Here is a 115343-nt window from a genome sequence, read left to right as displayed (position 1 = left end):
TAAGATCATCAAATTTAGATTGATAACTTATTTTTTTATCATATAGTGATAATACTGCACTGTTGTTTATTGCTTCTTTTATTGCATCATTTAATGTAAAAACTCCGTTTTCTGCACTATTTGATTTAGCATCTATAACTGTCTGTATACTTACCTTAGTGCTAGTAGATTGTCCATTTTCATCTGCAAATACTGGCATAATGCTTCCACTCATAACACTTACTCCAATTGCAAAAGCAACTAACTTATTTATGTTCTTCCTCATATATATTCACCTCTTCACCAAATTTTATCTTAATCATATTATATAAAGTAACACTCCAGGCATATTACATATATTTTGTTTCCGACAGGGAAGTAAGATTAATCTCATTGCATGTTGTTATTTAATCTTACTGATAAAGTGTGACACGAAATAGGTTAACATATTCATTTGTTATTTTTTAACATGTCTTCTTATTACTTAAATGGACTATTTTAAATTTAATTAATGGTAAAAATTTTACTTTTAATTATCTTGGTTTAACAATAAATTAAATTGCCTTAATCCATAGATGATTTTCTCTACTTCTGCTGGATCCATGTTTTTTATATTATTAGATATTAATCCAGAAACAAAAGTCTTCTTCATATTACATATATCATTGTTTTTTTTAAATTCTTCGGAAATTGATAACTTTACAATCCTACGGTTATCTTTAGGTATTTCTCTAATTACAACACCTTGATTAGTCAAACGATCTACTATACCAGAAACTGTACTTTTTGTTAACTGCATATAATCACTTAACTCATTAAGCGTTATTGATGGTCTTTCGTACAAATGAAATATGACTACAAGTTGAGGCGTCGTAAACCCATATCGTTTTGCAATTTCTACAAATCTACTATTAAGAGTCTTTTTAATATTTTTAAATATGTCAATTATCTCATCTGCTTGTTTTAGAGCTAATTCATTATTCAAATCTGGTAAATTATCCTTAAGATTCATTTTCTTCACCTTCCTAATTTAATTTTGGGAATTATTTTCTAGATCTCATAAATAAAGTTAAAATTATAGCTACAAGTACTGCAATAACAGTCATCATGACAGCATATGCCATAGCATCTATAGTTGCTTGACCTTGCACCATTTTCATTAATTGAGAAATAGCTGAAGCTTTAGCAACACTTTGTGATTGGCCTGAATGAATATATACTTTTGTTAATGTACTTATTGTATCAGTAGCTGTCTTATTATAAACATTTATTTGTTCTGATAGTTTCGAATAGTTATAGTTAGTTCTTCCTTGCATTATTGTAGACATTATAGTTACGGCAAGTGCACCTGATATTTGCCTAATGGTATTATTAAGTGCTGAAGCTCTTCCAACTAATTCTGTTTTTACTGCATTCATTCCTGCTGTACTAATTGGCATCATAGCAAGCCCTAACCCTATTGACCTCATGCAAGTAATAACTATTATATATTCTTTACTTGAATTCATATTTATACCATTTGCAAGTGCATAAGAGCTTATAGCTAATATTATAAGTCCAGGTATTACAAGTGGTTTTGCTCCCACTTTATCAAAAGCACTACCACTTATTGGCATCATAACCCCTACTACCAGTGCAGAGGGAAGCATAATAATTCCTGTTTGCATAGCTGTATATCCTCTTATGCTTTGCAAAAATAATGGTAATATATAGGCACCTCCCATAAGTGCCAAAGTTAAAACACTGGTTATTATTAAACTTATACTAAAGTCAAATAATTTAAGAACTCGTAAATCTAGTAAAGGATCTGGATGGGTAAGCTCATTTACTATAAATAGCACAAGACTTAAACAACCAAAAGTCATTAGTATTGGATTTTTTATATCACTCCAATCAACTGAAGAACCTTCACCAAGAACATATAATATACTTACTATAGCAATTGTAGAAGATAAAAAACCTATTATATCAAAAGATTTAAATGGTTTTCTTTGAACACCTTTTAATAAAAATCCAGCCATTACTACACCTAGTATACCTATAGGAACATTGACTGTAAAAATAAGTCTCCAGTCCATCTTTTCAATAATATATCCACCTAAAGTTGGTCCTATAGCAGGTGCTGCCATAGCTGCTATTCCCCAAAACCCAAGAGCTAGTCCTATCTTTTCTCTAGGAAATACTTGGTATATTATTGACATTCCTACTGGCATTATCATACCACCACCAAGAGCTTGAATTACACGAAATGTTATCATAGTTGCACCACTCCATGAAAATCCACATAGTAATGAACCTATTGTAAACATTGCTAATGCAAACATATATATTCTCTTAGCACCAAAAACATCTTGAAGATATCCTGTTAATGGTATAATAGCTCCAAGTGTTAATGTATAGCATGTTAATATCCACTTTGCATCATCTAACGGCATACCAAAAACAGCCATCATCTTAGGAAGAGCAATGTTAACTATACTACTATCCAGTATAGACATAAAGGTGCCTATTACTACTACAAATAATGCTAACCAACTGGCTAGTAATCCATTTTTATTCTCTTCCATCATACCACCTCATTACTTAACATGAATCTTAATAACAGCATTGGTTCCTGGAAGCATCTTATTGTCAAAATGATCAAGTTCAATTTTTATAGGTATTCTTTGAACTACTTTTGTAAATGTACCACTAGTTGATGGTAACAATGATAAAGCAGAATTGGTTACTTCTCCTATTGATTTAATTTTTCCAGTAAACTTTTGTGAATCATATTGATCTATAGTGATATCAACTGTTTCATTAGCTCTTATCTTTCCAAGTTTTGTTTCTTCTATATTAGCGGTTATGTAAAGTTTATTAGGATCTATTAAAGTCACTAAAGTTTGACCTGTTGACCAAAGTTCCCCTATTGTTCCTTGTTTCTTGACAACTATACCATTAATAGGTGCCCTTACTAAGGATTGATCTATACTTGAATCAGGAAGATTATTCATTTCTTGACGAGCTAATATTTGATTTTTTGTAACTACATCGCCGTCCTCTACATTGAGCTCTAATAATTTTCCTGAAATTTGTGGAGTTACATTAACTAAATCTGCACTAACCCTTGCATCATCAGTTGAAACATAATAAGTATTCTCATACCAATAATAAAATACTATTCCCCCTAATGCTACTGCAATTGTAATTAAAATTCCAATAATTAATATTTTACGTTTTCCATTCATATTAAAGTCACCTCTTTCCTTATTTTTTATTCCTTTAGTCCAACTTCTGCAAACATACCAGGTTTCAATTGGGCATTGGGATCTGATAAAGTTACCTTAACTAAAATATTTCTACTTTGAGAATTTAATTTTGAATTTATAACAGCTATTTTTCCTTCAAATACTGTATCTGGTACTTCAGATACTTTAACAGCTACGTCTTGTCCTTCTTTTAGCTCACTTATAATATCTGATGGTGCATAAGCATTTACAAATAAAGTGCTAGAATTAGAGATTGAAACAAGAGTTGCACTTGGTGATGCCATTTCGCCTATATTAATATTTTTAGCATTTACTACACCTGAAATTGGTGCTGTAATAGTTCCATTACTTAAAGCTGTTTGTGCAGTCTTTAAAGCTGCTTCAGCTTGTTCTACCTGAGCTTTGTAAACATCTATACTAGTTTCTGTTGCACCATTTTTCAACATATTTAACTGTTCTTGCGCTGATTTCTGTTGTGCCTCTGTAGCAACAAGTTGTTGCTCTGCAGACTCAAGTTGCTGTTGCGTATTTGCTTCGGCTTCAACTAGAGTTTTTGTACGTTCATAATTCTTTTTAGTAACTTCATAACTTTCAGTTGCATTATCTAGAGCTGCTTGTGCTTGTGCTATCTGTTCAGGACGCGTACCATTAGTAGCATTAACTAAGCTTGCTTTAGCAGTATTTACTGCTGCTTGTGCTTGGTTCACCTGTGCCTGTAAATCCTGTGTATCTAATTTAATAATAGTATCTCCCTTATTTACATTTGAGCCAATATTAACTGATACTTCAGAAACTCTTGCTGAAATCTTTGAAGCTATATTTGCCTCATCATTTGCTGCAATTTTTCCAGCCATTATGTATTGATTTTTAGTGTTTTGCTGAGTATTTTCAGTAGTCTGTAAATTACTATCTACACTTGTGCTGTTTGTAACGCTACAACCACTTAAAATCATTGCTGCAATTAAACAAACTAAAGTAATTTTTTTCATATTATTCCTCCTTATGTTAATTGTTTTTATACGTATTGTTCGTGTACTAACATTGCGTATTATACAATAATTTATAAATATATTCAAGAATATTAGTCCATTTATTCATATAAAACTTTTATATGGAAAATACTTTCTATAATACTGGTATACTTTTACTGTTTGAAATATCATAAGATTTTTGTGCCATATCTAAACTTTGTTTAGCTTTATATAATCTATTCAACGCAAAAACAAGTATTTGCTATTATTCCCAAAGAATATGCCAATACTTGTTTTGGTATCTCTTATTTATATAATTAATAATTTTCGCTATGTTTTAGAAAAGTGTTGATATTGTTATATAAGAGCGAACTGGCATTAAAATTTGCTTTTTAGAACTCTTAAGTGAGAGTCCAAATTTTATATTTGGTTCCTCGAACTTACTCAGCGAACGAATGTGAGTCGAGTTTCATTGAATATTAGTCCTATTAATTGCTTGTCACAATCTGTGATTGGGAGCATGCATTAATAGGACTAATATTCATTTTAGAGTTCTTAAAGTAAATTTCACCGTCCATGAACTTTATATAACAATATCAACACGCTTTTAAAGCAAAACCATAATTTTAAGTATAAAAAATAGACTACCGTTTATATTGATAGTCTATTAATACTTATTAATTCTTCCTATTCATATCTCAAAGCTTCAATTGGGTCAAGACTTGCTGCTTTTTTAGCTGGATAATATCCAAAGAACACACCAATCGCCATTGAGAATGTGAAACTTATTAAAATTGTACTTATTGATATTGCTATTGGTGCCTTTAATAGGATACAGGCAATTACACCAAATCCTATTCCTAATGTTATCCCTATAATTCCACCAATTGCACATATTATAATTGATTCTGTTATAAACTGCATTTTTATATAACTGCTTTTAGCTCCAAGAGCTTTTCTTGTTCCTATTTCTCTTGTTCTTTCTGTAACAGATACAAGCATTATATTCATTACTCCAATTCCTCCTACAAGTAATGATATAGCTGCAATTACAGATATAGCTAAAGATATCATTTGGAGTGCTGATGTAAAAGACTCAACTTCACTTTTAGCACTATAAACATATGTTGTCCAATTTTTATTATTTTTATATAATTTTTCTAGATATTTTTCCATATCTTTTACAAGTTTCTCTGAATCAACATTATTATTTGGTTTCACTGTTAAATATGAATAGTTCTTATTTTTTTGTGATGCTTTAGCTGTAGTTACAGGAATATACAGATTGGTTTGTCTATCTTTTTCTGATGATGTCATTCCACCATCACCTCCAAATGGAGAAGCTTCATATTTGTATATACCTACAATAACATATGTTTCAACAGTATCTTGAGCATAGAATTTAATTTCTTTACCTAATGGGTCACCCACGCCCTTAAACATATTGGCAACAAGCTTATCTGAAACGACAGCACTTTTTCTACTTCCTTTAAGATCTTTATCTGAAATGAATCTTCCATTAATCATCTTAACATTCCTGACATCTTTATATCCATCATTTACGCCTGTAATACTTACATTAGCATATAAATATCCATCCTTTATTTTACCTTGTTCTTTCCTCTCTGTTAAAGCTATATTACTAACTCTATCACTAAATGTTTCCTTAAGTGAATTTATTTGTTCAGTCGAAATAAGGTCATTATCTTCTGGTTTTTTAGTTGATCGACTATACATATTTCCTTGTCCATCTTCTGTTTTTTCCGTTATTCCTATTTCAATATTACTAGCACCCATTTCACCCATGGTTTTTGTTACTGAAGAGGTTATTGCACTTCCAATAGAAACAATTGCTATAACAGATGAAATACCTATTATAATTCCAAGCATAGTTAATAAAGAACGCATTTTATTTGACTTTATACCTGCTATTGCAAGCAATATATTTTCTTTTATAAACATACTTTTTCACCATCTGGAAATCTTCTAATGTATTTGTCATTACACTCTTCTGATACTATTCTTCCATCCTTTAATGTTATAATTCTTTCTGTTTCTTCTGCAAGTTCATGATTATGAGTTATAAAGACTATGGTTTTACCTTCTAATTCATGTACCTTATGAAATAAATCCATAACTAATCTTCCCGTTTCTGAATCAAGTGCTCCTGTTGGTTCATCTGCAAGTATTATGCTTGGTTCATTTGCAAGTGCGCGAGCAATTGCAACTCTTTGTTTTTGTCCTCCTGACAATTCATTTGGACGATGAGTCATTCTATCCTCCATTCCAACAAGTTTTAAAAGTTTTTCTGCACGTTCTATTCTTTTCTTTCTATTAAGTCCTGCATAAAGCATTGGTAATTCTACATTTTTTAATGCTGTGCTTCTAGGTATTAAATTAAAAGTTTGAAATACAAATCCTATTTTTTTATTACGTATATCCGATAAATCATTATCGGATACTTCATTAACATCAGTGTTATCTAAAATATACTTTCCTGAAGTTGGTCTATCAAGAGCTCCTATAATATTCATTAGAGTACTTTTACCAGAACCAGATGCTCCAACAATTGATAAAAATTCTCCCTTTTTTATATTTATATCAATACTTTTTAAAATATTTAGTTGATTAGGTGTTCCTATATAAAAGCTTTTTATAATATCACTCATTTCTATTATATTATCACTCAATAGGCTCACCTCCGCTTATTTCAACAATACTTCCAACTGGATAATTTGAAGGATCATTAATTACAAATATACCATCTGAAATTCCTTCTCCTGAAATTTCAACATTAAAATCAGACTCCATTCCTATAGTTACTGGAACTTGTTTAATAATATATTTATCTCCCTGTTTTTCTGCGACAAATATGCTCTTGTTATCTCCATCTTGTACTATACTTTCATGTGGTACTGTATATATATCAGATTTCTCATTTAAAATAATATTTACTCTTGCATTCATTCCAACCTTAATTTTATCATTTAAATCTTTCATCTTAATTTTAGCCTGAAAATTAACATTATTGCTTGTTGATTGAGATTCCCCCTGACCTTGTATTTGAGGCACATTATCTTTCTTAGCTATTGATTCAACACTTAAAACCTCTCCGTCTATAGATGTATCCTCTGTTGCATCTGTTTTTATTTCTGCTTTTTGCCCAACTTTAATATTTGAAATATCGATTTCCTTAATATCTACAGTTACAGTTACATCCTCTAAATCTTCTATTTGAAACAAAGATCCCGTACTTGGATTTCCTACAACTGCATTTACAGAAGTAACTATACCATTAACGGGTGCCTTAATTTGACAATCTTCTAACTGCTTTTTCTTACTTTCAAGGGCAATACGTTGACTTTTATTATCATAATTTATCTTTGCTGTTTCATAATTATTTTTTGCAGTGCTTAAATCTGAAGATATTTTGACTTTTGCATTTTCTAATGAAATCACTGCCTTATCATAATCTGATTGTGCATTTTCAAAATCTATTTTAGTTTTATTTAAATCTTGTTGTGAAATTTCTCCATATTGAAGTAATACTTTATTATATTCATAAACTTTTTCTTTATCATCAAGATTAAGTTTTGCTCCCTTTGCAGTAGCATTTGTGTCTGATATTTCTTTATTTAAATCATTATTATCTAAATACAATGCATCTTCATATGCTTTTTTTCTGCTATCAAGTTCTACTTTTGCATTAGCTTCAGTTGCATCAGTAGTTGCAGTTGCTTGTTCAATTTCATTTTTTAAATTTGTTGTATCTAATACTGCTAAAACATCTCCCGCCTTTACAGCATCTCCAACTTTTACATTAACTTCTTTAACCTGGTTATTTAATGTTGTGTATACATTAGTAGACTTTTCACTTTTTACTTGTCCTAAAACATTAATGTTGTTTACAATATTTCCTTTTGAAAGAGCTGTATATTTAATATCCGGCTTTGCTTTAGGCATCATTATCCTACTTATTATGAAAAATAAAACTACAACAGTCACTATACTTAATATAATTGTTGGTTTTTTCTTCAACTTCCACTTAATCCTAAATCGTTTAGTTGACAATCCTTTAGGCGATAATCCTTTATCTTCTAACTTTTCAGTATTCAATTTTTTAGTAAAGAGTTTTTTCATTTTAAAATCCCCCCAATCTTAATAACCACTTTTCATTTGTATATAACGTAAATAGTTAACATAAAGATTATTTTTTATAGAAGCAAAGTCTTTTATTTGCTTATCTAATTCAAGATTTAAATCTTCTGTTTGCTTTTTAGATACAAATCCATAATTATATTTAGTTTGCATTACTCCAAAATCATATTGCTTTTGATTTAACTTTTCATTACTACTTTTTATTAAATTATATGAAACCATCAAATTATTATATTGTTTTTGAAAATCTAACTTTACCTTTTCTTTTTCTTGTTTTAAAGAAATTTCAGCATTATCAACATCATAATCACTATCTGATATATCTTCTGCTTCATCAAGTTCAATATCTTTTATCTGAACTGATACATTATCTTCAAGCATTTTATCCAAATCATTTTGAAAGTTAATCTTTGAAATCTTATCAAGATCAGCATTAATATCATTAATAAATATAATTGTTGTTTTAAGTGGTACCCCAAGTGTTAAGTGTAAATTTTTAAGTTCTGTTTCTTCTTTATTAGTTAATTCTTTTGAATCATTATCTAAATCTGTATTATCTCTTGCATGAGTATCATATTCTTTCTTTGATATGAAACCCATTTCATATTTAGTCTTATAAACTTCATTTTGATTGTTTTGAGATTTAATATCAGCTTGCTTTGTCTCTTTTTTTGATAAAGTATCTAAATAATCTATATATTGTTTTTGTGCACTAAATACTGATTGCTTTACCTTTTGATCATACTCAACTCTAGCCTTTTTTAAATCATACCTAGCTTTATCTTTCTCCTCCTTAGCTGTACTTATTTTTTTCTTAATTCCTTCTAAACTATCATTATCTGTATCCTTATGTTCTTTTGAATCAGTTGGACTTGATGTTGGGCCTACTGTTGTAGTTCCTGTCCCAGGATTTATTCCTGCATCAGATGTACTTGCTTTGTTATTTGACTCAGTGATTTTATCTTCAAGCTTGTCCCTATCATCTTCTAGATCTTTTATTCTATCAACAAGATCATCATAATCCTCTTCTGCCTTGTTAAGATTATTATCTAAGATTTCTAAATCAGGACTATACTTAAGCATAATTTCTTCTATATTTTCAAGTGATACTTTAATAGTGTTATTAGTTGCAGCTTCCGCCCCTGATATATTCAGTAAAATCAAAAGCATGCTTAAAATACATATCATTATTTTCTTCAACATTAATTTCCCCCTTTTTTACCTTATAATTTATTTAAATCCATTTTTTAGTATATCATTTTATGTATAAGTAAATCTAAAGTAAATCTAAAATAAATCTTAATAAAACATTAATTTTTTTATATTAATTATTCACTATGTTTTAACAGAGTGTTAATATTTTTATATAACAATATCAACACGGCTTTAAAACAAATCCTAATTATTAAAAAAGGGGCTGTCTCATAATACAAATCATTTAATGATATGATGTATATTCAAAAAAAGAAATAGAAATAACATTTGTGGAAGAAGCATTGAAAAATAAGCTTAGAGTTTCTTCATTTGAAGTTGTTCCATAAATGATTGTACTAATGCATATTAGGATCAATCTTTTATGGGTACAACTTTAAATGTTAGAAAATTTCAGGCATATTCAATAAAATAACAAGTCAGTATGTTAGTCTATTTTGAGTGATACTGCGTCAGTAATATTAGCTAATAGTCTACTATTAGCTAATATTACTTCCTTGTCTGACTCAAAATATACATCACATCTTTGACTTGTTATTTTGTTTCATATGCCTTAGCGAAATTTTTCTAGTCTTCTTTAATAAATGTTATTTCTATTTCTTTGTTATTACTTCACTTGGTAATTTTGAGACAATCCCTTATTTTTTTACAACATTCTTACATTATGAATTAATAATGCTCTGTTTTAATATAGTGTTGATATTGTTACATATTGTGAAGCGTGCTAAAGAATTAGCTCAGTCATTCATAAATTTATGATGAGCTAAATAAACTAGTAATATAGTTATTTCTTTATTGGAGGTTATAAATGAGCTACTATATTAAAGTAGAACCTAATGTGAAAATTTATGTAGAGGATCTTAACCCTGACGGCAATAAGACAATCTTGTTTTTACATGGTTGGCCTGGAAGCCATAAGCTGTTTGAATATCAATTTGACCAGCTTTCGAAGAAAGGATACAGGTGTATTGGAATAGATACAAGAGGATTCGGTGATTCAGATAAGCCTTATAATGGCTACGATTATAATACGTTGTCAGACGATGTTAGATATGTAATTGATGCACTAAATTTATATGATATTACACTTGCAGGACATTCAACTGGAGGAGCAATAGCCATTAGATACATGGCCCGCCATAAAGGCTATGGGGTATCAAAGCTCGCTCTTTTTGCTGCAGCAGCACCAAGTCTTATTAAGCGTCCTAAATTCCCTTATGGTTTAGAAAAAGAAACTGTTCTACAAATTATTCAAGGAACATATACTGATCGTCCTAAAATGCTTCAAGGTTTCGGCGATATATTTTTCTATCAACATATAACTGAAGCCTTCTCAGATTGGTTCTTCCAATTAGGTTTACAGGCAGCAGGGTGGGCAACTGCAGCCATTGCAAATACTTGGATAAATGAAGTACTGTTTTCTGATCTAGAAGCAATAAATGTTCCAACTTTAATTATCCATGGCGTTCATGATAAAGTTGTACCTTTTGAGCTAGGACAAATACAAGAACAAAATATTAAAAATTCAAAACTTATACCATTTAAATGCAGTGGTCATGGATCTTTCTATGATCAGCGTGAGAAATTCAACGAAGAATTGATGAAATTTATTGAAGAATAAAGTTTTTGAAATATAGAGAGTCTTAATAAAAATCTTAAAAATAAATAATTAATTTAAATTCCGTATTATTTCAGAAAAAGATTAGCAGTAGATTTAAAATAAAAAATCCTGATTTAGAAATTATTAATATAGATTAGAATTAATACAAATTCCAATTTGTCATATTGAAATTAAAACTTTTAAATAAAAAAAATTATATAGGTTTATTTTTTATAAAAACTTGATATAATATAAATAAGAAAAGCTTAGTGCTGGTAACACTAAGCAATCCTTAGAACATTTATTTTGTTTTAGGGCTATTGGATGAAATTAATAACGTTAATTAAGAAAAGGTGCTAATCTTCGTTGGATGGAGCACTTTTTTCTTTGCTTTTAACTTCTATGTCAAGACCAAGAAACTTAATCTTAATTTTTAAGTTATGTATAAAAAGATTATGCTTTAAAACTAATTTTATTACATAAACAATAGCTACACATTTTATAAAAGTATCAAACATATCCAATACCACCCCCTAGCTATAGTGAAATAATTCACCAATAGTCCAGGAGGATAAAACGTTCAAAACCTCCGCAGCCATCCTACTACGGCATTTCTATATTCTAACTTGGATATTATACCATAATTATGTAGAATGAATATAGGGGTATTAATTGGAAAAACCTTACTTGGAGTAGTTACGGAGAAGCATATCATAAGTAAAGGATAATAAGTGAAATAGAGGATATAGTCATGTGGTTTATAAATTTAAATAAAAACAATTGTTTATTTTTTGTTAAAAATTGATATAATATAATTAAATAGTAGCAAAATAAAAATAGGGAAAAACATACTGGAATATGTTTTAAGCCCTATAGTATATAATTCTAGTTGCTTAAGCAACTGGTATCACTATAATTTTTGTAAATTTAAAAAATTAGTAGCTTCCAAATTGCGTGAGGGGCTACTATTTTTTTGAGATTTTTTCTATAAGAATCACTTTCAGATTTAAGAAAAGCATTGGAGGGAAAATAATGACTTGCGATGAAGTTGTTTCAGAATTGAAATCATTAAGTTCAGAGAAATATAAAGCAAATGTTATCAAAATGGGGATACCAGAATCTAGTAGTATAGGTGTTTCTACTGGAGATATTCGCAAACTGGCTAAGGGTATTGAAAAATCAAATGAATTTGCATATGAGTTATGGAGGACAGGCTATCATGAAGCAAAACTATTAGCAGTTCTTGTTTTTGATAAGAAGCATATTTCATTACATAGTGTTGAACAATTGATGAATGATGTTTGTTCGTGGGATTTGTGTGACCATCTATGTAAAAATCTTATTATAAAATTAAAAGGTTATAAAGAACTTGTAGAAAGCTGGTGTAATTCTAAAGAAACATATACCAAAAGAGCAGCGTTTACTCTAATGGCTTCTGCTGTTATACATGAAAAATCAATATCAGAAGATATTATTGACAACTACCTAAAGCTTATATCTGAATATTCCAATGATGAGCGTGAACATGTTAAAAAAGCAGTTTCATGGGCATTAAGAGAAATAGGAAAAAGAGATTATAAATATCAAGAAAAAGCAATACTATTAGCTTATGAACTAAAAGAAAATGGAAATAAGTCGCAAGTATGGATTGCAAAAGATGCATTAAAGGAACTTGAAAAATTAGTAAGAGTTGAAGGGAGAGGGCGTTTAATATCTTCGGATTCAAAAATGGGAAAAGAGTGCTAAATTTTAAGTTGCAGAGCAGATTATAAATGGTATTATCACGTCTAAAAATTTAATGTACTAGAAAGAGTTATCACTTGCTACTGATACGGTGAACCATATCATAAGTAAATGCGAACTTTACTAAAATTGCAAGAAGATCTTGCTCATTTTTAAGCACTATAACTCTTGGACAAATGTCCTTGAAAACATTTACTATATATTTGATAATGAACATGTAATATAAATAAATGTTGAGGAGAATTTGTATGAATTTATCAAAAGAAATAAAGGAAGCATATGAATACATAAAATCTAAGAGTAAATACAATCCTAAAATAGGCATAGTTTTAGGAAGTGGTTTAGGTGATTTAGCAAACGAAATAGAGGATGCTGAATATTATAAATATAAAGATATACCTAATTTCACAGTACCTACAATTGATGGTCATGAAGGAACTTTAATTATTGGTAAGCTACATGGTAAAGAAGTTGTAGCTATGAAGGGAAGATGCCACTACTATGAAGGGCATTCAATGCAAAGGATAACATTACCTATTAGAGTTATGAAACTTTTAGGAGTGGAAGTGCTTATTGTAACTAATTGCTCTGGACAAGCTAAGGAATCAATTGAAGCAGGGGATTTAGTTGTAATTAAAAACCATTTGAATTTTACAGGACATAATCCATTAATAGGGGAGAACCTAGAAGAGTTCGGAGACAGATTTCCAGACCTTGCATATCCTTATGATAATGAATTGAGAGAGAAAGCTAAAAACATTGCTAAAAAGTTAGATATAGATCTTAAAGAAGGAGTATATGCAATGTTTCCAGGACCAAGCTATGAAACAGCTTCTGAAACTTTAATGGCATCAGCGTTAGGTGCTGATGTTGTTGGAATGTCAACTGTTCCAGAAGTAATAGTAGCTAATCATTGCGGTATTAAGGTTTTAGGATTTTCAGGGGTACCGTGTTTAGCAGCTGCATATTCAGATGCAGAGATAAGTCATGAGGAAGTCTTAAAAAACTTTAAAGGTATTGCTGAAAAATGTACAGCCATAGTAAATGAATTTTTAAAAGAATTTTAAATTAAGAGAGATGCTTTAAGTAATTGTTTTTACGTTTAGTTAAAAAGTTAAATAATGAACTAGAGAGGGATTTAAATTATGAATTTTATGAAAAAATGTGCTAATTATACTTGTAGTTCCATATTTGTAATAGCATCATGTGCGATTTGTTTAATTGTTGGATATATAATAGGTTCAAGTCCTATAGAAATTTTTGCATCAGTAATGGGAATAATCAACGTATGGTTATTATCAAAAGAAAAAGTATCAAACTTTATTTTTGGAATTATTACCGTGCTAGCATATTTATACATATACTATAAGACTGGACTTTATGCATTAGCTATTTTGGCATGCTGCCAAGTTGGATTTAATATGTATGGTTGGTATTACTGGGTTAAGAACTCAGACAAAGAAGCTAATGTTGTAACATCAGGTTTAACTAAAAAAGGACAAATAATATGGAGTGCAGTTATCTTAATAGCATGGGCTGTTTGGGGATATGTAGAAATTAATATACTTCATGCTCAAAACGCTATTTTAGATAGTTTGACAGCTGTATTGGGATTAGTAGCTCAATATTGGTTAAGTAAAAAGTTATATGAAAACTGGATTTTGTGGATATTAAGCAACTTATTGTTTATAATTATATATATATTAAACGGATATTATGTAATGTTGATTCTAGTGGTAATACAATTAATATTATCAATTGCAGGATTATTAGAATGGCATTCAAGTTATAAAGAACAAGGTGAAAATAAGTTAACACTATAGAAGAATAAAATTATTTTTATGGGTGATGTATTATATGAAAAGTTTCGAATTAATAAATTTTATAAATAACTGTCCAAGTGAAATAAAAAAAGAACTAAAAAATAAAGAAGTTAATTTTGGAGAAAAATTATTAATTCAAAATGAAGAGTGTAAATATGTTTATATATTATTAGATGGAAAAATTAAAACATATCATACTGATTTTACAGGAACTATATATGTAGAGGACATTGATGCTGAACCTACTATTTTTGGTGAATTAGAGGCATTAATTGATAGAGAAGTAGTTACAACAGTAGAGACAATATCATATTGTAAAATTTTAGAGATTAGCAAAGAAGGTTTTATTAAATGGATGGAATTAGATAATAAGTTTTCATTATTTATTAGTAAGTTAATTGCAGAAAGAAACTATGACTGTTGTAAAAGAGAAAGAATAAATGCTTTTTACCCTCTAAAATATAGAGTTATGTACACAATATTAAACACAATTTATAAAAATAATTTAGGAATTACTAAAGATTTATTAGTTGAAGGTGTAGGATCTAATATTAGAAGTATAAATAGAATAATAAATCAATTAGTTCAAGAAGAAATTTTAGAGTATAAATCAGGAATAATAACAGTAAAATCAATAGAGAAGCTAGAGAATGAAGTAGATTATTATAAACCTTAAATAATTTACAGAAAATAAATGTATTAATAAAAAATAATTGTTTATTTTTTATTAAAAGTTGATATAATATAAGTAAATAGAAGCAAAATAAAAATATGGCATAAAGCATATTGTAGTATACTTTATACCATACAATATATAATTCTAGTTGCTTAGGCAACTGGTATCACTAAAATTTTTATTTAGTAAAAATGGTAGCCATCCAATTGCGAGTAGGGGCTACTATTTTTTTGAGATTTTTTCTATAAGTAACACTATAAATGTTAACAGTGCTATTAAGAATATACCTGCTGTAAATAGTAACATTAAATTATTATCGTTACTCATATGTATCACCTCCCTTCTAAAAAAGAGGTAAGTGATACCAGTAGCCCACAAAGAACTTATTGAATTATACACAGAAATTATAACATAAATATCCAATAGTTACCATAGAAGATAAAGGCAAGAACTGTTCCAACAAGAAGGAATTTTAGATAGGGTCATCTATTTACTATGTTTATTATTTGCAAACAAAAAGTGAGCATTTTCGATAATAGCCTAAAGCATGATATAAGTTGCTTTAGGCTATTATCTATTATAATTTATTTCTTGATTTTTTACTTTTGAAGAGAGTCTGGATAGACATACAGCTATCACTTTATATTGTTAACATCCTTTAAAATTTTCTCGAGCTTTTCTATAGATACAATTCGCTCATTACATTTCTTGCTATCTAAACATATATGGAATCCTGTTGACTTATAGGCATATTCCCCAGTATTAGGTGTTTTACAGATAGCTGAAACAAAGGCTACTTCATTTTCTAAACTTATATGATTGCAAAGAGCACACATATGAGTGTTATTGGAACTATAATTTTCGAGTTTACATGTCATACCTATAAATTTACCATTCATATTGTAAGCTACAAATAATTTTCCAGTGGATTCATTAATCCAACCTAAATAGACATTATTTGAATCCTGTGCATCTGGGCTTGGCAATTTTAGCTTCTTTTCCTTTTTAAACAATTTACTAATTTGTGCATTTGTAATGTTTGGCATTCCATATACATATTGATTCAACTCCGCTAAATATGTATCAATGTGTAAGGGATCAGTTATTTTACTAATATCAAGCAGCTCTTTTTCTTCTTCAGATAAATTTGTAAAGTTATCAAATATTTTCTTACATATATATGCTTTATTAGCTTCAATAATATTAATATCTATACAACCTTTGAAAGCATTATTTAGATCATTTAAACACCTTCTTATATAATTATATTCATGTTTTTTTATGAAAGCTTTCATAAAATCTAGCACCTCTTTTCTAATATGTGTTATTTTCATTATTCATAGAAGTAAATATGACATTGTTTCCAGTTTCATTTTGCAATTAGTCAACTAACAAAAAGATGATTATTATTACTCCAACTGAAAGTAATAATAATCATCCTAATTTTAAAAATAATATATATTCACAATCATTTTCTTTTGAACATTGCCTTAAATTAGAAATGATAACTTTCATTGTATTGCAACAATGAAATCATAACATAGTTTAAAATAAGTATTCAATCTAATAAATAATTCTGTAATGATTATGAGCATATAAGTTTCTCTTTACCTATTATTCTTCTTATACTCTTTTCTGAAAGGTAATATTCTTGAGTTAGTTCATTAATAGTAGCCCCATCAATGTACTTTTTATAAATCTCATTATTTCTTACCTTAAGACTCTTTTTTATACCACTCTTTTCTCCCCAGGACTTATGATTTTCATTTTTTCTGGGTACATAAAGATATTTTCCGTCTACATATTCTTGTATTATTTTAACAATTTCCTCTGGCAACACATCTTGTGCTTTTGCATATTTCATTTCCTTACTCCTCCTCATTTATCATAGGATTAAAGCAAAGAATACAAAAAAAGCTATGTGTTACAGAGCCTAAAACATGTACGCATTTCAGCTAATTTGATAGCTTAGGCTCCAAACAAAGCATAGCTGAGTTTGTTGTAGTCCTTGCAAGGAGCAAGCTAATTTAAAGCTGAATGTATCACAGACCTTCATATAAAACACCTCCAATACGTTTCACCTATCATATCACAATTAATGGGATTGGTGAAATGGTTAAGGGCAACTAAGACAATATAATATGGAAAAATAAAATGAAAAGGATGTGAAAAAATGGAAAAGATAGTATATATTTAAAAAGCTTTAAGATTACATTTATATATTAAGTTTTAAAATCAAAAATACAAACATATTATAAATTAACTATTATGTTTGTATTTTGATGAAGGGTGTAAATCGATATGAAGAATATTAATATGAAAAAGCTTTTTAAAAGTGAATCTATAGGAAGGAGTATTATTTTTATAGCTTCAATTGTACTAATATATTTGCTTATTTCATTATACTTTGTTAATCATTATTTTTTTAATACAGTAATAAATGGAGTAAACGTATCATTAAAAGCACATGATGACGTAAATCATATGATTAGAAGTTATATTAAAGACTATGAGTTACAGTTGATTGAAAGAAACGAAGAAACAGAAGAAATAATAGGACAAGATATAAGAATGCAATACAACGAAAAAAATGATATTGCTAAAGTTAGTAAAATACAAAATTCATATAAATGGATAAGTTCATTATTAAAGGAACAAGATTATTATGTAGATGACTTATTTCTTTATAATAAAGATAATTTAGCAAATAAAATAAATAAATTAAATTGCTTAAATAAAGATATTATAGAACCCCAAAATGTAAGTTTTAAATATTCAAATGGTTTATATGAAGTAGTTGAAGAAGTGTATGGGAATAAGATACATAAGGATGAATTAAATGAAGATATAAAAATGAGTATATTACAAGGAAAAACAAAATTAGATTTAGATAAAACTTCTTGTTATGAAAACCCCAAGTACACTTTAAGTTCTGATAAAACTGTTCAAACTAAGAATTTATTAAATAAGTATGCAGCAGTAAAAATAAATTATATATTTGGAAATCAAAATGAAATATTAGATGAAAACATAATAAATCAATGGCTTAGTGTTGATGATAAATTAGAAGTAGTAATAAATGAAAAGGCAGTTAATGAATACGTAAAAGAATTGAGTAAAAAATATGACACAGTTGGTATAGCAAGAAAAATTAATACATCTACAAATAAAATAGTAGAAGTTAAAGGCGGATTTTATGGATGGAGAATTAATTGTGCCGCAGAAACAAAAGCATTATTAGAAAACATAAAACTTGGTGAATTACTTCAAAAAGAACCTATATATACTCAAAAGGCTTTATTTAGAGAGGAAGATGATATAGGTAATACTTATGTAGAAATTAATATAACAAGGCAACACTTATGGTTTTATAAAGCTGGAAAGCTTATTACTCAAGGTGATGTAGTAACAGGCGACCCTAATAAAGGAAATTCTACTTATCTTGGAGTCTATATGCTTAATTACAAAGAAAAAGGCTCAACTTTAAATGGAGCAAATTACGAATCTAAAGTAGATTATTGGATGCCATTTAACGGAAATATAGGAATACATGATGCAAGTTGGAGAGATTCCTTTGGTGGCGAGATATATAAGAGAAATGGAACTCATGGATGCATAAATGCCCCATTATATTTAGCTAAAACAATTTTTGATAATATAGAAGATGGGACCCCTATTATTTGTTATGAAGAATAGAAATATAGTAAACCGTACCACGTATTTCTGGTACGGTTTTAAAATTAATAGTTGGATGAAATGTAATAGTACTATTTTTATATGGAATAAAAACATCTTTTTGGTGATATTATTTTTGGAAAATACATTTCTTAGGACAAGCAAGTTCAGGAATTAGTATTTTGAAAATAAAAGACTGTAAAACTTTAAATATGTTGCCAGCTTTATTTGTGCCTATCATATTTTTTGTCGCAAAGGGAGTTATAGGATTTTAAAATAGAGGTATATTAAGTGAGAAAGAAAAAAAGTGTTATCACTTGCTATGCATAAGGTGAATCGTACCATAAGTAAGTGCGAACTTTACTAAAATTGGATAGAGAGTCATTAAAACTAACCAACCATATAAAAACAAATATAGCTGGTTTTATTTTATTTATATATAATATGGATAAGTTGCTGAGTAGTAAATAAATATTAATCAGCTTAAAATAGCTACTTAATTTATTGAGGATTTCTCAAAGAGGTTTAATTTAAGTAAAATATGTTTTTTAATATTTTACAGAACACATATTTTAATATAATATGTGAAATCAATTGATATATTCATCATATATTAATAGCAGTAGATGGATTTATTGTAAATCAAAATATTCTACTACAAAGGATGAGAATGATGAGATTAACTAAGGATTTATGCTTTAATGGTGAAATTGTAACGCCTAATAACATTGAGTATGAAGAAGATAGACAAGTATGGAATAGATCAATACAAAAATATCCAATAGCCATATTATATTGTACTAGCAGAGAAGATGTTGTAAGTGCGTTAAGATTTTGCATTATAAAAAATATTAATTTTAGAATAAGATCTGGTGGACACAATTATGAAGGTTATTCAATTGGAGATAATGTTATAGTAATTGATGTAAGTAGGATGAAGAAAATAATTATAAATGAATTAAACAATACAGTAAGAATAGAATCAGGGGTACAAAATAATGAGCTTTATGAATATGTAGGCACAAGAGGGTATCCTTTTCCAGGAGGAACTTGTCCAACTGTTGGGGTGGCAGGATATACTTTAGGTGGAGGATGGGGTCTATCTTGTAGATTATTTGGTTTAGGTTTAGATAATGTAGTAGAATTTGAGCTTGTAGATTATAGAGGCAAAATAATTATTGCAAATAGAGATTGTAATAGTGATTTATTTTGGGCATTAAGGGGAGCTGGTGGAGGAAATTTTGGAATAGTTACTTCATTAACATTTAGATTACCACCTAAATTAAATAAGGTAACCTTATTTACAATATATTATCCAAACACTACCGCTTTAGAACAAGCAAATATTATGAATGTATTTCAAGATTTATATCAAACACTAGATAGAAGAGTAAATATGAGAACTAGTTTTTATAATTCTGAAGATGAAGGTGTTGCAGCATTTATTATAGGCTTATTTTATGGAGATATAAAAGAGCTTACGAAAATATTAAAACCACTACTAGTATTACCAAAGGCTAAGTCTAATTTTGAATATACAACTTTTATAAATGCTATAAAAAAGGTTGAAGCGATATATCCAGATAGTGAAAAGTTTAAATCTACAGGTAGATTTGAAAATAGAATATATTCAAAGGGTGAGTTATTAAAATTAGCATCATCTATTCAACACAAACCTATAGGTTCAGTTTATGCTGCCATCACCTTTTACGGATTAGGTGGAGCAGTGAAGGATAAGGGAAAACATGAAACAGCTTTTTATTATAGAGATTCTAATTATATTATAGGTATACAATCAGTATGGGAGAACTCAATTTTTGCTGAAGAAAATAAAGAATGGGTAGCTAGCAGATTAAATTATATAAAAATGATAACGGACGGTTCATTTGTTAATTTTCCATACAGTCCATTAAGAAATTATGAAAAAGAGTATTATGGTGGAAATGTATGTAGATTAAAAGAGGTAAATGAAAAATATGATCCATTTAATATATTTAATTATCTGCAATCAATATAACTTGTTTTATGGATATTTAAATTGATTCATGTTAGATGTTTATAAAAATTTTTAGAATATGAGCTCAAGGAAAACAACAGCTTGAGCTCATTTTTTAAATAATATTATCGGTTGGACATATCTGAACAAGCGTAAACTTTATTAGGGTCTGAACCCACTCTTATACCTTTATCTAATTGTTGAATTTTAATTATATCTTCTTTGCTTATTTCAAAATCAAATATTGATGCATTTTCTTTTATTCTTGATGGGGTAGTTGATTTAGGAATAGTCACAACTCCCATTTGTAAATCCCATCTAAGCACAATTTGAGATATTGTTTTTTTATATTTTCTTGCAAGCTCTTCTAAAAGAGGGATTTCAAATATCTTACCTCTCATTAACGGAGACCATGCTTCTAAATGTGAAATTGACTTCTAAGATGGTTGATTATAATCCTACGTAGGTTTTGCTATAATTTCAACCTTGTTAGTGAACGTAGCTAAATATTTAACAAAAGAAGAAGTGAAACTTTTATTAGAATCTACTACTTATTTAAAACATAAAGTAATATTATTAACTATATATTCTGCCAGATAGATTTATAAAGATAAAAGTGACTATGTTATCCCTGAAAATGAATTTTCAATAAATAGCAGATGGAATATCGCATTATTCAAGAGATTGATTTGCGATTTTTTTGTTGCTCAATATTTTTAAGATCTAAAGGATAGCAAACAGTAGATAAAGTTAAAAAAGAGCATTGGGAATATAAAGAATTGTAATGATTTTAAATTGTTACCTAATATCTAGATTTGACGTAGTAAATATAAAAATGTTCTTTAAAAATTGAATAATGTTATATTTACAAAATATGTTATAATTGATTCATAATGGTAAATTATGACGTATTAATGGAGGGATGGGATTGAATGTTATAAATATTTTATTAAATATTATTTTGGTTTGCATATTTGGTCAGCTTGCTACAATATCACATGAGTTTGGTCATGCTATACCGGCGTTAGTATTTACAAAAGATACGGTTAAAATAACATTGGGAGATAATACTACAAAAACAAAAGAGATTAATTTTAGTAAATTATGTATTCAGATAGGAAGATTTCAACCATTTTTGGGTTTTGTAGATTCGAATAGAAGTAAACTAACAAAATGGCAGAGGATATTTACTTCTGCTGGTGGACCAATTATTTCTTTAGTTATAGGAGTAAGTCTAATATTTATTAGTGGAATTATAAATTATAATTTACTTAAAAAATTAATCTCTTTTTCAGCATATTATCATATATTGCAATTTATATGTACAGCACTTCCAATAATTTATCCAAAGTGGTGGCTTGGATACGGAGGTTATCCTAGTGATGGATACAATATAATGAGTAATATAAAGGGTATATAACTTGGAAATCTTACTAAATCATTTAAAGCATAATATTATTATTATATAACGAGGTAAGATTGTTTATTGACTACGAAATAAATCTTATATAAAGGAATGATAAAATGAAGGAATTAAAGAAGCCACATAAGCTACAAATTGGAGATAAGGTTGCAGTTGTAAGCATGTCGAGTGGTATGCTTGGTGAAGATTTTGCAAAACATGAATTAGATTTGGGACTAAAGAGAATAAAAGAGTTTGGATTAATACCCGTTGTAATGCCAAACGCATTAAAAGGAATATAGTATTTGAAAAATCATCCAGAAGCCAGAGCACAGGATTTAAAAGATGCTTTTTATGATACATCCATAAAAGGGATTATTTGTGCAATTGGAGGAGATGATACATATAGAACATTACCATATTTATTAGATGATAAAGATTTTATTAATGCTGTTCAAAATAATCCTAAATTATTTACGGGTTTTTCAGATACTACAATTAACCACTTGATGTTCTATAAATTAGGAATAGGAACTTTTTATGGTCCTAATTTTGTTTGTGATTTAGCTGAATTGGATAAACAAATGTTGCCATATACAAAAAGAGCATTTTTGAAGTATTTTGAATATCATAATGAGGACTGTATAGAATCAAGTAATATATGGTATGAGGAACGTACAGATTTTTCTATAGATGCAGTAGGAACAAGTAGAGTAGAACACTTAGAGGAAAAAGGATATGAAGTTCTACAAGGAAAAGAAAAATTTAGTGGAAGACTTTTGGGTGGTTGCCTTGAAAGTTTCTATGATATATTAACCAATACACGATATGACAATGAAAAAGCTATATGTGAGAAGTATGGAATATTTCCAACATTAAATGAATGGAAAAATAAAATATTGTTTCTTGAAACTTGTGAAGAAAAACCAAAACCTGAAAAATTTGAAAAAGAATTACTTACTTTAAAAAACGCAGGCATATTTGATGTCATTAGCGGAATTATAGTTGGAAAGCCCCAAGACGAGCAATATTACGAGCAATATAAAGAAATTTACTGTAAGACTATCGAAAATAAAGATTTACCAATTATATATAATGTGAATTTTGGACATGCACAACCAAAATGTATTATTCCATATGGAATTGAGACAGAGGTTGATTTAGATAAAAAGGTAATTACGTTAAAGGAATCTATATTTGCGTGATTTCGTTATATGAGGATAATTTAAAGTTGAGTTAAGTCATCATCTTCGTCTTATACAACAGTAAATTATGACGAATTAATTGTTGTATAAGACGAAGATTATGGATATTAGATATATGTGGAGGTGAATTTATGAGTAGTGTTATATATAGAAAATTATCAGTAGAAGAGTGTCAGTGTATAAATGAAATGAATCCATCTCAATATGTAGGAAAAGCCTGGAGAGAAGTAGATGGAAAACACCAGTTAGTAGAAATAAATTACCAAGATTACGATTGGCCGAATGGTTATGAATATCACATCAGCCATTTTAAAAAAACTATTTTAAATGGGGGAAGTGCAATTGGTGCTTTTGATAGCAATAATAAGTTATTAGGATTTGCAACAATTAATCGCCAGTTCTTTGGAGAAAGGCATAATTATGTTTTATTAGAGCAATTGTTTATAACATTAGAATGTAGAAATAAAGGAATAGGTAAAAAATTATTTATGCTTTCTGCAAATATAGCAAAAGAATGGAATGCAGACAAAATTTATATTTGTGCTGGTTCGGCTGAGGAAACAATTGCATTTTATTTTGCAATAGGATGTAAAGAGGCGGAAGAAATAAACAAAGAACTATACGAAAGTGACACAAGAGATTTTCAATTGGAGTTCTCCTTATAAACATAATCTATATTTAAGTATAGTTCACAACATTTTAAAATTGAGTTTATAATGACTTTAGCATCACCTGTACTTGGAAATGCATGTATTAAAATAGAAATTCCAATCCAACCAAGAAAAATATTAATAAGACTTGTAGAATGTTTAAATTGAAATAATTTAATTGATACTGCTAATTAAATTCTATTACTATTCTAGGAGCCATATAACTTCAAGGTGAGGTTGATATTGATACATTATTTGTAATAAAATAAGTAACTAAAATAGTTACAAATTAAGTAACAAATAATGTAACACTAACAAAAAAAGAGATTCAAAAGCATCTCCTCAATACATAAATTATCCATTATAATTAAGTTGCAACAATAAAAAGTAGATGTGTTATAATTACAGTAAATTCATTTAATGTATAAATTTATTTTGTTGTAATGGAGGAAAAGTTTTGAGAAATTTAAAACTTACAAATATAGGAATTGCCTAGTTTATTCTTATGTTAATATTAATAACTTATATAATTATTACAGCTATATTAGCTATTGTTTTTGTTGATCCTGTTACAATGACTTCAAGCATTCCAAATGTATCACCTTCAATAGCAGCATTAATCGTAGTTGGAATTTCGCTTATAAGTTTTATATTAGGGATAATTGCAAGATTTCAAAAAGAATCGAAAAAAGTATTGCCAACTATCGCTATTGTTATAAGTGGGTTGTTTTTGATTCCAGCCATAATGGGATTAATTGAATCTACATTTCACGCTTAATTATATAACCCATCACATAAAAAATGTAAAACAAATGCTAATGAACAATTCAAATAGCTTTTTTCTTATGCATGTGAATGCTTTGAAAAAATACTTTCAGCTGTTTTAAATAAGGCACATAAAAATAAATAACAAATCCAAAGTTGCAATTTAGTGATGAGATACAGATACCATTATTACGCCAGTAACTAAACACGTAACTAAAAAGGTCACATAGATTGTAACATAAAGTGTTACAATCTATGTGACCTTTTATAACGTTATAGGCTGAATAATTATCGTCTCTATATTCTTTTTGTCAAAACTAGTATTATATCTATTTTTAAAAGCTGTACTATTTCTTATGATATTTTCTTTATCATATACAAAGAAAAATATATTAGTATATTTATAATGAAATATATCTCCTTGTCTGACGCAAAATATACATTGCATCTTTGACTTGTTATTTTATTTCCTATGCCTTAAGTAAAATAGAAATAATGGGATCTAGTATATATAACATACCTATTACCATGTAGATCCATGGATAACTTCTGTAGGACAAACATCCTTACAAACAATAATGAATAACTATTACTTAAGTTTTTTGTGCAACCTATTTACATATAATTGGACATATAATACAATTTATGTAAAGACTATGTTTTACAATATCAACATTCACTTAAAACATAGCCTATACAAAAGAATGGACATATTGTATTTATATCCTTTTATAAAAAAAGTAACAGGAGTTGGTTTTATGAAAAGTTTTATAAATGGGAATAAGGTGGTTTATTACTTAAGTTAAATTTACAAGTATTAATCCACCTTTATTTCTATAGACTATTTTTTTATATTGAAAGGTGGAAAATAAGATGAATTTAAAAAATATATGTACAAATAAGTTAATATTAATACCTATAACATTGGAAATAACTAAATCTTTAATAAATGGAAGTAGTAAAGAAATTGAGAAACTTGGAATTAAATGTGATAAAAAATGGCCTACAGAAGATACAATGGATATTTTGCCAATTATAAATAATTCCTTAGAAAAAAATAAGATACCAACTGGATTTGAAACTTGGATGATAGTAGACAAAAATAATAAGAGAATAATTGGAGATATAGGTTTTCATGGAAGCCCTAATGAAAAAGGCGAAGTTGAAGTTGGATTTGGATTAGTAGAACATGAAAGAGGAAAAGGTTTCGGCTTTGAATCTTTAAATGCTATTATGGATTGGTTAAACTTTCAAGAAAGTGTTAAAGTTATTAAGGCTGAGTGTTTGATTAGCAACAAACCTTCTGCTCGAATATTAGAAAAGGCTGGATTGAAAGAAATTAATAGAGACAATGAATTAATTTACTGGGAATTTATTAAATCAGCATACTAATACCCTGATATAGTAAAGTTTTTGAGTATATAAACAAATAGGTAATCCATTTTCGGATTACCTATTTTTAATGCTCTGTTTTAATATAGTGTTGATATTGTTACATTTTTGTTTAATTCTTTAGCCCACTTAACAATATGTAACAATATCAACACGGTTTTAAAACAGAGCCATTTTTAAATAATTTAGTCTAACAAAGCCTAATAATTCTATTTTCTGTTTAAAGCATATTTACCACTATTGTTGAAAACAGCGTTGCAATAGCAACAGCATAAACTAAATCAAGCCATACTACTGATCCCCAAGAACCAATATAAATAATTCCAATAACAGGTAATATTAGTATTTTCACTATAACAGACACTTCATCATTTTTTAAAATTGAGTTTATCATTACTTTAGCATCACCTGTACTTGGAAATGCATGCATTAAAATAGAAATTCCAATCCAACCAAGAAATATATTAATAAGACTTGTAGAATTTCTAAATTGAAAAAATTCAATTGTTGCTGGTAAAGTAAATATCGCACCTAAAATAGTATTTACTAAAAAAGGTCCTATTGAAATTAAAAATACTTTTAAAGGTTTATCACTAGGTTCATGTGAAACATAACCACATGGATTTGTTAATTGAAAATATTTGACCTCGTAAACAGGGACTCTCATTAATCTACAAAATATTTGATGTGCAATTTCATGTACAATTACCCCTGGAAAAGTTAAAATCGAAATTAAAAAGCTAGGTATTATAATCATATGTATTTCCCCCTATTGTTTGACATAATAATTTATCAAGGCTTTATCTTAGTCTAGTACATTTAATAAAAATTTTAATTGTTCTTAACATACTCTGTTACTTCATAACTATTTTCATTTTCATTTAAATTATTAATAGAAATTATTAATAATTAATATAATCGACCTTACAACTAGTACTAAAAGTAATATTCCGATTCCTATAAGGATTTTTGGAATTGGATATTGGATCTGTTGTTCTCTACATTCACTACATAAAATAGAATACTTACCTTCAGACGTATCTATATATGCTTGTTTACATTTTTTACATATACCATTTTCATAATACTCATTTGTCTCTTTGTTTTCTTGCATTGAAATTCCCCCATATATAAGTTTATTTTACATTTAACAATTATAATCGATATTTTTTTGCTTTATATGCATTATTTGCCACTAGACACATTGTTATATTTTATACTAAGTTTAATTAAATTGTCAATTTAATTAAAAAAGTGAATTTTTTACTAAACCAACAATAAGAAATAATAGAGGCTGTCTCAGAATTATCAAGTGAAGTAATAAAAAAGAAATAGAAATAACATTTATTAAAGAAGACTAGAAAAATTTCGCTAATAGTTTCTAACATTTAAAGTTGTACCCATAAAAGATTGTTCCTAATGTGCATTAGGACAATCATTTATGGAACAACTTCAAATGAAGAAACTCTAAGCTTATTTTTCAATGCTTCTTCCACAAATGTTATTCCTATTTCTTTTTTTGAATATACATCATATCATTAAATGATTTGTATTATGAGACAGGCCCTTTATTTTAAAACCGTGTTGATATTATTATATCAATCTCATGGACAGTGAAATTTACTTTTAGAACTCTAAAATTAATTAGTTTTATTATGTGCTTTTCCTATATTAGCCATAGCAACAGTTACTGATATTGTTCCAATAATACTTAAAATACATAATATTACTTCGATCATAGTATTACCTCCTTAAAGAAATAAATTATCATTTAAAATTTTCTTAAATTAATTATAACACAGTCAATTAATTTCTATGAAAATAATTCTAATAATAATATCAACATTTATATGTTTTTCCTGTAACTATTCTAGGGAGCATATAACTTCAATGGGAGCTTTATATTGATACATTTTTTGTCACAAAACATGTAACTAAAATAGTAACAAATTAAGTAACAAGCAATGTAAGGCACATTCAAAAAATAACAAGTCCATATGCTAGCCTATTTTCCATCATAGGAAGCTCGACTCGCATACGCTCACTGAGTAAGCGATTCACACCAAATCATAGATTTGGGTTCACTGCTCACGTCGGCAGATTGTCCTAATAGGCCCGCTATGAGACCAATCTATCTCCCTTATCTGATGAAAAATATGCATAGCATTTTGGACTTGTTATTTTATTTCATGTGCCTAACACTAACAAAAGTATTGAATATTTTTGAAAATTAAAGTTAATATTTATGTTACATAAATATTAACAAAGTACGTACAAAAAAAATTACATATAGTGTTACAAAATACGTAATACTATATGTAACTTTTTTTGTAACCATTATATAAGATTAATAAGAATTAAATCATTAAATATAACTTATAAGTTGTCATTCATATTTTAAATATCTATATTGCAAAATACAAATTTTATCAAAAGTTTATAATTTACATTGAATATCATTAGTTAAAACATATATAATAAATTACAAACATAAGAGTAGGTGTATATATGAGTGAATTATTTAAAGATAAGATTATTAAAAAGTTTAAAATAAAATATGAAAAGTTAGTTAAGAAAAATTTTGAAGATTTTTTTAAAGGTCTATCTTCTGATTTAGAGGATATTCAGGATCTAGAAAAAAGAGAATTACTAATGAAAAATATAAATTCAAATGTTAAAAGAACTAAGACAAGATGGGTAAATAAGGTACTTGCAACCAAAAACAATAAATATGCAAAAGACATTGAGTTTGCTGAAATTCAATATAGAAAAGTTTTAGCTAAACAAATTTCAGTTAAAAAGTTTAAAAGCTATTTTGATTCTAAAAATTTAGATGAATATAAAGAAAAGTGTTTAGCTCCATTAAATGAATGGAAGACAAATATAGATTCATTGCTTAGTGATTTTTTGTATATAGATAGTCTTAGTAAAGCATCAATTGCGACAGCTTTTAAGAATGATATTTTTGTGCAGTTTTCTAAGCTTTGCCATGAGGAAGAAATTAACGCAAATAACACTACTAAAATTCCTAGTATTCTCTCGCAAATACCCGTGGATACTACTTCACGAACATATTTTTTGACAGAAGAACAAAAGAAAGACTTAGATACATGTACAGATATTAGTCATCCTTCAACAATTGATAGATATATAATGATTGGAGAAGATGAACAAAATGAATTATTACTGCAACTAGAGCAAAGAACATACCTTCAAATTAAGAACGGTGGAAATTCAGAAAAGGTATTGGATTTGTTAACTCAAATTGCCCTAGTTAAGTCTGTAAAATATCTAAATAGGTTAGATGTTAAGATAATTAGCTATTATTATACTCATTTTCATAAAATTGTCCTTGGAGATCCAATTATAAAAAGTATTTATCAAATTACTTTAGATTTAGGCCTTGCAAATACAATTAAAAATTATGATGCAATTGAGAGCTCTATTGCAAAACTTGGTAGTATGACTTTGTCTTATAACATAGAAGGAAACTCAATTAACGGTATCTTTTTAGAAAGTTCTATATATGAAAGTAATGGTATTCGTATGGCTAAAGTTTATCTTGGAAGCATTTTAAAGGAACTTATTTTAAAGAAAAGTACATTAGAATATGATGGAGATATATTTAATTCTTTAGGTGCAGATGCACAGCAATTAGCTATTTGGCTTCAAAAGAGAAGATATAAGTGTGCTATAACAAATACTCCTTATAATGAAACTATAAGCCTTTCTAAGATATCTACAGCAATCTATTGGAATACTAAAAGGATAGATAGAAAAAGAGATAGACTTATTGTTGCACTTAATGAATTAGAAAATAGTCATATTGTAGTATCTACTGCTCTGTATGATAAAAAAAGTGTTTCTTTTGAAATAAACTATATTCCTTTATCTTCTAATGAACTATTAAAACTTCAGATTAGTCCAAGTAATTCTAAAGTAATTGAATGTCCAGATCAATTACTTTAGACATCTAAAAGAAAATAACAAGTCAAAGATGCGATGTATATTTTGTGTCAGACAAGGAGATGAAATCATCTCATAGTAGGCCTATGGGATGATTTTATCAACACAGTATGACGCAAAATAGACTAGCATACTGATTTGTTATTTATTTTAATGTGCCTAATGTGGAATTAATAAGAGCAACTAACCTTTTTGTGAGTTAATAATGTTTTTACTATTACTTTAATTTTATACTTAAGTATTGCTGTTTCTTTTTCAAAAAAATATTAAAACATTAGCAGATTTTTTAGAATATTTATTCCTAATTAAAGATAAAGAACTTGAAAAGAAATTTGAAGAATATAAAATAAAAAAGTAACACAGATAATGAGAAAAAGGTGATATCTGTGTTACTTTTTTTATCCATTATGTTGAAGTATATATTTTATTTGGTGAATATATACTATTATTTAGACAATATGTATATATTAAGGAACTAAACGGAATATTTTAGGGTTAAACGGAATTAATTGTATAAATAAGGTAAAAAAATCAAACATTTGCGTTTAGTTCCTGATTTTGTACGTTTAGAGGAATATATATTTACATATATTTAATATTATGTAAATATATATTTGTAGTTAACTACAATGTAAATAAATAGCTATAGCTGAATAGTTACTATAAAATTATTAATTTAAACGAGGGAGGTTTTAAAATGAAAAAGAGCTTACTAAATAAATTATGTGCTGTTAGCATATTAGCATGCACACTATTAACTGCTAGTCCAGTTGCTGCTAACACATATTTTCAAAAAGAGCTTACAACACCTAGTCAAACAGATGAATTAGTATTAGGAAATGGTACTCGATATTTTTATGGTGAAGCTAGTTATAAGAAAGGTAAAGCAAAAGCCTATAAGGTAGTAGCATGGGCACCAGATCCACAAGTTGGTTCAACGTTATCTCTTGTGTTTGATAATGGTCAAGAGACAACAAATTTTACTGCAAAAAAAACTGATTCTGATGGTGAGTATCAAAAGTATTATGGAAAATGGATACCCTCTAGCAAGAACGCGTCAGCTTATTTATCATTTAGTGACTAATTTTTACTAGTTAGAAATTATATACAAAATATTTAAGTAAAGATTATAATGAATAAGTTTCATAATTATAAATAATTAGTCTTATAATACTAAGGTTCTATTTTTAAAGTTTCACGTTAGTTAGTAATTGTGAAAATATTATTAAGTACCTATATAAGACAGGCCTTTGTGATTATGAAATTTACTCAATAAAATAATCTTTACTTAATTAAAGAAAGGACTTAAATAATGTTAAAATTAGCAAACTTTTATATTAAAGTACTAATTAAAACACCTCTTTTTTTCATTTCATTACTTTTTAGTATTTTTATATTTATTATTCAATTAAGCGCATTAAAACATTCATCTATATTGCAATATACTAATGTAACTTGTTTTGCAATGATTTCTTTGAATCTATATTTTTTAATATCTACTTCATCAGTCTTAGCTAAAAAATATGAACTTATGGATTTTTTAGAATTAGATATTTTTAAAAAGTATTTGACTATTGTATTATCAGGATTAATTATTTCTATAGTCGTCTCATTAATACCTATAACATTAATATTAGTTTTTAAAAATGCTAATATTAACTCTTTTTTTGTGCTTAAAGGGATACTTAATTTGTTTATAATACTAAATTTATCAAATCTGATTTCTATTTCAATAGGTGCATCTGTTGGAACTCTATTTAAAAAGTGGGTTTCTATTGTTATTTCAGTAATAGTTTATGCTTTTTTTCCATTTTATTTATTTAATCCATTAACTGAATCTAATGTAATTAATAAATTTTTAAACATCTATGGTGATAGTACTGTTATACCAACAAATATTTTATGTGATGAAATATTTAATATATCATACTTTTGTGATAAATTATTAATACTATTTATTACAATATTACTAATTCTATCAATTAAAATAATAATAAATAAAAAGAAAAGAATATTATCTGTAGTTAGTTCTTTTTTAATTATTATATGTATGATAATTACCATCTCAGTAGGATTAAATAGTGTTTTGTATATTCATAAATATGATTTTTCTAAGGCTGACAATTTAAAGTATCATATTAGTTCTTATAAAATGGATATAAATATTGATAATAATTTTAAAAACAATGTTTCATTTCAGTTAGATATTAATAATCCTAATGACTCTATAATATTAGAATTAGATGATTTATTTAAAATAGACGAAATTAAAATAGATAATAACCCAGTACAATTTACTCATGAAAAGGATAAAATCACATTGGATTATAAATCTAATCAAAAAGAAAATGTTAATATTTCTATTTCATATAAAGGTTATATACATATTGAAGACTCCTTAGGGGTAGATACTTTTTACTGCAATAATCATGCTATAAATCTTACAGATTCTTTTTCTTGGTATCCATATGTAAATAATGATAATCTTCCTATAAATTATAGTATGAAAATTAATAGTTCATCTAATATATACTCGAATTTAGATACACAAATTAAATATAATCAATATTTATTAGAAGGAACAACGCAAAAAGTGAATTTATTTTCAGGGCAGTATAAAGATTTTCTTAATGATGGAATTGAATATGTAATTCCAAGCGCAAATGATTTAGATAATTTTAAAATGTCCTTAGATGATTATATCTTAGATTATTTAAATGATCCTCACAATAAATTATCACAAAATGAAATTAATGAATTAAAATATAAAAAATATAAAAAAGTTATTGTAGGAGTACATGTAAGTAATTATAGTAGTATAAAATTATCTGATGATGTCTTATTATTAGAATTATAATTAGGAGGGGTTACTATATGAATAATAAATTAATAGTAGATAATATTAATTTCTCATATTTTAAAAAAAATATATTAAAAGATATATCTTTTACTTGTGAAAATGGAATAACATCGTTATTAGGACATAATGGTGCAGGTAAAACAACATTAATGAAAATACTTATTGGATCCAATAAACCATCTACGGGAAAAGTTCTTTTAAATGATACAAATTTATTAGGCTATTCCAATAAAAAGGACATAATTGGATATTTACCACAGAAATTTGACATATATAATAATATAACAGGATATGATTTTTTATCATATGTATGTGATATTAAAAACATGGATACTAATGAAAAAAAGAAACAAATTGAAAAAGCTGTAGAACAGTTCAAACTAGATAATGTTATATATAAAAATATAGGAAAGTATTCAGGTGGATATAAAAGAAGACTTGGTATTGCACAATCAATAATTGGAAACCCTAATTTAGTTATAATAGATGAACCTACTGTTGGTCTTGATCCGGAACAAAGACTAGAGTTTAGACATTATCTTTCTGAAATTGGAAAGGACAGAATAGTATTGATTTCAACTCATATTTTAGAGGATGTTGAACTATATACAAATAAAATCTTAATTATAAGTAATAGCTCTATCTTATTTAACGGAACAACAAGTGAAGCTATAAATACAGCAAAGAATAAAATATATACGGCTAATATTAATGTTGATGAATTAGAACTTATTACAAAAAAAGTTAAAATAATTGAAGAAAAAAGATTGGATAACAACAAAATAAAAATTAAGTTTCTATTATGTGATGATAATGCTATTAATAATAGTCAGCTTGAAAAGGAGGTTTCATTAGAAAATGCCTTCGTATTTTTCCAAAACCTTAAAAATTCTTTATAATAATTATTTTAAAATTTATGATGTTAATGGAAAATTAATCAAAATTTCTTTTATTACATTATTTTTATTATTATTAATATCAATATTCAATCCTGCACCTGTTGAATATCTATCTATGATATCAAACCGTATGGTTCCTTCAAGTGTAGATATGATGTATGACTACACTATTCCTATAATTTGTTGTTCTATTGTAGTATATGCATTTTATGATGATTATAAAGATAATACTCATGAATTAATAACTTTTTTAAATTATAATAAATTCAATTATATAGTATTTATTAGATGGCTTATCTACGTTAGTATCTTTATAGTTGGTTCATTTATAACAGCTTTAATATATTATAGAGCGATATCTTTTTTAGATTTAAAAAATGTTGTATTATCATTACGATTTATTCCTAATTTAATATTTTTAACTTCATTAATATTATTAATAACAACAAGTACAAAAAACATATATGCAGCAATGTTTTTAACTCTATCATATATTATGTGTGATTATTTATCTTCAAGTCACTTATTTAAAATATTTTCTCTTGGTGCAAATACAAATAATTTTTATTATAAAATATCACCTATATACTATATGGTGAATAGAATATTACTTCTAATAATTGGAGTTTTAAATGTATATATTTCTGGTAAAATTGCAAGTAAGTAACCACCTATTCATGGGTGGTTACTTACTTGCAATAGCACTTTTTTAAAAAGAATGGTACGTACTATTTAGTATAAATGGATTTACAGATAAAATGCAGGAAATAGCAAAAAGTAGAGATGATATCTTGCTTTGTAGATAAGAGCTTCCTATATCTTGTAGCAGGATTTATATTACTATTAACTTTAATAATATGAATTATTTTAGAAGAGCGTTGATGTTGTTAAATCCAATTCTTTAGCACGCTGAATAATATCGACACGGTTTTAAATATAGCATTTTTAATAAACTGTATTCCATATGATTTAAAGGCTAAGTACTAATTTTTTGGTACTTAGCCTTTACTAATTTCCAATTTTATTATGATTTTAAGCTGTTTTTTGTATTTTTGTGCTCAGAATCTACGTATCTGAGTGGAAGATTGCACGGAATCTACGTATCTGAGTGGAATTTTTCCTTACTTAACTGGAAATTGTGGTTTTTTTTAAAAAATCTACGTATTTTAGTAGAAAATTAAATTTATTTTTGCAATTTTTAAGTTTTCCTCATGCATTTTTCTTGTATTTTTTTGTTCTTTTGCATAGAATCTACGTATCTAAGTGGAATTCCTCCTTTGTTTCTGCAATTTCTCTTGCGTTTGCACAGAGTTTACGTATCTGAGTGGAAAAAATTCATGAATTTTGTAAAAATGAAAAAACTTAAAATTATGACAACTCTGTAAACCAAGTCTATCACTAGCCTTCAAGCTTCTGTCCTAGAATTTACGTATCTGAGTGGAAAAGTGCCCTTAGACCGCATTCCTTCGTCAGACCGTGTAAAGAATCTACGTATCTGAGTGGAAAAATCGCGATTTTGCTTTATTTTGCGTTATAAAATACAATGAACTATATAATCTATAGGCAAAGGGAGGTGAAGAAGAAATGGCTACTAAACTATATAATTCTCATTTATCTAAAATCATATTTGAATGCAATGAATATTATATTCTTGATACATATATATCATTAGTTGATATGGCGAGTGAAGTTAATTCAAAATATCTTATACAAACATTTAGTGATTCTAAAGCTGATCTTATAGCTCTTGTTAGAAGAAATTTAAATATTGCTTACAAAACAGTGTTTAATTGCATAGATAAATTAATAGAAAAATCTATTTTAGAATATGATAGTGTATTACATAGTTGGATTCTAGTTGATATGGAGAATATGACAAAGTCTAAGTATGATTCTAATAATGAATCATCATATGCTTCAACTGGTTATACCCATATAAGAAAATTCTTCTTTACACCCGAGTTTATAAAAATGAAAGCTAGAGAAAAAAGACTCATGATATATATGTCAGAGCTATCAGATTCTAAAGCTTCAAAGTTCCATGATGGTTTTTCTATGAACTTACTAAAGCCAAGTAGTGGCTGGATGAAAGTTTTAAAAACTAAATCTAAGTATTATGCAAAATACACTATAAATAAGATGCTTAATAAATATTCAGAAATATTTAAAGACAATAGTGAAGCTGCGCGTTTAAAAGATTTATCACCTAAAAGAAATACAAATTTTAAATTTTACTTTGAATGTGAAAGCATTAATAGAAAGGTATTAGAAGATGATTGTATTGAATTAGTTAAGCTTAATAATCTAAAAGAACACAATCTTGTTATGGAAAAAGTTAAATTTGCTGGGATAACCTTAACTAAAAAATTAGTAATGCATCTTGTACGTGCAATTTCAAATCTTAAGGAATGGTTTTTAAAAGAAAGAGTTGCTCAGCTTATAATAAATAAATATATAGCTATTCAAATTCATAAAAGCAGAGAAAATATAAAGTCATTGCCTGCATATGCTGCTGCTGTAGTTAAAAGTGTTGTAAATGAATATAAAGAGTTTAAAAAGCTTCGTGACTTAAATAATATGAGAAGCTATGAGTATGGCGAGTATTTTATAGAATATACTAATAATCAAGTTGATTATGATCTTAAAGATGAGATTAAACAAGCATTATCCTTATTATAGACTTGCCTTAGACATATTAAAATAAATAACAAGTAAGTCAGCTAATATATTTGACTTGTTATTTTCTTTAATATGCCTCAACTAAAAAAAGTGCCATTTTGTGTTAGCTTAATCCCTAAGGCTTTCTATCAAAGAGGGGAATAAGCATTATGTATGCGCCTTTATAAGTGATTCTTAATTACAATATAATATGATAATTTGATTAAACTTAGTATTTTTTTAAGATCATTAAGTTTAGGCACATCCTTAGTCTGCTATTTTTTTGAATGTGCCTTATTTCTTGTTATCTAAAGTTCTTTAATATGCCTTAATCTTTTTGATAAGTGGTTTATCCAAAACTAATAATTAACAATTGAACACTTATAAGGGGTTGTCTCAGAATTACCAAGTGAAGTAATAACAAAGAAATAGAAATAACATTTATTAAAGAAGACTAGAAAAATTTCGCTAAGAGTTTCTAATATTTAAAGTTGTACCCATAAAAGATTGCTCCTAATATGCATTAGGACAATCATTTATGGAACAACTTCAAATAAAGAAACTCTAAGCTTATTTTTCAATGCTTCTTCCACAAATGTTATTTCTATTTCTTTTTTTGAATATACATCATATCATTAAATGATTTGGATTATGAGACAGCCTCCTAATTTCTACATGAAATTTACCACTGCTACACCTAAAATCATATAGATTTCTAAAAAATAGGACTAATATTACTGGTATGCAGCAATATTAGTCCTATTTGTGGTTTTTCTTTTGACTCTGTTTTTAAATAGTGTTGATCTTGTTACATTTTTGTGAAGCGTGCATTAGAATTTGACTTTTAGAACTCTTAATGAGTATTGTCACATTAATTGCTTGTCCAAAACTTGTTTTGGAACAAGCTGGAATGGGACTATACTCATTTAGATGTTCTTAAGTCAAATTCTTTAGCACACTTCACAATATGTAACAAGATCAACACGTTTTTAAACCACAGCCTTCTTTTAAAATGTAAAGTTGTAAAATTTAATATTAAAGTTATTAAAATCAAAGTACTAGCTATTAAATTAGTGGATAAGACTATAAAATTTCATGTTATTTTCTTTAAAATAAAAATATAGCTTAATCCTTTATGTATCAAAGGATTAAGCCATATTTTTATTTACGATAAATTGTAAGTAAAGTATATTAACTGTATGTATATTAAATTAATTGTAAGAGATAAATATAAACTGTTAGATATGAAATTAACTAGATAAAATCTTTAAGGCATGAGGATTTATTATTTGAAAAAATAGGCTTTATAGTACATGAGTTAAAACAACTTAACTAAAAATTAAACACTTTAGATTCAATAAATTTAAACATCAAAGAGATAAAAAATAAAATTAATTAAATATTAGGTTTACAAAATGATTTTAAATATCCTTTTAGTAAGTGTAAAGCAAATGAGTTAGCTAACAAAATTTTACTTTTAATTAATTTTAGGGAGATGATAATATGTCAAATACTATAACTAAATATACTTTTGTTACAAAACAAGACATAATTAATCAATTAGGTGAAGCTGAGGATTTTGGAAATTTAAATTATACTGGGATTGATACAATATTAGGTGTTATTGCTAATGCTTGTGTTAAAGTTACTAAAAGATTACCACTTGTAAATTTTATTACATTAACTTATGATACTGCAAAGGTAATGGCTGAGGCAGAAAGTGCATCTTTAAGAAATTTGCTAAATAATACATCATATATGAAATATTGGAAAATAAATATTGAGCTTGTATATAGAAATAATGGATATACTAATCAATATTCTAATGGATATGAGACATATCAATTAGATTCAATGAATCTTACTCTTGAAGATATGAGTTATTATGCAGGCTAAATAATATGAAAAAAGAGTTGTATTTGCAACTCTTTTTTTATTAAATTTACTCTTTTAAATGTAAATATTTTTTTTCTTTGCTATCTAGAAAAAAATTAGCTAGAGTAAATATTAAAATTATTAATAATGAATGGTTATCTTTAGAGTAAAATGTTATAACTATAGACATTAACAAACCCAGAAATTTAAGTCTACTATTTTTTTGAATTAATAGTAAATATTTTTCTTCATCATTTATTATATATTCTCTTTTTGTTTTAGTTATTTGAATTTGTAAAATTTTGTTAATTAATTTAGTTTTACCGAAAAATCCTTTCGCTAGAAGCAAAAAAAGCACTGCTATTATAACTAGTATGCCTATTAATCGTATATAAATCAATGTATTAATAAATACCTCCTACACATCATTTAAGTATAATTATAACATTAATGTATTAAATTAACTAAAAATAGTTTAGTAGTAACTGCTCTTGATGTAATAAATGAATTAGTGAAACATAAATTTAGATTACTTAAAGACCAATTTAGAATACTTTCTTATATATAAACCCCTATACTAATAATTGCAATCAATATACTTATAAATCCTATAAAATTACAGTTATAAACTAAATCTTTATCTAATCTTGTACTTAAAACTCTAGTATATAATATTATTATATTTGCTCTTGTAGACTTTTGTTTAAAAAATACATTTATTTTTAGACTCTGTTTTAAAATAGTGTTGATATTGTTACGTTTTTAAACCACAACCTTCTTTTAAAATGTAAAGTTGTAAAATTTAATATTAAAATTATTAAAATCAAAGTATTAGCTATTAAGTTAGTGAATAAGACTATAAAATTTCATGTTATTTTCTTTAAAATATAAATCAAGCTTAATTCTTTATGTATCAAAGGATTAAGCTTGATTTTTACTTATGATAAATTGTAAGTAAAGTATATTAACTGTATGTATATTAAATTAATTGTAAGAGATAAATATAAACTGTTAGATATGAAATTAACTAGATAAAATCTTTAAGGCCTGAGGAATTATTATTATGAAGTTATTTTTTCCATATATTCACGATCAAAACTGTTATCAAGTACTTTATATCTTTTCAAAAACTTCTCGCTATCAGAAATTATTAAATATTCTTTACCAAGTGTATAAATAAATAAAGTATATTTATGATTTTCATAAATAACTATTTCGTAAGCACCTTTAGTTCTATTTTTTGATGTATCTCCATTATATTCAACAAGTTTTACATTAGAAAGATTAGATAAAATTTCATTAATTTTATTTTTATCTTTAATGTTTTTTATATTTCCAGAATTAACACCTCTAATGTGGATTTTATCAACATTTTCTTTATTTATTGTCATAGAAAGAATGTTATCAAGAGTTACATTTTTAGAATGGAAATAATATCCTAAACAAACTGTTAAAATAATTATTGATAAAAATATAATATAGTTTTTATAAAGTTAGTTTAGTAGCTATATAAAGGTCTTCTGATTTATTTACACAATTTAATTGATAATTTAAATGCCTACGAATTTACTTTTAAAAATTATAATATTCTATTCGTACTTCATACGTTCCCTCTGATTCCTTATAGACTCTTTTTATATTAAGAGCTTTGCATACCTTATTTCACATTCTTTTAGTGAATATGTGTATAGCTTTTTAATATATAGTATTCGAAACAAAAAATATAATAGTCATAAATAAATTAACCATTTATAGCACTCCTATTGTGCTCTGTAAAAGCGATTCACGCTAAATCTTTGTTTGGGTTCTCTCCTTAACTTCTATTTTAATATATCCCTTATAACTCTAATTACTTTCTTTTTTTGTATGAGTGAGTTCTTTTATAAAATCACCTCTATATAATTCATAATCATGCAGTTTTAAAATACTATAGTTTCTTGCTATTAGGCACATTCAAAAAAATAATAGACCATTATGCCTGTATATTTTGCGTCATAAGGAAGCTCGACTCGTATACACTACGCATCTTTGGCCTATTATTTTCTTTTATGTGCCTTATTTTCCTATAGTGTGTTTGTTTTTTTAAGAATATCTATCGAATATAATAATATTATATTTATTATTGTAGAATCTTGTTTGAATAAAAATACATTTATTCAAAAATAAGGTTTACAAATTTTATATATTTTTACTTTTAGTAGGTATACAAAGCTCTTCTGATTGGTTTACAGCAATTGATTTATAGCAACTTAAGGAGTGATTAAATGCCTACAGATTTATTTCAAAAAATCAAAATATTCCAATATAAATTAAGATGTTTTATGGATATACTTTCTTATTTTAATTCAAAAATCAATTATTTAAGTTATATGCTGAAATATCCAGAAGCTTCTACTGATCTTATTATATATTTATATGAACTTGTTTTAAAATTAGATTTGAAAAAATTTAATAGTGATGAAGAAATATTAAAGTATATTAAAAAATGTCTTAAGAATAAATCAACAAATTTATATTATAAAATAAATTCTTATAGAAATCTTATTACTTATAACTCTGATGAAGAACTTTTAAATATACTAAATGAAAATAATTCAAATAATGATTATTCAGATATTATTTTCATTGACTTAATTTCATCATTAAGTTTTAGACAAAAAGAAATTATTTTTTATAAATTTTATATTCAACTATCTGATATCGAAATTGCGACAAGACTTAAAATATCAAGACAAGCTGTAAATAAATCAATAAGAATTGCCTTAAAAAATCTAAAAAATAAATTAATCAAGGAGGTAGACTATGTTTGATGAATTAATAAAAACAGCTACAACCCAAGGAATTTGGGCAATATTAAGCTGTGTGCTTATAGTATACATACTAAAAGCACAGGAAAGTAGAGATTTGAAGCAAGAAGAAAGAGAAAAAAACTATCAAGAAATAATAAAGCAACTTAGTGAAAAATTAAATACTTTAGATTCAATAAATTCAAACATCCAAGAGATAAAAAGTAAAATTAATTAAATATTAGGTTTACAAAATGATTTAAAATATCCTTTTAGTAAGTGTAAAGCAAATGAGTTAGCTAACCTCAAACAGCTTAATAAAATTTAATTTTAAAGGAGATAATATTATGGGTTTAATAACAGATGATCAATTAGTTTTTAAGAGTTTTTCTATTGCAGACTTAGATGAAATGATAGCAGAAAATCATCACAATGAAAGTATTGCATCCGGTGATATTAGTAGTTCAATGGCTTTTAATTGTTTCTGTGGTGGTATTGCAAGTGCACTTGTGGATGCAGCGACAACTGTACTTGCTGGTGCAACTGCAGGTACAGTTTCTGGAATAATTACTATTCCAGCTATGTTAGCACTGTTAGAGGCTGAAAGGGCTAACATACAAAACCTAGTAGGTAGATTAGAAAATGGAGGTCATCATGGAATAAGTACTACAACTTATTTAAGATTTGATGGTTGGGGAACTGGTGGTCCTTCATCAGGATATCCAACATATAAGGCATATAAGGTTAGATGTTCTATATATTAAAATCTAAAAAGAGAAAAAACTAGTTTACTAGTTTTTTCTCTTTTCGAATTTCATATGCAAAATAGAAAAAATAATAATAAAAGACCATGATAAAAATGCGAAAAAAATAATTATATAATTATTACCAAAATAATTATTAAAAATAATATTATATATAACATATATTAACGCTAAAATATAAAATGAATAATTTATTATATAAAATTTTGATAATACTTTTATGTTACTAAATCTTTTAATGGTGGCTCTATTAAAAGATTTAGTAAACTTATTTTCTTTTTCAATAAATAAGTTTACTGATGCTAGTAGAAGATATATAAAAATAATTAAAGCTATTATTAAAAAAAATAAGTATGTTTTCATAGTCATCTCCTTAAAAAGATTAAACTTGTCTTAATACTTCCATTATATGTATAATTATAATATGAATGTATTAATTAATCAAAAATACATTATATTATATTTATATGTAATTAAAATTAGGAGGCTCTATTTAATGAGAATATTAACTTATATCATATTAATGCTTTCAATCTTTCTTATATTTTCAGGAGCAAGTTTAGTTCTAAATTTCTCCCCCCAATTTAATTCCTTTATATTAAAAATAGGTGGATTTGAATCATTAAATTTATCGAAATCAATAAAAATCATTGCAATAGATAGATTTGTATTAGGCATATTTGGTATTATATTTGCTAGTATAATGTTAATTTTCAATAATAATCTTTCAACTAATTTTCAGTTTATGTTAGTATTTGTTTATGTCCTTGTAATAATAATAGATAAAATTTTACTATCAAGATTAAAATAAATATTATTACAACATGGTTTATCCTATAATAAGGTTAAAAACCCTTTACTTTATAAAAGAGGAGCTGCTATCAAACTAATTTTTTAAGTTAGTTTGATAGCAGCTCCTTTTGTATTAAATTAACTTTAAGTGCAATTTCACAATCTTAAAGCAAGTATATTTTTTAATAAAAAGAAAACAATATAATATAAGTGAGGTGTACGCAATGAAAATTCTAAAAAGATTTATAGTTTTTTCAATAGCTTTTTTAATGCTTATATCTGTTTTTCCAAGTGTAACAAAGGCATCAGTATCAAATGTTTATAAGCAAGGTGTTTATAATATTTCTGAATTTGAAGAATCTGTTGCTACTGCTAAACTTGTAACACAAAATACCCGTGTAAGTTTAATGATACTTGACAATGAGGGTGATATAAAATTTTTTAAAGAATTTGATACTGTAGGTGAAGTTATAAACTTAGGCACTATTAAAAAAGGACACACTTTAGCGATTGTTGGTAATGGAGATGTAGCTATTATTACTACTTCAAAATAGCTACTTTTAAGTCTAGTACGCCTATATACTTTAATCCCTCCAACATATAGCCTAGATTCAGTAGACTATATGTTGAAGGGATTAAATTAGTTTGAATATGCTTTATATATTACAAATATAGTAGTTTTATAATATATTTATAGTTTGTAGATTTTAGGGATATTGCTCATTTTGTACAATAAATCTCAATTGCCTTTGCAATAAACTCAGCAGTGCCCTCGCCATTTTGGTTTATATTTTCTTTAAATCTTTCATCGCCAATATACATCAAGCCAAGACACTTCAAAATTTCTTTTGTGCAATTATAAAATCTTGCAGTGATGAAATCTTGCCACTGCTTTACTAGTGCTTGAACTTCTGAACTGCAGGGTGCTTTGTCAATATTTGAAGCAAAGGCTTTTAAAATATTGCTACTCTCATCATTGATTTCCTGCCACTGCTCTTTATTGTAGCTTTTTGTTTTTTTCTCGCTTTCAGCATAGGCATTTGTTTTTCCCCAACGTTCCTTAACTTCGGCGGAATATTTTTTCTTTGTATTTTCAATTTCTGTCATATCAAATTCTTTAAAGCTCATAGTAACTTCTCCTTTTATTGTGTTATTTACAAGGTCAATTAATTTGTCCAGTCGTTCACGCTTTTTGACAAGCAATTCTTTGTGTTTTTTTAATGCAGTTACTTTATCAAATTTAGGATCTGTCATAATTTCTTTAATTTCATTAAGTGGAAAATCCAGCTCTCTGAAAAATAATATCTGTTGCATGGTGGTAAGAGAATCTTCATTATATAAGCGATAACCAGTTTTTGTAATCTTACTTGGCTTAAGCAAGCCGATTTCATCGTAGTAATGGAGTGTCCTAACAGTTACTCCCGTTAGCTTTGCAACTTCGTTAATCTTCAATTCCAAAAATCCTCCGTTTCCTTTAAAATATCAGCAGTTGGTGTAATAGTTGCTTCGTAAATGCTTTTTCCTTTCTTTTCAAGGTAGTGCTTAACAAGTTGATAACCACACGCATAACCTGCACAATAAGGCATTCCTACAGACTTGACACCACGCATTGCCATAATCTCGTCACCATAAAGATAAGCAGATAGCTTATTAAAATCATTTTCGTAAAGATTTTCTTTAATTACAGGTTTAATGACTGTGTTAAGTGTTTCTTCACTTGTGTTTTTTACCCACATACCAATCTTGTCCTCACCGAACATAAATGCTGCAAAGTTTTCAGCTAATCCTTCACTGATAATCATATCAGCAAGTGTTACATTGGGATTCCATTGCATAAACTGCCACCTTACATTGTGGTTGGTTTCATGGGCAAGTGCCACAGGTAGCATTTTAAGTGACTCTTGATTTGGGATAATGGTTCCTATGATATATCCAGGAATACCTCCATCGCCGCAATAGTCACCTGTCATTTTCGACATTGGATTATGCAAATCATTCAACATAACAGTGAAAATATATTCCTGTGTAGGCAGTGATATGCCGTTATCTTCAAATCCATGTAATGTTTTTGCAATACTGTTTTCGCAAGCCTGCCAAAAATCATCGCTACTTATTTTTTCAATATCGGAAGTACGTTCACTATTAATTTGACTTGGTGCAAAGCCTCCACCTATAGTGCTTGCCATTACCACATCATAACCGCCCTCTTGCTCTGATTTCAGTGGCATACCAATACATGACCACTTGAACTCAAATGGTTTCATAAGCTCATAACGGTAAATATTATCACGTTCTTCTACTTTTGCAGAAATCATTTTTTTATAAATCTTATCAGATCTAATAGCTGTAATCTTCATTTTGTTTTACCTCATTTCGTCATAGTATAATCATACAATACACTATGACGTAACGTAATGGTCAATAGTTTTTTCAAAACATAATCTTTTTATTTCTACGCTATGTTTTAAAATCGTGTTGATATTGTTATATAAAGCTCATGGACGGTGAAAGTTCTTGGAATAGAATTTAATAGAAAATAGAAAAAGCACTCCATCTCATAATGAAGTGCATCCTGTTAGTAGACATAGTCTTTTATTATAATCTTTTTTCATTATTTAGTATAAGATTTTTTTTAATTGAGTATATAGTAGTTATACCTATAATTGCTAGCATTAATACCAATATAATACTAATTACATCTGGCTTTACTTTATGTACCTTATTTAATTTGATACCACATTCATAGGCACTTCCAAGTCTTTTAATCTCTTTGTTTATTGCTTCATTTTCTTTTTATCCGTTTCTTCTTGATTGACATATGGATTTACATAATCTGGGCACAGATGAGCTTCACTCCAGTCCATCATAGCATTCAAAATGGGAATAAAACTTTCCCCAAGTTCACTTAAAGTATACTCAACCTTTGGTGGAATTTCTTTGTAAATTTCTCGATGTAAAAAACCATCTTTCTCCAACTCACGGAGCTGTTTGGTAAGTGTAGACTGTGTTATACCATCCAGACGACGTATCAGCTCGCCGAAACGTTGAACTTTATAAAAAGCTATATACCATAAAATTAATATTTTCCATTTACCGTTCAATACAGACTGTAGCGTACTCATTGGCACACAGCGGGCCATCATATTCTTGTCGCGAAATTTGTTATCTGCCATAGTTTATCCCTCCATTTCACGAACAGTATACCTCACGCTTAAAAAAGAAGCAATGTACTACTTTTTCTTGTACCTAGTATTAAAAATAATACTACCACCATAAAAAGACCGTACTTGAACCAAAAAAACCCTTGTTGTAACATGTAAATAAGAAACGGGAGGCCACCATCTTAAGACTCGTTTCATCGAGAAAAACTATCATGAAGGAGCGATATATATGCATTACACTGGAACTATTTGGAGACCTCCATATGAGGCATCTTCTTTACTAATTGAAGTCACCGCTGGTTGCACTCATCACAAGTGCAAATTTTGTACTCTTTATGATGATCTTCCTTTCAAATTTAGAATGTCATCTCTGGAAGATATCGAAGCGGATCTGGCAGAAGTACAGGCTGGACTTCACTCCCCGCATAGCCAGAAAGTCAACCGCGTTTACTTAACCGGAGCCAATCCTTTCGTTTTGAAATTCGAACGGCTAAAAGAAATTGCAGATCTGATTCATAAATATCTACCAAATTGCCAGACAATAGGCTGTTTCGCTCGTGTTACTGATATTACCCTTAAGACAGACGATGAATTAAAGGCTTTACATGAGCTTGGTTATGATAGCTTTACCATTGGCGTGGAAACTGGTGATGGAGAAATTCTTGAATTCATGAATAAGGGCTATCAGCCAGAGGAAATTATAACCCAAAGTCACCGTCTGGATGATGCTAGCATCAAGTATAATTATTTTTATCTTACTGGTATCTCTGGTGCTGGACGAGGAAAAATCGGTGCATTAGAAACTGCCAAAGTATTTAATCAGACTCATCCACAGATTATCGGTTCATCCATGATTACTATCTATCCGGAATCTGAACTGTTTTCTGAGATTCAGGCTGGTAATTGGTCCGAAGAAACAGAATTGGAAAAACTGGAGGAATTGAAGACACTCATTGAAAACTTGGATATTCCAGTATTCTTCTCCACTCTAGGTGCGTCAAACGCCCTTTTTGTTCAAGGCCAGCTTCCAAAGGATAAAGCTACGATGGTTACCTATCTTGAGAAGATGTGCAAAACTCAAAACGAATCGGAATTGCGGCATTATCGCACACAGCTAAAACACCTTTAATTTTATACAACATTTCCTCCGACCTGCGGGACGGAGGGAATATTATTAAGGAAGATTCAATATCACGTGTTAGGTGTTGCACACTCTGTTGCATTTCCTGTTAATATATCAATACCATGGGGAATAGCACTTAGAATGACTTCTAAATTTTCAGAAGCAGCTTTAGGACTACCAGGTAAATTTATAATTAGAGTTTCTTTTCTTATACAAGAAATACCTCTTGATAGCATAGCTTTTGGTGTTATTTTTAAAGAAGCAGCTCTCATTGCTTCACCAAATCCAGGAACTAATTTTTCAGCTACTTCTAAAGTAGCTTCAGGGGTTACATCTCTTTTTGAAAATCCAGTACCACCATTTGTAAGAATTAAATTAACTTTCAAATCATCACAAAGATAAATCAATTCTTTAGTTATTGTATCAATTTCATCTGGTAGTACTTTATAATAAATTAAAGAATACCTATCCTCTGGAAGCATATCTTTAATAGTTGAACCTGTAATGTCTTTACGTTGTCCATTATATCCTTTATCACTCATTGTGATTATAGCTGTTTTTATCATAATTTATCTCCTTATATAATAAATTTTGCATCGTTAGTTTCTGGTATCTAAACTAGTTACAAATTTAATAAAAATATTATCATTACATATATATGTTTAATAGGAAGTCTCCAATCAAGTAGTTGTTTAAAGTTTGATTGCACATTTAAATTTGCAACATATATATTACCAGTCTTCTATAATATATTATATATTTTTAAATTAGGCTATGTTTTAGCAGAGTGTTGATATAGTTATATTTTTTTGAATGTGCCTTATAAAATATTATCTAATTTGAAATACTATTATACAAGGCAGAATTAATTTGTTAATTTTTTTTAATGCCTTAAATAGTCATGACAAGGGCTTTTAGTACCTTGTACACTAGATATAAAGAGGAGAAATTTAATTATGACAGAAAAAAATGATGCACAGAAGTTTGAGAATATGTCTAGAGTAGGTAATTTTACTAAGAATGCAATAGAAAATTTCGAAGAAAACATAGTTGATCAAAAAGATTATTTAGAAAAGGTTAAGAATAATGAAGAAGCTCAAATGAATAATAAGTTACATTAAGAGCTGTAAGGTTAAGTTAGGCACATGTGAAAGAAAATAATAGATCAAAGGCGTAGTATATTTTGTGTCAGGCAAGGAAGTGAGTTTGAGTTATAGCGGGCTATTAGCGAAACTTACTGATACAGTATGATGCAAAATATACAAGCATACTGGTCTGCTATTTTTTTGAATGTGCCTTATGTGATGAATTCACAGAAATAGAGGTAAATTGTTTGTTTCGGTTGCTGAGGAATTGGATATGAGTTTCTAATGCTAAAGTCTCATTCCTATTTGTTCCAAAGACAAGCTTGTGACAAGTGATAAATGAAACAACTTCCAGTAATAAGCCAGTACTTTGTGTTAATAAACGCTTTGTACTGGTTTATTTTATTTTGAAGCTCTGTTTTAATTCTTTAGCCCACTGAACAATATGTAACAATATCAACACGGTTTTAAAACAAAGCTTATTTTGAAAATAAAGTTAAAAAAATAAATAACTTCAAATAAAGGATAATTTTGAATAAGGTAGAATTTTAAATTATATAGGGAAAATTGTTAACTTATTGATTTATATACTGTATGAAAGGAATTTTAATATGATTAATATAGATAATGCGTTAAATATGATTTATAAAGAAACAAAAAAGCTTGGAATAGAAAATAAAGACTTATTGTGTAGCATTAATAGAGTTTTAGCGGAAGATATATATTCTAAAGATAATTTACCACCATTTGATAAATCATCTAAGGATGGATACGCTATAAAAAGCAATGATACATATAGCTGTAGCAAGGAAAACATCTGTGAACTTAAGATAAAAGGTGTTATAAAAGCAGGAGATTTTATTAAAGATACTTTAAAAAATGGAGAAGCTTATAAAATAATGACTGGAGCACCAATACCTAAAGGTGCAGATGCAGTTATAAAAATCGAGGATGTTCAAATTAAAGAGGATAAGCTTTTAGTTTTTGAACAGATAGATGAAAATAACAACATAATTAAATTTGGAGAAGAAATTAAAATAGGGGATTTAGCAATTAAAAAAGATAGTGTTATAAGACCAGTAGAAATAGGTGCATTAGCATCACTTGGATATAGCAATGTTGGCGTTTACAAGGCACCGACTGTAGCATTAATTATTACTGGAGATGAACTTGTAGATATAACTTCCACTATTGAAATGGGACAAATAAGGAATAGTAATGAGTATTCCCTAAAAGCATTAGTAAAAAGTTTAAATGCAGAAGTTTTATCTTTAGGAATTGTTTCTGATGATAAAGAAACTTTAAAAGAAAAAATTAAGTATGGTTTAGAAAAAGCAGATATTGTTATTAGTTCAGGGGGAGCATCTGTTGGAGATTATGATTTTGTTAAAGATATTTTAAAAGAAATAGGAGCTGATATTAAGTTTTCATCGGTAGCAATTAAGCCAGGAAAGCCAGTAACTTTTGCTACATTTAAAGAAAAGTTATTTTTTGCACTTCCAGGAAATCCATCATCATTAATAACTACTTTTGAAAAACTTGTAAAACCAACTATTGAAAAAATCATGGGAAAAGAAATTTCTAATTCAGAAGAATTTCCTGTTGTATTAAAGGATGATTTTCAAGAAGAAGTAGGTAGAGAAAAATATGTGTATGTTGAAATAAAAAAGACAAATGGGATTTATTATGCATATAAGGTGGGTTCACAATGTTCTAATCATCTAATGACCATGAGTAGGGCTAATGGAATAATAATTATACCTAAAGAATTTGGAAATGTAAAAGCAGGAGAAGTTTTTAATGGAAAATTTATATTTAGAAAATAATAATGTAGAGTCATTTAAAAATATGATAAAGATCTAAACATGTTTATTAATTTCCCTCTGTTTTAATAGAGTGTTGATATTGTTACATATTGTTCAGCGTGCTATAGAATTCGACTTAAGAACATCTAAATGAGTATAGTCCCATTCCAGCTTGTTCCAAAACAAGTTTTGGACAAGCAACTAATGTGACAATACTCATTAAGAGTTCTAAAAGTCCAATTCTAATGCACACTTCACAAAAATGTAACAATATAAACACTATTCTAAAACAAAGCCATTAATTTAAACAACTGTGATGATTTTAACTGCAAAGGGGTAATGCTAAATGATAGATTCATATGGGCGAAAGATAAATTATTTAAGAATATCTGTCACTGAACTTTGTAATTTGAGATGTAAATATTGTATGCCAGAAAAAGGAATAGATAAGTGCAGTCATAATGATATTTTAAGGATAGAAGAGTTTTTAAAAATAGCTAAATCTTTTGTAAGTATGGGAATAGATAAGATACGTATAACTGGTGGAGAACCTTTGGTTAGAAAAGGGGTATTAACTTTAATAAAAGGAATATCACAAATTGAAGGTGTAAATGATTTAGCAATGACAACTAATGGCATATTTTTGAAGGAATATGCCAAAGATTTAAAAGAAGTTGGTCTTAATAGAGTTAATGTAAGTTTAGATACACTAAATGCAAGCAAATATAAACACATAACAAATGGTGGAAATATTAGTAAAGTTTTAGAAGGAATAGAAGAAGCTAAGAAGGTAGGGCTTACTCCTATAAAGTTAAATGTGGTTTTAATTAAGGATTTTAATGAAGATGAGATTGAAGATTTTATTAATTTAACTAAGGATTATGAAATAGATGTTAGATTTATAGAATTAATGCCTATAGGAGCGCTTAAATATTGGGCTTTAAATAGATATTTATCAAGTGATGTTGTATTAGAAAAGAATAAAGAATTGATAAAAATAGAAAATGCAGATAAGTCATCACCAGCGAAATATTATAAGTTACCTAATGGAAAAGGAAGGGTTGGAATTATAAATCCTATCTCTTGTAAATTTTGTGATAACTGTAATAGGCTTAGATTAACGGCAGATGGAAAAATTAAAACTTGTCTTCACTCAGATGATGAAACAGATATAGGAAAAGTTTTAAGAAGTGGTGAGAATATAGATAATACAATTGTTGAAATAGTAAATAGTAAACCTAAAGAACATAATCTAGAACAAGGTGATTATATAAATAGAACAATGACAACTATAGGAGGATAATTATGGAATTTACACATTTTAATGAAGATGGACGAGCTCATATGGTAAATGTTGATGAAAAGAATGAGACAAAGAGAGTTGCAATAGCAATAGGTAGCATAAAAATGAAAAAAGAAACTGTAGATTTAATAAAGGATGGAAAAATAAAAAAAGGCGATGTGTTATCAGTTGCTCAAGTAGCAGGAATTATGGGGGTTAAAAGAACATCAGACTTAATACCTATGTGTCATAATATTTTTATATCTGGAGCGGATATTAAATTTGAGGTTAAGGAAGATGAAATTAAAATACAAGCAAAAGTGTCTACTGTAGGTAAAACAGGAGTTGAAATGGAAGCGCTAACAGCAGTGTCTACCGCAGCGCTTACAATATATGATATGTGCAAAGCTGTAGATAAAAATATGGAAATAGGAAATATAACTCTTATAAAAAAGACTGGTGGAAAAAGTGGAGATTATCTTAAAAAGTAATGATTTTAGGAGGATTAATTTAATGAATATAATAGGAAAAGTTGTGTCTATTAATATTAGTAGTACAAAAGGAGTTATAAAGAAACCTATAGAAAAGGGAATATTTATAGAGGATTTTGGACTAGAAAATGATGCTCATGCAGGAAAATGGCATAGGCAAGTAAGCTTATTAGCAAAAGAAAGTATAGAGAAGATGAATGACTTAGGTGCAAAAGATCTTACATATGGAAATTTTGCAGAAAATATAACTACAGAAGGTATAGTGCTTTTTGAAATACCTGTTGGAACAAGACTTGAAATAGGAGAAACGGTGCAAGAAGTGACACAAATTGGAAAAGAATGTCATAAAGGATGTAAAATAAAAGAGTTAGTTGGTGATTGTGTTATGCCAAGAGAGGGTATATTTACAAGAATAATTAAGGGTGGAACAATAAAGCCAGGGGATAAAATAGTAGTTTTATGATGTTTTAGACACATTAGGCATATTAAAATAAATAACAAGTCAGTTTAGTATTAAGCTATGTTTTAAAATAGTGTTGATATTTTAATATAAAGGCGAACTGGCATTGGAATTTACTTTGTAGAACTCTTAATAAATATTTGTACTATTAATTGCTTGTCACAATCTTTGATTGGGAGCATGCATTAATAGGACTAATATTTATTTTAGAGTTCTTAAAGTGAATTCCACTGTCCATGAGCTTTATATTACAATATCAACACGGTTTTAAAACATAGCAATATAAAAAATGATAGGGGAAATGAGAGATGAATAAAATGGTAAGGAGAAATAAGATAAGAAATATATGTGTTTTTCTTATAATTGGTATGATTTCAGTTAGTTTAAATGGATGTGGTGCTGGAAAGGCTAAGGATAAATCAGTAACTGTATTTGCGGCTGCTAGTCTTACAGAATGTTTTACTGAAGTAGGCAAGGAATTAAAGAAAGATAAAAATATTGATGCTGTATTTAATTTTGCTGGAAGCCAAGCATTGGTTACATCAATTGAACAGGGGAGTAAAGCTGATGTATTTGCATCTGCTAATACAAAGTATATGGACAAGTTAAAAGAAAGTGATACTGTGTCTGAAAGTGTTATATTTGCAGAAAACAACATTGTATTATGTAAGAATAAAAATAGTAAGGTTACTGTAGATAAATTTGAAGACTTATCTAAACCTGGAGTTAAAATAATAGCTGGTGATAAGTCTGTGCCAGTAGGAAACTATTTTTATAAAGCGTTAGATAATCAATTGTCAGAAAAAAGTATAAATCAAGATACTTATACAAATATAGTAAGTAATATAAAAAGTAATGAATTAGATGTGAAAAGTGTTGTAAGTAAAGTAGCTTTAGGTGAAGGGGATATAGGTATAGTCTATAGAACTGATGTAAATGAAAATAATAAACAGGACTTAGATATTATAGAGCTAAAGGAATTTGAAAATTTAAATGTGCAATATCCTATAGCTACAATTAATAAATGTAATAATAGTAAAGAAGCTAAGGAGTTTATTGATTATTTAACTGGTGCTAAGGGAAAAGAAATATTAACAAAACATGGATTCAAGGTAGATTAATCAATTTTTTTAAGCATGAGATAAGGTTAGACACGTGAAAGAAAATAACAAGTTAAGGGCTCTATGCAAAGTAGAGACTAACATATTGACGAGGCCACTTAAAAAAGTATTCTTTTATTAAAAATAACACCATTTAAATACGTATTCGTACGTTGCGATTTTGCTAGAAAATGGACTTTTTCAGTGGCCTCTATATTGGCTTGTTTTTTATGTGTCTTATATTTAGGAGATATTTATGGTAATAGATGATTATAAAGAAATATATATATTGGGAAAACAAAAGAGTAAAACATTTAAAAACAAAAAAATATTAGATTATATATTTTTTATATTAATAGTTATATATGTATGTTTCTTGATAGTTCCTGTAATAGGATTAATAAAGTATTCAGGAATAGAAAAACTAATAGAAACAGTTAGTAATGTAGAGAATATTTATTGTCTAAAACTAAGTATGACTACTTCATTAATATCAGTATTATTAACATTTTTATTTGGAACACCTACGGCTTTTTATTTATCTAAAATATCTAAAAATAAAATTCCTAAAATTGTAGATATTTTGGTTGAACTTCCAATAGTATTGCCACCAGCAGTAGTAGGTATCGGATTACTTTTAGCGTTTGGAGATAATGGATTTATAGGTAAGATATTTTCAGATTTAGGATATAGTATTACATTTACGCCAATAGCAGTAATAATATCTCAAGTATTTGTATCATCTTCACTTTATATAAAGGTTTTAAAAAATTCTATACAGGATATACCTCAAGAAATTTTTGAGGTAACCTACGTATTAGGTGCAAGTAAAATTAATACTATCATAAAGGTAATAATCCCTATGCTAAAGAAAACAATAATATCTGCGCTTATACTATCATGGGTAAGAGCTTTAGGAGAGTTTGGAGCAACACTAATGTTTGCTGGAAATGTTTTAAATAAAACAAGGACAATTCCGCTTCAAATATATACATATATGCAAACAGATATTAGAATGGCAACAGCATTTGCAGGGATTTTATACATTTTGTCTTTTGTTATGATTTTAGCAATTAGGAGTCTATTAAAAGAGAAGTGATTAAGAAAAAATAGAATGAATAAAGAATAAAAGAAGACGATGCAGAAAAAGGAATATCTTAATGATATTAAAACGGATAGGAGTATATGTTATACTAAATCAAATGGAGTTGATTATATCGGATGATTAAATATTACTATCTAAAATAGTATAATAAAACAGTTGCAGAAATTGATATAGATAATAGAATAATGGAAATAATAAATTTAGGCTTATTTTTTGATAAGAGAAATAAAAATATAAGTTTAAACACCTACTATTAGTCTATAATAAAATATAGATAATGGGGTAAGGAGCGTGAATATGAAAAGTATAAATTATGAAGATATGATAATGAAGAGAGCTATGGATGTTTTTGCAGAAGAAGGTTTAAAGTTCTTTGGGATAGAAAAGAGAGTTAAAGAAGTAAGCTCAACTGAAATAGTGGTATTACAAGCTAAGAATATGTTTATGGACTATACTTTCTTGATGGAAGATGATACTTATATACACATAGAGTTCCAAACTACAGATAAGGGAGTAGTTGATTTAAGAAGATTCAAAGCTTATGAATCATTGTTTGAGCTTCAAATGAATAAAGATATAGTAACTTATGTTATATATTCAGGAAATATAAAGAACCCATTAAACTGTTATAAAAGTGGAATAAATACTTATAACGTTAAAGCTATATCAATGGCAAATAAAGATGGTGATAAGGTATTTGATCAAATAGTAAATAAAATAAAAAATAATGACAAAATAGAGAAACAAGACTTGATAACATTAACTTTTACGCCTATAATGGGTGGAAAATTAGATAAGGTAGATAGAATATTAAATGCAATAAAAATAGTAAGAAGTGTAGATACAGAATATAGGTATGATATTGCATAACAAAGGAAACTCGACTCATATTCATTCGCTGAGTAAGTTCAAGAAGTCAAATGTAAAATTTGGACTCTCACTCATGCTTTTGCCAGCAAATTTTTAGAGGGTAGAGATTTAGAAAAAGTAGAGGAGGAACTTAGTATGACTGAATTAGGTAAGAGATTAATGGAAAGAGGAGAAAGTAAAAAAGTTATAGAAATAGTTAAGAATTCAATAAAAAATGGACTTGATAATGAGATGATAAGTTCTATAACAGGATTAACAATTGAGAAGATTCAAGGGATAAGAGAAGCTATTGAATACGAAGAATAGATTCGAGAGTGTAAAATCAAAAAAAGAAATTAATAGTTAAACAATAAAAAATTTAACGACATTAAATATTAAGAAATTTGATTAGGAAAGCTTTAAATTAGATTTGAATGGGGCTATCTCAAAATTACCAAGTGAAGTAATAACAAAGAAATAGAAATAACATTTATTAAAGAAGACTAGAAAAATAAGCTAATAGTTTCTAACATTTAAAGTTGTACCCATAAAAGATTGCTCCTAATATGCATTAGGACAATCATTTATGGAACAACTTCAAATGAAGAAACTCTAAGCTTATGTTTCAATGCTTCTTCCACAAATGTTGTTTCTATTTTTTTTTGAATATACATCATATTATTAAATGATTTGTATTATGAGACAGCCCCTACTTTTGTTTATTAGTTTAGCATTATTAGAAGATAATAATAATCAAATATTTAAAATACAAAAAATAGGTATTTGAATTAAGCACACTAGACAAACTGTCAATATATATTAAAGTATCATTAATTTGTTTTAGAAAAAATATTGAAAGAGAGATTATTATGTTTAAATTTTCATCTAAAAGATTATATATAGATTCAACTATAAGTAGTATAGGGGTTATTGATAACAAGTTACCTGTATGTGATTTTTTTGATAATGTATTATTAGGTAATCCATATAGTATTAATATTTTAGTTTATACAATAGAAGGTGAACCTGAATTTAGAACATTTACATCTGATGGTAAACAGATTCAATATAAATTGGATGCCAGTAATACAAGTTTAGGTTTTATAAAGAACTACAGTGGAAATAAATTTGTAAAACAAAGAAAAGGAGAGCAAATTTATTATGATCTTTATCAGGATAATCAATTTATAACAACATTACTTTCATATAGAAATTAAAAAGTGTAAAAAGTATAGAAAGTAAAATATTTCTATACTTTTTTAATATATTTTTTCTACGTCTTTATCATAACTAGCTTGGATAGCTGTAGTGGTGACACTCCTATTTCTTATATGTAAGGCTCTGGAGAAGGAGGCTAGATAAAATCTGATAAATTGATAGTACTAAATTTACTAAATTTTAACAATTGATCTCTTTATGGTATAATTATACATATTAATAATAATTATGGAATTTTATTTAGTCAGTCTAATATAATAGTATAATAGAAATGATAAAGTGGATGGTTTAATTTTACAATACATAATAAAGAGGAGGAGCTACATATGAATATATTTATTTTAATTTGTTGTATAGTCATACCTATTGTGATGATTGTTATAGGGATTTTATATAGAATAAATTTATCTAAAGAGAGTAATAAGATGTTAGCTTTAACAATTCCTTTTGCAATGCTGTTTTCAGGACTATCAAAAGATAATATTCAAACAGCAGATTTAGATAAAAAGATACAGATTTCTTCAAAGAAAAGGTGTGGCATAATATGGCTGATAAGTGGGGCTATTATGCTGATATGTGTTATTGCACTTTTATTATTGAATATATCTCAAATTAATAGTATAAGTGATTCGTTATTGGAATTTGAATGTATAATATTTACTGCTATATTTATAACAATTGAGTATTTTTTGAAAAGAAAGTTATATCAAAAATAAGATTTACAATTAATAAAGATAGTTTATAGTATTTAGGAGATGTTTTTGCATCTCTTTTTTGTTTGGTTATGTTTTAGCAGAGTGTTTATATTGTTATATTTTTGTAAAGCGGACATTGAAATTGGAATTTTAGAACTCTTAAGTGAGAGCCCAAAAGTAAATGTCCCAATTTTATATTTGGAAACATGAACTTTCTCAGTGGGCATTTTACATTTGGAAACATGAACTTTCTCAGTGGGCATTTTACATTTGGTATCTCGAACTTACTCAGCGAACGAATGTGAGTCGAGTTTCCTTGAGTATTGTCTCCTTTTTAGCTTGTCAAAAGCTTGATTTTGGAGCAAGCTAAAAGGGGACTATACTCATTTAGACGTTCTTAAGTGAGAGTCAAAATTTTATATTTTGTTGCTCGAACTTACTCAGCGAATGAATATGAGTCGAGTTTCCTATATTAATTCTTAGTCCACTTTACAATATATAACAATATCAACACGGTTTTAAAACAGCACCTTTTTATTTTATGCATTTTTAGCATCATTCTTACTATTATTTATTACAACATTAGTTAAACCATTAATAGATAGTGTTAGAGCATCTATTTTAGATTCAAACCTTATTAAAAGGTAAGAAGCAACTGCAATTGGAAACCCAACATTAGTTATTAACATTACCATATCTTCCATTTAAAATCCTCCTTTTTTTAATGTACAGTTTACAATAGACAATGTAGGAGCAAAGTACAAAGTAATCTGAAAAAAGTATATTTTATCAGAAATCCCTTAAGAGAGTTTATCCATAATTGTCAATTGTTCATTGCTAATTATCAATATATATGCAAAGAGAGATTTTATTTAACATTTCTTTAATTAATTTTAAGGCTTTTCATTAACTACATGGTTATGGTAAAAGGGGCTGTATAATAATACAAATCATTTAATGATATGATGTATATTCAAAAAAAGAAATAGAAATAACATTTTTCTAGTCTTCTTTAATAAATGTTATTTCTATTTCTTTGTTATTACTTCACTTGATAATTCTGAGATAGCCCCTTTTTGACTTATTCAAAAGTCAGATATTTTCTTTGATAATCTCCATCCGCAAATATATCAAATTCATCCATTCTTCTACGCCAAAGCCCAAGTGACCTAGCACCACTACACATACACCACATGCAAAAATCATTTTTTATAATATTACAGGTTGTATAATTATGATGTCTATTGATTTATCATCAAACCTTTTATTATATTTTTTATTATAACTATCTATATTAGATATAATAGATTCTTTATCATATACAAAGAATAGTATGTTTTTACGCTGATAATGAAAACTATCAGAACCCATTTCTTCGTTTAAAGTTCTTTCTGTCATAGTTGATCTGGTACATTTAACTTCTATAGTTGTATTACAGGATTCTATATCTATATCATATCTAACAGTAGAACAACCAGTGTGCTCTATTACCTCTGTTTTAGCATTAGGAAATAGAGGCTTTATAAGTGAAAATAATATTCTTTGAACATCATATTCATTACCTATTCTAATACTATCTAGTTGTGTTTTCTTTATGTTACCTTTTCCATGTACATTATCTAAATACATAGCCTTCAGGTGTTCATAGAAATTATTAAGTATCTTTTTCAATATTAATATAGACATTTCTTCATCTAAATCTACCTTATAGTCTATAAGTTTTACCTTATGTTCATATATATAAGTATTAATATCATTTAAGCATATTAATACTCTTTCTTTAGCTCCATGTATGCTCTCCTCATTTTTTAAGTCAGAAAATGGATTAGTGATATATTCACTCAGTTGTTTTATCTTCGATATTAACTCTATAGAATCTATATATTTCGCTACGTTAGGAGCAACATTCTTAAGTATATTAGATATTTTCTTGGTGTTATCTACTTTAGAAAGCTCCTCTATCTGGTTATTCAAAAATTCTATTACTTCATCTATTGAGTATTTTAATGATATGTTATAATTCATAACTATCTCCCCCATCTTAAGTAGAATAAGAATAAAGGATCAATTATATAAATCATTTCATCTTTCCATTCTAATACCTTGTATATATCATCTTTATCGTTAATTAACTTTTGTATTTGAGTTACTGTATTCTTGACTTTTTGTCTATCTGGATTATTATTAGTATCCGTTATTAACTTGTTTACCCTATCTTTAATGTCATCTATTGTTAACCCCATTAAGGGTGGATTTTCTGCAAGAGATTCAACAACTAATTGGTATAAGTCCATTTCTTCACCAGATTTAGTAGTAAACTTACTTCTTTTCTTGCCTTTACTTAAAGGTCCTCTTGAAATTAATGTTAAAACATCTCTATAATCAAGATTTGAAGTTGTAAATTTATAAGCTTTCTCTAGTATATCTGATGTTATTTCCTTTGTTTCACCATTGTCAGTATCAAGTAATGTACAAATACTTAAACATATATATTGCATAAGCTGTGGTGAAGTTAAACTTTCTACGGCAATATCATTAGCTATATCTTCTGAAATTTTAATATCTAATTCATTAAAACCTTTAATAGCTATTTCTTTTAATTCAGATATTTTCCACGTCTCAATATCAATTAAACTTAATCTTCCTACTAAATCAGCATTCTTTCTGATTGGAGCATCTGCTCTATGTGGCAAGGAAATTATAATTGCTCTAAAATCTCTCCTTATTGCATCTTTTAAATGACTTGCAATGCTTTTTTGGGATTCATCTGACGCATAATGGAAATCATCTAAAATTAGAACCTTATTATTATCAACGAAATATTTAATCACTCTGTCTTTGGTTAAAGTAAACATCTCAGTTTTACTGTGCTGCTCAGTATCACTAATTTGCTTTTTTTCTGTTATTTGACCTCCTAAAGGTAATCCAACTTTTTGTGAAATTACATGCCAAAAGTCCTCGCCATTTGAAAAATCCGCACCAGATACATTAACTTGTCTTTCTAATGGTATAACTTTTTCACATAAAACAGTTTTCCCCATCTTAGATGCGCCTATTATTGAAATTAGTGTACCAGATATATTTAAAGCTAATTTAAGTCTTTGTTCATAATCTATCCCATCTTTAGATTCTCTTGTTATATATGTATGTTCTGGAAAGTTGCAAGGCCTAAAAACATCTGATGATATTAACTTTTGACTACACATAATTATCACTCCTTTATAAGTAATTTTAACCATAACTGATTGATTTAATCATTTTTTATTAATTAAATATAATTTTATCATATTTAAACTTAAATTAATATAAATTACATTTTTAATTAATTTAATTAATTTTAATAGTTTTTATGTGTATTTATTATAAATTAATCTTTTAAAATAGAATTTTCAATTTTTTAAGGCTAAAAAGAAATATCTAAAGCTTTAGAATATCTAAAGTGCCTTGGTAGGATAATTGCAAGATAAGACACATTCAAAAAAAGAAATAAAAATAACATTTGTGTAAGAAGCATTGAAAAATATGCCTTAGCAAAATTTTTCTAGTCTTCTTTATTAAATGTTATTTATATTTCTTTGTTATTGCTTCACTTGATAATTCTGAGATAGACCCTTTTTTTATTTTTGGCTATGTTTTAACAGAGTGTTTATATAACAATATCAACACAGTTTTAAAATATAGCGTTATTTTTTAGCAGGTCTAAACTTTAAACTTATCTACTTCCTCAAGCATTTGATTAGTCATACTATTAAGTATTTGTGCTGCTGACGCTACTTCTTCTGTTGAAGCATTCATTTCTTCTGATGATGCTGAAATTTCTTCTGATGATGCTGAAACTTCAACTGAAATTGAAGATAACTCATCTATTCTAATCAAAATAGAATTCTTATCCTTATCTATATCCTCAGCAGAATTTTTAACTGTTTCAATTTTAGGAATTACTTCATTTACTGCTTCTATGATTTTTTTGAAAGATGTTATAGAATTACTTATAATATTAACTTGGCTTATTAACTCATCATCCATAGTAACAGAATCTTGAACTATAACATCCGAGTCTTTAGATATACTACAAATTAATCTACTAATATTTTCTGATGATTCTTTTGATTGTTCAGCAAGTTTTCTTATTTCATCTGCTACTACCGAAAATCCTTTTCCTGATTCCCCTGCTCTGGCTGCTTCAATAGCAGCATTTAATGCTAAAAGATTAGTTTGCTCTGCAACACTATTTATTATATTTGTCATTTCATTGATTTTGTTTATATCTTTTCCAAGACCAACAATTTTGGTATAAAATATTTTAAATGAGTTGCTTACTTTTGTTACAGATTGATTTAATTCATTCATTTGACTGTTGCTCTCGTTTGCCATTGAATTAATTCCTCTTGAATTTGAGTCTACAACTTGTATTTCATTAACCATTCCAGATAGTTTATCACTAAACTTATTAAGAATATCTGTTATATTTATTAAATCTTCTGATTGAGTGCTTGTCCCTTTTGCAATTTCAGATATTGCTTCTGTAACATTTTGTGAGACACTTGCTATTTCTTCTGAAACAGAAGATAAATTTCCTGATTGCATATTAATATTAGAAGAATTATCTTTTATCCTTCTAATCATATTTCTTAGAGATTCCTGCATCACCTTCATCGAATTAGTCATAGTACCAATTTCATCTTTTTGTTTTAAATATTTAACAGGAATTTCTTCACAAAGATTACCATTTGCTAATAAATCCAAATTCTTTGAAGTTGATTTTATTCCTTTAGATATGGTATTAGAAATAAAGTAAATAACTATTAATCCAATTAATAAAAATACTACAGATGACAACACAACAGTAACTTTTAAACTGTCCAATTCTGACAATATTTCGCTTTTTGACATCATAATTCCTACATACCAATCAGTGTCTTTCACTGGGGAATATCCTATATATGTATATGTTCCATTGTAATTACATCCATCTATTCCAGTTTCTCCAGCGATCATTTTCTTCTCAATATCTGCTAAGTGCTGCAATTTAGTGTCTTTTTTTGCTGCTTCTATTTGATTAGACATGTTAATAGCTAAATCCTTATCACCAGCAGCAATGGTTGTCCCATATTTATTTATCATAAACGAAATGCCTGTTTGTCCGAATTTAACCTCATTAGTTAATTCGCTTAAACGATTGCCATCTCTTGTTTCAGTTAGTACTCCTATAACTTCATTATTATTTTTTATAGGAACTGCATATACAACTATTGTAGATCTATCTACACTACTTATTAATGGATCTGATACATTGCTTTTACCAGATAGTGCTTTCTGAAAGTAGTCTCTTTGCTTAAGATTAGAAGTGGTTCCATCTGTATTTTTACAATCTCCATTAACATCTACAAGTCCAATTCCAATGCTACCTAATCTTTGAGCTTGATTTTGTAGAATAGGCAATTGGTTTTCCCACGTATTATTAATATCTTTTATTTGATCTATTGATGCAATGCACTCTAATAAATTTAACTGTCCTTCAATTCTCCCTTGAACGTTATTTGCTGTTTCTTCTGCAAGTTTAGGGAGAGTAGTTCCTAAATTTGATTGTAGTGCCTTTGATGAATTTATAAATGAAACTGCACCCAATCCTATACATATTGCTACCATTACTAAACATAAATACACCATCATTTTTATTTTTATACTTTTCATAAATATCCTTATCCTCCTACCTCAATAATTTTAAGGTGTTTATCTTGAAAGTTCTAATCTAATGCTGACCCTATCATGCCTCCCTTGTATAATCTAGGTAATGTCAAAGATGATTATATAATCTTTGATGTTAACTCTTTATTATTTTTTATTCTTTATGAAATTATATTATTAAATAAGTTGTGGATAACGCAGATTATATTTTTGTTTAAAGGTTAAGGCACATTAAAATAAATAACAAGTAAGTCAGCTAGTCTATTTTGCGTCATACTGCGTCAGTAAACTCATTCCATAGTCTGCTATGAGATGAGTTTATCTCCTTGCCATCATATCTTTGAGTTGTTATCTTCTTTAATATGCCTAAGAAATAAAAACTAAAGAATAAAAAGGAAATATATTCGCCTGCCAGATTTTTCTCACATACGTTCGAAAAGGCAGATGCGTAAAAAAAAATCGACGGCTCCACTAAATTTGCAAAAATTATATTGTTTAAGAATATGTCCAATTCTTTGGTATGGTATTTTTCAAAATTCTATTATATTAAATTGGATGCCTCTTTATTCTATTTATTGAAATTAAAAGTTTTTGCCTTGATTTTTATATGCAAAAGTTAGTTATATAAATTTTAGGCTATGTTTTAGAATAGTGTTGATATTATTATATAATAGTGAACTAGCATTGAAATTTGCTTTGTAGAACTCTTAATGAATATTTGTCCTAGTAATTGCTTGTCACAATCTGTGATTGGGAGCATGCATTAATAGGACTAATATTTATTTTAGAGTTCTTAAAGTAAATTTCACCGTCTATGAGCTTTATATAATAATATCAACACGGTTTTAAAACATAGTCAAATTTTAAAAGGTAATTTCAACAAAATCTTTCTTATCTAAAAAATACTTTTTTGTGTCATTTAAATAGGTTCGTTCCGGAAGGCAAATTAACACAGTACCATGCTGGTTATGTACAGGGTATGGTGCACCATGCCATGCACCTGCACGAAAGACTACTAAAGTGCCTTTTGGAATGAGAAATGCCTTAAGCTTGTCTAGTTCAATAACATCATTTGAAGCAGGTCCTGCATACATGATCATGTCATCATCAAATGGCATCATGACTTCGCAGGCATTAGTGTGATATTCTAAATCTTCAATGATATATGGGCGTTTATCAACTTTAAGAGATCCAAAAGCTATAGGGGAGATATCAGCATTTGGTGCAATAACCATATCGCGGTGGAATACACTAGGCGCTTCGCCCATGCTATAATCTTCTGATGGATCAGATATATTTGCAATATATCCATAAGGACGGAAATTTTCATTTGTAACAGAAATAACTTTGATTGTTTTCATAATTGGTATTCCTCCCAAATAAATTAATATGTGTAATTTTCAACGTCTACTTTGTCTATTTCTTCATAAGGTGCAAGTGTGGAAACCATTTTTATAGGATTATTGTAATTGTTCACACAATAGTGAATTTCACCAGGTTCTATATGTATAAACTGACCCTTTGTAAGGTGATTTACTTTGCCATCTACGACTATGTCAATTTCTCCATCTATAATATAGAAATTTTCTTCCATGATGTTGTGATAATGAGCTTTAAAACTTTGTCCTGATTGAAATTGCACTAATGCGTAATTCATACGTGGACCTTTCATTAGATACTTTGGACCACTGTCACCAAAACGGTATTCTTCATCTTTTTCATCAATAATATACATATTTAATTCCCCCAATTATTTTAATTTTTAGCTATATTTCACCGTCCATGAGCTTTATATAACAATATCAACACGGTTTTAAAACATAGCGTAATTTTTTATTATAAATTCTAAAGACCAGGTGCAATCCACATATTTTTTGTGATTTTTTGGTTGCAAAGGTCTAATTGTGAAAAATATACTTTTCTCCACTCAATGTAAATGTTATCATAGAGGGCGTGATTTTCCATATTTGGTTCGTAAGTTTTATCCCAGCGTACCAATTCATTAGCTGTTTTTGATATATCAGAATAAATACCTGCGCCGTAACCAGCCAAGATTGCAGCACCAAGACCAGTTGCTTCTTTTACTACTGGAACACGAATCGGCAAGCCTGTAACATCGGATAAAATCTGACACCACAACGGACTCTTTGAAGCACCACTTGCAAATACAATACTTTCTGGCATATTACCGGTAAATTCTTTTACCATGTCAATGTTGCCTTTGGTAATCATAGCTGTATTTTCTAGTATTGCACGATAAAAAGTGTAACGGTTAAATTTCTCAGAATCTAGTTCGAAATTTGTAAAAGTAGGAGCAGCATGCTTCCAGGAAATGAAATTCATTATATCTGAAAAAGCGCACATCATGCCGTAGCTTCCAGCAGGAATTTCGGCTGCCTTCTCATTCATAAGATCATAAACATCTCTACCTGTGTTTTCAGCTTCCTGTTTTTCAAGTTGGCAGAAACTATCGCGGTACCATCGCATAACAAGCCCTGGTTTAAATGCTAGTGCTTCATATTGCCATATACCTGGTACAGCATGACAGTTTACACGGACACGGCAGTCTGGATCTGTTTTAACAGTATCTGTATTAAGTTCGTACTGCCAAAAACTTCCACCAAAAACAGCTGCTTCATTTGGTTTTACAACGCCTACACCAATGCAACCAAGCTGTGCATCACCTCCGCCAACTACAACAATAGTACCTTCAGCAAGACCGGTGTCTTCAGAACCTTTTACATTTACCTTGCCGATTACAGAACCACATTCTGCAACTGGTGGAAAGATATCATCCTTAAGACCACATCTTTTCATAATTGAAGGATTCCATGCACGTTTCTTAAGATTAAGGATACCGGTGGTTGAACTATTGCTTGGTTCAACTGCAAGCTTTCCAGTCATTTTATAAATCAGCCAATCATTAAACATGCCTACAGTGGAAACCTTATCATAAATTTCAGGCATTTTATTCTTTACCCAAAGGATTCGTGGAATTGCATCGAGAGCAAAAGTTTGTCCAGATTCGAGGTATAAATCCTTTTCTAGGTCTGGATCCATTTTAATGAGCTTTGAAACTTCATCGTTAGCACGAGCATCTACATTAGCACAGGCCCAGATTTCTTTTCCGTCCTTATCATACAGTACAATTCCTTCACGCATGCAGGTAGTGGATACGGCAGCAATCTCTTTCGGATCAATTTTTGTCTTATCTATAACTTTGCGAATGCAGCTACGTGCCAGATCCCAATTATGAATCCAGTCAAAGTCCATACTTCCAGGCCATCTTGGATCTTCATTATGTGTCCATTCCTGTTGCACACAACCAATCTGATTGCCTTTAAAATCGAATAAAAGAGCACGTACGCTGCCAGTACCAGCATCGACGGCCATTAAATATTGTTGCATATAAATAACTCCCCCCTATAATAAATAGAATATTAATAAATTAAAAATTATTATAAAAATATAATTTTCATATATATATGTTGCAATTTAGATTTTACATTGTTAACAAAAAAATTTAAGAAATCCTGAAGGGATTTCATTATCAATTGTTAACAATGTAAATTGTTAATTACAATATATATATATAATGTAATCTAATCATTTAAATTATCTAAATGTTCTGGTTCATTTTCTAATAGTTGTAGGGCTGTTGATTCATCAGTAATAAGAATATCTATGTAACCTCCCTTCAAGGTAGCTTTAATTGCATCAACTTTATCATCACCTGCAGCAACTCCAATTACATTTTCTAGGTTTCTAAGTGTCTCAAGTGGAGTTGTGATGAGACGAGATTCAATATTTGAATCTATTAAATTTCCATCCTTATCTATAAAATGGCACAATACATCACCTACAGCACCTTTCAATTTTAGGTAGAGTAGATCATTCTCACTTAAAATGCCGCTTTTTAGAGTTGTTGCATTTTTACTTACAGAACCAATACCTATAACAGATAAAGAAGAAAGTTGTGTCATACGTGAGATATCATTAACGGATGCCTCATTCTTAATTGCATCTACGACTTCTTTTGAAGATACAAGAAGGGGTGATGGAATTAAATATAGTTTCGCATTGAAGATTGAAGACATATTATTTGGTAGATAAAAATTAACTCCACCAGTGAGCGAAACTACAGAAATAGGTTGTTCTACCATAGTCGCCAGATTATTTAAAATGCGGCTTTGTGTATCACCATATCCCATATTAATGAAAGCATTATCTTCAAGACGATTATTTATATACATTGCAGCGGCTTTGGCAACATTCTCATTTGTATTAACTTCATCAGGAGGTGAAGCTACAATAAAAGTGTCTTTAAGATTGTAAGTTTTTGCTAAGCGTTGTTCTAACTGCATGCGATTGGCATAATCATCTTTTATTTTAAATTGAATAGTTCCAGTAGTACGTGCCTGATTCAATAATTTTACAACACGCATACGTGAGATTCCGAGAAATTCTGAAATTCGCTGTTGTGTCATATTATCTACATAGTAATACCATGCAGTTTTAAACATAAGAACCTTTTCATAATCAATATTATTATCCATATTTATTTTACCTCCGATATTTTCATATTAACTAACGGATATATTTTCGTAATAAACTTAATTTAAGACCGGTTTTATACATTTACTAAGTTCTTTAACATTTGTTTTGACGTATAACATTTGTTTTGACGTATAACATTTGTTTGCCTTAATAAATATTATATCAGTACTGTTTTTTACTGTCAATGTTGAAATTATTTTGAATATTAAAGCTAAAAAACAAAGAAATAAAACACTTGTAACTATTGAAATGTAAAGGTTTAAGCTTTAAAACAATAAAAAATATTAAATACCATTAAAAACGTTATCATAAAATTATTGACAAAATAGGTAATATATTATATTATGAAATTGCAAAACAAAATATTAAACAAGTAACAAATGTTAAATAATTTTATTGTGGGGGCTTGGATTATGTTAGATAATATTTTAAATAGTAAAACAATAAATCCCAAGGATACGCTCCTTTCCGTAAACGATATCCATAAATCATTTGCTAAAAATCAGGTCTTGAAAGGCATCAATCTTGATGTATGTAAAGGCGAAGTACTAGCATTGATCGGGGGTAACGGTGCAGGTAAGAGCACCTTAATGAAAATCATAATGTGCATTTATAGGCAGGATACAGGCGATATTTATGTTGGTGGTAATAAGGTTACAAGTTCAAAACCTCAAGATGCAATGGATCTTGGAATGTATCTTGTACCTCAGGAACCTATGCTTTTCCCAAATATGACTGTAGAAGAAAATATAGTAATAGGTTTTAATGAAAATCCTGGAGAATTGCACAAACGTCTTGTAGATTTGATAACGCAGCTTGGCTGGGAAATGGATTTAAGCAGAAAAGCTCTGACTTTATCTATTGCAGAACAGCAGCTTGTTGAACTTCTTCGTGGACTTTTAAGAAATGCAAAACTACTTATTTTGGACGAACCTACTAGTGCATTAACATTTAATGAAGTAGAATCTCTTTTTACGATTATTGAAGATCTTAAAAAGAAAAATATTGGTATCATATATATTACTCATCGTCTTGAAGAAGTATTTGAAATTGCAACTCATGTTGCAATAATGAGAGATGGTATTATTACACTTAATGGACTAGTTAAAGATTTTACCCGTGATATGCTTGTAAAAGGTCTTCTTCCTCCTAATATAGAAGAGAAGCAACAGATCTTAAAGGGTAAAGTACCAGATTATAAAAATCTTAAACCAATTTTCAGCTTGAATAATTATAGTGGGTATGGTTTTAAAGATGTATCTTTTGATGTATATCCTGGTGAAATATTAGGTTTAGCAGGAGTAGTAGGTGCTGGTCGTACAGAACTTGCAGTCACAATTTTTGGTAAAGATGTAGTACTTGGAGGAAAGGTTTATCTTGATGGAGAAGATATTACAGGATTATCTACTGCTAAGGTAATTGAAAAGGGTATCAACTATGTTCCCGAAGATAGAGGGCAAGATGGAATTTTCAAAATTGGTGATATCGCATTAAACACTTCATGTGGATGTTTAAAAAATCTTAGTAAGTTTTTCATGAATTTTAAAGAAGAAAAGAAAATCACTGACCAATACATAAAGGATTTGTACATTAAAGTAACTGGACAGGACCAACTGATTGGAAGCCTTTCAGGTGGTAATCAGCAAAAGGTTGTAATAGCCAGAATTCTTGCAACTCATCCAAAGCTTATTATATTAGATGAGCCTACTCGTGGTATTGATGCTTCAGCCCGTGGTGATGTGTATACGATTATAAATAAGCTAAAGGAACAAGGATTTTCAGTTTTACTGATCTCATCTGATATGGAAGAAATTATTCAGCTTTCAGATCGTGTAATTACTATGTTTCAGGGTTGTATCAATCATACATTTCAAAAGGCTGACATTAGTGAAAACAATCTCATGAGTGCAGCGTTTGGTGTCTATGAGGACAAGAAGGAAGGTACAAAAATATGAATGTAATAAAGAAATTTTTTAATCGAAGAGAGTCCACCGCGATTATTTTTCTATTTGCTTTATATGCAATTGTTGGAATTATAAATCCTACATTTATGCAATCAGATAATATTATGCTTTGTTTAAATGGTGCTACAGTTTATACAATCTGTGCCATTGGTATGGCATTTGTTATATTTACTGGTGAGATTGATGCATCCATCGGAGCTACTTTAGGGTTAACAGCTGCAGTTGTAGCGACTATGGCTAGAGATGGTAAACCTTTTCTACTTTCAGTGCTAGTAGCTGTATGTATAGGTTTGGTTATAGGTTTGGTAAATGGAGTTGGCGTTGCAATTCTTAAAGTACCATCCATTATCATGACTATTGGTATCAATAGTGTAATAAGAGGTATTTCATATGTGTACACTGGTGGTGCTTGGGTTGAAAATGTTCCAAAAGATTTTAAAGGACTTTCACAAAAGGGTATTGCAGGATTGTCATGGATGTATATCTTCACAATTGTTGTCATGATTGCTATATACATGTTTTTGACAAAGACAAAGCGTGGCCGCTACTTCCAAGCAGTTGGTGATAATGAAGATGGTGCAACTCATCTTGGTCTTCCTGTTACAGGAACACATTTGATCAGCTTTGTAATTTGTGCAGTTTGTGCATCTTTAGCTGCTGTTGTATTTGTAAGTCGTATTGGATTTGTTACACCTACATCTGGTAATGGTTACGAGATGAAAGCGATTGCTGCTTGCGTTATTGGTGGTATTAGCCTTTCAGGTGGTATTGGAAATATGGTTGGTGCTACATTTGGTGCATTGATCATGGCATCTATCAGCCGTATATTAGTATTTTTAGGATTTTCATCTGACTATGATAATACCATTACTGGTATTTTGTTAATCACTATAGTTGTTTTGGATGCAATAATACAGCACCGTAATGCTGAAAAGGCAAGACGAGAACGATTGGTAGCAAGAACTGAAGCAACTGATCAAAATAACACAATAGGAGGAAATATATAATGAAAGAGAAATTGAAAAAAAATCATTTGAAATTTAAATTTCGTTGGGAATATTTCCTAATACTGTTTATTGTTGCAGAAGTACTTATATTTGGTGGTATGAATCCTAAATTTTTAATGCCACGTGTTTTATTTGGTAGTTTTAATGATTTTATTTCCATCTGTATTATTTCAATATTTATGTGTTTTGTATTTATTACTGGTGGTATAGATTTACAGGCTGGTTCCATTGTAGGTTTAAGCTCAATCATAATTGGTGTTACGTGGAAAACCTTAGGAATTAGTGTTGGTACAGCTTGTTTAATTGCTGTAATTATTGGTTGTTTATGCGGTGCATTAAGTGGATTTTTCGTAGCATTTACTAATGTACAGCCAATGGTAATTACATTAGGAGGATCGTTTTTATATTCTGGACTTGCTATTGCAGTATCAAATATGTCAAATACAGCTGCTTATCTTGGTATAAGTGGATTTCCAGAGGCATTTACATCTTTTACAAAAAAACGGTTCTTTGGAGTAATACCTTCGCAGGTTTTCATTTTTATTGCACTTGCCGTTATTGCCTATATTATTCTTCATCGTACAAAGTACGGAAGACAAGTATTCCTTAGTGGTATTAATAAGCGTGCAGCAGAATTTTCTGGTATCAATACAAGATTGATAATTATGAGCACTTACATTTTTTCAGGCATGGCAGCTTCTTTTGCAGGAATTATTATGACAAGCTACCTTGGTTCGTCAAAATCTGATTTTGGCGGTGACTTAACAATGCCAATTATTACAGCAGTAATACTTGGTGGTACTTCTACCTTAGGAGGTAAAGGAGGAGTTTTTGGTACTGCACTTGCAGCTGTTGCAATTGGAATTATGAGATTTGGACTTTCTATGAATGGCATATCAAATCAATATTTGGATATTCCAGTAGGTATAATGCTGGTTCTTGTAGTTGCAGCAAGTACTGCTTCTAAAAATCCAAAGATTAATAAATTCATACAGAATAATTTTAATTTTAAACAAAAGTTAAATGATAAATTAGTACATAAATAAATATGTATGACTTTTATTATTAATGTGTATACAGGCGGATGTATCAACGTCTGCATAAAATAAAAAACATAATATACAAGGGGGATTTATTATGAAGAAAAAAGCTGTTGCATTAGCACTTGTTGCTGCAATGATGGTCACTACACTTGTTGGATGCGGTTCAAGCACTGCTACAAAGGAAGCATCAACTAATAGTTCTAAAAAAGGAGATACTACTGTAACATTTATTCCTAAACTTACAGGTAATGCATTCTTTGAATCTGCTAATAAAGGAGCTCAAGATTATGCTGGAAAATGGGGATTCAAAGTTGATTACGAAGGTGATGCTAATGCATCTGCAGCTTCACAGGTTTCTGTAATTAATAAAGCAGTTCAACAAGGTACTAATGCTATTTGTTTATCATCTGTTGATGCTGCTGGTGTTAAAGAAGCACTTAAAGCGGCAGCTGATGCAGGTGTTACAGTTACTACATGGGATTCTGACGTAGATTCATCAGTTCGTAAAGTCATGGTTTCACAAGGAACTCCTGAACAATTAGGTCAGATGCTAGTTCAAATGGGTTACGATTCATTAAAAGAACGTGGTAAAGATCCTGAAAAAGATGCTATCAAATATTGCTGGCATTATTCAAACGCAACTGTTACTGACCAAAACTCATGGCAAGTAGAAGGTGATAAATATATAAAATCAAAATATCCTAATTGGCAAAATGTTGCAAAAGATAACTACTATTCAAATCAAGATGCTGAACAAGCTATCTCTGTTGGTGAATCTGTATTGTCTGCACATTCTGACATTGACTTAATTATTTGTAACGATTCTACTGCACTTCCAGGACAAGCTCAAGCAGCTCAAAACAAAGGTTTGACAGCTAAAGATGTTACTATAACTGGTTTTGCTTCACCTAATTCAATGAAACAATATTGCAGCGATGGTATCTTAACTCGTTGGGGCCTATGGGATTGCGGTGTTCAAGGTGCTATGGGATGCTATATGGCATACTATATTGCTTCCGGTAATGCAGTAAAAGTTGGAGATAAGATTGATATCCCTAATATAGGAGCTGTAGAAGTTATGCCAAATAGCGTACTTGATCCTAAAGCAAACGATTCTGATACTTCTTCAGGAGTTGTATTACTTCCTGAAAGAACTGTATTTACAAAAGATAATATGGATAAGTATAACTTCTAATATATTACTTATAAATAAACTTTTTAGATGAACAATTTTGATTTCTAATAAGTTTTCTATAAATGTAACAATTACTTTATAGTTATTTCAAATGACAAATTAATATGCTTCCTTTAGATGTAGGAAGCATATCAATAAATAAACTTTTAATAAAGATTCTATGTTTTAAGTGGATGTTGATATTGTAATATAAAGCTTATGGATAGTGGAATTCATATAGGAAACTCGACTCATATGCATTCGCTGAGTAAGTTCGAGAAACAAAATATAAAATTTTGACTCTTACTTAAGAACTCTAAAACGAATATTAGTCCTATTAATGCATGCTCCTAATCAAAGATTATGACAAGCGTTAATAGTACAAATATTCATTAAGAGTTCTACAAAGCAAATTCCAATGCCAGTTCGCCTTTATATTAAAATATCAACACTATTCTAAAACATAGCCAATAAAAAATTGGTGCATGGATATATGCACTAGATATGAAAGTGGAGGTTTTTAATTATGGCAGATTTAGATGGATTAAAGGTTGCAAAGGACTATCATTTAGACGTACCATTTGCAAATAATAGTGAAAGTTTTTATGTAAAAGGAGCAAATAATTTAGATTGGGGAATGAAGAAACATCTTGCAAATATTTTTGATGCTAAGAGTGGTAACACTGTAATGTTTGCATTTGATCATGGTTATTTCATGGGTTCTGTATCAGGACTAGAAAGACTTGACATATTAGTTCCTAAATTAATACCTAGTGTTGATGTAGTTATGTGTACAAGAGGTGCTCTTCGTTCTTGTGTACCTCCAGCTGGTAATAAAGCAGTTGCGCTTCGTGTTACATCTGGTTCATCTATGTTAAATGATGATCTATCTCATGAAATAGTTGCTGTAGATATTGAAGATGCAATCAGATGTAATGCAGACTGTATGGCTGTACAAGCATTTATCGGTGCAGATGGTCAATTGGAAAGTATTGATAACATATCAAAAGTAATAAATGCAGGCATTCGTCACAGCATTCCTACAATGGGTGTTGTAGCAGTTGGTAAGGATATGGATCGTACAGATAAATATTTTAAACATGCTACTCGTGTACTTGCAGAACTTGGTGTGAACATAGTTAAGACTTATTATTGTGATAATTTCGAAGAAGTAGTAGCTGCATGTCCAGTTCCTTTAGTTGTAGCAGGAGGAAAGAAGCTACCTGAAAATGAAGCTCTTACACTTGCATATAATGCAATCAGTAAAGGTGCACACGGAGTTGATATGGGAAGAAATATCTTCCAAAGTCATCATCCAATTGAAATGGCAGAAGCTGTTCGTAAAATTGTTCATGAGAAAGCAACTGATAAAGAAGCTTATGAATTCTATAAAAATGCAATTAGCAAATAAGTTTCTATTAGTAAAAAGATGTATTTATCTAAAAACAACTAATATGTCCAAACAATAAAAAAACGTATAATACTAATAGTTATATATCTTTGTCTAAAAACAATTAATATGCCCAAACCCTATCAAATAGATAGTTGACCCATAAAGTGAAACTTTTCAGGTGGAGTTTTATACTCCAGCTGAATTTAGTTGAACTTATCTAAGGAGCGTGCAGCCGTTATCGCCCACTTGAAGAAGGGGGAGTGTTATGGATGCTAGCTATCGGATAATTGTTTTACCACCTGAAACATAATTTCAGGTGGTAATTTGCGTGCTTCTAGTTTGGATATATTTAAAATAAATTTGGCTCTGTTTTAGCTGAGTGTTGATATTGTTATATAAAGCTCATGGACGATGAAATTTATATAGGAAACTCCACTCATATGCATTCGCTGAGTAAGTTCGAGCAACAAAATATAAAATTTTGAATTTCACTTAAGAGTTCTACAAAGCAAATTTCAATGCCAGTTCGCTATTATATAACAATATCAACACTATTTTAAAACAGAGCCATAAATTTAAATTAAGTGTCGAAAAGACTTGACTTGTACCTTACAGACACCATTATTATAAAGTTAAAGAAATTTAATTTCTTTAACTTTAAGGGAGGTTAACAAAATGAATATTAAAACTGCATCAGAGAAAACTGGTTTAACAAAAAAAGCTATTAAGTATTATGAGAATGAGGGATTAATTAAGCCTTCAAAAAAATTGGAGAATAATTATAGAGAATATTCAGAGGATGATATTGTTAAACTGAATTTAATTGGAGCATTAAGAGCATTAGATATAACAATTATAGGGATAAAAGATGTAGTTGCAGGTAAAAAAAGTTTGCCTGAAACTTTAACGGATGCTGTAAAAAAAATAGATGAAAATATGAATTATTTAGAAAGAAGCAAATTAATTATTGAAAGTCTTATAGAAAAGAATTTAACAGATTACAGAGCATCAGGAGAACAAATTAGAAAGTTAAGGGAAACATTAGAATTATCTAAAGATGATAAAAAAGAATTTATATCAAATACCTTACTTAGGATATTTCCAGGAAACTTTGGACAAGTGTTTGTTAATATATATGAGCCTTTTTTAAGGGTTACCATAGATAATGATGAAAAGAAAAAAATATGGTTAAAGCTTGTGGAATTTTTGGATTCTGTAGATGAAGTAGAAGAAAATGATTATTTAATAAAACAAATTAATAACTCAGATACTAATAAATTAGATGAATTAAAAAAAATGTTGGATACTCAAAATAAAGATGTGCTAAATTATGATGAGAATACTAAAAATAACATAGTAAATCTTCAAGTAGAATTTGCAAAATCTCTAAAAGAAAGTGAAGAACTTAAACAGAGAGTTAGTAAAGGCTTTGAAAATTTAAAACAGAGCATGAAAATAATTGGACCAATTCAAAAAGATTTTGAAGAGTATTTATGTATACTTAATGAAGATTTTAAAAAATATAAAGAAAATGCTACCAAGATATGCTCTGATGTTAATGAAGCAGTAAAAGATAAATTAGGATTCACAGCTAATGAATTAATAAAAACACTCAATGAAGAAAATTAAAATAACACTATATATGGCACAGTAGACATACATATAAAGGGGATATCTCAGAATTACCAAGTGAAGTAATAACAAAGAAATAGAAATAATATTTATTAAAGAAGACTAGAAAAATTTCGCTAAGGCATATGAAACAAAATAACAAGTCAAAGATGTGATGTCTATTTTGAGTCAGACAAGGAAGTAACATTAGCTAATAGTAGACTATTAGCTAATGTTACTGACGCAGTATCACTCAAAATAGACTAGCATACTGACTTGTTATTTTGTTGAATATGCCTGAAATTTTCTAACATTTAAAGTTGTACCCATAAAAGATTGCTCCTAATATTCATTAGGACAATCATTTGGAACAGGGACAGTAGATAATTTTGTTACACTTTAAATTAATATAGAGTTCTTAGTTTAGGTAATATTTCTCTGCTCTAAATTCTCCATATATTCAACTAAATCAAATATATTTGTATAAGGATTACTTTTAACAAAGCTTTCAGAATTAATTTTTACATAATCATTTTCAGCATTAGGCAATATTTTATCTAAACTTTCATGGTGCTTTTTCAGTTTTTTAGAATTATCTATTGCACATGTAAGCTTATCTTTTAATTCATTGTAAATATCTTTGTTTTTATCATAATTACTAAGATATTTATCTAGTCTTTTCTTTACATCTTCATAGTTCTTTAAATTAGCGGTAGTATATTCAAAATGCAAAAGGTACCAAAGTTCAAAACAAGGATTTGATATCCCAAGTCGTATTTTACTTTTACTTGATAATACTTTAGCTTTTTGTATTTCATCTATTTTACTTTGAATTGCATTATTATTGTTATAATTTATATCAACATCAAATACACACCAAACCCTATCTCCATCTTTTTCATTTATATCATAATCATTCTTTTTAATTTCAATAGCTTTTTTAACTAAGTTTTCAGGATCTGTTGATTTGCCTTTATTTTTACCTTTTGAATTTTTATCAGCAATTCTAACATCTACTTTGGTATACTTTGAGTTGAAATTATCAAAATACATAGTTTCAGTATCTTTACCTTCGCATATAATAACGATTGTTGGATTAGTTTTTCTTTTTTTTCTTAGTTGATCTCTTGATTTTTCAGCATGTCTTTTTAATCCCATTGCCAATCACCCTTTAATACTGGAATTGCTCCATATTTTCCTTGAAGGTACCCTTTTTCTATACTTACATTCTTTCTTACACCTCCAAAATCATATAAGGAATATAAATCTGTACTTTTATCTTCTCTTTTTTCAGTAAACCAAACTTGATCACGTCTTAAAAGTTCTGAATCAAGGAGGTTAGTATCATGAGTTGAAAATATTAATTGTGCATTATTTTTATTAATATTAGGATCTAAAAACATTTGTATAAGCTTTTTTACTAAAAGTGTATGAAGTCTAATATCAAGTTCATCAATTACAATAGTATATCCGTTTAATAAAGCATTAACCCAAGGTCCTAAAAGCCCAAAAAACTTTTGTGTTCCATCTGATTCTTCGTCTAATTTAAATTCATAATTTATAATATTACCAGCTTTATCTTTAATACTATGAATCATTTTAATATCTAAAACATCACGATCTTGTATTTTATTTAATATTTCAGCTTTAGCTTCATCAGGTATTAAGTTATATAAATCTGAATTTAATATATCTTCTGATTTTCTTAACCTTACATCTACATTATCTATGCCTACATCTGCTAATTTGATATATTTCTTTACAAGTACATTTATTTTTTCATCATCATGCATTTTTGATCCAGTATATCCTTCCAATTTATCATGATTAATAAAAATCTTTAAATAGCTACTTAGCCATTCAAAAGGAATTTTTGCCTTTTCATATTCCCATAAACTTTCTGTCGCAATAAATAATTTGTTTTTTGAGTGGAATTTATTTTTTAATTCTGTTTGACGTTCGATGTCAATTGTAAATACATATTCATCTCTTTTTCTGTCAAAAATAGTACTTTGTCTACCATTTGGATAGTAATATAAATATTCTTCTACAACTTCGTCTTCAGTTACAGAAAAACCGTAAAGATATTTAGTATCATTATGAATAAATATTATCTGGAACTCACTAGGTTCATTCATACAGTCTCTATCTAGTTTAAAAGCCTTTTGTGGTATTTTATGTCCTTGTTGCATTTCATGAGACTTATTTATAAACCATGAAAAAAAATGTAGTGATTTTAATACGTTAGTTTTACCAGATGCATTAGCACCATATATAACAAGTGATTTTAAAGCATTTTTAATTTTTTTCCCATCTTTATAAGGTAAAAGATTATCTTCAAATGAAGAATCTTTAGATGCCACCATACTTAAAGTTACTTCATCTTTTATAGATAAAAAGTTTTTTACCGTAAATTCTAATATCATTTTAATCCTCCATTCATATAACTTCATATATAAATATATTCACATTTTAAATATATTATATACTTGATTTTGCAAGAAAGATACAAAATAAATAAATAAAACATATTTTACTAAGTTTTTATTTCAAAAAATATATTGACTGTTTTCATATATGGGTCTATTATGAATATAAAAATAACAGAAATAAATAGTATAATTTCAACAAATAAACAATATATCATTTCAATAGATGTTTGTATAATAAAGGAGGTTTAACAAAATGGCAGATATTAAATTTGAAATAGAAACAGAGCTTGGAACCATATCAGAGTCAGCAAAAGGATGGACTAAAGAATTAAATCTAATAAGCTGGAATGGGAAAGAAGCTAAATATGATTTAAGAGATTGGGCACCAAATCATGAGAAGATGGGGAAGGGTGTTACTTTAAGTCTTGATGAATTGAAGCAACTTAAAGAACTTCTTAATGGATTAGAAATATAAAGAGATACTTAAAATAAGCTAAACTTTTCTCAGTTTATTTTAGAAATCAGAATGAAGCAACTTCAATCACAAGTTCCCTTAGTATTTAGTATGGTGACTGTCACATTATTTTACATCTAGTTTTTTAACAAGCACTTCTAATGCATATAACTGAATTAGCAGTATAGGTCAATAATGATAGGTTGAAATCAACAAAGATAGTAACCAAATATGTAACTACATAAGTAACAAAAAGTGTAACATAAAAATGTTACACTTTTTGTTACATTAAATAAGTTTCACTTAAATTATTTTCTAAACGTAACTTAAAGTTAAGAATTTCTCCATTTACTATGAAATTCTTGATTTTTAGGTATAAACTCATTATCATTATTATTAAATGAGTGTTAATTCTATCTTTCATATAATTCTATGGGTAAATTATCTGGAGTGCTAAAAAAAGTAAGTTTTTTCTTAGTAATATCATCAATTCTAATAGGCTCAGTAACTACATTTTAATATGCCTAATTCTCTTATTACTTCATCAATGTTATCTACCTCAAAAGTCAAATACTTTAGTTCTCTGGCTTCAGGATAACTATCCCTTTTAGGTAAAATTGAGGAAAAGAAAACAATTCTATTTGATAGTTATCTCCAAGCAAAGCTAAGTCTAATTTATATCACTGTCTACTTTTCTTTATGTTTCTTTTCTTGTGATTTCTATTAGCTCTTTGAGCAATTCAATAATTTCAATAATTGGAATAATTGAATTAATTTTATTATAAATGAACCATTTTACAATTTAAAGGCTCTTATATATAGATGCATCTAAATAAGTGTTTAAGAAAGGAGATATCAAAGTGAGCGAAACAGAACTTGTTGAAAAAATCCAGTCTGGTGATATGAATGCTTTAGGCGAAATATTTGAAATATACAAAAATCAAGGATTAAAATATGCATACCTAATTACAGGTAGTAGATTTACTAGCGAAGATATTGTGCAAGAAACATTTATAAAATGTTATTTAAGTGCAAAAAGCTTGAAAAATGCAGAGCAGTTTAAACCATGGTTTTTTAAAATTCTTACAAGAATTGCTTGGAAACACACAGGTAAAGAAAGAAAAACTTTGCCTTTTGAAAATATTTTTGAAAAAGCAAATGATGAAAGTATTGATAAATCAATAGAGAGATATATAAGAAATCAAGAGGCAGAGGCACTTCATGCTGAAATTGAACATTTGGATTTAAAGCAAAAAACAGTGGTAGTACTTTTTTATTTTAATGGACTGACTGTAAAAGAAATTGCAAAGATTATGGGGTGCTTTGAAGGAACAGTAAAGTCAAGACTTTATAGTGCAAGGAAAAAATTAAAACTAAGTTTGTTAAATAATGAAGAATGTGAAATTACAAAAGCAAAGGAGTGCGAAGTTAATGGATAGAAAGTTAAATGAAAATATAGATAAAAAAATTACAGAGTGTCTAAATAATAAAGCAGATGAAATTTCGGCACCAGAGAATATGTTCTTTAAAATTAGAGCAGAAATTTTAAAAGAAAATAAAGGAGTGTTTTTTAATATGAAAATTAGATTTTTAAAAGCCAAAACAATGATAGTAGCAGGACTTTTATGTATAGCAACAACTGCAACTTGTGTTGCAGCAACAAATGGATTACACTATATTGAAAGTAGTTCTAGAAATAATATGATTAATGAATTTCCAACCAGTAATGTAGTTGAAAAAACTGTTGGATATTTACCTAAGTATGTTGATACATTTAAAAATGGATTTAAATTTGATTCCTTTAATTTTGCAGATAGTTCAATAGTGAATGATAATGGAGATGTAATTATTAAAACTAAAGATGCAGAATTTGATTATAAAAAGGATGGTGCTAAAAAAGATCAACATTTATCTATGAGTGCAGAGAAAATTGATAAAAAGTATTTTGATCAAAATCAAGAGGAATCTAAAGTAGAAATGATTGAATACAATGGCATCAAAGTATACTATCACAACTTTAAATATAAAGCTGTACCAGAAGGTTATGTAAAATCAGAAGAAGATCTAAAGTCAACTGAAGATGGAACTTTGCAAATTGGATTTGGAGCTGATGAAATTAGTGAATCTAATATGCAATGTATTTCTTGGTATGAAGATGGAATTAAATATTTAATTATGAATACAAATTATGATGATGTTGATAAAAATCAAATGATTGAAATGGCTAAAACAGTTATCAATAAATAAACCTAGATTAAAAAAAGTAAGTTAAAGGCACATTCAAAAAAATAACGAGTCAATATGCTAGTCTATTTAGTCTTAAGATAAGTTCAACTAAATTTATCTGAAATGTAAAATTTCACATAAAAAGTTTCACTTTATGTCATGTTACGTCAACAGAATGGACTAATAGCTCACTATTAAACCATCCTGTTTCCTTGCCTGACGCAAAATATACATCGCATCTTGGACTTGTTATTTCCTTTCATGTGCCTAAGTATTTATTTAATATAATTTTATATTTATAAATGTCACAAACATAGTCACAGGTAATGTAACAAAATAAGTTACATTATTTGTGACTTTTTTTGTTATGCTTAAAATTAATAGAGCTCTTAATTTAAGTAATATTTCTCTGATTTAAACTCTCCATATGTAGGTAAGAAGCCTAATACATTCTTAATGTATTATTTTTATACAAGGCTATGTTTTAAAAGAGTGTTGATATTGTTATATAATAGCGAACTGGCATTGAAATTTGCTTTGTAGAACTCTTAATGAATATTTGTACTATTAATTGCTTGTCACAATCTTTGATTGGGAGCATGCATTAATAGGACTAATATTCATTTTAGAGTTCTTAAAGTAAATTTCACTGTCCATGAGATTTATACAACAATATCAACACGGTTTTTAAACAAAGCGTTATAAAAACAAATGTTGACTCTAACATTATGAGATACTTTATAATGAAATTGAGCTCAAAAATATTGTGATGGGGGAAACATATATGTTTAAAATAGGTGATTTTTCAAAACTTTCAAGGATAAGTATACGTATGCTAAGACACTACAATGATATTGGTTTATTAATGCCTAAGAATATAGATGAGTTTACTAGTTATCGTTATTATGATGTTAGTCAATTGTCTATTGCAAATAGGATACAATCCTTAAAAAATATGGGGTTTAGTTTAGAGACAATTAAGGAAATTCTCAAAGAATATGAGGATGCTGACAGTTTAAAGAAATATCTAAAACTTCATTATACTCAGATGAAAGAAAAATCAGATAGAATACAAAAACAACTTTTGATTATTGAAACAACTATTGAACAACTTGAACAAGGGAGTGTTAATATGAATTATGATGTAGTAATTAAAAATTTTCCAGAGTTAAAGGTAATAAGCTTGAGAAAAGTTATACCAGCTTATAATGATGAAGGAATGCTTTGGGGAGAACTTAATAAAGAATTAATAAAGCAAAAAGTTAGTTGTGCTAATCCATGCTATGCTATGGCAGTATTTTTTGATGAAGGTTATAAAGAAAATGATGTTGATGTAGAGATAAGACTTGCAGTATTGAATAATTATAAAGATACTAAAGACGTTAAATTTAAAACTACAGATCCAATTACTGCTGCAACTGTAATTGTAAAAGGTGATTATAATCAGTTAACAGCAGTATGCGAAGCAATAGGAAATTGGATTAATGATAATGGATATGAAATAGATGGACCTATGTTTAATATTTATCATGTTAGTCCAGCAATGGAAAGTAATCCTGATAATTGGATTACAGAAGTTTGTTTCCCTATAAAAAGTAAATAAGACAAGATGAATAGGGGCTGTCTCAGAATAAAATGGACCCCGAGTAAAGTAATAAAAAAGAAATAGAAATAACATTTATTAAAGAAGACTAGAAAAATAAGCTAAAAGTTTCTAACATTTAAAGTTGTACCCATAAAAGATTGCTCCTAATATGCATTAGGACAATCATTTATGGAACAACTTAAAATGAAGAAACTCTAAGCTTATTTTTCAATGCTTCTTACACAAATGTTATTTCTATTTCTTTTTTTGAATATACATTATAGCATTAAATGATTTGTATTATGAGAGAGCCCCTTTTACAATATGTTGTATGTTATTAGGTAGGAATAAAAACTGTTGCAGTTGATTCGATCTTAGTTTAATTAAGATATTTCAGGGGTATTAGTTTAGTTAATAGCCCTATTTGTTGTGTTTAAAATTATATCAAAACTAAATTTAATTACTATAGCTAAATAGTTATGAATAAGTTATTAGTTTAAATTAGGAATATTAAAGAATATAACAAGTCAAAGATGCGACGTATATTTTGGCATAGTAAATAATAAGAAATGCTATTTAAAAATTGAATAATATGATATTTGCAAAAGGTGGTATAATAGGGATATCTTTATATGAATTAAGTTACAATAGTAACAGTTATTAAAGGAGTTGAGCAAATGTATAATATAATAGTACGAGCAATAGTATTATTAATAGGTATTTTTTTATATATTAAAATTGATGAGAAATACAGAGTTGCTAATAAAATAAATTCTAAATTAAATATAAATAAAGAATGGAAATCATATATGCTATCAGTCATTATATTGATTAGTGGGCTTATAATATCTACTGGAATTAGAATAATAGAACATATGCCTAATATGGTCACTAAGATAGTGACAGCATTGATTTTTGGAATAGCTCTATGCTTAAGTGAAAGAATTGTTTCAGAATTTAAATTAGCTGATAAATAGAATAAGTAGTTTGGTTTATAGATAATTGTAATTGTTTTAATAAAGCATGTTCCTTAAAAATTGAATAATATGGTATTGGTAAAATATGATATAATTAAGAAGGATTAATAATATGAAATAATAGCTATATAGTATTAAAAATAAACGTTTAGTGAGGGATTGATATGCTTGATATTATTACTTTAATTGGAATTATCATAGGGATTATTATTATCAAAGTTGCTTCTAAAAAGCAGAATAAAATACTTAAAAATATAGGAATATTTGTGATTTTGATATGTTTAATTTATGTAATTCCGAGTTTCTTAAAAGGGTTTGTAGAAGGAGTTGTAAAAGTTATATGTAAGACTTATTAGTATTAATTATATATATAAAATTAAGTCATATTACAGATTCATATATCCTAAACAAATTAGCTACTGCAGATACTATATATACTAATTTGCGAATATAAAGATACTTGGGATTTTATAAAAAAATATATAAATTCGTTAAAGAGATATACTAATTTCAATATATATCTTTACACAATAAAATAACAAATCAAAATTAGACATCCATTTTGGATGCCTTTTTACAATATGTTGTATGTTATTAAGTAGCAACAAAAACTGTTCCAGTTGATCCGATATTAGTTTAATTAAGATATTTCAGGGGTATTAGTTTAGTTAATAGCCCTATTTGTTGTATCTAAAATTATATCAAAATTAAACTAAAAAATAGTTCTTTGAAAATTGAATAATGCGATATTTACAAAACATGATATAATTAATACAAAATTGTAATAATAAGGGGAAAATGGTATACATATAATAGAACAATTGTCTCAGTATAATGATGTTAAGTTTATTTGAAGCAATTAACAAGAAGTGATAACGTGAATAATGAGGTTGATAATATAAAAAAGGTTTAACACTCTTAATAATATTGTTTTAGCAATAGAAAAATGTAAGGGTTAGATATATTTAAGGAGGTTAGTTCTATGAGTATCAATTTTAATCCAACTATCAATGTAAATGAACTATATAAATCTAAGGTTGACAATGCACAAAAAACATACGAAGTAAAAACCGAATATAAGAAAGAAACTAAAGATTCAACATACTATGTTGACCAAATAAAAAAGAACATACCAGGAACAGAAGTTACAGTTAAGTCAATGACATCATCAGATGTTCAAAAATATTATGAAGAGTGGAAAAAGACGTCTATTCCTGCAACCGAGCAAACTCATCAAATTACAGTATCTCCTAAGGTACTTGAAAAAATGAAAAATGACCCTAAATATGCTGAAGAGATGATGGCAAAGATAAAATATGCAGCTACCCCACAAGGATTTGAGGGAGCTCAGTTACTAGAGTATAAAGTTATTGTTAAAGATGATGGTGAAATTGAAGTATTAGCATGTGCAGATTTTATGATTGGAAAAAAGAATAAGGTATCAGATGACGATGATGATGAAAAGAAAAAAAAGGCTAAGAAAAGGCTTGAACAACTGCAGTTTAGCAGATCTTCATTTGATAATAAAAAGCTGAACGCTATTTCAGAAGAAAAAATTGATAAAAATTTGATTTCTTATGATAATTATCTTTACCAAAATGCTATTATAGCGAAGATTAAGAATAACATATTATAATTGCTTATGAAAAAAAGGGGTTAAATAACCAATTAAAATATCGCATTATTCAGAAATGAATTTGCGGTATTTTTGGTACTGTATAAGTGTAAGTGTTAAACCAGATATATATGGTTAGCATTTGCACTTATTTTTGCTGCACAATACTTTTAAGATGTTAAGGATTAATAAATAGTATATAAGGTTAAAGAACTTCATTAGGAATATAAAGAATTGTAATGATTTTAAATTGTTATATAATATGTAGATTTGGCGTTATCTTTAGTGATTATAGTATAGATAGTAAATAAAAAAATATAAATCGGAGTAATTCTAGATAAAAAGTGTGTGCACACCTTCAGATGTGGAGGATAAAAATGAATAAATACGTTCTTTAAAAATTGAATACTGCGATATTTACAAGATAGGCTATAATTAGTTCATGATAGTAAATCAGAGAGTAGTGTTTGTATTAAAGATTAAATATATGTAAATATAAATTTTTTGGGGGAATAAGTATGGCAATTAAGAATAGAAAAAGAATGAAAAATGCTGGAATGTTCTATGGAAATGTATTAGGAATAGTTTGGGGTATTGCCTTGAAACATGTTGTTTTGGGTATTATTATTGGGAATGGAATTGGAGGCATAATAGACATTGTGTATTATACCAGTCATTTAAAGCGTAATAAATAAACATAATTACATTTTCCATATCTAGTTTATGATGAAAATTATTCTTCGCTTTTTCCTAAAAGAATTTTTGTAGGATTAATTTATACATTTGGAGTTAATGAACAAAAATTGGAACAAACAAAATGGAAAGAAGACCTTAAATATAATGAGTTTTTAGTGGAAAGATTTTTTGGAAAAGCAGAATCACTTTTTGTAACTGATACTTATCAATTTGATGATTATTCAAAATATGTTGCAACAGCTTTTGATGCTAGTGAAAAATTAAAACGTAGGAAAGAAGTATTTCCACAAGATTGTAAAAAGGCATTTGAATTAGGAAAGCGACTAATTAAGATGTAATATATTAATCAGAAATATCTGTTAAATTATGCTTTAAAATCAATATCCAGTAAATTTTTATATGTTGACGAGTTGAAAATATCACATTATTCAGAAATGAATTTGGGATATTTTTTTATGTAATTTTAAAATTTTGTGTAGTAATTAATGAAAATAATGTTCTTTGAAAATTCAATAATAAGGCGTTTGGAAAATATGATACAATAAGTATATATTTGTGAAAAATAAGTTGCAAGAATAAGTTATTACGTTTTTATATAATCTGTCTTGCACTCTCATATATAATCACAAAGTTTAAGGAGGTAAGGTCGTGAAAAGGTATATATTATTAGCAAGTATTGCAACAGTAGTTTTAGTTATTAGCGGATGTACAAATAATAAGAATAGTAATGAAGCTATAAATAATAAATCCTTAGGTTTTACTGAAACTACTACAACTCAAGAAAACAGTGATTTGAAAAATGCTAATATAGAAGAAGCCAAGGAGTTAGAAGCATCATTTCAAGAAAATAGTGATTTAAAGAAGCCTAACATAGAAGAAGCTAGGGATTTTGAAGTATCGCTTAGAAATGGTAGCGTAATAATGGTTTCGAGACCTAATAGCAAAGAACTTGAAGTGTATAATATAGCAAAGCTAGACGAATTTATTGATTCATTTAATAACGGTAAAGAAGGTTATGTGCGCGTAATTAAGGGAACAATAGAAAATGATGGTAAGCTTTTAGTAAATAAACTTGAGGAGTATGAATCTGATGGTAAAGTTATTAAAGATCTAGTATACGATTCATATTCTGATAAAAATAAATTCATACCAGGAAGACCAAGATATTTGCCTAAAATGGTAAAAACGTGTTCAGATAATGCAATTAGATATGCTATTCTTGAAAGTAAAGATACTCCAGATAATATGGGAGCAACTGTAATTAGCTTTGACAAAAGTAGTATAAAAAATTAACAGATAGAACATATAAAAAGTTTTTATATTGGAATATTTAAACTTTTGGATATGTGTCAACACTATATTAAAACAGAGCCAAACTTTTAAGTATTGATATATTAAGTTGGGATATTCAATTATCCTGTAACAGGGTTAGTAAGTAGAATTAAATATGAAAAGTAACAAAAAAAGTAGCATAAAAAGTAACAAAAAGTGTAACAAAAAACTGTTACACTTTTTGTTACTTTAAATAAGTTTTTACTTAAATTGATTTTCAGCTTTATTTTTTTCTAAGTTATGTTTTAAGTAAATTCCTCTGTCCATGAGCTTTTATCCGATAGCTAGCATCCGTAATATTCATAACGGCTGCACGTTCCTGGATAACAATTTCTAACCTTCAGTTGAAAGTAAGTTTCATCTGAGACTAAGAACTTTGTTTATACTACAATATCAACATTCTGCTAAAACAGCGCCTTTTGCTAAACTATAGTGGGATGCATTTGGCACCACTATAACTATAAATTCTATCTTTCATATAATTCTATCGGTAAATCATCTGGATCGCTAAAAAAAGTAAATTTTTTCTCAGTAATATCATCAATTCTAATAGGCTCAGTAACTATATTTTTATTAGCTAGCTCTTTTATTACTTCCTCAATGTTATCTACCTCAAAAGCCAAGTGCCTTAGTCCACTTGCCTCAGGATAACTCGCCCTTTTAGGGGACTTAGGAAAAGAAAACAATTCTATTTGATAGTTATCTCCAACAACTAAGTCTAACTTATATGATTGTCTGTCTTTTCTGTATGTTTCTTTAATAATTTTTAAACCTAAAATATTAACATAAAAATCTTTAGATTTCTCATAGTTTGAACAAATAATAGCTACATGATGAATTCTATTTAATTTCATTATTATATCTCCCTTTTTATATTTTCTAAAGGAATTTCTTCTTTTTGTTAGCTTAATATTCTTCATATAATTTAATTTCATATTCTGCTTAGCAAAATTTTTTGAAACTACTTTTATAATTTATATCCCTCACCTTTTTAATATTTGGTTATATTTTAAATGAATGTTGATATTTTAAAACATAGCCTAATATTTTTCATTATTCTAAATTAGCGAATAAAGTTTGTAAATATTTTATTTTCTCTTTCTGGTTCTTTAACAGTTCCTTTTCCGTTTTCAACCAATTTCATAAGCCATGCCATATTTTTTCCAAGAACTCTCATTATTTGTCTTCCTTCTTCATCCTCTGTAGCTTCTCCTGGTGATGTTCCATGTATTACATTCCAGTAATTTGAAGTTGGCATAAGCATTTCAGAATAATTAATGTAATTATTTAATTGATTAAAAGTTGTAACTCCTCCTGAACGTCTAACAGCAACAACAGCTGCCCCTACCTTATGCCTTAACATTCCATTCCCAGCAATATAAAACGCTCTATCTAAAAATGATTTCATAGTTCCACCTATAGCTGAATAATGAACTGGAGAACCTAGTATTATACCATCTGCATCCTTCATTTTCTTAACCCATTCATTCACTTCATCATTATCAATAACACATTTCTCATTTTGGTTTCTAACGCAACTATTACATGCAAGACAACCTCTTATAGTCTTATTTCCTACATGGATAATTTCAACTTCTATACCTTCGTTTTCTAATTCTTCTGCTACCATTTTTATAGCATGGTACGTATTACCTTCCTTTTTAGGACTTCCATTAAATGCAACAACCTTCATATATTTTACCTCCTCTAAATTAATAACTTGCTTGAATTTTTAATTTTTTACCTTTACCATCTGTCATAATGTATTCTTGCTTTATTAAATCTATCTTCTGGTTTTCTTTCCTCATCTGGGTATCCAACAGGTATTATTGATAAAGGAATTACACTAGATGGTAAATTTAGAATTTCTTTAATCCCATCTACCCTATCTACCATTGGATAAACGCCTAACCATACAGCACCTAAACCATTATCTTCAGCAGCTATTAATATATTTTCTGTGGCAGCTGAACAATCCTGTACCCAAAAGCCTTTAAATATCTCTTTTGATTCATCTCCACAAACTATAATTACTACATCTGTATTTAATAGCATTTTTGAATATGGATGTACTTCAGTTATTTTTCTCATAATCTCTTTATCTCTTAAAACTATAAATTCCCAAGGTTGTTCATTTCCAGCAGAAGGTGCTGCCATGCCTGCTTTTAATAATTCTTCAACCATCTCATCACTTACACTTATATCTTTATATTTTCTTATACTTTTTCTATTTAATATTGCATCCATTTATATAGCCCTCCTAATTGATATTTTTTTATTCTTTAGGAAATTATATTCTTAAAGAAGTTGTGGATAACGCAGATTATATTTTTGTTTAAAGGTTAAGGTACATTAAAATATATTTGCCTGCCAGATTTTTCTCACATACGTTCGAAAAGACAGATGCGTAAAAAAAATCGACGGCTCCACAGTCGCCTTGACTTGTTTTTTATAACTTATGGTATTATTATAAGAAACAAGTCTATATATAACAAGTACGCACTATTTTGTATTATAGTATCCAAAAGGATACTGTTGAAAGGATGAGGATTATGAGCTCTAGTTGCAACACTTTAGAATTTAAAAATAAAAAGTATACATGTACCTTCGAAATTACAATGGATTTGATAGGTGGAAAATGGAAGCCTATTATTATTTGGCATCTAGGTACTAAGGGAATACAGCGATTTAATGAATTAAAAAAACTAATTCCCCAAATAACTCAAAAAATGTTAACTCAACAGCTAAGAGAGCTAGAAGCAGATAATTTAGTTATTAGAAAAGTTTATCCTCAAGTTCCTCCAAAGGTTGAATATTCATTAACTGATGTAGGTGTGAGTTTAATGCCTATCCTTAGTATGATGTGCAAATGGGGAGATGATTATTATCAAGTGAAACTTAATTCAGATGGAGTTTCATCCTCATCTGAATCTTAACTGAACTTATTCAGGAAGCTAACTGCCACTAACACACCAGCCTAAAGAGGGGGTATATTAGTAGCAATAATACCATGGGATGAATTTTAATAAACATATGCTAAACAAATTCATTAATTATCAGATAAAGATGCCATAGAGTAATCTAATCACATATAACAAACAGTGTATCATATATTATAAATTCTTACAGATTAATTAAAATAAAGGTGTCTAAAATGGTTTGGAAAATCATTTTAGACACCTATTCCTTTATTTATATGTTTAATAACAATATAGTTTTATTTTATTCACATAAGTATGTAAATAAACATAATATATAGTATCTTGAATAACTAAGGAGGAAATTTCAATGGGATACAAGTATAATAATCGTGGTCGACATTCTAACGAAAATGATGAAGGTAATGAAAATTATTATAGAGTAAAAAATCATAATCACGAATTTTTATCAAGTACAGACTATGCAAAGGATGAGGGTGTAGAACACAATCATCGTATTGCTGGTGTGACTGGTCCTCCAATGGGACCCGGTAAATATCATTTTCATAAAATAGCTGTGTTTACAGATACGTTTGATGATCATTTCCATAAAATTTGTGATACTACCGGTCCAGCGCTTTGGCTTTCTGATGGAAAACACATTCATTTAGTAGAAGGTACAACAGAGCCAGAAGATCAACATGATCATGATTATTTTTTCACTACTCTAATTCAAGATCCTACTAATGTTCCAGAAGATAGAAATTGTTAAATTTAAAACCTTGTTTAATTTATGTTATGGCTAGTTAGATAATGTTTTAATATAATAGATGCTTATCACACTTCAGATTTAAAGGAGTGTGATTTTTTATTCTTTGGAAATTATATTCTTAAAGAAGTTGTGGACAACGCAGATTATATTTTGTTTAAAGGTTAAGGCACATTAAAATAAATAACAAGTAAGTCAGCTAGTCTATTTTGCGTCATATCTTTGACTTGTTATTTTCTTTAATATGCCTAAAAAATAAAAACTAAAGAATAAAAAGAAAATATATTCGCTTGCCAGATTTTTCTCACATACGTTCGAAAAGGCAGATGCGTAAAAAAAAAAATCAAGTGTATATTGATACATGCGAAAGAAATGAAGTTATTTTTTTCATATATTCACGATCAAAACTGTTATCAAGTATTTTATATATTTTTAAAGATTTCTCGTTATCAGAAATCATTAAATATTCTTTACCAAGTGTATAAATAAATAAAGTATCTTCAGCGTTTTTATAAATAACTATTTCGTAAGCACCTTTAGTTCTATTTTTTGCTGTATCTCCATAATATTCAACAAGTTTTACATTAGAAAGATTAGATAAAATTTCATTAATTTTATTTTTATCTTTAATAGATTTTATATTTCCAGAATTAACACCTCTAATATAGATTTTATCTACATTTTCTTTATTTATTGTCATAGAAAAAATGTTATCAAGAGTTACATATTTAGAATGAAAATAATATCCTAAACAAACTGTTAAAATAATTATTGATAAGAATATAATATAGTTCTTAATATTTTTCATACTGAATTCTCCTAATTTAATAATATAATATTTGTATTATTTATTAAATTATACTATAAATGTTATATTATTCCTAATTGGTTTTGCAATTTAATTGATTAAGAAGAAAAATAAAGGGAAGCATTAAAATAAATGGTTCTGTTTTAAGTGAATGTTGATATTTTAAAACAGAACCCAATAAATAAATACTATAGAGATAGTGAGTTACCATTTTAATTATATAGTTCGGGGGAATCCCTTACAAAGGAGTATGGAGATATATGGAAAATGAAGTTAAAAACATTACTGATGAGTATGGAGTAATGGTTGTTGCAGATTTTACTACAAATACAAAAATAAGATTTAAATATTTACTTAGTAGAACTATAGGTGGAATGTATGTTTTAGAAAAGCAGAGCATTGACCTTGATAGTGGAGAAGTAGAAAGTGAAATTATTAATACAAGGTGTTATGATGAAGTGAAGAAATGGTGCGCGAGAGTAATTATGCATGAGAGTAATTATGCATAAAAATAGTATAAGTTAGCAGGGTTTGTCCTTGCTATTTATCAATCTCTAAAATATGTACAAGCTTAAACCCAAATTACTCAAGTACTTTGCAATAGTATATATGGAGTTAAAACTTAATTGGAGATAGGGTAGAAAGTAAGAAGAAAGGGTATATATATTGTAAATAGCCAGTTTATATGTAAATATTGCACATAAAAAAATCCACCTAATAAATTTATTAAGTGGATTTTTTTGAATTATTTAACTGTAAGTTTTTTAACTTCTCTTTGTGTCATTTGAGCACTAGATAATGCAACTAATGAACCTTTAGCGTTTACGAAAATGTCTTTTTCAATTATAGTAGTCATTAACTTTTTTACATCTTCATCTTTAAGATCAGGTTTAACACCATTTATGCTAATTGATACCTTATCCCCTTGTGTAGCTAAGAAAACCATTGTTAAAATGTGTTCCATTTTTTTACCTCCTTTAATTTTAATCATGCTTAATGCTTAATTTGATAGCTAAAATTAACTTATTGATCTAGGTTTAATTAAAGAGTACTTAAAATTAAGCATTAAGAAGCTTTGCAGAATCATTTAAATAGTAATTTCTACAAGCAGAACCCATAACTTCTTTGATTGCTTCAGCAACTGCAAAGCAGTTATCAGCTGTAGCGTCAGGCTTTATACCTGAAAAAGTTTTCTTAGAAAAAATTGCATCCCCAGATTTGTCAGTGCCAGTTTGTACTTCGATACTAAGAGAAGTTGATGTTGTTATCTTTTCAATAGCCATAGTTTTTACCTCCTTATTTTTTAGATATTAATATGTATGCATTAAAATAAAAAATTAACGGAAAACATAAAAAAATGTCTATGTCTTAGAATAGTGTTGATATTCTAAAACAGAATATTTTATTTATATATTTACAAAGATAATAAAGATCTTTTTAATTTTAAATGGTAACTTTTATTAAATATTTTTACATTTATTATGAAAAATAGTTTATAATATTAATGTACTAAATATTGTACAAGAACAAGGAGATGATTTAATGCTAGCAGTTAATTACTCAAATGCTCGTGAAAATCTAAAAACATATTGTGATAAGGTAAATGATAATAATGAAACAGTAATTATAACAAGGAAAGATAATAAAAATGTTGTTTTAATATCTCAAGATGAGTACAACAACATGCTTGAAAATATAAAGATTTTAAAAGATCCTAAGTACTTTATTAAGCTTTATAATTCAATAAAAGAATTAGAAAATAATGATGTAAAACAAATAAGTATATAGGAATAAAAATATAGGAAATATTTTTAAAAGAGTTAATAAAATTGATTTAAGATTTGTTGATAGTACATAAGATATTTATTAGTATAAGCACGGTTAGAGTGGTTTTATATTTCGCTTTGTTTTAAAACCGTGTTGATATTGTTATATAAAGCTCATGGACAGTGAAATTTAAGATGAAGCTCGACTCACATTCGTTCGCTGAGTAAGTTCAGGAAGCAAAATATAAAATTTTGACTCTCACTTAAAAACTCTAAAATGAATATTAGTCCTATTAATGCATGCTCCCAATCAAAGATTGTGACAAGCAATTAATAGGACAAATATTCATTAAGAGTTCTACAAAGCAAATTTCAATGCCAGTTCGCTATTATATAACAATATCAACACCCTGATAAAACATAGCTAAATTAAAAATAGGTTACAATTTATGTTACTTTTTTTGTAACATAAATTATAACTAAGTAAGTAACGTATATAGTAACAATTTATATTACAAAACAAGTTACAAGAATCTATTTAAAATTTTAGTAACAATATATATAAGGCACATATTTGGAATATTATTTTCTTTCGTGTGACTAAGTAACGTATTTATACAAACAGTATTATAAATATTTTAAATATGAAAAACCGATACTAATTTTGTTATAAATACAGTAACAAAATTAGTAACTAAAATTGTTATAAAAATCGTAACTTAATTAGTAACGTACTTTGAATAACTTATATAATAGATAAGGATTACTTTATGTTACTAATTAAGTTACAAAAAATATTATAAAAAGTGTAACAAACTATGTTACTAAAATAGTTACAAAAAATATTATAAAACGCGTAATAAATTATGTTATAAGAATTATTACATAGTTTGTTATATAATTTGTTACAATATCAAAGATATTGATAAAGATAGGAGTGAAAAAAATGGGAGTTGTAATTAGCATTCTAAATAATAAGGGTGGAGTAGGAAAATCTACATCAACATATAATTTGGGATATGAATTAAGTAAATTAGGTAAGAAAACATTAATAATAGATTTAGACCCTCAAAGTAGTTTAAGTGTATATGTTGGACTAGATCCACTAGAACATTATGCAAGTATAGAGAATGTCTTTAGGGGAGATATGGATTTAGAAGATGTAATAGTTCAAACTGGAAATGAAAATTTATATATGGTTCCTAGCTGCATAGAATTTTCAACTATAGAAATGTATTTAATGGGGGTTATGGGGAGAGAAACAGTTTTAGATAAAGCACTTGAAAAAGCTAAGGAAGATTTTGATTATATACTTATAGATAATAGTCCATCACTTGGAAATACTACTATAAATTCTTTATTTGCGTCTGATTATGCGATAGCTCCAACTGATGCATCTTATTTGTCTTTTAGAGCACTCGGAATATTAAATGAAACTGTTAAGCAAGTTCAAGAATATAATAAGAATTTAAAAGAAGTAAAAGTATTAATTACTATGTATGATAGCAGAGCTAATCATTGCAAGGAAGTAGCACAACTGCTACAAGAAAAGTATTATGTTTTTCCTGATTTAATTAAAACTAGCATCAAATTTAAGGATGCAGTAATGAGATTTGAAAGCATAACTCAATACGCTGGCGAAAAATTTGATGGAGCTATAGCGTATAAGAATGTTGCAAAGGAGATAATGTCATGGTAAGAAAGAAAGAAAAAATAAAACCAGTTGTACCTAAACCATTAAATGATACTCAAAAAAGAAATTTAGTATCATCTTTTGTAACAAATAATATTACGAAAGATGATACAAAAACTGTAACAAAAAAAGCAACTAAAAATGTAGCAGTAATTAAAACACTTTCTCTTGGAAAAAGAGATGTAATTGCGAAGTTTACTAGTACTAAACGCTTAAGACCTAATTATAATTTATCTGAGGATACTATAGAAAAAATCGAAAAAATATCAGATATTTTAGGTTATAAAAAAGCAGAATTTGTTGATATATATTTAAATGGGACATTAGAAAAAGTATTGAAGGATTTAGAGAAGAATAAATAAAACATTAGATATTGTAATTTAAAAAATAATAAAATTAAATTTATAAATTAAGTCATTAATTAATAATATGATATAGAATGTGGGTGAGTAAAATTAACAAAGAAGAACAAAATATAATAGACTACATGGTTGTATGTGTAAATGAATTTGCAGAAAAATTTCATGTTAATTATAAGCAATCATTTAATTACTTAAATAAACATAATGCTATTAAATTTCTCTTGGAGAACTATGAAATAGAACATACATTATCCATAGATGATGCAATAGAAGATCTGGTTATAATTGCAAGAAAAAATGGAGGGTATTTGGTATGATATTATACCATGGATCTAATATGATTATTAATGAGATTAATTTAAATAAATGTAGACCATATAAAGACTTTGGGCAAGGATTTTATTGTACAGGGATTAAAGAACAGGCAGAACTAATGGCTAAAAGAGTAGCAAGGATTTATGGTGGAGATCCCTATGTAAATAAATTTGAACTAGATGAAAATATATATAAAGCTAAAGAGTTAAATATTAAAAAATTTGAAAGTCCTACTGGAGAATGGGCTATTTTTGTATTGAATAATAGAGATAGAAAATTTCAAGATAAAAATAGTATCGAATGTAATAATGATAATAAATATGATTTGGTAGTAGGACCAGTAGCAGATGATGATTTAGCTTTATTATTTAGAACTTTTACTAGAGGATTGATAGATATCGATACATTAATAAAAGAAATGAAGTATAAAAGATTTTCTAATCAATATTCATTTCATAGTAAAAAAGCAATAAAATATCTTAAATTAGTTGGAGGGAATTAATGTGGATATTAAAAAAGAATTGATAGAAGGTATTATTCAAGAACTTGTAAAATTTTTATGTGAAGACAAATCTTTTACTATAGAAAAATCAATGAATATGATATATAATTCATTAGTTTTTGATAAACTATATGATACAGAAACAGGATTATATAAAGAAAGTGCAAGTTATGTTTATGAATTACTAATTGATGAATTAAATGAGGGAAAATTAATTCAAAAGGAACAATAATAAAACTATATTGCTAAAGAAATCTTGTAACAACTAATGTTACAAGATATGATACAGATAATATTACAAAAGATGATACTAAAAATGTAGCAGTAATTAAAACACTTTCTCTTGGAAAAAGAGATATAATTGCTAAGTTTACTAGTACTAAACGCTTAAGACCTAACTATAACCTATCTGAAGATACTATAGAAAAAATCGAAAAAATATCAGATATTTTAGGTTATAAAAAAGCAGAATTTGTTGATATATATTTAAATGGAACATTAGAAAAAGTATTGAAGGATTTAGAGAAGAATAAATAAAACATTAGATATTATAATTTTTGAAATATATATGTTGCAGTAAGAAGTTTTCAATAAATCAAGTAGCTGTTATGGATATTCACTATTAAATTTTGAAATGGAAGAAGATCTTATAGATTATGATTATAACAAGAGTATGATTGGAACTTTTGATGTTGATAATAAGATTCAAGCAAAAGAATTAGTAATTAAAAACCCTCAAAGGTATAAGAGCTTAGCCAACACTTTAGCTAATCGTATTGAAGAAATTGATTTTACAGGTGTTCCAGAATATAGAGCTAAGGCTATGATTGAATTACTTAAAAGTAGATGTAAAATGATACAAAAGTTTTAATATATATGTTCTAATTAAGTTAATACATTTATAATCTTTTATATAATTTTTATAGAAAATTATATATTTAATTAATAATATTTAGTTAGAAGCATATATATTTTTTGCTTGATAATTATAATTTATGATGAAGAAAAATCAGGTGTAAATAAACCATTAAGCTATACTTTTGAAAAAATATAGTAATAATTTTTGTAACAATATATGATACAAAAAATGTTACTGAAAATGTAATGAATTAAGTTATAAAACTTGTTACGAATAATGTTATAAAAAGTGTAACAAAGATAGTTTGTATAATCCGCAATAAATATCAAATATAAAAAAATTCCTTGCCTTATATTATAAGGGAAAGGTAAGGTGTTTTTTTATGAAAGAAACAACAGCATATTTTAAAAATTTTGAAGGTACAAGTTATGAAGTGGGTGTACAAATCGGTCAATGGGTATTAGCCCATTCCACTATTCTTGATATGGTGCTATTGCCACCAAATACCTATCCACAAGATAAACTCTTAGCAATTACAGAACTTTTGGACAAATATTGTAGTGGTATCAATGAAGAAATTAAAGGTTTTGCAGATACTATTGGAGTTAGTCGTGAGCAAGTAATCTTTTATTCGATGACATATTTGGAGCGTGGTTGCAGTTTGATGGCAGCTTTACCTGATAAAACCAAAAATGGTCACACAATGATGGCAAGAAATTATGATTTCAACGATGCGATGGAGGAAATGTGCTTTGCTAAAACAAAGATTAAAGGAAAATATTCTCACATTGGTTCATTGCTAAATCTCTTTGGAAGATGTGACGGTATGAATGAACATGGTCTTGCAGCTTGCAAAGCAAGTAATGGATTGCCTGTTGGAAATTTTGAGGGTGGACAAAAGCCAGGTGTAACGGGCTTTCAGTTTTGGATTGTTATTAGAAGTATTCTTGAAAATTGTAAGGATGTTGAAGAAGCAATCGATTTTGCTATGAAAGCTCCTATTGGCTATAATATTAATTTGATGCTTGCTGACAAGAATAATAAAATAGCATTACTTCAATGCATGGACGGTCATAAGTCTTATGAAATATTGGACAGCAATAGCAATAAAACTTACTTGAGTGCAACAAATCATGTGTTGTTTCTTGAATTGAAAGCATACGAAAAGATGCTGATAAAAAATTCAGAATTACGAAATGATATTATTGTAAAAACTTTTGAGGCAAAGAAAAAACTTTCTTGTGATGATCTTAAGGGACTACTTTCAACTTCATACCCACAAGGCTTGTGTTGTCACTATTATGAGGAGTTCTTTGGTACACTTCGTTCTATGATTTTTGATGTGACTGATGGAACTATTGAAATGACTTTTGGTTCACCACAAAGCAATGAGTGGAGAACATTCACAATCAGCTCAAATGAAGAACAAGAATATATGGTTAAATTACCATATGAAAGAGCAGATAAAGCATTTTATGATATAACTTATTTAGGTTAGGAACATGAAAGAAAATAACAGGTTAAAGATGCTACGTATATTTTATCTTAAGATAAGTGAAACTTTTCATTTGGAACATAAAATTCCAAATGAAAAGTTTCACTTTATGTAAAGACAAGGATGAATGTGCTATAAAAATTATCCTTTAATTTTTTAGCTTATTTACTTGTTGAGTATACATTAGGAATAAAAAGATACCAACCAAAATAATTCCAGAACCAATGAGCTGTTGAGTGGTAACCACTTCTCCAAGAATAAAGTATGCCAATATACAGGTTCCAATCGGCTCGCCTAAAATACTCATTGAAATAGTTGAAGTATTTATCCATTTAATTAGCCAGTTTAAAATTGTCTGTCCTAATATTGTTGAAATAAGTGCTAAACAGAAAAACCACATCCAATCCGATGATGGATATCCTGTTAGTGGATATCCAAGAGCAAGTGAATATCCCAGTAAGAATAAGGCACTTGTGGAATAGCCAATTAAAGCATACACAACAAGAGACAAATCTTTTCTTAGATGTTGACCAATAAAAAAATAAACCGTTATTGTTACAGCTCCTAGCAAAGCAAGAATATCTCCAAACAATGCTTCACCACCAATTCTAAAATCTCCTAATGCAATTATAAAGCTACCAAACACAGCTAGGATTCCTCCACAAACTGCAAATCCTTTTAATTTTTCGCCAAAGAAAAAATATCCCCCAATAAATGCAAATATCGGTTGAAGAGTAACCAATACGGTTGAACTTGCTACAGAAGTAAAACGTAAAGACCCAAACCAGAGTACATAATGCAAAGCAAGAAAAGCTCCAGAAAGAATGCCTAACAGCCATTGTTTTCTCGTCAAACTTTTTATTTCTCACAAAGTTTTTTTGCTAAAAAACAATATGGGCAATAAAATAAAAGTAGAAAAAACCATACGATAAGCAGCTATAATTGGTGCAGGTGCGCTTGAAAGCTTTACAAATATAGCAGAAGTTGAAAGAGCAAAAACTCCAATGAATAATAAATAAATTGAAAAAAATCGTGTGTTTTTCATATAGTTCTCCTTTCTATTTGAAACATAATAAATATATTTAGCTAGCCTCAACATATTAAAATATTTGCTATTGAATTTATTGTTTACTATAATAAACATGTGGATATTATATAATACATTTTTATGATATACAAAGCTTTTTATATTGTGTTTATTATGTTAAATCAAACTAGTATGATTGTATAAAAATAATACATGAAATATTAAAAGGAGATAGAGAATGACAAACTACAGTTTAGGAAATACGATTTTAGAATATAGAAAAAGTAGGGGATATAGTATTCGGGAATTTGCAGAAGTATCAGGAATCAGTACTTCTTTAATTAGTCAATTAGAAAGAGGAATTGCAAATCCTTCATTACAAGTATTAAAATTAATTTCAAAAGCATTAAATGTACCATTATTTACATTGTTTATTAATGATATCGACCATGAATCATTAATTTTAAGAAAAGAAGATAGAAAAAAGATTTATCGTTCTGATAATGAACATATTGTTTATGATATTTTGACGCCTGATTTTATGAAAGCAAATGTTGAAATACTAATGATGAACCTTAATAATAAATCACAAACAACCGAAAGTCATTATAAGCACAATAAAGAAGAATTAGCGATTGTAATGAAAGGAACCGTTTATGCTGTACTGGAAGATCAGGAGTATATTTTAAACGAAGGAGATGTAATCCGAATTCCACCATATATGAAACATAAATTTAAAAATAAAACAAATCAAATGAGTAACGTATTATTTGTTTTAACTTCACCTTCCTACAATCCATAAAAATAAGATATGTGTTATAGTGCAAAACGATTCTTTGGTAAACGTTAAGAATTTGGAGAAAGATAGTTGCAGTAATATATCCAAACTAGGATGGGAGCATATCAATTTACTTGGAGAATATAAATTTGATGTTAAAAATGTTCTTGAATAAGATGAATTGAGAGCATTGAATATACCTTAAGAAACGGAGGAAACTACATTGGATCAAAAAAAGATACTTGAGAAAGCAATTATATTCATTGAAAATAATTTATATGAGCCTATCACTGCTTGTAATGTTGCCAATGCGGTTTCTTATTCATATTATCATTTTCACCGCTATTTTCACATTATGATGGGAGAAACTATAGGTGAATATATTCGTTTTAGACGACTTACTGAAGCTGCAAAGTCACTATTATATACTGAAAAGAAAATATTAGATATTGCTGTTTCATTGCACTTTCAATCTCACGAAGCATTTACTCGTGCTTTTAAAAATAGATATGGTATAACGCCTAAGCAATATAGAAATAATCATATTGATACACTGATTGGTAATAAGCCACAGTTAGATGCAAATGAGTTAGTACATCGAAATAGCCAAATAACTTTAACACCAGAAATAATTATTGTACCAAGTAAAACAATAATGGGCATTCGTTTTGAAACAAGTGTTGCTAATAACAAAAGCATTACACAATGGGATATTTTTAATAAACAGCTTACAAAGCTGAAAAATGCATCTATTAATTCTAATAGATACGGTTTTTTTGAGATAAGCAATCATTGTGAAACAGAAATATTTAATGAGGATAGTTTAACTACGGAATTTATTGGTATAGAGGTTGATAAAATAAGTCCTGCACCTAACAATATGTTAATTAAAGAGTTTTCTGGTGGAAAATACGCAAAGTTTATTCATACAGGAACAGTAAATACCCTTTATATGACTTATAGGTATATTTGGGGTACATGGTTTCTGGGCAGCAATAAGCAACTTGATATGCGTGATGACTTTGAATGTTATACAGAACGATTTTTAGGTGCTAAAAATGACAAATCACAAATTGATATTTATTTTCCTATTGTGTAAGCAAGATTAAGGAAAAGCTTGTCTATTGTTTGTGTAGTAACTTTATTTATTTTGTTCAACTCTTTCGAAATTCTTTCAAAATTCTTTTGAAATTCTTATTAACTTTTGCCTATATTTTTTAAGATTAATTCCTTATTATTTAATTATCGGATTAATAATACTTTAAATACTATATATGGTAAAATATTAGAAAATTCACAAATTACTTATTTGGCATTTTATTAATGATATGCAGCACTAAATACTATATTGAAAAGGTAATAACATTATTTTAATTGTTGGCTCTGCTTTAATATAGTATTCAAACAGATCAAAATTTTAAAACAAAAATGGAATAGTAGATATTAAGGCATGAGAGCTTTTATTTACTTAATGTATTAGATTATATAAGGAGACAATAAATATGATTTTTAATTCACTACAATTCATTTTAGTATTTTTACCAATTTTAATTTTAATTTATTTTTTCGTTGATAAAATTGATAAAAGTGATGAAAGGCTACTTAAGAAAACGTTTTTGATTTGTATTTCATTATTTTTTTATGGATATACAAATAAAAAATATATTGTAATTATATTATTTTCAATAATTATAAATTTTAGTATAGGAAAGCTTATAATTAAGTTTAATAACTTAAAAAGTCCAAAGAAAATGTTATTAATTATAGGTTTAGTATTTAATATAGGATTATTAGGATATTTTAAATATTATAACTTTTTTATAGAGAATATTAACTTAATTTTTAAGAATGATTTTAACTTAATAAATGTAATGTTACCAGTAGGTATTTCATTTTTTACATTTCAACAATTAGCATTTGTTATTGATAATTATAGAAATGAAATGATACATTACAATTTTATAGATTATTGTTTAGCAGTAGTATTTTTTCCTAAACTTTCAGAGGGTCCAATTATGACAGCTAATGAATTTATTTTTCAATTAGGTGATAGCATAAAAAAAAGAATAGACTATGACAATATGAATAAAGGTCTATATATGTTTGCTATTGGACTTGGAAAAAAAATATTTATAGCAGATATGATAGGAAGATTTGCAGATGCTGGATTTGCAATAAGCAATTTAAGTTTTTGTGATGCTTGGTTAACATCACTATCATATACATTTCAATTATATTTTGATTTTAGCGGATATTGTGATATGGCAATAGGAATTGCATTAATGCTTAATATAAAATTGCCAATGAATTTTAATTCTCCGTATAAGTCTACTGATATCCAAATGTTTTGGAGAACATGGCATATTACACTTGGAAAGTTTTTAACTAAGTATTTATATATTCCTTTAGGTGGAAATAGAAAAGGGAAATACAGAACATATTTAAATATATTTATTATATTTTTGGTGAGTGGAATATGGCATGGAGCAGGATGGACATTTATTATATGGGGAATGCTTCATGGGATAGCTAGTATAATACACAGAATATGGACAAGCAGTGGAAAGAAATTAAATAAATATTTAGGTATATTTATAACTTTTAATTGTGTAAATATATTTTGGGTGATCTTTAGAGCAAAGAGCATATCTAATGCATTAAGTGTATTGAGAAGTATGTTCGATTTTAGAAGTATAACAAAACTAATGAGTAGTGATTATATAAAGAAAATAGATTCTCCTGAGAGTATGAGTATTGAAGGGTTGTTATGTATACTTATAATAGCTATTATTATCTCATTTTTATGTAAAAATTCATTGGATAAAGTGAAAAATATGAAATTAAATATAGCAACTATGTTTCAAATTGTAGTAATTATAGTTTGTGCAATTTTTGTAATATGTTCGAGCCAAACTATAACTTCATTATATTTTAATTTTTAGCTATGTTTTAAAACCGTGTTGATATTGTTACATATTGTTCAGCGTGCTAAAGAATTGATATAGGAAACTCGACTCATATTCATTCGCTGAGTAAGTTCGAGCAACAAAATATAAAATTTTGACTCTCACTTAAGAACATCTAAACGAGTATAGTCCCATTCCAGCTTGCTCCAAAGACAAGCTTCGGACAAGCAATTAATGTGACAATACTCAAGGAAACTCGACTCACATTCGTTCACTGAGTAAGTTTGAGATACCAAATATAAAATTTGGACTCTCACTTAAGAGTTCTAAAAGTCGAATTCTAATGCACACTTCACAAAAATGTAACAATATCAACACTATATTAAAACAAAGCTTAATTTTTAAGGAGATTTTGATTTATTATGAATAAGAAAAGAAAGTTCTTTTATTTGTGTATATGTTTTATTACTATTTTGATAGCAAGCGTATGCTTTTTTAATTACAAACTAGATCCATATGGAATTTGGAAAACTTCATTTGAATATCAAGTTTTAGAACCAAATAAAAATTATGTAAAAACACAATTTGTATTAAATAATCCTGAAAAATATGATTCATTTATATTTGGTTCATCTAGAGTAGGACATATTGAAACAAATTTACTGCATGATGGTAAATATTATAATATGACATATTCTGAAGGAATGCAATCTGAGTGGCTAGCTACCATTAAGACTTTTATAAATAATGGTGTTAAAATGAAAAATATTATTTTAGGAATAGATGATTTTTCTTTTACTATGGACCCTAAAAATAGTACAGCTGATTTATTAAGAATACCCTATCAAAAGCTTGACTATAAAGAAAAGTTTAATAAGTATATATTAAGAAATCCAATGGATACTTATAATTTAAATACTATTAGAGCATTAATGGATGGATATCATGATTTTACTACGAATGATGATATTCTAGAAACAGGTGTCACATCTGGGGGTGACGATGAAATACTTAGCGATATAGAAAAACATGTTAATGATCCAAGTTTTAATAATCCTTGTGATAACTTTCAACTAAATAGAATTAGTGAATCTATTGATGAAATAAGTGAAATTATTTCATTATGTAAAGATAATAATATAAATTTATATATTTTCTTTAATCCATTAAATAAAGTAACATATGAATCTAATAAAGAAATAACAGAAGAAGCTAAAAAACAGTTACAAAAAATAACTAGTTATTGGGATTTTTCTGGATATAATGATATAACTACTAATAATTTTTATTGGTATGAAACATCTCATTATAGAAATATAGTAGGCAAAATGATAATGGAAAAGATGTTTAATGTTGAGTTAGGAGTAGATGTACCTAATAATTTTGGAGAATATCATTATTTAGACAGGTAAAAGAAAAGATAAAATTAAAAGATGCTGTTTCAGAATTACCAAGTGAAGTAATAACAAAGAAATAGAAATAACATTTATTAAGGAAGACTAGAAAAATTTCGCTAAGGCATATGGAACAACTTCGAATGAAGAAACTCTAAGCTTATTTTTCAATACTTCTTCCACAAATGTTATTTCTATTTCTTTTTTGAATATACATCATATCATTAAATGATTTGTATTCTTAGACAGATCCTTTGTATTGAATGAAATTACAAGATATACAAGCTATGCACAAAAGATAGCTGTTCACGACTCATCTTAAATTGTAATATTATATATAGAATTAAAACTTAATTGAAGATATGGTAGAAAGGCTGTGCTGAAATGAATTTTATTGGGCTAGTACCAGTGTTAACGGGAGTAGTTTATTTAATATATTCTGTTTTGTTTAAAGATAAACTTAATTATCACAGTAGAGTATATAGTATAATGCGAGAAATGACATTTATAAAATTAAATGAATTCTTAAGGTTACAATTAAAGTTTTCAATATTAAATTCCATATATTTTATTATCTATGGAATATTAATAATCCTATTTAATCTTAATAATATGTTTATTATAGTAGGACTTTTGGGATTCTATTTTATAAACTTTTTATTAATGGTAGAAAGTAAGAAGAAAGGGTATATAGACTATAAATAGCTAGTTTATAATAAAATCATTCCCATCAGTTGTTTCTACAAATTTACTTAATACATTTGCTACTTTTTCTATCTCATTGGAATCTAAAGTATCTGGAGTATCAGTTTCTTTATGAATATATGGTTTTATGTTTTCTTGTAATATATAAATATTAGGAATACCCTTTTCTTCAAAACTTCGTTGGTCACTTATTGCACCTATTACTTGAGTTTCTGAAAAATTCATATTATTATTTCTAAATGTTTCTTTCATTGCTGTTGTTAATTTATTGGAAATCTTGCTTTTATTATATAATGCTATTTTTCCTGAATTTTTTCCACCTACACAGTCTATATTTATATTGTATAATTTTGAATACTTTCCTTGTATATCCTTAACAAAAGCCTTACTTCCTCGCAAACCAGTTTCTTCACCATCAAAAAATGCAATAATTATATCTTGGTTAAAAGTCTTATTTTCAGATTCTTTCTTTAAAATATCTGCTATCTGTACTAAAGTGGCAACTCCTGAAGCATTATCTAATGCTCCTCTAATTATCTTTCCATCTTGGTAACCTATATGGTCAAAATGCGCTGATATAATTACAGCTTTTGTACTATCCGAACCTTTAATAACTCCAACTAAATTATGAAGTTCTTTCTTTTCAGGTTTATCATTTTCATCAGTTACAAGCTTTTTATATACATCTTGAGTATATGGTTCATAATATCCTTCTTCAAATAATGGATCTAATTTTAAATCTTTGATTATTTTAAAAATATAATTTTCAGTTTTATCATCTCCATCAGAGCCTGATAATCTTCCACCAAAATCATCTGAACATAAAGTATTTATAATATCTTTAGTATTTGGTATTTCTATTTTAACTTCTTGTTCAATTTTATTATTATTTTGTTTTTTATTTATATTTTCTGAACACCCAGTAAAACTTACTAATAACATCACTATTATACTTAATTTAAATGCACATTTAATATTTACCACTCCCTAAGATTAGATTAAAAAACAAAATCTAATAATTTCTTTTTTTATTTTGGCTCTGTTTTAGAATAGTGTTGATATTTTAATATAAAGGCGAACTGGCATTGGAATTTGCTTTGTAGAACTCTTAATGAATATTTGTACTATTAACGCTTGTCATAATCTTTGATTAGGAGCATGCATTAATAGGACTAATATTCGTTTTAGAGTTCTTAAAGTGAATTCCATTGTCCATGAGCTTTATATTATAATATCAACATTCACTTAAAACATAGCCTAATTGTTAAATTACACCCATTATACACCGAAATTTGGAAACTAAGAATAATATCTAAGACATTCCAAATTCGTTATCGTAGTCTTCATCGTTCAAATACTTATATATCAATACTTTATAGCATTCTTTAAGTCGATCTATTCCATACTTTTCATAGTTATATCTCCATTCGCGAAAAGTACATACACTTCATCTTTAAACTGTTATTTTCTTTGTACTCCTAAATTTATATTAAAAGTAAATTTTTGTATTGACAAAGTTAATCTACAGTTGTAATCTGTAAATACAAACTATAGAGGAAGGTGAATGAATTTATGGATAATATTCCTAAAATATCAGAGTCAGAATGGGAAGTGATGAAACTTTTATGGAAAACAAGCCCTTTAACTTCAGAAAAAATAATAGATTCATTATCTGATAAGATGAATTGGTCAAAACAAACTATTAAAACATTTATAACAAGGCTCATTAAAAAAGAAGCAATATACTTTGAAAAGTGTGGTAGAGTTTATAACTATTATCCATTAATTTCTCAAAATGAATGTATAAAATCAGAAAATGAATCGTTCCTAAAAAAAGTATATGATGGAGCTTTAGGTATTCTCTTTAGTAAATTTTTAGAAGAAGAAAATTTGTCTATTGATGAAATTAAAGAACTAGAAAATATTCTTAAAGATAAAAAAGAAAAAAGCTCATCTAAAAAACTTTAAGGTATAGGGGAAGAAGGTATATTTTTTATGGGAATTTTAGAAAAGGTTTTTTTGTGGTTTTTACAAACTTCTTTTACAGCAAGTATTGTTATTATTGTGATTAGTTTAATTTTGAAAATATTTAATAATCATATTAGCGTAAGAGTTAAACATGGATTGTGTATTTTAATAGTAATAAGGCTTCTTATACCTGTAATTCCTGAAATGAGTATTAATTTATTTAGCACTTTGTATCAAAAATATGAAAATGTTTTGCAATTACAAAGTCAAAGAAGTAATTCAACAGAAGAAAAAGAACTGTATTCTGAAGGTAAAGAGCAAAATGATAATGTAAATCACAATAAAAACATTCAAATTAATGAAAAAGATAATGAACAAAAAATTAATAATCAAAATTTAATTTTATTTACATTAAAAATAGTTTCTATTATCTGGATCATAGGGTTATTTATTTTAATCTCAACATTTCTACTATTTATATTTAACTTTAAAAGAAAAATCAAGCATGTACAATTGCATACGTATCCAGAAATTCAATTATTAATGAACGAATGCAGATATAAAGCTAACATAACTTCAAAAATTCCAATTTTTATATATGATGGTTTTAAAAGTCCTTGTATCCTAGGAATTTTAAAACCTAAAATATACATTCCAGAGTATGTTCTAAAAATAAATGATAATACTCAGATATCACATATACTTTTACATGAGCTAATGCATTATAAGAGAAAAGATCTAGTTTACAATTTTCTTGGCATAATTGCACTTTCAATACATTGGTTTAATCCCTTAGTTTGGATTGCTATTAGTAAAATGAAAATTTACAGAGAATATGCTTGTGATGCTTGTGTCCTAGAAATTCTTGGAGAAAAAGAATGTATTGAGTATGGTATGACACTTATAAATTTCTCGAAAATGTTTTCAAATAAAAAACAATATTCACAATTAGCAATTTGTTTTGAAACAAATAGCCAAATCAAGAGGAGGATTAAAATGATAAAAAAATTTAAACAAGGTTCCTACAAAATATCTGCAATGTCTTTATTATGTTGCGCAGTAGCTGCAACTGTAGTACTTACAGGCAGTATCAAAGTTAAAGCACTAGATGTTAATAATAATGTAACAGCTAATGCAAGTAATAAAATAAACTCAATTGATAAACATGAATTCTTAATTGATTCATCTTTAAAGATTTACGATGACATGAAAAAAGCTCAAAATATAGCAGGTTTTAAATTTAAAATACCTGATTTTATTCCAGAAGGATATCAAGTAGACGCAGGATTTCAAATTGGAAAGCTTTCAGAAAATAATAATGCTTTGAGCATAGGTTTTTCTAAGCCAAATAAACATAAAGATGCTTTTTCATTAGATATTTTTGAAACAAAACCTGCAGAATCATTAAAGGAAATTGGAGATGCACATAATAAATATTATAAAGATTCCAATGTAGAAGTAGAAGAACAATCAATGCAATTAGGAACAATAAATGGATCACAAATAACTTTAACAACAACTACTCCAGCTAAAGATGAGGATGGTTTTCATATTGAAAGTAGGAAAAGGATTGAAAAATATTTTGTATGGAAAAACGAAGGAGTGTATTATTGCATAGGGTATAATTCAACATATATTAATGGAGAGAAAAAGAGCGAATGGAGCAATATTTCTGAAGATACTATAGAAAAAATAGCTCAATCTATAAAATATCCAAATGAAATAAATAACGTAAATTATAATGTAGATAGAGAGGTTTCCACAGAAATTGGACAAATGGGTATTTACGATAAAGAAGATTTAGAAAAAGCTAAGGGACTTCTTGGATTTAATCCTAAACTTCCATTAAAAATTAATGAAGATATAAAAATAAATGACTCATGTGTCGGAATTTCAGGAAATTCTGATATAAAAAATAATAAAATTAATTATGAACTAAACAGTTTTTATTCTAATAAAAATGGTTCAATAACTTTTACTGCCGAAAAAAACTCACAAATTTATGAAGATATAAAGAAAAATGGGTATTTTACTGAAGAAAATTTAGAAGATAATAAATCTGAAAAAATTAAAGCTGAAAAAATGAATATTAATGACACGGAAGTCTTTAAATACGAATGTAATGGTGATAATTCTATCGTAGACTATACTTGGAAAGAAAATAATATTTACTATAATGTTATGTTCGTCAATAAATGTGAAAATTCTGATGAAATAATCAATGAATTTGTTAATTCTAAACCTATAGATTAATTTTCTTGAAGAAAAAGGACTATTCAATACTGAATTTTTTACCTGTTTTGGTTGTACAAAAGGTTTTAAAACAAAGCGGCTGTCTCATAATACAAATCATTTAATAATATGGTGTATATTCAAAAAGAGAAATAGAAATAACATTAGCAAAATTTTTCTAGTCTTCTTTAATAAATGTTATTTCTATTTCTTTGTTATTACTTCCCTTAGTAATTCTGAGACAGCCCTATTTATTTGCAATGAGATTTTGCCTATCTGTTACAGGTAATACATCTTTTGAACTAGTTTGTATAGATGTCAATGACAGTATTAACAAATTCCAATTTATTATAAATGCATACCTGGATTGAGATTCTAATATTAAGAACGTCAGTCCATATCCACAAAATATAATATAAAATATATTTATTATCTTATTTTCTAAATACATTTTCTTATTAAACAATCCTTTTAGTACTCCTATTAATAATAATACATGAAAAATCTGGTACCATATATTTCCTTTGTTATATATATCAATTTTATATTTATCATTATCAAGATTAAGCTGCGCCCAAAATGCCCCCCCTGAATCTCCTTCACACCATTGCATTGAAATCTTTCCTATAATAAAAATTGAAGTTTTTATTATATTAGTATTCATGTATCTATCTATTATTTTATTTTTCGAAGTTATTTCTAAGTACTCTCTATTTTTTAAATTTTCATTTATAAACTTTGCATCTCCTTCATTCCATTGTCCAAAATTCTCAATATTACTTCCTTTTAACATTGAGGTTACATGAGGTTCACTTCCATTCCAAAGTTTTTGATCTGTAATTCCAACTGATACCAATAAATTACTTATTATAATAAATGGTATTATAAATGAACATAATATATAACATGTATTTTTAAATTTATTTACAACGCTCTTCCTGTAATAAATTATTATATACAGAATGTATCCTATTACAATTATTTGTGCAACCATTCTAAATAAATGTCCTATAAAAAGCAAGATTCCTGAAACTATTAATAGTTTATCTTTCTTCTTTTTATTCATTACCAATATGAAACAATATAAACTTGCTAAATAAAAAGGAATAGCTATATTTTCACTACAATATACTGGTGTATACAAAATTGAAGCTGGCATAATAGCACTTATGAATGTACCAATTACTATTGTTTTATACTCTTTAAACACTTCATTTAAAATAAGATAAATTAATAATATAGTTGAAGTAGAAAAAATAATATTCATTATTTTTATGGCAATTAATGAATTTTCTTTAAATATTAGAATCATTCTTGAAAAATATAGTATTAAAATTGTAAGGTGAGGAAATCTTCCAAAATAAGAAGTTCCCATCATAGGACTATAATCACCATTATTAATACTTATAGCTGCCTTATATGCTTGACTAAAATCTGATACAGGTACATTAGTAAGCGAAAATGTCCAAATTATTCTAAGAACTAATCCTATAAAAAGCATTAGTGAAATCATGATTCTTTTATTAACTTTTTTCTTAATCACAAAATATGTAATACTAGATAATACTATATATAAACTTATTAGACCTATATTAAGAAAACTTTTTTTAAATAATGTGTAATAACCTAATTCTCCTATTGCAGCTAGAGTAATAATAGTAATAATAATTCTAAGATAATATACCATAAATTTACTAAATTTCATTTCAAAATATTTATTGTTATTTTTTATGTGATTTTGTTTATTGTTTTTTATTTTGAATCTATCTTTTAAGCGCATTGTCTGTATCTTCACAGCTTTTTCTCCTTTCAATCTAATCTAGTACCAAAACATATGCTTAGGCATATAACACAAAATAGACTAGCTGACTTAATTGTTAATCCCATAATTAAATAATAAGGAATTAATCTTACGAAATATAAACCAAAATGATTAAGAATTTTGAAAGAATTTCTAAATAATTGAATAAAATAAATAAAGTTCCTATACAAACAATAGACAGGCTATGCTTTGAAATGTAGAAACAATGCGTGATTTGAGAGAATGCTAAAGATAGATTAACAATATAGTTACTTTGGATGTATTAATAATAAGTTCTTATTATAAGACTATGTTTTAAAACCGTGTTGATATTGTTATATATTGTTCAGTGGGCTAAAGAATTAATATAGGAAACTCGACTCATATTCATTCGCTGAGTAAGTTCGAGCAACAAAATATAAAATTTTGACTCTCACTTAAGAACATCTAAATGAGTATGGTCCCATTCCAAGCTTGCTCCAAAGACAAGCTTCGGACAAGCAATTAATGTGACAATACTCATTAAGAGTTCTAAAAGTTAAATTCTAATGCCCACTTAACAAAAATGTAACAATATCAACACTATTCTAAAACATAGCCTATTATAAATATAAAAAAGAACAATTTTTACTACATAATGCGTTACAATTAAAGTTACTATATTTGTAACCAAAATTGTAACCTAACTTGTAACAGAAAATGTTACATTATTTTAGAAAAATTATATAAAATACCATAAAAACAAGAGTCATACTAAAAGAAAAATATTTTATTGATTTATAAAAAACAGCCAAAAGAATTTTCTTGACAATCCAAATTTTAGTAATATAATAATTTATAAAGTGAATATGTATCTTCAGGGTTTGGTGAAATTCCATACCGGTGGTAAAGCCCACGAGCCGCAAGGCATGATTCGGTGAAATTCCGAGGCCGACAGTAAAGTCTGGATAAAAGAAGATGAATGGTTATTATTAAAGTATTTTTAAGTTGGCTGTTAAGGAGTATATATCAAGCAGACAATAATTTAAAATCAATTTTTTTATAAAGCCGTCCTGAAGTAATTTTTTTCAGGATGGCTTTATTTTTTTAAATAGAGGTGAGGTTATAAAATCAATTTTTAAAAATGGCATTGGAAATAGAAGAAATCGTACCATAATAAATAATTTATATTAAAAATAGGAGGATTTAAAAATGGAGAATTTTAATACTATTAAAGAGGCTATAAATGATATAAGAAATGGAAAAATTATAATAGTTACAGATGACCCTGACAGAGAAAATGAGGGCGACCTTATATGTGCGGCTGAATTTGCTACACCTAAAAATGTGAATTTCATGGCATCTTATGCAAAGGGTCTTATATGCATGCCTATGAGTGCTGCTATGACAGAAAAGTTAGGACTTGCTCAGATGGTAAAGAACAATACAGACAACCATACAACCGCATTTACTGTGTCAATTGACCATGTGGATACAACTACAGGCATATCTGCCCATGAGCGTTCATATACAGCAATCAAGTGTGTAGAAGAAGGTGTTAATCCGGAAGATTTTAGAAGACCGGGGCATATGTTTCCCCTTGAGGCAAAAGCAGGTGGAGTATTTGAAAGAGAGGGACATACAGAGGCTACAGTTGATTTCTTAAGGCTTGCAGGGCTTAAAGAAGCTGGACTTTGTTGTGAAATAATGAGAGAGGATGGAACAATGATGCGCAAAAGTGAGCTTATTCAGTTTGCAAAACATCATAATCTTACATTTGTGACAGTAAAACAGCTTAAAGAATATATGAATGATACAAGAAAATAAATAGACAGGCCTTTTAGGAAGTATAGAATAATTGAAAAAATAATATACAAAAGCAAGATATTATATAGCTGTATCAGCTATTGAAATGATAAATATCTTAAATGTAATAAAGGGGTAATAGTATGAAAATATATTTAGTCAGACATGGAGAATCAATAGGTAATGAAAAGCAACTAATTTTTGGGATTACTGATTATCCGTTAACTGAAACTGGTTTTATACAAGCCAAACAATCAGCAGACAAATTAAAGAATATGGAATTTTCAAGTTGTTACACAAGTGAATTATCAAGAGCTTATGCAACTGCTGAAATATGCATGAATGGTAGAACAGAATCAATCATCAAATTATCAGGCTTAAATGAGCAAAACTTTGGAATTCTTGAAGGTTCTTCGTTTGATAATAGAATACAAAAAGATTCTCAGGACTTTGGACGTATGATTGAGGACTTGATTCATAATCCACCAAGTGGAAGTGAAAATTATGAAGACATGTGTCACCGTGTTAGTAAATGTTTGGACGAAATTGTATCAAAAGGAAAAGATGCTTTAATAGTCTCACACAGTGGACCATTATCTATAATTATTGTTAAATTATTAGGTTTATCATTAGAGAATGTTCATTCTTTTTATTTTGAACATGGGACATATTCTATGATAGAAATACAAGGAAAAGCATCAAAGTTAAGATGCTTTAATAAATAGTATAGTTATCATTAGCTTCACATTATTTTAAATCGGTTTTTATGTAAGTAGACGGTAATCCTCACAGATACCGCCACTTTGAAAACCAGATGCTTATTTATATCATTTACCTCATAATAATGACTTATACCATTTCTGCAATCTACTATAAAATCAAGCCATTCATCATTCATTTCATTATATTTCTGGGCTTTTTCCAAAAATGTTGCTTTATAGTTCAAAAGAACAATTTGACTACGGACTTGAATTAATCATTGAAAGTTTATAAGTTATTATAACAATATCAACACTTTGCTAAAACATAGCCAAATATTAAAATTTACACACCATAAATCTAGTTTGTAATGAATTTAGAGTTCCTATTAATTCACTAACTTCAGGAGGCACTTTTAAATTATTTTCTAAAATACACCAAGAAATTTTATTTACTAAACTAGTTATTAAAGGTACATGATTATCTTGAGTATTTAATTTATTATTATATTCATTTAATAAATCAATTAATGGTTTATGATAATTAATATCTAAGTTTTTTAATGTATTTTCTATAGCGTTTATAGCTTTTATACTTTTTTCTTTAGAATTTTTCATTTATTTTCACCTCTATATAAAATTTATATCCAATACTTGGTGCAACTTTCTGTCCTTCTTTTTCCCTTCTTGCCCTAAGATCTTCATCTGATCCTTCAACAAGTTTGTTCATATAAGTTACTCATGAGAAGCCTAAGTAAATTTTAGCTACTGAATTCATAGTTTTTTTAAATTCTTATCATTACCTCCTCAATTTAAATACTAATATCAGTATAATAGTCTACTATTATGACCTAACTACTTAGAAATATTATACCATTAGGTAGAATGTTTATAAACTTATATATTATACCAATATATAAAACTTTAGCACAAAACTATCACAATAAAGTATACCTCATTGTGATAGTTGCCATATATAGCCTCGTATTAGTAGATTCTCTATATATATAAATAGTATATAATGGTACAATATTGTCAAACAATAAGACGCAATTGTAGATTATTGTACTGGTGCTATAATAAATATTTTCAATTATTTTAATATGCAAAAAAGATATAGGATGAATAGTAATATTAAATCATCACTCCTATATCTATAATACTTTATTTAAAAATGAACCTGTGATATATACGATAAATAACTTTATATTATATCTCAAAGGCTCATTTTTAGATGTATGAATTAGTTAATAAAATTCAAAATCTAAATCTTTTGTTGTGCAGATGTAACTGTTATCTCTAACACTCTAGTTAAAAAAGAGAACTTTTCTTTCAT

General features: G+C 27.8%; 109 protein-coding genes, 5 pseudogenes and 1 riboswitch (1 of these 115 running past the window's edge). Of the genes and pseudogenes, 71 read left to right on the top strand and 43 right to left on the bottom strand.

Going from position 1 to position 115343, the window contains the following annotated elements:
* From BM027_RS03350 to BM027_RS03310, 9 genes are all read right to left on the bottom strand, one after another.
* Nucleotides 1-265: the 5' end (the start) of a TolC family protein gene (locus tag BM027_RS03350; protein ID WP_090088785.1), read on the bottom strand. It extends 1043 nt beyond the left edge of the window; 265 of the gene's 1308 nt are visible here — the first part of the coding sequence; the start codon lies at nucleotides 263-265; its stop codon lies beyond the left edge, outside the window.
* Nucleotides 266-508: 243 nt separating this feature from the next.
* Complete coding sequence (locus BM027_RS03345) at nucleotides 509-991, bottom strand: MarR family winged helix-turn-helix transcriptional regulator (protein ID WP_090088784.1); 483 nt, start codon at nucleotides 989-991, stop codon at nucleotides 509-511.
* A gap of 31 nt (nucleotides 992-1022) precedes the next feature.
* Complete coding sequence (locus BM027_RS03340; RefSeq protein ID WP_090088782.1) at nucleotides 1023-2546, bottom strand: DHA2 family efflux MFS transporter permease subunit; 1524 nt, start codon at nucleotides 2544-2546, stop codon at nucleotides 1023-1025.
* A 12-nt stretch (nucleotides 2547-2558) separates the two neighbouring features.
* Nucleotides 2559-3209, bottom strand: coding sequence for an HlyD family secretion protein (locus tag BM027_RS03335; RefSeq protein WP_090088780.1), 651 nt, complete (start codon nucleotides 3207-3209; stop codon nucleotides 2559-2561).
* Between the two features lie 26 nt (nucleotides 3210-3235).
* Nucleotides 3236-4219, bottom strand: a complete 984-nt coding sequence (locus tag BM027_RS03330; protein WP_090088778.1) for an efflux RND transporter periplasmic adaptor subunit — start codon at nucleotides 4217-4219, stop codon at nucleotides 3236-3238.
* A gap of 669 nt (nucleotides 4220-4888) precedes the next feature.
* Entirely contained in the window at nucleotides 4889-6163 is a 1275-nt protein-coding gene (locus BM027_RS03325) for an ABC transporter permease (protein WP_090088777.1), read from the bottom strand.
* Nucleotides 6154-6891: an ABC transporter ATP-binding protein gene (locus BM027_RS03320; protein WP_090088776.1), complete on the bottom strand. Its 738-nt coding sequence runs from the start codon at nucleotides 6889-6891 to the stop codon at nucleotides 6154-6156. The genes BM027_RS03325 and BM027_RS03320 overlap by 10 nt, the downstream gene beginning before the upstream one ends.
* Entirely contained in the window at nucleotides 6884-8341 is a 1458-nt protein-coding gene (locus BM027_RS03315; protein WP_090088775.1) for an efflux RND transporter periplasmic adaptor subunit, read from the bottom strand. Before BM027_RS03315 ends, BM027_RS03320 begins: the two co-directional genes overlap by 8 nt.
* 18 nt (nucleotides 8342-8359) lie before the next feature.
* Nucleotides 8360-9562, bottom strand: coding sequence for a coiled-coil domain-containing protein (locus tag BM027_RS03310; protein WP_090088774.1), 1203 nt, complete (start codon nucleotides 9560-9562; stop codon nucleotides 8360-8362).
* An 817-nt stretch (nucleotides 9563-10379) separates the two neighbouring features.
* Here BM027_RS03310 and BM027_RS03305 point away from each other — a divergent pair.
* A complete protein-coding gene (locus BM027_RS03305) occupies nucleotides 10380-11192 on the top strand; it encodes an alpha/beta fold hydrolase (RefSeq protein ID WP_090088773.1) in 813 nt (270 codons plus the stop codon).
* A 335-nt stretch (nucleotides 11193-11527) separates the two neighbouring features.
* Here the strand turns inward: BM027_RS03305 and BM027_RS18155 are convergent, their stop codons facing one another.
* On the bottom strand, nucleotides 11528-11689 hold the full coding sequence (locus BM027_RS18155; RefSeq protein WP_090088772.1) for a hypothetical protein: 162 nt from the start codon (nucleotides 11687-11689) through the stop codon (nucleotides 11528-11530).
* Nucleotides 11690-12203: 514 nt separating this feature from the next.
* On the opposite strand from BM027_RS18155, the gene BM027_RS03295 reads away from it, so the two are divergent.
* From BM027_RS03295 to BM027_RS03280, 4 genes are all read left to right on the top strand, one after another.
* Complete coding sequence (locus BM027_RS03295; protein ID WP_090088771.1) at nucleotides 12204-12917, top strand: DNA alkylation repair protein; 714 nt, start codon at nucleotides 12204-12206, stop codon at nucleotides 12915-12917.
* Nucleotides 12918-13162: 245 nt separating this feature from the next.
* Entirely contained in the window at nucleotides 13163-13981 is an 819-nt protein-coding gene (locus BM027_RS03290; RefSeq protein ID WP_090088770.1) for a purine-nucleoside phosphorylase, read from the top strand.
* 78 nt (nucleotides 13982-14059) lie between these two features.
* Nucleotides 14060-14737 (top strand): nicotinamide riboside transporter PnuC, encoded by a 678-nt coding sequence (gene pnuC, locus BM027_RS03285; RefSeq protein WP_090088769.1) that lies wholly within the window; start codon nucleotides 14060-14062, stop codon nucleotides 14735-14737.
* 34 nt (nucleotides 14738-14771) lie between these two features.
* Nucleotides 14772-15413, top strand: a complete 642-nt coding sequence (locus BM027_RS03280; RefSeq protein WP_090088767.1) for a Crp/Fnr family transcriptional regulator — start codon at nucleotides 14772-14774, stop codon at nucleotides 15411-15413.
* A 222-nt stretch (nucleotides 15414-15635) separates the two neighbouring features.
* Here the strand turns inward: BM027_RS03280 and BM027_RS17960 are convergent, their stop codons facing one another.
* The 3 genes from BM027_RS17960 to BM027_RS03265 all read right to left on the bottom strand — a co-directional run bounded on the left by BM027_RS17960 (nucleotide 15636) and on the right by BM027_RS03265 (nucleotide 17277).
* A complete protein-coding gene (locus tag BM027_RS17960) occupies nucleotides 15636-15740 on the bottom strand; it encodes a putative holin-like toxin (protein WP_139209529.1) in 105 nt (34 codons plus the stop codon).
* A gap of 308 nt (nucleotides 15741-16048) precedes the next feature.
* Nucleotides 16049-16708, bottom strand: coding sequence for a FusB/FusC family EF-G-binding protein (locus BM027_RS03270; RefSeq protein WP_090088764.1), 660 nt, complete (start codon nucleotides 16706-16708; stop codon nucleotides 16049-16051).
* A 290-nt stretch (nucleotides 16709-16998) separates the two neighbouring features.
* A complete protein-coding gene (locus BM027_RS03265) occupies nucleotides 16999-17277 on the bottom strand; it encodes a CD3324 family protein (RefSeq protein ID WP_090088761.1) in 279 nt (92 codons plus the stop codon).
* Nucleotides 17278-17714: 437 nt separating this feature from the next.
* Between BM027_RS03265 and BM027_RS03260 the strand changes: the two genes are divergently transcribed.
* The 3 genes and pseudogenes from BM027_RS03260 (at nucleotide 17715) to BM027_RS03255 (ending at nucleotide 21105) form a co-directional block, all read left to right on the top strand.
* Nucleotides 17715-19109, top strand: coding sequence for a L,D-transpeptidase family protein (locus tag BM027_RS03260; RefSeq protein WP_090088759.1), 1395 nt, complete (start codon nucleotides 17715-17717; stop codon nucleotides 19107-19109).
* A 143-nt stretch (nucleotides 19110-19252) separates the two neighbouring features.
* A pseudogene (locus BM027_RS18425) lies at nucleotides 19253-19363 on the top strand (DUF554 domain-containing protein); the annotation flags it as partial.
* Nucleotides 19364-19761: 398 nt separating this feature from the next.
* On the top strand, nucleotides 19762-21105 hold the full coding sequence (locus BM027_RS03255; protein WP_175559928.1) for an FAD-binding oxidoreductase: 1344 nt from the start codon (nucleotides 19762-19764) through the stop codon (nucleotides 21103-21105).
* Between the two features lie 104 nt (nucleotides 21106-21209).
* On the opposite strand, the pseudogene BM027_RS03250 reads toward BM027_RS03255, so the two are convergent.
* Nucleotides 21210-21521 (bottom strand): annotated as a pseudogene (locus BM027_RS03250) (aldo/keto reductase); the annotation flags it as partial.
* Between the two features lie 491 nt (nucleotides 21522-22012).
* Here BM027_RS03250 and BM027_RS03245 point away from each other — a divergent pair.
* The 4 genes and pseudogenes from BM027_RS03245 to BM027_RS03230 all read left to right on the top strand — a co-directional run bounded on the left by BM027_RS03245 (nucleotide 22013) and on the right by BM027_RS03230 (nucleotide 25119).
* Nucleotides 22013-22504 (top strand): M50 family metallopeptidase, encoded by a 492-nt coding sequence (locus BM027_RS03245; protein ID WP_175559927.1) that lies wholly within the window; start codon nucleotides 22013-22015, stop codon nucleotides 22502-22504.
* Between the two features lie 104 nt (nucleotides 22505-22608).
* Nucleotides 22609-23691 (top strand): annotated as a pseudogene (locus tag BM027_RS03240) (S66 family peptidase).
* Between the two features lie 131 nt (nucleotides 23692-23822).
* Nucleotides 23823-24356 carry a GNAT family N-acetyltransferase gene (locus BM027_RS03235; protein ID WP_090088753.1) on the top strand — a complete coding sequence of 178 codons (534 nt, stop codon included), beginning with the start codon at nucleotides 23823-23825 and terminating at the stop codon, nucleotides 24354-24356.
* A 490-nt stretch (nucleotides 24357-24846) separates the two neighbouring features.
* Nucleotides 24847-25119 carry a hypothetical protein gene (locus BM027_RS03230; RefSeq protein ID WP_242943273.1) on the top strand — a complete coding sequence of 91 codons (273 nt, stop codon included), beginning with the start codon at nucleotides 24847-24849 and terminating at the stop codon, nucleotides 25117-25119.
* A gap of 252 nt (nucleotides 25120-25371) precedes the next feature.
* On the opposite strand, the gene BM027_RS18840 is transcribed toward BM027_RS03230, so the two are convergent.
* On the bottom strand, nucleotides 25372-25554 hold the full coding sequence (locus tag BM027_RS18840; RefSeq protein ID WP_175559926.1) for a PD-(D/E)XK nuclease domain-containing protein: 183 nt from the start codon (nucleotides 25552-25554) through the stop codon (nucleotides 25372-25374).
* Between the two features lie 425 nt (nucleotides 25555-25979).
* Here BM027_RS18840 and BM027_RS03225 point away from each other — a divergent pair, with 425 nt between their 5' ends.
* Nucleotides 25980-26498, top strand: coding sequence for a GNAT family N-acetyltransferase (locus BM027_RS03225; RefSeq protein WP_090088750.1), 519 nt, complete (start codon nucleotides 25980-25982; stop codon nucleotides 26496-26498).
* A 220-nt stretch (nucleotides 26499-26718) separates the two neighbouring features.
* Here the strand turns inward: BM027_RS03225 and BM027_RS03220 are convergent, their stop codons facing one another.
* Together BM027_RS03220 and BM027_RS03215 are read right to left on the bottom strand one after the other, a co-directional pair.
* Nucleotides 26719-27255 (bottom strand): metalloprotease family protein, encoded by a 537-nt coding sequence (locus BM027_RS03220; protein ID WP_090088748.1) that lies wholly within the window; start codon nucleotides 27253-27255, stop codon nucleotides 26719-26721.
* A 132-nt stretch (nucleotides 27256-27387) separates the two neighbouring features.
* A complete protein-coding gene (locus tag BM027_RS03215) occupies nucleotides 27388-27612 on the bottom strand; it encodes a hypothetical protein (protein WP_090088747.1) in 225 nt (74 codons plus the stop codon).
* Between the two features lie 1394 nt (nucleotides 27613-29006).
* Between BM027_RS03215 and BM027_RS03210 the strand changes: the two genes are divergently transcribed.
* From BM027_RS03210 to BM027_RS03180, 7 genes are all read left to right on the top strand, one after another.
* Complete coding sequence (locus tag BM027_RS03210; RefSeq protein WP_090088745.1) at nucleotides 29007-30467, top strand: hypothetical protein; 1461 nt, start codon at nucleotides 29007-29009, stop codon at nucleotides 30465-30467.
* A gap of 694 nt (nucleotides 30468-31161) precedes the next feature.
* Nucleotides 31162-31548, top strand: a complete 387-nt coding sequence (locus BM027_RS03205; RefSeq protein ID WP_090088743.1) for a hypothetical protein — start codon at nucleotides 31162-31164, stop codon at nucleotides 31546-31548.
* Between the two features lie 228 nt (nucleotides 31549-31776).
* Entirely contained in the window at nucleotides 31777-33321 is a 1545-nt protein-coding gene (locus tag BM027_RS03200) for a hypothetical protein (protein WP_090088741.1), read from the top strand.
* Between the two features lie 17 nt (nucleotides 33322-33338).
* A complete protein-coding gene (locus BM027_RS03195) occupies nucleotides 33339-34223 on the top strand; it encodes an ATP-binding cassette domain-containing protein (protein WP_090088739.1) in 885 nt (294 codons plus the stop codon).
* A complete protein-coding gene (locus BM027_RS03190) occupies nucleotides 34183-34890 on the top strand; it encodes a hypothetical protein (protein ID WP_090088737.1) in 708 nt (235 codons plus the stop codon). The genes BM027_RS03195 and BM027_RS03190 overlap by 41 nt, the downstream gene beginning before the upstream one ends.
* A gap of 917 nt (nucleotides 34891-35807) precedes the next feature.
* Nucleotides 35808-36902: a hypothetical protein gene (locus BM027_RS03185; RefSeq protein WP_090088736.1), complete on the top strand. Its 1095-nt coding sequence runs from the start codon at nucleotides 35808-35810 to the stop codon at nucleotides 36900-36902.
* 1482 nt (nucleotides 36903-38384) lie between these two features.
* Entirely contained in the window at nucleotides 38385-38777 is a 393-nt protein-coding gene (locus tag BM027_RS03180) for a hypothetical protein (protein ID WP_090088734.1), read from the top strand.
* Between the two features lie 1040 nt (nucleotides 38778-39817).
* Here BM027_RS03180 and BM027_RS03170 read toward each other — a convergent pair.
* Nucleotides 39818-40147 carry a hypothetical protein gene (locus BM027_RS03170; RefSeq protein WP_242943272.1) on the bottom strand — a complete coding sequence of 110 codons (330 nt, stop codon included), beginning with the start codon at nucleotides 40145-40147 and terminating at the stop codon, nucleotides 39818-39820.
* Nucleotides 40148-41020: 873 nt separating this feature from the next.
* Here BM027_RS03170 and BM027_RS03165 point away from each other — a divergent pair.
* The 5 genes from BM027_RS03165 (at nucleotide 41021) to BM027_RS03140 (ending at nucleotide 43652) form a co-directional block, all read left to right on the top strand.
* The gene (locus tag BM027_RS03165) at nucleotides 41021-41566 is read left to right on the top strand and encodes an RNA polymerase sigma factor (protein WP_090088729.1); all 546 of its coding nucleotides are present in this window, start codon (nucleotides 41021-41023) and stop codon (nucleotides 41564-41566) included.
* Entirely contained in the window at nucleotides 41559-41780 is a 222-nt protein-coding gene (locus BM027_RS03160; RefSeq protein WP_090088728.1) for a BhlA/UviB family holin-like peptide, read from the top strand. Before BM027_RS03165 ends, BM027_RS03160 begins: the two co-directional genes overlap by 8 nt.
* 109 nt (nucleotides 41781-41889) lie before the next feature.
* Entirely contained in the window at nucleotides 41890-42306 is a 417-nt protein-coding gene (locus BM027_RS03155; protein WP_090088725.1) for a hypothetical protein, read from the top strand.
* Nucleotides 42307-42802: 496 nt separating this feature from the next.
* Entirely contained in the window at nucleotides 42803-43117 is a 315-nt protein-coding gene (locus BM027_RS03145) for a hypothetical protein (protein WP_090088721.1), read from the top strand.
* A 205-nt stretch (nucleotides 43118-43322) separates the two neighbouring features.
* Nucleotides 43323-43652, top strand: a complete 330-nt coding sequence (locus BM027_RS03140; protein WP_090088720.1) for a hypothetical protein — start codon at nucleotides 43323-43325, stop codon at nucleotides 43650-43652.
* 166 nt (nucleotides 43653-43818) lie between these two features.
* Here the strand turns inward: BM027_RS03140 and BM027_RS03135 are convergent, their stop codons facing one another.
* The 3 genes from BM027_RS03135 to BM027_RS03125 all read right to left on the bottom strand — a co-directional run bounded on the left by BM027_RS03135 (nucleotide 43819) and on the right by BM027_RS03125 (nucleotide 46271).
* The gene (locus BM027_RS03135) at nucleotides 43819-44556 is read right to left on the bottom strand and encodes a MerR family transcriptional regulator (RefSeq protein WP_423230312.1); all 738 of its coding nucleotides are present in this window, start codon (nucleotides 44554-44556) and stop codon (nucleotides 43819-43821) included.
* Nucleotides 44547-45455 carry a DUF2268 domain-containing putative Zn-dependent protease gene (locus tag BM027_RS03130; protein WP_090088716.1) on the bottom strand — a complete coding sequence of 303 codons (909 nt, stop codon included), beginning with the start codon at nucleotides 45453-45455 and terminating at the stop codon, nucleotides 44547-44549. The genes BM027_RS03135 and BM027_RS03130 overlap by 10 nt, the downstream gene beginning before the upstream one ends.
* Before the next feature lie 417 nt (nucleotides 45456-45872).
* On the bottom strand, nucleotides 45873-46271 hold the full coding sequence (locus BM027_RS03125) for a winged helix-turn-helix transcriptional regulator (protein WP_090088715.1): 399 nt from the start codon (nucleotides 46269-46271) through the stop codon (nucleotides 45873-45875).
* 217 nt (nucleotides 46272-46488) lie between these two features.
* Between BM027_RS03125 and BM027_RS03120 the strand changes: the two genes are divergently transcribed.
* Complete coding sequence (locus tag BM027_RS03120) at nucleotides 46489-47388, top strand: radical SAM protein (RefSeq protein ID WP_090088713.1); 900 nt, start codon at nucleotides 46489-46491, stop codon at nucleotides 47386-47388.
* A 62-nt stretch (nucleotides 47389-47450) separates the two neighbouring features.
* Here the strand turns inward: BM027_RS03120 and BM027_RS03115 are convergent, their stop codons facing one another.
* The gene (locus tag BM027_RS03115) at nucleotides 47451-47948 is read right to left on the bottom strand and encodes a MogA/MoaB family molybdenum cofactor biosynthesis protein (RefSeq protein WP_090088711.1); all 498 of its coding nucleotides are present in this window, start codon (nucleotides 47946-47948) and stop codon (nucleotides 47451-47453) included.
* 390 nt (nucleotides 47949-48338) lie between these two features.
* Here BM027_RS03115 and BM027_RS18145 point away from each other — a divergent pair, with 390 nt between their 5' ends.
* The 10 genes and pseudogenes from BM027_RS18145 (at nucleotide 48339) to BM027_RS03070 (ending at nucleotide 57493) form a co-directional block, all read left to right on the top strand.
* Nucleotides 48339-48503 carry a hypothetical protein gene (locus tag BM027_RS18145; RefSeq protein WP_175559925.1) on the top strand — a complete coding sequence of 55 codons (165 nt, stop codon included), beginning with the start codon at nucleotides 48339-48341 and terminating at the stop codon, nucleotides 48501-48503.
* Between the two features lie 575 nt (nucleotides 48504-49078).
* On the top strand, nucleotides 49079-50293 hold the full coding sequence (locus BM027_RS03110) for a molybdopterin molybdotransferase MoeA (protein ID WP_090088709.1): 1215 nt from the start codon (nucleotides 49079-49081) through the stop codon (nucleotides 50291-50293).
* A 325-nt stretch (nucleotides 50294-50618) separates the two neighbouring features.
* Nucleotides 50619-51575, top strand: coding sequence for a GTP 3',8-cyclase MoaA (gene moaA, locus BM027_RS03105; protein WP_090088708.1), 957 nt, complete (start codon nucleotides 50619-50621; stop codon nucleotides 51573-51575).
* A 2-nt stretch (nucleotides 51576-51577) separates the two neighbouring features.
* Entirely contained in the window at nucleotides 51578-52045 is a 468-nt protein-coding gene (moaC, locus tag BM027_RS03100) for a cyclic pyranopterin monophosphate synthase MoaC (protein ID WP_090088706.1), read from the top strand.
* A gap of 31 nt (nucleotides 52046-52076) precedes the next feature.
* Nucleotides 52077-52508 carry an MOSC domain-containing protein gene (locus tag BM027_RS03095; RefSeq protein ID WP_090088940.1) on the top strand — a complete coding sequence of 144 codons (432 nt, stop codon included), beginning with the start codon at nucleotides 52077-52079 and terminating at the stop codon, nucleotides 52506-52508.
* A 305-nt stretch (nucleotides 52509-52813) separates the two neighbouring features.
* A complete protein-coding gene (gene modA / locus BM027_RS03090) occupies nucleotides 52814-53626 on the top strand; it encodes a molybdate ABC transporter substrate-binding protein (protein ID WP_090088704.1) in 813 nt (270 codons plus the stop codon).
* A gap of 235 nt (nucleotides 53627-53861) precedes the next feature.
* Complete coding sequence (locus tag BM027_RS03085) at nucleotides 53862-54704, top strand: ABC transporter permease (protein ID WP_090088702.1); 843 nt, start codon at nucleotides 53862-53864, stop codon at nucleotides 54702-54704.
* Between the two features lie 303 nt (nucleotides 54705-55007).
* Nucleotides 55008-55886, top strand: a pseudogene (locus tag BM027_RS03080) (hypothetical protein).
* A gap of 542 nt (nucleotides 55887-56428) precedes the next feature.
* On the top strand, nucleotides 56429-56776 hold the full coding sequence (locus BM027_RS03075; RefSeq protein ID WP_090088701.1) for a DUF4362 domain-containing protein: 348 nt from the start codon (nucleotides 56429-56431) through the stop codon (nucleotides 56774-56776).
* Nucleotides 56777-57103: 327 nt separating this feature from the next.
* Nucleotides 57104-57493, top strand: coding sequence for a hypothetical protein (locus BM027_RS03070; protein ID WP_090088699.1), 390 nt, complete (start codon nucleotides 57104-57106; stop codon nucleotides 57491-57493).
* A gap of 518 nt (nucleotides 57494-58011) precedes the next feature.
* Here the strand turns inward: BM027_RS03070 and BM027_RS03065 are convergent.
* From BM027_RS03065 to BM027_RS03030, 8 genes are all read right to left on the bottom strand, one after another.
* Nucleotides 58012-58176 (bottom strand): YvrJ family protein, encoded by a 165-nt coding sequence (locus tag BM027_RS03065; RefSeq protein ID WP_090088697.1) that lies wholly within the window; start codon nucleotides 58174-58176, stop codon nucleotides 58012-58014.
* 505 nt (nucleotides 58177-58681) lie between these two features.
* Nucleotides 58682-59497 carry a PD-(D/E)XK nuclease domain-containing protein gene (locus BM027_RS03060; RefSeq protein WP_090088695.1) on the bottom strand — a complete coding sequence of 272 codons (816 nt, stop codon included), beginning with the start codon at nucleotides 59495-59497 and terminating at the stop codon, nucleotides 58682-58684.
* A 2-nt stretch (nucleotides 59498-59499) separates the two neighbouring features.
* Nucleotides 59500-60678, bottom strand: coding sequence for an AAA family ATPase (locus BM027_RS03055; protein WP_090088694.1), 1179 nt, complete (start codon nucleotides 60676-60678; stop codon nucleotides 59500-59502).
* A gap of 493 nt (nucleotides 60679-61171) precedes the next feature.
* Entirely contained in the window at nucleotides 61172-63166 is a 1995-nt protein-coding gene (locus BM027_RS03050) for a methyl-accepting chemotaxis protein (RefSeq protein ID WP_090088692.1), read from the bottom strand.
* An 857-nt stretch (nucleotides 63167-64023) separates the two neighbouring features.
* Entirely contained in the window at nucleotides 64024-64521 is a 498-nt protein-coding gene (locus tag BM027_RS03045; RefSeq protein WP_090088690.1) for an ureidoglycolate lyase, read from the bottom strand.
* 23 nt (nucleotides 64522-64544) lie between these two features.
* Nucleotides 64545-64895: a cupin domain-containing protein gene (locus BM027_RS03040; protein WP_090088688.1), complete on the bottom strand. Its 351-nt coding sequence runs from the start codon at nucleotides 64893-64895 to the stop codon at nucleotides 64545-64547.
* Nucleotides 64896-65005: 110 nt separating this feature from the next.
* Nucleotides 65006-66568 (bottom strand): autoinducer-2 kinase, encoded by a 1563-nt coding sequence (lsrK, locus tag BM027_RS03035; protein ID WP_090088686.1) that lies wholly within the window; start codon nucleotides 66566-66568, stop codon nucleotides 65006-65008.
* A 194-nt stretch (nucleotides 66569-66762) separates the two neighbouring features.
* Nucleotides 66763-67716: a sugar-binding transcriptional regulator gene (locus BM027_RS03030; RefSeq protein ID WP_090088684.1), complete on the bottom strand. Its 954-nt coding sequence runs from the start codon at nucleotides 67714-67716 to the stop codon at nucleotides 66763-66765.
* 381 nt (nucleotides 67717-68097) lie between these two features.
* Between BM027_RS03030 and BM027_RS03025 the strand changes: the two genes are divergently transcribed.
* From BM027_RS03025 to BM027_RS03000, 6 genes are all read left to right on the top strand, one after another.
* Nucleotides 68098-69672, top strand: a complete 1575-nt coding sequence (locus BM027_RS03025) for a sugar ABC transporter ATP-binding protein (protein ID WP_341465516.1) — start codon at nucleotides 68098-68100, stop codon at nucleotides 69670-69672.
* Complete coding sequence (locus tag BM027_RS03020; RefSeq protein WP_090088681.1) at nucleotides 69669-70688, top strand: ABC transporter permease; 1020 nt, start codon at nucleotides 69669-69671, stop codon at nucleotides 70686-70688. The genes BM027_RS03025 and BM027_RS03020 overlap by 4 nt, the downstream gene beginning before the upstream one ends.
* The gene (locus BM027_RS03015) at nucleotides 70688-71734 is read left to right on the top strand and encodes an ABC transporter permease (RefSeq protein WP_090088680.1); all 1047 of its coding nucleotides are present in this window, start codon (nucleotides 70688-70690) and stop codon (nucleotides 71732-71734) included. Before BM027_RS03020 ends, BM027_RS03015 begins: the two co-directional genes overlap by 1 nt.
* 91 nt (nucleotides 71735-71825) lie before the next feature.
* Nucleotides 71826-72926, top strand: a complete 1101-nt coding sequence (locus BM027_RS03010; RefSeq protein WP_090088678.1) for a substrate-binding domain-containing protein — start codon at nucleotides 71826-71828, stop codon at nucleotides 72924-72926.
* A 505-nt stretch (nucleotides 72927-73431) separates the two neighbouring features.
* Nucleotides 73432-74316 (top strand): 3-hydroxy-5-phosphonooxypentane-2,4-dione thiolase, encoded by an 885-nt coding sequence (gene lsrF / locus BM027_RS03005; RefSeq protein ID WP_090088676.1) that lies wholly within the window; start codon nucleotides 73432-73434, stop codon nucleotides 74314-74316.
* 657 nt (nucleotides 74317-74973) lie between these two features.
* A complete protein-coding gene (locus BM027_RS03000) occupies nucleotides 74974-75927 on the top strand; it encodes a MerR family transcriptional regulator (protein WP_090088675.1) in 954 nt (317 codons plus the stop codon).
* Nucleotides 75928-76332: 405 nt separating this feature from the next.
* On the opposite strand, the gene BM027_RS02995 is transcribed toward BM027_RS03000, so the two are convergent.
* Nucleotides 76333-77067: an RloB family protein gene (locus BM027_RS02995; RefSeq protein ID WP_090088674.1), complete on the bottom strand. Its 735-nt coding sequence runs from the start codon at nucleotides 77065-77067 to the stop codon at nucleotides 76333-76335.
* Nucleotides 77058-78335, bottom strand: coding sequence for an AAA family ATPase (locus BM027_RS02990; protein ID WP_090088673.1), 1278 nt, complete (start codon nucleotides 78333-78335; stop codon nucleotides 77058-77060). The genes BM027_RS02995 and BM027_RS02990 overlap by 10 nt, the downstream gene beginning before the upstream one ends.
* A gap of 259 nt (nucleotides 78336-78594) precedes the next feature.
* Here BM027_RS02990 and BM027_RS02985 point away from each other — a divergent pair, with 259 nt between their 5' ends.
* The 10 genes from BM027_RS02985 to BM027_RS02945 all read left to right on the top strand — a co-directional run bounded on the left by BM027_RS02985 (nucleotide 78595) and on the right by BM027_RS02945 (nucleotide 87187).
* Nucleotides 78595-78816, top strand: coding sequence for a YdbC family protein (locus tag BM027_RS02985; RefSeq protein WP_090088671.1), 222 nt, complete (start codon nucleotides 78595-78597; stop codon nucleotides 78814-78816).
* Nucleotides 78817-79655: 839 nt separating this feature from the next.
* Nucleotides 79656-80234, top strand: coding sequence for an RNA polymerase sigma factor (locus tag BM027_RS02980; protein ID WP_090088669.1), 579 nt, complete (start codon nucleotides 79656-79658; stop codon nucleotides 80232-80234).
* Nucleotides 80227-81042 (top strand): hypothetical protein, encoded by an 816-nt coding sequence (locus tag BM027_RS02975; protein WP_090088668.1) that lies wholly within the window; start codon nucleotides 80227-80229, stop codon nucleotides 81040-81042. The genes BM027_RS02980 and BM027_RS02975 overlap by 8 nt, the downstream gene beginning before the upstream one ends.
* A 763-nt stretch (nucleotides 81043-81805) precedes the next feature.
* Nucleotides 81806-82624, top strand: a complete 819-nt coding sequence (locus BM027_RS02970) for a MerR family transcriptional regulator (RefSeq protein WP_090088666.1) — start codon at nucleotides 81806-81808, stop codon at nucleotides 82622-82624.
* 659 nt (nucleotides 82625-83283) lie between these two features.
* Nucleotides 83284-83583 carry a hypothetical protein gene (locus BM027_RS02965; protein ID WP_090088664.1) on the top strand — a complete coding sequence of 100 codons (300 nt, stop codon included), beginning with the start codon at nucleotides 83284-83286 and terminating at the stop codon, nucleotides 83581-83583.
* A 164-nt stretch (nucleotides 83584-83747) separates the two neighbouring features.
* Nucleotides 83748-83939, top strand: a complete 192-nt coding sequence (locus BM027_RS02960) for a hypothetical protein (RefSeq protein ID WP_090088663.1) — start codon at nucleotides 83748-83750, stop codon at nucleotides 83937-83939.
* A gap of 626 nt (nucleotides 83940-84565) precedes the next feature.
* Entirely contained in the window at nucleotides 84566-85219 is a 654-nt protein-coding gene (locus BM027_RS02955) for a hypothetical protein (RefSeq protein WP_090088655.1), read from the top strand.
* A gap of 497 nt (nucleotides 85220-85716) precedes the next feature.
* Complete coding sequence (locus BM027_RS18140; protein WP_175559923.1) at nucleotides 85717-85893, top strand: hypothetical protein; 177 nt, start codon at nucleotides 85717-85719, stop codon at nucleotides 85891-85893.
* A gap of 108 nt (nucleotides 85894-86001) precedes the next feature.
* On the top strand, nucleotides 86002-86232 hold the full coding sequence (locus BM027_RS02950; protein ID WP_242943271.1) for a hypothetical protein: 231 nt from the start codon (nucleotides 86002-86004) through the stop codon (nucleotides 86230-86232).
* Nucleotides 86233-86542: 310 nt separating this feature from the next.
* Entirely contained in the window at nucleotides 86543-87187 is a 645-nt protein-coding gene (locus BM027_RS02945; RefSeq protein ID WP_090088653.1) for a DUF4362 domain-containing protein, read from the top strand.
* A gap of 506 nt (nucleotides 87188-87693) precedes the next feature.
* Here the strand turns inward: BM027_RS02945 and gloA2 are convergent.
* The 3 genes from gloA2 to BM027_RS02930 form a co-directional block, all read right to left on the bottom strand.
* Nucleotides 87694-88080, bottom strand: a complete 387-nt coding sequence (gene gloA2, locus BM027_RS02940; protein ID WP_090088651.1) for an SMU1112c/YaeR family gloxylase I-like metalloprotein — start codon at nucleotides 88078-88080, stop codon at nucleotides 87694-87696.
* A 209-nt stretch (nucleotides 88081-88289) separates the two neighbouring features.
* On the bottom strand, nucleotides 88290-88919 hold the full coding sequence (locus BM027_RS02935; RefSeq protein WP_090088650.1) for a flavodoxin family protein: 630 nt from the start codon (nucleotides 88917-88919) through the stop codon (nucleotides 88290-88292).
* A gap of 53 nt (nucleotides 88920-88972) precedes the next feature.
* Nucleotides 88973-89473 carry a nitroreductase family protein gene (locus BM027_RS02930; protein ID WP_090088648.1) on the bottom strand — a complete coding sequence of 167 codons (501 nt, stop codon included), beginning with the start codon at nucleotides 89471-89473 and terminating at the stop codon, nucleotides 88973-88975.
* Nucleotides 89474-89778: 305 nt separating this feature from the next.
* On the opposite strand from BM027_RS02930, the gene BM027_RS02925 reads away from it, so the two are divergent.
* Both BM027_RS02925 and BM027_RS02920 read left to right on the top strand, forming a co-directional pair.
* Nucleotides 89779-90162, top strand: coding sequence for a winged helix-turn-helix transcriptional regulator (locus tag BM027_RS02925; protein ID WP_090088647.1), 384 nt, complete (start codon nucleotides 89779-89781; stop codon nucleotides 90160-90162).
* A 352-nt stretch (nucleotides 90163-90514) separates the two neighbouring features.
* Nucleotides 90515-90916 (top strand): YmaF family protein, encoded by a 402-nt coding sequence (locus tag BM027_RS02920; protein ID WP_090088645.1) that lies wholly within the window; start codon nucleotides 90515-90517, stop codon nucleotides 90914-90916.
* Nucleotides 90917-91256: 340 nt separating this feature from the next.
* Here the strand turns inward: BM027_RS02920 and BM027_RS02915 are convergent, their stop codons facing one another.
* The gene (locus BM027_RS02915) at nucleotides 91257-91721 is read right to left on the bottom strand and encodes a hypothetical protein (RefSeq protein WP_090088643.1); all 465 of its coding nucleotides are present in this window, start codon (nucleotides 91719-91721) and stop codon (nucleotides 91257-91259) included.
* A gap of 260 nt (nucleotides 91722-91981) precedes the next feature.
* Here BM027_RS02915 and BM027_RS02910 point away from each other — a divergent pair, with 260 nt between their 5' ends.
* Nucleotides 91982-92230, top strand: a complete 249-nt coding sequence (locus tag BM027_RS02910; RefSeq protein WP_090088641.1) for a hypothetical protein — start codon at nucleotides 91982-91984, stop codon at nucleotides 92228-92230.
* Nucleotides 92231-92466: 236 nt separating this feature from the next.
* Here BM027_RS02910 and BM027_RS02905 read toward each other — a convergent pair whose 3' ends face one another.
* Together BM027_RS02905 and BM027_RS02900 are read right to left on the bottom strand one after the other, a co-directional pair.
* On the bottom strand, nucleotides 92467-92685 hold the full coding sequence (locus BM027_RS02905) for a DUF2922 domain-containing protein (protein ID WP_090088640.1): 219 nt from the start codon (nucleotides 92683-92685) through the stop codon (nucleotides 92467-92469).
* A gap of 94 nt (nucleotides 92686-92779) precedes the next feature.
* On the bottom strand, nucleotides 92780-93004 hold the full coding sequence (locus BM027_RS02900) for a DUF1659 domain-containing protein (RefSeq protein ID WP_090088638.1): 225 nt from the start codon (nucleotides 93002-93004) through the stop codon (nucleotides 92780-92782).
* Between the two features lie 259 nt (nucleotides 93005-93263).
* Here BM027_RS02900 and BM027_RS02895 point away from each other — a divergent pair, with 259 nt between their 5' ends.
* The 8 genes from BM027_RS02895 (at nucleotide 93264) to BM027_RS02855 (ending at nucleotide 98716) form a co-directional block, all read left to right on the top strand.
* Nucleotides 93264-93509 carry a type II toxin-antitoxin system Phd/YefM family antitoxin gene (locus BM027_RS02895; protein WP_090088636.1) on the top strand — a complete coding sequence of 82 codons (246 nt, stop codon included), beginning with the start codon at nucleotides 93264-93266 and terminating at the stop codon, nucleotides 93507-93509.
* A gap of 924 nt (nucleotides 93510-94433) precedes the next feature.
* Nucleotides 94434-95186 carry a ParA family protein gene (locus BM027_RS02890; protein ID WP_090088634.1) on the top strand — a complete coding sequence of 251 codons (753 nt, stop codon included), beginning with the start codon at nucleotides 94434-94436 and terminating at the stop codon, nucleotides 95184-95186.
* On the top strand, nucleotides 95180-95542 hold the full coding sequence (locus BM027_RS02885) for a hypothetical protein (protein WP_090088633.1): 363 nt from the start codon (nucleotides 95180-95182) through the stop codon (nucleotides 95540-95542). Before BM027_RS02890 ends, BM027_RS02885 begins: the two co-directional genes overlap by 7 nt.
* An 83-nt stretch (nucleotides 95543-95625) precedes the next feature.
* Nucleotides 95626-95859 carry a DUF3791 domain-containing protein gene (locus BM027_RS02880; RefSeq protein ID WP_090088939.1) on the top strand — a complete coding sequence of 78 codons (234 nt, stop codon included), beginning with the start codon at nucleotides 95626-95628 and terminating at the stop codon, nucleotides 95857-95859.
* Nucleotides 95856-96359: a DUF3990 domain-containing protein gene (locus BM027_RS02875; protein ID WP_090088631.1), complete on the top strand. Its 504-nt coding sequence runs from the start codon at nucleotides 95856-95858 to the stop codon at nucleotides 96357-96359. The genes BM027_RS02880 and BM027_RS02875 overlap by 4 nt, the downstream gene beginning before the upstream one ends.
* Before the next feature lies 1 nt (nucleotide 96360).
* Nucleotides 96361-96591 carry a hypothetical protein gene (locus BM027_RS02870; RefSeq protein ID WP_090088629.1) on the top strand — a complete coding sequence of 77 codons (231 nt, stop codon included), beginning with the start codon at nucleotides 96361-96363 and terminating at the stop codon, nucleotides 96589-96591.
* 402 nt (nucleotides 96592-96993) lie between these two features.
* Complete coding sequence (locus BM027_RS02860) at nucleotides 96994-97230, top strand: hypothetical protein (protein WP_090088627.1); 237 nt, start codon at nucleotides 96994-96996, stop codon at nucleotides 97228-97230.
* A gap of 370 nt (nucleotides 97231-97600) precedes the next feature.
* Complete coding sequence (locus tag BM027_RS02855) at nucleotides 97601-98716, top strand: C45 family autoproteolytic acyltransferase/hydrolase (protein WP_090088625.1); 1116 nt, start codon at nucleotides 97601-97603, stop codon at nucleotides 98714-98716.
* 145 nt (nucleotides 98717-98861) lie between these two features.
* On the opposite strand, the gene BM027_RS02850 is transcribed toward BM027_RS02855, so the two are convergent.
* Nucleotides 98862-99566: a DMT family transporter gene (locus tag BM027_RS02850; RefSeq protein ID WP_341465515.1), complete on the bottom strand. Its 705-nt coding sequence runs from the start codon at nucleotides 99564-99566 to the stop codon at nucleotides 98862-98864.
* A gap of 412 nt (nucleotides 99567-99978) precedes the next feature.
* On the opposite strand from BM027_RS02850, the gene BM027_RS02845 reads away from it, so the two are divergent.
* The 4 genes from BM027_RS02845 to BM027_RS02830 all read left to right on the top strand — a co-directional run bounded on the left by BM027_RS02845 (nucleotide 99979) and on the right by BM027_RS02830 (nucleotide 104836).
* On the top strand, nucleotides 99979-100542 hold the full coding sequence (locus BM027_RS02845) for a helix-turn-helix domain-containing protein (protein WP_090088623.1): 564 nt from the start codon (nucleotides 99979-99981) through the stop codon (nucleotides 100540-100542).
* 199 nt (nucleotides 100543-100741) lie between these two features.
* Complete coding sequence (locus tag BM027_RS02840; RefSeq protein WP_090088622.1) at nucleotides 100742-101617, top strand: AraC family transcriptional regulator; 876 nt, start codon at nucleotides 100742-100744, stop codon at nucleotides 101615-101617.
* Nucleotides 101618-102020: 403 nt separating this feature from the next.
* Entirely contained in the window at nucleotides 102021-103460 is a 1440-nt protein-coding gene (locus tag BM027_RS02835) for an MBOAT family O-acyltransferase (protein WP_090088620.1), read from the top strand.
* Nucleotides 103461-103846: 386 nt separating this feature from the next.
* On the top strand, nucleotides 103847-104836 hold the full coding sequence (locus BM027_RS02830; RefSeq protein ID WP_090088618.1) for a hypothetical protein: 990 nt from the start codon (nucleotides 103847-103849) through the stop codon (nucleotides 104834-104836).
* A gap of 687 nt (nucleotides 104837-105523) precedes the next feature.
* Here the strand turns inward: BM027_RS02830 and BM027_RS02820 are convergent.
* On the bottom strand, nucleotides 105524-106507 hold the full coding sequence (locus BM027_RS02820; RefSeq protein WP_090088614.1) for a M28 family metallopeptidase: 984 nt from the start codon (nucleotides 106505-106507) through the stop codon (nucleotides 105524-105526).
* A gap of 588 nt (nucleotides 106508-107095) precedes the next feature.
* Here BM027_RS02820 and BM027_RS02815 point away from each other — a divergent pair.
* Both BM027_RS02815 and BM027_RS02810 read left to right on the top strand, forming a co-directional pair.
* Nucleotides 107096-107491, top strand: a complete 396-nt coding sequence (locus BM027_RS02815; protein ID WP_090088612.1) for a BlaI/MecI/CopY family transcriptional regulator — start codon at nucleotides 107096-107098, stop codon at nucleotides 107489-107491.
* 27 nt (nucleotides 107492-107518) lie between these two features.
* A complete protein-coding gene (locus BM027_RS02810; protein ID WP_090088610.1) occupies nucleotides 107519-109744 on the top strand; it encodes a M56 family metallopeptidase in 2226 nt (741 codons plus the stop codon).
* 226 nt (nucleotides 109745-109970) lie between these two features.
* On the opposite strand, the gene BM027_RS02805 is transcribed toward BM027_RS02810, so the two are convergent.
* A complete protein-coding gene (locus BM027_RS02805) occupies nucleotides 109971-111518 on the bottom strand; it encodes a glycosyltransferase family 39 protein (protein ID WP_090088609.1) in 1548 nt (515 codons plus the stop codon).
* A gap of 854 nt (nucleotides 111519-112372) precedes the next feature.
* Nucleotides 112373-112487: riboswitch (FMN riboswitch) on the top strand.
* Between the two features lie 228 nt (nucleotides 112488-112715).
* On the opposite strand from BM027_RS02805, the pseudogene ribB reads away from it, so the two are divergent.
* A pseudogene (ribB, locus tag BM027_RS02800) lies at nucleotides 112716-113312 on the top strand (3,4-dihydroxy-2-butanone-4-phosphate synthase); the annotation flags it as partial.
* A gap of 140 nt (nucleotides 113313-113452) precedes the next feature.
* A complete protein-coding gene (locus tag BM027_RS02795; RefSeq protein ID WP_090088605.1) occupies nucleotides 113453-114034 on the top strand; it encodes a histidine phosphatase family protein in 582 nt (193 codons plus the stop codon).
* Nucleotides 114035-114346: 312 nt separating this feature from the next.
* Here the strand turns inward: BM027_RS02795 and BM027_RS02790 are convergent, their stop codons facing one another.
* Nucleotides 114347-114625 carry a bacteriocin immunity protein gene (locus BM027_RS02790; protein ID WP_090088602.1) on the bottom strand — a complete coding sequence of 93 codons (279 nt, stop codon included), beginning with the start codon at nucleotides 114623-114625 and terminating at the stop codon, nucleotides 114347-114349.
* On the bottom strand, nucleotides 114612-114737 hold the full coding sequence (locus BM027_RS18655) for a hypothetical protein (RefSeq protein WP_278320189.1): 126 nt from the start codon (nucleotides 114735-114737) through the stop codon (nucleotides 114612-114614). The genes BM027_RS02790 and BM027_RS18655 overlap by 14 nt, the downstream gene beginning before the upstream one ends.
* Nucleotides 114738-115343: the final 606 nt, after the last annotated feature.

Source organism: Clostridium uliginosum (genome assembly GCF_900112485.1).
GTDB classification, from domain to species: Bacteria; Bacillota; Clostridia; order Clostridiales; family Clostridiaceae; genus Clostridium; species Clostridium uliginosum.
The sequence above is the reverse complement of the archived record's forward strand: the minus strand, read 5'-3'. Positions and strand labels throughout refer to the sequence as shown.

What these genes read in the sequence shown, in the direction of transcription:
- BM027_RS02930 (WP_090088648.1), bottom strand. Translation starts at nt 89,473, where the DNA reads ATGGATGCAATATTAAATAGAAAAAGTATAAGAAAATATAAAGATATA.
- BM027_RS03220 (WP_090088748.1), bottom strand. Translation starts at nt 27,255, where the DNA reads ATGATTATAATACCTAGCTTTTTAATTTCGATTTTAACTTTTCCAGGG.
- BM027_RS03170 (WP_242943272.1), bottom strand. Translation starts at nt 40,147, where the DNA reads ATGACAATAAATAAAGAAAATGTTGATAAAATCCACATTAGAGGTGTT.
- BM027_RS03120 (WP_090088713.1), top strand. Translation starts at nt 46,489, where the DNA reads ATGCATTACACTGGAACTATTTGGAGACCTCCATATGAGGCATCTTCT.
- BM027_RS02835 (WP_090088620.1), top strand. Translation starts at nt 102,021, where the DNA reads ATGATTTTTAATTCACTACAATTCATTTTAGTATTTTTACCAATTTTA.
- BM027_RS03140 (WP_090088720.1), top strand. Translation starts at nt 43,323, where the DNA reads ATGAAAATTCTAAAAAGATTTATAGTTTTTTCAATAGCTTTTTTAATG.
- BM027_RS02925 (WP_090088647.1), top strand. Translation starts at nt 89,779, where the DNA reads ATGAGCTCTAGTTGCAACACTTTAGAATTTAAAAATAAAAAGTATACA.
- BM027_RS18655 (WP_278320189.1), bottom strand. Translation starts at nt 114,737, where the DNA reads ATGAACAAACTTGTTGAAGGATCAGATGAAGATCTTAGGGCAAGAAGG.
- BM027_RS02900 (WP_090088638.1), bottom strand. Translation starts at nt 93,004, where the DNA reads ATGGCTATTGAAAAGATAACAACATCAACTTCTCTTAGTATCGAAGTA.
- BM027_RS02810 (WP_090088610.1), top strand. Translation starts at nt 107,519, where the DNA reads ATGGGAATTTTAGAAAAGGTTTTTTTGTGGTTTTTACAAACTTCTTTT.
- BM027_RS03075 (WP_090088701.1), top strand. Translation starts at nt 56,429, where the DNA reads ATGTTTAAATTTTCATCTAAAAGATTATATATAGATTCAACTATAAGT.
- BM027_RS03200 (WP_090088741.1), top strand. Translation starts at nt 31,777, where the DNA reads ATGTTAAAATTAGCAAACTTTTATATTAAAGTACTAATTAAAACACCT.
- BM027_RS02970 (WP_090088666.1), top strand. Translation starts at nt 81,806, where the DNA reads ATGTTTAAAATAGGTGATTTTTCAAAACTTTCAAGGATAAGTATACGT.
- BM027_RS03305 (WP_090088773.1), top strand. Translation starts at nt 10,380, where the DNA reads ATGAGCTACTATATTAAAGTAGAACCTAATGTGAAAATTTATGTAGAG.
- BM027_RS02855 (WP_090088625.1), top strand. Translation starts at nt 97,601, where the DNA reads ATGAAAGAAACAACAGCATATTTTAAAAATTTTGAAGGTACAAGTTAT.
- gloA2 (WP_090088651.1), bottom strand. Translation starts at nt 88,080, where the DNA reads ATGAAATTAAATAGAATTCATCATGTAGCTATTATTTGTTCAAACTAT.
- BM027_RS02960 (WP_090088663.1), top strand. Translation starts at nt 83,748, where the DNA reads ATGCTTGATATTATTACTTTAATTGGAATTATCATAGGGATTATTATT.
- BM027_RS03110 (WP_090088709.1), top strand. Translation starts at nt 49,079, where the DNA reads ATGATTAATATAGATAATGCGTTAAATATGATTTATAAAGAAACAAAA.
- BM027_RS03255 (WP_175559928.1), top strand. Translation starts at nt 19,762, where the DNA reads ATGAGATTAACTAAGGATTTATGCTTTAATGGTGAAATTGTAACGCCT.
- BM027_RS03290 (WP_090088770.1), top strand. Translation starts at nt 13,163, where the DNA reads ATGAATTTATCAAAAGAAATAAAGGAAGCATATGAATACATAAAATCT.
- BM027_RS03065 (WP_090088697.1), bottom strand. Translation starts at nt 58,176, where the DNA reads ATGGAAGATATGGTAATGTTAATAACTAATGTTGGGTTTCCAATTGCA.
- BM027_RS03155 (WP_090088725.1), top strand. Translation starts at nt 41,890, where the DNA reads ATGGGTTTAATAACAGATGATCAATTAGTTTTTAAGAGTTTTTCTATT.
- BM027_RS18145 (WP_175559925.1), top strand. Translation starts at nt 48,339, where the DNA reads ATGACAGAAAAAAATGATGCACAGAAGTTTGAGAATATGTCTAGAGTA.
- BM027_RS03260 (WP_090088759.1), top strand. Translation starts at nt 17,715, where the DNA reads ATGAAGAATATTAATATGAAAAAGCTTTTTAAAAGTGAATCTATAGGA.
- BM027_RS02795 (WP_090088605.1), top strand. Translation starts at nt 113,453, where the DNA reads ATGAAAATATATTTAGTCAGACATGGAGAATCAATAGGTAATGAAAAG.
- BM027_RS03280 (WP_090088767.1), top strand. Translation starts at nt 14,772, where the DNA reads ATGAAAAGTTTCGAATTAATAAATTTTATAAATAACTGTCCAAGTGAA.
- BM027_RS02830 (WP_090088618.1), top strand. Translation starts at nt 103,847, where the DNA reads ATGAATAAGAAAAGAAAGTTCTTTTATTTGTGTATATGTTTTATTACT.
- BM027_RS03295 (WP_090088771.1), top strand. Translation starts at nt 12,204, where the DNA reads ATGACTTGCGATGAAGTTGTTTCAGAATTGAAATCATTAAGTTCAGAG.
- BM027_RS03210 (WP_090088745.1), top strand. Translation starts at nt 29,007, where the DNA reads ATGAGTGAATTATTTAAAGATAAGATTATTAAAAAGTTTAAAATAAAA.
- BM027_RS02935 (WP_090088650.1), bottom strand. Translation starts at nt 88,919, where the DNA reads ATGAAGGTTGTTGCATTTAATGGAAGTCCTAAAAAGGAAGGTAATACG.
- BM027_RS02965 (WP_090088664.1), top strand. Translation starts at nt 83,284, where the DNA reads ATGTATAATATAATAGTACGAGCAATAGTATTATTAATAGGTATTTTT.
- BM027_RS03025 (WP_341465516.1), top strand. Translation starts at nt 68,098, where the DNA reads ATGTTAAATAATTTTATTGTGGGGGCTTGGATTATGTTAGATAATATT.
- BM027_RS03030 (WP_090088684.1), bottom strand. Translation starts at nt 67,716, where the DNA reads ATGGATAATAATATTGATTATGAAAAGGTTCTTATGTTTAAAACTGCA.
- BM027_RS03125 (WP_090088715.1), bottom strand. Translation starts at nt 46,271, where the DNA reads ATGGCAGATAACAAATTTCGCGACAAGAATATGATGGCCCGCTGTGTG.
- BM027_RS03330 (WP_090088778.1), bottom strand. Translation starts at nt 4,219, where the DNA reads ATGAAAAAAATTACTTTAGTTTGTTTAATTGCAGCAATGATTTTAAGT.
- BM027_RS03345 (WP_090088784.1), bottom strand. Translation starts at nt 991, where the DNA reads ATGAATCTTAAGGATAATTTACCAGATTTGAATAATGAATTAGCTCTA.
- BM027_RS03180 (WP_090088734.1), top strand. Translation starts at nt 38,385, where the DNA reads ATGTCAAATACTATAACTAAATATACTTTTGTTACAAAACAAGACATA.
- BM027_RS03015 (WP_090088680.1), top strand. Translation starts at nt 70,688, where the DNA reads ATGAAAGAGAAATTGAAAAAAAATCATTTGAAATTTAAATTTCGTTGG.
- BM027_RS02860 (WP_090088627.1), top strand. Translation starts at nt 96,994, where the DNA reads ATGGAAGAAGATCTTATAGATTATGATTATAACAAGAGTATGATTGGA.
- BM027_RS03230 (WP_242943273.1), top strand. Translation starts at nt 24,847, where the DNA reads ATGTTAATATTAATAACTTATATAATTATTACAGCTATATTAGCTATT.
- BM027_RS03050 (WP_090088692.1), bottom strand. Translation starts at nt 63,166, where the DNA reads ATGAAAAGTATAAAAATAAAAATGATGGTGTATTTATGTTTAGTAATG.
- BM027_RS02790 (WP_090088602.1), bottom strand. Translation starts at nt 114,625, where the DNA reads ATGAAAAATTCTAAAGAAAAAAGTATAAAAGCTATAAACGCTATAGAA.
- lsrF (WP_090088676.1), top strand. Translation starts at nt 73,432, where the DNA reads ATGGCAGATTTAGATGGATTAAAGGTTGCAAAGGACTATCATTTAGAC.
- BM027_RS03215 (WP_090088747.1), bottom strand. Translation starts at nt 27,612, where the DNA reads ATGCAAGAAAACAAAGAGACAAATGAGTATTATGAAAATGGTATATGT.
- BM027_RS03325 (WP_090088777.1), bottom strand. Translation starts at nt 6,163, where the DNA reads ATGTTTATAAAAGAAAATATATTGCTTGCAATAGCAGGTATAAAGTCA.
- BM027_RS03000 (WP_090088675.1), top strand. Translation starts at nt 74,974, where the DNA reads ATGAATATTAAAACTGCATCAGAGAAAACTGGTTTAACAAAAAAAGCT.
- BM027_RS02895 (WP_090088636.1), top strand. Translation starts at nt 93,264, where the DNA reads ATGCTAGCAGTTAATTACTCAAATGCTCGTGAAAATCTAAAAACATAT.
- BM027_RS03055 (WP_090088694.1), bottom strand. Translation starts at nt 60,678, where the DNA reads ATGTGTAGTCAAAAGTTAATATCATCAGATGTTTTTAGGCCTTGCAAC.
- BM027_RS03165 (WP_090088729.1), top strand. Translation starts at nt 41,021, where the DNA reads ATGCCTACAGATTTATTTCAAAAAATCAAAATATTCCAATATAAATTA.
- BM027_RS02910 (WP_090088641.1), top strand. Translation starts at nt 91,982, where the DNA reads ATGGAAAATGAAGTTAAAAACATTACTGATGAGTATGGAGTAATGGTT.
- BM027_RS02995 (WP_090088674.1), bottom strand. Translation starts at nt 77,067, where the DNA reads ATGGGATTAAAAAGACATGCTGAAAAATCAAGAGATCAACTAAGAAAA.
- BM027_RS03235 (WP_090088753.1), top strand. Translation starts at nt 23,823, where the DNA reads ATGAGTAGTGTTATATATAGAAAATTATCAGTAGAAGAGTGTCAGTGT.
- BM027_RS03045 (WP_090088690.1), bottom strand. Translation starts at nt 64,521, where the DNA reads ATGAAAACAATCAAAGTTATTTCTGTTACAAATGAAAATTTCCGTCCT.
- BM027_RS03190 (WP_090088737.1), top strand. Translation starts at nt 34,183, where the DNA reads ATGCCTTCGTATTTTTCCAAAACCTTAAAAATTCTTTATAATAATTAT.
- BM027_RS03010 (WP_090088678.1), top strand. Translation starts at nt 71,826, where the DNA reads ATGAAGAAAAAAGCTGTTGCATTAGCACTTGTTGCTGCAATGATGGTC.
- BM027_RS03160 (WP_090088728.1), top strand. Translation starts at nt 41,559, where the DNA reads ATGTTTGATGAATTAATAAAAACAGCTACAACCCAAGGAATTTGGGCA.
- lsrK (WP_090088686.1), bottom strand. Translation starts at nt 66,568, where the DNA reads ATGCAACAATATTTAATGGCCGTCGATGCTGGTACTGGCAGCGTACGT.
- BM027_RS02975 (WP_090088668.1), top strand. Translation starts at nt 80,227, where the DNA reads ATGGATAGAAAGTTAAATGAAAATATAGATAAAAAAATTACAGAGTGT.
- BM027_RS03270 (WP_090088764.1), bottom strand. Translation starts at nt 16,708, where the DNA reads ATGAAAGCTTTCATAAAAAAACATGAATATAATTATATAAGAAGGTGT.
- BM027_RS18840 (WP_175559926.1), bottom strand. Translation starts at nt 25,554, where the DNA reads ATGCAATGTATATTTTGCGTCAGACAAGGAGATATATTTCATTATAAA.
- BM027_RS03185 (WP_090088736.1), top strand. Translation starts at nt 35,808, where the DNA reads ATGGCTACTAAACTATATAATTCTCATTTATCTAAAATCATATTTGAA.
- BM027_RS02955 (WP_090088655.1), top strand. Translation starts at nt 84,566, where the DNA reads ATGAGTATCAATTTTAATCCAACTATCAATGTAAATGAACTATATAAA.
- BM027_RS03060 (WP_090088695.1), bottom strand. Translation starts at nt 59,497, where the DNA reads ATGAATTATAACATATCATTAAAATACTCAATAGATGAAGTAATAGAA.
- moaC (WP_090088706.1), top strand. Translation starts at nt 51,578, where the DNA reads ATGGAATTTACACATTTTAATGAAGATGGACGAGCTCATATGGTAAAT.
- BM027_RS03335 (WP_090088780.1), bottom strand. Translation starts at nt 3,209, where the DNA reads ATGAATGGAAAACGTAAAATATTAATTATTGGAATTTTAATTACAATT.
- BM027_RS03310 (WP_090088774.1), bottom strand. Translation starts at nt 9,562, where the DNA reads ATGTTGAAGAAAATAATGATATGTATTTTAAGCATGCTTTTGATTTTA.
- BM027_RS02920 (WP_090088645.1), top strand. Translation starts at nt 90,515, where the DNA reads ATGGGATACAAGTATAATAATCGTGGTCGACATTCTAACGAAAATGAT.
- BM027_RS03145 (WP_090088721.1), top strand. Translation starts at nt 42,803, where the DNA reads ATGAGAATATTAACTTATATCATATTAATGCTTTCAATCTTTCTTATA.
- BM027_RS03020 (WP_090088681.1), top strand. Translation starts at nt 69,669, where the DNA reads ATGAATGTAATAAAGAAATTTTTTAATCGAAGAGAGTCCACCGCGATT.
- moaA (WP_090088708.1), top strand. Translation starts at nt 50,619, where the DNA reads ATGATAGATTCATATGGGCGAAAGATAAATTATTTAAGAATATCTGTC.
- BM027_RS03225 (WP_090088750.1), top strand. Translation starts at nt 25,980, where the DNA reads ATGAATTTAAAAAATATATGTACAAATAAGTTAATATTAATACCTATA.
- BM027_RS03040 (WP_090088688.1), bottom strand. Translation starts at nt 64,895, where the DNA reads ATGTATATTATTGATGAAAAAGATGAAGAATACCGTTTTGGTGACAGT.
- BM027_RS02875 (WP_090088631.1), top strand. Translation starts at nt 95,856, where the DNA reads ATGATATTATACCATGGATCTAATATGATTATTAATGAGATTAATTTA.
- BM027_RS02890 (WP_090088634.1), top strand. Translation starts at nt 94,434, where the DNA reads ATGGGAGTTGTAATTAGCATTCTAAATAATAAGGGTGGAGTAGGAAAA.
- BM027_RS03315 (WP_090088775.1), bottom strand. Translation starts at nt 8,341, where the DNA reads ATGAAAAAACTCTTTACTAAAAAATTGAATACTGAAAAGTTAGAAGAT.
- BM027_RS03130 (WP_090088716.1), bottom strand. Translation starts at nt 45,455, where the DNA reads ATGAAGATTACAGCTATTAGATCTGATAAGATTTATAAAAAAATGATT.
- BM027_RS17960 (WP_139209529.1), bottom strand. Translation starts at nt 15,740, where the DNA reads ATGAGTAACGATAATAATTTAATGTTACTATTTACAGCAGGTATATTC.
- BM027_RS02985 (WP_090088671.1), top strand. Translation starts at nt 78,595, where the DNA reads ATGGCAGATATTAAATTTGAAATAGAAACAGAGCTTGGAACCATATCA.
- BM027_RS03070 (WP_090088699.1), top strand. Translation starts at nt 57,104, where the DNA reads ATGAATATATTTATTTTAATTTGTTGTATAGTCATACCTATTGTGATG.
- BM027_RS02905 (WP_090088640.1), bottom strand. Translation starts at nt 92,685, where the DNA reads ATGGAACACATTTTAACAATGGTTTTCTTAGCTACACAAGGGGATAAG.
- BM027_RS02915 (WP_090088643.1), bottom strand. Translation starts at nt 91,721, where the DNA reads ATGAAAAATATTAAGAACTATATTATATTCTTATCAATAATTATTTTA.
- BM027_RS02885 (WP_090088633.1), top strand. Translation starts at nt 95,180, where the DNA reads ATGGTAAGAAAGAAAGAAAAAATAAAACCAGTTGTACCTAAACCATTA.
- BM027_RS03205 (WP_090088743.1), top strand. Translation starts at nt 31,162, where the DNA reads ATGAAAAAGAGCTTACTAAATAAATTATGTGCTGTTAGCATATTAGCA.
- BM027_RS18140 (WP_175559923.1), top strand. Translation starts at nt 85,717, where the DNA reads ATGGCAATTAAGAATAGAAAAAGAATGAAAAATGCTGGAATGTTCTAT.
- BM027_RS02815 (WP_090088612.1), top strand. Translation starts at nt 107,096, where the DNA reads ATGGATAATATTCCTAAAATATCAGAGTCAGAATGGGAAGTGATGAAA.
- BM027_RS03195 (WP_090088739.1), top strand. Translation starts at nt 33,339, where the DNA reads ATGAATAATAAATTAATAGTAGATAATATTAATTTCTCATATTTTAAA.
- BM027_RS03085 (WP_090088702.1), top strand. Translation starts at nt 53,862, where the DNA reads ATGGTAATAGATGATTATAAAGAAATATATATATTGGGAAAACAAAAG.
- pnuC (WP_090088769.1), top strand. Translation starts at nt 14,060, where the DNA reads ATGAATTTTATGAAAAAATGTGCTAATTATACTTGTAGTTCCATATTT.
- BM027_RS18155 (WP_090088772.1), bottom strand. Translation starts at nt 11,689, where the DNA reads ATGTTTGATACTTTTATAAAATGTGTAGCTATTGTTTATGTAATAAAA.
- BM027_RS03265 (WP_090088761.1), bottom strand. Translation starts at nt 17,277, where the DNA reads ATGAAATATGCAAAAGCACAAGATGTGTTGCCAGAGGAAATTGTTAAA.
- BM027_RS02990 (WP_090088673.1), bottom strand. Translation starts at nt 78,335, where the DNA reads ATGATATTAGAATTTACGGTAAAAAACTTTTTATCTATAAAAGATGAA.
- modA (WP_090088704.1), top strand. Translation starts at nt 52,814, where the DNA reads ATGAATAAAATGGTAAGGAGAAATAAGATAAGAAATATATGTGTTTTT.
- BM027_RS02845 (WP_090088623.1), top strand. Translation starts at nt 99,979, where the DNA reads ATGACAAACTACAGTTTAGGAAATACGATTTTAGAATATAGAAAAAGT.
- BM027_RS03340 (WP_090088782.1), bottom strand. Translation starts at nt 2,546, where the DNA reads ATGGAAGAGAATAAAAATGGATTACTAGCCAGTTGGTTAGCATTATTT.
- BM027_RS03115 (WP_090088711.1), bottom strand. Translation starts at nt 47,948, where the DNA reads ATGATAAAAACAGCTATAATCACAATGAGTGATAAAGGATATAATGGA.